At 62.8% G+C, this 110,958-nt stretch carries 105 protein-coding genes and 1 tRNA gene (2 of these 106 cut by a window edge); 59 read left to right on the top strand and 47 right to left on the bottom strand.

Annotated features, from left to right (window positions below; translation table 11 throughout):
• Positions 1 to 417: the 5' portion of a MarR family transcriptional regulator gene (locus tag D0Y60_RS03450; protein ID WP_245409086.1), read on the bottom strand. Its footprint begins 60 nt before the window's first position; the window shows 417 of its 477 coding nt (coding positions 1–417); it begins with the start codon at positions 415 to 417; its stop codon lies beyond the left edge, outside the window.
• A 265-nt stretch (positions 418 to 682) separates the two neighbouring features.
• On the opposite strand from D0Y60_RS03450, the gene D0Y60_RS03445 reads away from it, so the two are divergent.
• The gene (locus tag D0Y60_RS03445; RefSeq protein ID WP_117366723.1) at positions 683 to 1,570 is read left to right on the top strand and encodes a branched-chain amino acid aminotransferase; all 888 of its coding nucleotides are present in this window, start codon (positions 683 to 685) and stop codon (positions 1,568 to 1,570) included.
• Positions 1,571 to 1,640: 70 nt separating this feature from the next.
• Here D0Y60_RS03445 and D0Y60_RS03440 read toward each other — a convergent pair whose 3' ends face one another.
• Together D0Y60_RS03440 and hppD are read right to left on the bottom strand one after the other, a co-directional pair.
• Positions 1,641 to 1,904, bottom strand: a complete 264-nt coding sequence (locus D0Y60_RS03440; RefSeq protein ID WP_117366721.1) for a hypothetical protein — start codon at positions 1,902 to 1,904, stop codon at positions 1,641 to 1,643.
• 251 nt (positions 1,905 to 2,155) lie between these two features.
• Positions 2,156 to 3,259, bottom strand: coding sequence for a 4-hydroxyphenylpyruvate dioxygenase (gene hppD, locus D0Y60_RS03435; protein WP_117366719.1), 1,104 nt, complete (start codon positions 3,257 to 3,259; stop codon positions 2,156 to 2,158).
• Between the two features lie 129 nt (positions 3,260 to 3,388).
• On the opposite strand from hppD, the gene D0Y60_RS03430 reads away from it, so the two are divergent.
• The 3 genes from D0Y60_RS03430 (at position 3,389) to D0Y60_RS03425 (ending at position 4,869) form a co-directional block, all read left to right on the top strand.
• A complete protein-coding gene (locus tag D0Y60_RS03430) occupies positions 3,389 to 3,847 on the top strand; it encodes an Lrp/AsnC family transcriptional regulator (RefSeq protein ID WP_117366717.1) in 459 nt (152 codons plus the stop codon).
• A gap of 91 nt (positions 3,848 to 3,938) precedes the next feature.
• Positions 3,939 to 4,154 (top strand): hypothetical protein, encoded by a 216-nt coding sequence (locus D0Y60_RS24570; RefSeq protein WP_147324488.1) that lies wholly within the window; start codon positions 3,939 to 3,941, stop codon positions 4,152 to 4,154.
• Positions 4,155 to 4,227: 73 nt separating this feature from the next.
• Complete coding sequence (locus tag D0Y60_RS03425) at positions 4,228 to 4,869, top strand: MBL fold metallo-hydrolase (protein WP_117367082.1); 642 nt, start codon at positions 4,228 to 4,230, stop codon at positions 4,867 to 4,869.
• Positions 4,870 to 4,926: 57 nt separating this feature from the next.
• Here the strand turns inward: D0Y60_RS03425 and D0Y60_RS03420 are convergent, their stop codons facing one another.
• The 5 genes from D0Y60_RS03420 to D0Y60_RS03400 all read right to left on the bottom strand — a co-directional run bounded on the left by D0Y60_RS03420 (position 4,927) and on the right by D0Y60_RS03400 (position 8,790).
• Positions 4,927 to 5,376 (bottom strand): BA14K family protein, encoded by a 450-nt coding sequence (locus D0Y60_RS03420; RefSeq protein WP_117366715.1) that lies wholly within the window; start codon positions 5,374 to 5,376, stop codon positions 4,927 to 4,929.
• A 137-nt stretch (positions 5,377 to 5,513) separates the two neighbouring features.
• Positions 5,514 to 5,729, bottom strand: coding sequence for a cold-shock protein (locus D0Y60_RS03415; RefSeq protein ID WP_069058105.1), 216 nt, complete (start codon positions 5,727 to 5,729; stop codon positions 5,514 to 5,516).
• A 546-nt stretch (positions 5,730 to 6,275) separates the two neighbouring features.
• Entirely contained in the window at positions 6,276 to 7,418 is a 1,143-nt protein-coding gene (locus D0Y60_RS03410) for a PQQ-dependent sugar dehydrogenase (RefSeq protein WP_245409075.1), read from the bottom strand.
• Positions 7,419 to 7,512: 94 nt separating this feature from the next.
• The gene (locus D0Y60_RS03405; protein WP_117366711.1) at positions 7,513 to 7,719 is read right to left on the bottom strand and encodes a hypothetical protein; all 207 of its coding nucleotides are present in this window, start codon (positions 7,717 to 7,719) and stop codon (positions 7,513 to 7,515) included.
• Between the two features lie 171 nt (positions 7,720 to 7,890).
• Entirely contained in the window at positions 7,891 to 8,790 is a 900-nt protein-coding gene (locus tag D0Y60_RS03400) for an EAL domain-containing protein (RefSeq protein WP_158565394.1), read from the bottom strand.
• A 323-nt stretch (positions 8,791 to 9,113) separates the two neighbouring features.
• Here D0Y60_RS03400 and D0Y60_RS03395 point away from each other — a divergent pair, with 323 nt between their 5' ends.
• Positions 9,114 to 10,316 carry a pyridoxal phosphate-dependent aminotransferase gene (locus D0Y60_RS03395; protein WP_117366709.1) on the top strand — a complete coding sequence of 401 codons (1,203 nt, stop codon included), beginning with the start codon at positions 9,114 to 9,116 and terminating at the stop codon, positions 10,314 to 10,316.
• 50 nt (positions 10,317 to 10,366) lie between these two features.
• On the opposite strand, the gene D0Y60_RS03390 is transcribed toward D0Y60_RS03395, so the two are convergent.
• The 5 genes from D0Y60_RS03390 to trxB form a co-directional block, all read right to left on the bottom strand.
• The gene (locus D0Y60_RS03390; protein ID WP_117366708.1) at positions 10,367 to 11,461 is read right to left on the bottom strand and encodes a calcium:proton antiporter; all 1,095 of its coding nucleotides are present in this window, start codon (positions 11,459 to 11,461) and stop codon (positions 10,367 to 10,369) included.
• Between the two features lie 173 nt (positions 11,462 to 11,634).
• The gene (locus D0Y60_RS03385; protein WP_117366707.1) at positions 11,635 to 12,756 is read right to left on the bottom strand and encodes an alkene reductase; all 1,122 of its coding nucleotides are present in this window, start codon (positions 12,754 to 12,756) and stop codon (positions 11,635 to 11,637) included.
• Between the two features lie 36 nt (positions 12,757 to 12,792).
• Entirely contained in the window at positions 12,793 to 13,104 is a 312-nt protein-coding gene (locus D0Y60_RS03380; RefSeq protein ID WP_199564097.1) for a metalloregulator ArsR/SmtB family transcription factor, read from the bottom strand.
• A gap of 517 nt (positions 13,105 to 13,621) precedes the next feature.
• Positions 13,622 to 14,518 (bottom strand): LysR family transcriptional regulator VtlR, encoded by an 897-nt coding sequence (locus tag D0Y60_RS03375; protein WP_117366706.1) that lies wholly within the window; start codon positions 14,516 to 14,518, stop codon positions 13,622 to 13,624.
• 103 nt (positions 14,519 to 14,621) lie between these two features.
• Entirely contained in the window at positions 14,622 to 15,596 is a 975-nt protein-coding gene (gene trxB / locus D0Y60_RS03370) for a thioredoxin-disulfide reductase (protein WP_117366705.1), read from the bottom strand.
• A gap of 250 nt (positions 15,597 to 15,846) precedes the next feature.
• Here trxB and D0Y60_RS03365 point away from each other — a divergent pair, with 250 nt between their 5' ends.
• A complete protein-coding gene (locus D0Y60_RS03365; protein WP_023516337.1) occupies positions 15,847 to 16,314 on the top strand; it encodes an Lrp/AsnC family transcriptional regulator in 468 nt (155 codons plus the stop codon).
• Between the two features lie 7 nt (positions 16,315 to 16,321).
• Here the strand turns inward: D0Y60_RS03365 and D0Y60_RS03360 are convergent, their stop codons facing one another.
• Genes D0Y60_RS03360 through greA form a run of 6 tightly spaced genes read right to left on the bottom strand, consistent with a single transcriptional unit; the run spans position 16,322 to position 21,225 of the window.
• Positions 16,322 to 17,053, bottom strand: coding sequence for a hypothetical protein (locus D0Y60_RS03360; protein WP_117366704.1), 732 nt, complete (start codon positions 17,051 to 17,053; stop codon positions 16,322 to 16,324).
• Between the two features lie 42 nt (positions 17,054 to 17,095).
• Positions 17,096 to 17,980, bottom strand: coding sequence for a glycosyltransferase family 2 protein (locus tag D0Y60_RS03355; protein ID WP_117366703.1), 885 nt, complete (start codon positions 17,978 to 17,980; stop codon positions 17,096 to 17,098).
• A 6-nt stretch (positions 17,981 to 17,986) separates the two neighbouring features.
• Complete coding sequence (locus D0Y60_RS03350; RefSeq protein ID WP_117366702.1) at positions 17,987 to 18,841, bottom strand: FkbM family methyltransferase; 855 nt, start codon at positions 18,839 to 18,841, stop codon at positions 17,987 to 17,989.
• A 6-nt stretch (positions 18,842 to 18,847) separates the two neighbouring features.
• Positions 18,848 to 19,615: a hypothetical protein gene (locus D0Y60_RS03345; RefSeq protein ID WP_117366701.1), complete on the bottom strand. Its 768-nt coding sequence runs from the start codon at positions 19,613 to 19,615 to the stop codon at positions 18,848 to 18,850.
• Positions 19,616 to 19,661: 46 nt separating this feature from the next.
• A complete protein-coding gene (locus tag D0Y60_RS03340; RefSeq protein ID WP_117366700.1) occupies positions 19,662 to 20,738 on the bottom strand; it encodes a glycosyltransferase family 4 protein in 1,077 nt (358 codons plus the stop codon).
• A gap of 10 nt (positions 20,739 to 20,748) precedes the next feature.
• Positions 20,749 to 21,225: a transcription elongation factor GreA gene (greA, locus tag D0Y60_RS03335; protein ID WP_117366699.1), complete on the bottom strand. Its 477-nt coding sequence runs from the start codon at positions 21,223 to 21,225 to the stop codon at positions 20,749 to 20,751.
• A gap of 227 nt (positions 21,226 to 21,452) precedes the next feature.
• Between greA and D0Y60_RS03330 the strand changes: the two genes are divergently transcribed.
• The 3 genes from D0Y60_RS03330 to D0Y60_RS03320 all read left to right on the top strand — a co-directional run bounded on the left by D0Y60_RS03330 (position 21,453) and on the right by D0Y60_RS03320 (position 23,440).
• Entirely contained in the window at positions 21,453 to 21,716 is a 264-nt protein-coding gene (locus tag D0Y60_RS03330) for a hypothetical protein (RefSeq protein ID WP_117366698.1), read from the top strand.
• Between the two features lie 430 nt (positions 21,717 to 22,146).
• Positions 22,147 to 22,464, top strand: coding sequence for a hypothetical protein (locus D0Y60_RS03325; protein WP_117367078.1), 318 nt, complete (start codon positions 22,147 to 22,149; stop codon positions 22,462 to 22,464).
• Between the two features lie 10 nt (positions 22,465 to 22,474).
• The gene (locus tag D0Y60_RS03320; RefSeq protein ID WP_117366697.1) at positions 22,475 to 23,440 is read left to right on the top strand and encodes an SDR family oxidoreductase; all 966 of its coding nucleotides are present in this window, start codon (positions 22,475 to 22,477) and stop codon (positions 23,438 to 23,440) included.
• Between the two features lie 64 nt (positions 23,441 to 23,504).
• Here D0Y60_RS03320 and carB read toward each other — a convergent pair whose 3' ends face one another.
• Positions 23,505 to 26,987: a carbamoyl-phosphate synthase large subunit gene (gene carB, locus D0Y60_RS03315; RefSeq protein ID WP_117366696.1), complete on the bottom strand. Its 3,483-nt coding sequence runs from the start codon at positions 26,985 to 26,987 to the stop codon at positions 23,505 to 23,507.
• Positions 26,988 to 27,259: 272 nt separating this feature from the next.
• Here carB and D0Y60_RS03310 point away from each other — a divergent pair, with 272 nt between their 5' ends.
• Entirely contained in the window at positions 27,260 to 28,441 is a 1,182-nt protein-coding gene (locus D0Y60_RS03310) for an FAD-dependent oxidoreductase (protein ID WP_117366695.1), read from the top strand.
• Position 28,442: 1 nt separating this feature from the next.
• Here D0Y60_RS03310 and blaOXA read toward each other — a convergent pair whose 3' ends face one another.
• A complete protein-coding gene (blaOXA, locus tag D0Y60_RS03305) occupies positions 28,443 to 29,249 on the bottom strand; it encodes a class D beta-lactamase (protein WP_117366694.1) in 807 nt (268 codons plus the stop codon).
• A gap of 109 nt (positions 29,250 to 29,358) precedes the next feature.
• Here blaOXA and D0Y60_RS03300 point away from each other — a divergent pair, with 109 nt between their 5' ends.
• Positions 29,359 to 30,246 (top strand): LysR family transcriptional regulator, encoded by an 888-nt coding sequence (locus D0Y60_RS03300; protein ID WP_117366693.1) that lies wholly within the window; start codon positions 29,359 to 29,361, stop codon positions 30,244 to 30,246.
• A gap of 3 nt (positions 30,247 to 30,249) precedes the next feature.
• Here the strand turns inward: D0Y60_RS03300 and D0Y60_RS03295 are convergent, their stop codons facing one another.
• From D0Y60_RS03295 to D0Y60_RS03285, 3 genes are all read right to left on the bottom strand, one after another.
• Complete coding sequence (locus D0Y60_RS03295; protein WP_117366692.1) at positions 30,250 to 31,278, bottom strand: zinc-dependent alcohol dehydrogenase family protein; 1,029 nt, start codon at positions 31,276 to 31,278, stop codon at positions 30,250 to 30,252.
• Positions 31,279 to 31,346: 68 nt separating this feature from the next.
• Positions 31,347 to 32,006 carry a dihydrofolate reductase family protein gene (locus tag D0Y60_RS03290; protein ID WP_117366691.1) on the bottom strand — a complete coding sequence of 220 codons (660 nt, stop codon included), beginning with the start codon at positions 32,004 to 32,006 and terminating at the stop codon, positions 31,347 to 31,349.
• An 83-nt stretch (positions 32,007 to 32,089) separates the two neighbouring features.
• Positions 32,090 to 32,890, bottom strand: coding sequence for a LytTR family DNA-binding domain-containing protein (locus tag D0Y60_RS03285; protein ID WP_117367076.1), 801 nt, complete (start codon positions 32,888 to 32,890; stop codon positions 32,090 to 32,092).
• A gap of 105 nt (positions 32,891 to 32,995) precedes the next feature.
• On the opposite strand from D0Y60_RS03285, the gene D0Y60_RS03280 reads away from it, so the two are divergent.
• Together D0Y60_RS03280 and D0Y60_RS03275 are read left to right on the top strand one after the other, a co-directional pair.
• Entirely contained in the window at positions 32,996 to 33,517 is a 522-nt protein-coding gene (locus tag D0Y60_RS03280; RefSeq protein WP_117366690.1) for a DUF2306 domain-containing protein, read from the top strand.
• Positions 33,518 to 33,626: 109 nt separating this feature from the next.
• Positions 33,627 to 34,568 (top strand): neutral zinc metallopeptidase, encoded by a 942-nt coding sequence (locus tag D0Y60_RS03275; RefSeq protein ID WP_117366689.1) that lies wholly within the window; start codon positions 33,627 to 33,629, stop codon positions 34,566 to 34,568.
• On the opposite strand, the gene D0Y60_RS03270 is transcribed toward D0Y60_RS03275, so the two are convergent.
• Complete coding sequence (locus tag D0Y60_RS03270; RefSeq protein ID WP_117366688.1) at positions 34,552 to 35,112, bottom strand: phosphoethanolamine transferase domain-containing protein; 561 nt, start codon at positions 35,110 to 35,112, stop codon at positions 34,552 to 34,554. The genes D0Y60_RS03275 and D0Y60_RS03270 overlap by 17 nt on opposite strands.
• A 252-nt stretch (positions 35,113 to 35,364) precedes the next feature.
• Here D0Y60_RS03270 and D0Y60_RS03265 point away from each other — a divergent pair, with 252 nt between their 5' ends.
• Both D0Y60_RS03265 and D0Y60_RS03260 read left to right on the top strand, forming a co-directional pair.
• A complete protein-coding gene (locus D0Y60_RS03265; RefSeq protein WP_117366687.1) occupies positions 35,365 to 36,618 on the top strand; it encodes a TCR/Tet family MFS transporter in 1,254 nt (417 codons plus the stop codon).
• Between the two features lie 156 nt (positions 36,619 to 36,774).
• The gene (locus D0Y60_RS03260) at positions 36,775 to 38,139 is read left to right on the top strand and encodes an MATE family efflux transporter (protein WP_245409074.1); all 1,365 of its coding nucleotides are present in this window, start codon (positions 36,775 to 36,777) and stop codon (positions 38,137 to 38,139) included.
• Between the two features lie 120 nt (positions 38,140 to 38,259).
• On the opposite strand, the gene carA is transcribed toward D0Y60_RS03260, so the two are convergent.
• On the bottom strand, positions 38,260 to 39,468 hold the full coding sequence (gene carA / locus D0Y60_RS03255) for a glutamine-hydrolyzing carbamoyl-phosphate synthase small subunit (RefSeq protein ID WP_117367074.1): 1,209 nt from the start codon (positions 39,466 to 39,468) through the stop codon (positions 38,260 to 38,262).
• A 324-nt stretch (positions 39,469 to 39,792) separates the two neighbouring features.
• On the opposite strand from carA, the gene D0Y60_RS03250 reads away from it, so the two are divergent.
• Both D0Y60_RS03250 and dnaG read left to right on the top strand, forming a co-directional pair.
• A complete protein-coding gene (locus D0Y60_RS03250) occupies positions 39,793 to 40,242 on the top strand; it encodes a GatB/YqeY domain-containing protein (protein WP_117366685.1) in 450 nt (149 codons plus the stop codon).
• Positions 40,243 to 40,523: 281 nt separating this feature from the next.
• Positions 40,524 to 42,545 carry a DNA primase gene (gene dnaG / locus D0Y60_RS03245; protein WP_117366684.1) on the top strand — a complete coding sequence of 674 codons (2,022 nt, stop codon included), beginning with the start codon at positions 40,524 to 40,526 and terminating at the stop codon, positions 42,543 to 42,545.
• A 195-nt stretch (positions 42,546 to 42,740) separates the two neighbouring features.
• On the opposite strand, the gene D0Y60_RS03240 is transcribed toward dnaG, so the two are convergent.
• Positions 42,741 to 43,127: a VOC family protein gene (locus D0Y60_RS03240; protein WP_117366683.1), complete on the bottom strand. Its 387-nt coding sequence runs from the start codon at positions 43,125 to 43,127 to the stop codon at positions 42,741 to 42,743.
• Positions 43,128 to 43,261: 134 nt separating this feature from the next.
• On the opposite strand from D0Y60_RS03240, the gene recQ reads away from it, so the two are divergent.
• Both recQ and D0Y60_RS03230 read left to right on the top strand, forming a co-directional pair.
• Complete coding sequence (gene recQ / locus D0Y60_RS03235) at positions 43,262 to 45,124, top strand: DNA helicase RecQ (protein WP_199564096.1); 1,863 nt, start codon at positions 43,262 to 43,264, stop codon at positions 45,122 to 45,124.
• Between the two features lie 73 nt (positions 45,125 to 45,197).
• The gene (locus D0Y60_RS03230; RefSeq protein ID WP_199564100.1) at positions 45,198 to 45,671 is read left to right on the top strand and encodes a VOC family protein; all 474 of its coding nucleotides are present in this window, start codon (positions 45,198 to 45,200) and stop codon (positions 45,669 to 45,671) included.
• A 51-nt stretch (positions 45,672 to 45,722) separates the two neighbouring features.
• On the opposite strand, the gene D0Y60_RS03225 is transcribed toward D0Y60_RS03230, so the two are convergent.
• Positions 45,723 to 46,493 carry an SDR family oxidoreductase gene (locus D0Y60_RS03225; RefSeq protein ID WP_117366681.1) on the bottom strand — a complete coding sequence of 257 codons (771 nt, stop codon included), beginning with the start codon at positions 46,491 to 46,493 and terminating at the stop codon, positions 45,723 to 45,725.
• Positions 46,494 to 46,631: 138 nt separating this feature from the next.
• On the opposite strand from D0Y60_RS03225, the gene D0Y60_RS03220 reads away from it, so the two are divergent.
• From D0Y60_RS03220 to rpoD, 6 genes are all read left to right on the top strand, one after another.
• Positions 46,632 to 47,360: a class I SAM-dependent methyltransferase gene (locus D0Y60_RS03220; RefSeq protein WP_117366680.1), complete on the top strand. Its 729-nt coding sequence runs from the start codon at positions 46,632 to 46,634 to the stop codon at positions 47,358 to 47,360.
• A gap of 130 nt (positions 47,361 to 47,490) precedes the next feature.
• Complete coding sequence (locus D0Y60_RS24680; RefSeq protein WP_158565392.1) at positions 47,491 to 47,634, top strand: hypothetical protein; 144 nt, start codon at positions 47,491 to 47,493, stop codon at positions 47,632 to 47,634.
• A gap of 34 nt (positions 47,635 to 47,668) precedes the next feature.
• Positions 47,669 to 48,859, top strand: a complete 1,191-nt coding sequence (locus D0Y60_RS03215) for a glycine C-acetyltransferase (protein ID WP_117366679.1) — start codon at positions 47,669 to 47,671, stop codon at positions 48,857 to 48,859.
• 30 nt (positions 48,860 to 48,889) lie between these two features.
• Complete coding sequence (gene tdh, locus D0Y60_RS03210) at positions 48,890 to 49,927, top strand: L-threonine 3-dehydrogenase (protein ID WP_117366678.1); 1,038 nt, start codon at positions 48,890 to 48,892, stop codon at positions 49,925 to 49,927.
• A gap of 13 nt (positions 49,928 to 49,940) precedes the next feature.
• On the top strand, positions 49,941 to 50,288 hold the full coding sequence (locus D0Y60_RS03205) for a GFA family protein (protein ID WP_117366677.1): 348 nt from the start codon (positions 49,941 to 49,943) through the stop codon (positions 50,286 to 50,288).
• 436 nt (positions 50,289 to 50,724) lie between these two features.
• A complete protein-coding gene (gene rpoD / locus D0Y60_RS03200) occupies positions 50,725 to 52,776 on the top strand; it encodes an RNA polymerase sigma factor RpoD (protein ID WP_117366676.1) in 2,052 nt (683 codons plus the stop codon).
• Between the two features lie 63 nt (positions 52,777 to 52,839).
• Here rpoD and D0Y60_RS03195 read toward each other — a convergent pair whose 3' ends face one another.
• Positions 52,840 to 53,079, bottom strand: coding sequence for a DUF2798 domain-containing protein (locus D0Y60_RS03195; protein ID WP_117366675.1), 240 nt, complete (start codon positions 53,077 to 53,079; stop codon positions 52,840 to 52,842).
• 274 nt (positions 53,080 to 53,353) lie between these two features.
• Here D0Y60_RS03195 and D0Y60_RS03190 point away from each other — a divergent pair, with 274 nt between their 5' ends.
• Positions 53,354 to 55,000 carry an alpha/beta-hydrolase family protein gene (locus tag D0Y60_RS03190; protein WP_245409073.1) on the top strand — a complete coding sequence of 549 codons (1,647 nt, stop codon included), beginning with the start codon at positions 53,354 to 53,356 and terminating at the stop codon, positions 54,998 to 55,000.
• Positions 55,001 to 55,064: 64 nt separating this feature from the next.
• Here the strand turns inward: D0Y60_RS03190 and D0Y60_RS03185 are convergent, their stop codons facing one another.
• Positions 55,065 to 56,171: a branched-chain amino acid ABC transporter substrate-binding protein gene (locus tag D0Y60_RS03185; RefSeq protein WP_117366673.1), complete on the bottom strand. Its 1,107-nt coding sequence runs from the start codon at positions 56,169 to 56,171 to the stop codon at positions 55,065 to 55,067.
• A 302-nt stretch (positions 56,172 to 56,473) separates the two neighbouring features.
• On the opposite strand from D0Y60_RS03185, the gene D0Y60_RS03180 reads away from it, so the two are divergent.
• Positions 56,474 to 57,046 carry a transglycosylase SLT domain-containing protein gene (locus tag D0Y60_RS03180; protein WP_117366672.1) on the top strand — a complete coding sequence of 191 codons (573 nt, stop codon included), beginning with the start codon at positions 56,474 to 56,476 and terminating at the stop codon, positions 57,044 to 57,046.
• Positions 57,047 to 57,092: 46 nt separating this feature from the next.
• Here D0Y60_RS03180 and D0Y60_RS03175 read toward each other — a convergent pair whose 3' ends face one another.
• Positions 57,093 to 57,464: an SMI1/KNR4 family protein gene (locus tag D0Y60_RS03175; RefSeq protein ID WP_117366671.1), complete on the bottom strand. Its 372-nt coding sequence runs from the start codon at positions 57,462 to 57,464 to the stop codon at positions 57,093 to 57,095.
• Positions 57,465 to 57,622: 158 nt separating this feature from the next.
• On the opposite strand from D0Y60_RS03175, the gene D0Y60_RS03170 reads away from it, so the two are divergent.
• From D0Y60_RS03170 to D0Y60_RS03155, 5 genes are all read left to right on the top strand, one after another.
• Complete coding sequence (locus D0Y60_RS03170; protein ID WP_117366670.1) at positions 57,623 to 57,976, top strand: DUF1428 family protein; 354 nt, start codon at positions 57,623 to 57,625, stop codon at positions 57,974 to 57,976.
• Between the two features lie 50 nt (positions 57,977 to 58,026).
• On the top strand, positions 58,027 to 58,152 hold the full coding sequence (locus tag D0Y60_RS25205; RefSeq protein ID WP_281048123.1) for a hypothetical protein: 126 nt from the start codon (positions 58,027 to 58,029) through the stop codon (positions 58,150 to 58,152).
• A 7-nt stretch (positions 58,153 to 58,159) separates the two neighbouring features.
• Positions 58,160 to 58,582 carry a secondary thiamine-phosphate synthase enzyme YjbQ gene (locus D0Y60_RS03165; RefSeq protein ID WP_117366669.1) on the top strand — a complete coding sequence of 141 codons (423 nt, stop codon included), beginning with the start codon at positions 58,160 to 58,162 and terminating at the stop codon, positions 58,580 to 58,582.
• 56 nt (positions 58,583 to 58,638) lie between these two features.
• Entirely contained in the window at positions 58,639 to 58,986 is a 348-nt protein-coding gene (locus D0Y60_RS03160) for a hypothetical protein (protein ID WP_117366668.1), read from the top strand.
• A gap of 112 nt (positions 58,987 to 59,098) precedes the next feature.
• Complete coding sequence (locus D0Y60_RS03155) at positions 59,099 to 59,515, top strand: hypothetical protein (protein ID WP_117366667.1); 417 nt, start codon at positions 59,099 to 59,101, stop codon at positions 59,513 to 59,515.
• 325 nt (positions 59,516 to 59,840) lie between these two features.
• On the opposite strand, the gene D0Y60_RS03150 is transcribed toward D0Y60_RS03155, so the two are convergent.
• Entirely contained in the window at positions 59,841 to 60,599 is a 759-nt protein-coding gene (locus tag D0Y60_RS03150) for an SIMPL domain-containing protein (protein ID WP_117366666.1), read from the bottom strand.
• A gap of 155 nt (positions 60,600 to 60,754) precedes the next feature.
• Between D0Y60_RS03150 and D0Y60_RS03145 the strand changes: the two genes are divergently transcribed.
• A tRNA-Ile gene (locus D0Y60_RS03145) sits at positions 60,755 to 60,830 on the top strand.
• A 234-nt stretch (positions 60,831 to 61,064) separates the two neighbouring features.
• Here D0Y60_RS03145 and D0Y60_RS24965 read toward each other — a convergent pair.
• The gene (locus D0Y60_RS24965; protein ID WP_158565390.1) at positions 61,065 to 64,094 is read right to left on the bottom strand and encodes a calcium-binding protein; all 3,030 of its coding nucleotides are present in this window, start codon (positions 64,092 to 64,094) and stop codon (positions 61,065 to 61,067) included.
• A 321-nt stretch (positions 64,095 to 64,415) separates the two neighbouring features.
• On the opposite strand from D0Y60_RS24965, the gene D0Y60_RS03135 reads away from it, so the two are divergent.
• Positions 64,416 to 64,649, top strand: a complete 234-nt coding sequence (locus D0Y60_RS03135) for a DUF2171 domain-containing protein (RefSeq protein WP_117366664.1) — start codon at positions 64,416 to 64,418, stop codon at positions 64,647 to 64,649.
• Between the two features lie 46 nt (positions 64,650 to 64,695).
• Here the strand turns inward: D0Y60_RS03135 and D0Y60_RS03130 are convergent, their stop codons facing one another.
• A complete protein-coding gene (locus tag D0Y60_RS03130; protein ID WP_117366663.1) occupies positions 64,696 to 65,769 on the bottom strand; it encodes an ROK family protein in 1,074 nt (357 codons plus the stop codon).
• A gap of 106 nt (positions 65,770 to 65,875) precedes the next feature.
• Here D0Y60_RS03130 and otsB point away from each other — a divergent pair, with 106 nt between their 5' ends.
• A complete protein-coding gene (otsB, locus tag D0Y60_RS03125; RefSeq protein WP_117366662.1) occupies positions 65,876 to 66,688 on the top strand; it encodes a trehalose-phosphatase in 813 nt (270 codons plus the stop codon).
• Here otsB and pncB read toward each other — a convergent pair.
• The 3 genes from pncB to D0Y60_RS03110 all read right to left on the bottom strand — a co-directional run bounded on the left by pncB (position 66,685) and on the right by D0Y60_RS03110 (position 72,075).
• A complete protein-coding gene (gene pncB, locus D0Y60_RS03120) occupies positions 66,685 to 67,989 on the bottom strand; it encodes a nicotinate phosphoribosyltransferase (protein ID WP_117366661.1) in 1,305 nt (434 codons plus the stop codon). The two genes, otsB and pncB, sit on opposite strands and share 4 nt — an antisense overlap.
• Before the next feature lie 182 nt (positions 67,990 to 68,171).
• The gene (putA, locus tag D0Y60_RS03115; RefSeq protein ID WP_117366660.1) at positions 68,172 to 71,834 is read right to left on the bottom strand and encodes a trifunctional transcriptional regulator/proline dehydrogenase/L-glutamate gamma-semialdehyde dehydrogenase; all 3,663 of its coding nucleotides are present in this window, start codon (positions 71,832 to 71,834) and stop codon (positions 68,172 to 68,174) included.
• A gap of 37 nt (positions 71,835 to 71,871) precedes the next feature.
• Positions 71,872 to 72,075 carry a hypothetical protein gene (locus D0Y60_RS03110; protein WP_117366659.1) on the bottom strand — a complete coding sequence of 68 codons (204 nt, stop codon included), beginning with the start codon at positions 72,073 to 72,075 and terminating at the stop codon, positions 71,872 to 71,874.
• Between the two features lie 184 nt (positions 72,076 to 72,259).
• On the opposite strand from D0Y60_RS03110, the gene D0Y60_RS03105 reads away from it, so the two are divergent.
• A complete protein-coding gene (locus D0Y60_RS03105; protein ID WP_245409072.1) occupies positions 72,260 to 72,730 on the top strand; it encodes an Lrp/AsnC ligand binding domain-containing protein in 471 nt (156 codons plus the stop codon).
• Between the two features lie 143 nt (positions 72,731 to 72,873).
• Positions 72,874 to 73,734 carry a DUF1989 domain-containing protein gene (locus D0Y60_RS03100; RefSeq protein ID WP_117366657.1) on the top strand — a complete coding sequence of 287 codons (861 nt, stop codon included), beginning with the start codon at positions 72,874 to 72,876 and terminating at the stop codon, positions 73,732 to 73,734.
• Between the two features lie 3 nt (positions 73,735 to 73,737).
• On the opposite strand, the gene D0Y60_RS03095 is transcribed toward D0Y60_RS03100, so the two are convergent.
• Both D0Y60_RS03095 and D0Y60_RS03090 read right to left on the bottom strand, forming a co-directional pair.
• Positions 73,738 to 74,376 carry a PQQ-binding-like beta-propeller repeat protein gene (locus tag D0Y60_RS03095; protein WP_117366656.1) on the bottom strand — a complete coding sequence of 213 codons (639 nt, stop codon included), beginning with the start codon at positions 74,374 to 74,376 and terminating at the stop codon, positions 73,738 to 73,740.
• Positions 74,377 to 74,410: 34 nt separating this feature from the next.
• Complete coding sequence (locus D0Y60_RS03090; RefSeq protein ID WP_117366655.1) at positions 74,411 to 75,631, bottom strand: helix-turn-helix domain-containing protein; 1,221 nt, start codon at positions 75,629 to 75,631, stop codon at positions 74,411 to 74,413.
• A 350-nt stretch (positions 75,632 to 75,981) separates the two neighbouring features.
• Between D0Y60_RS03090 and D0Y60_RS03085 the strand changes: the two genes are divergently transcribed.
• A complete protein-coding gene (locus tag D0Y60_RS03085; protein WP_117366654.1) occupies positions 75,982 to 77,199 on the top strand; it encodes an MFS transporter in 1,218 nt (405 codons plus the stop codon).
• A 19-nt stretch (positions 77,200 to 77,218) separates the two neighbouring features.
• On the opposite strand, the gene D0Y60_RS24675 is transcribed toward D0Y60_RS03085, so the two are convergent.
• Positions 77,219 to 77,371: a hypothetical protein gene (locus tag D0Y60_RS24675; RefSeq protein WP_158565388.1), complete on the bottom strand. Its 153-nt coding sequence runs from the start codon at positions 77,369 to 77,371 to the stop codon at positions 77,219 to 77,221.
• A gap of 9 nt (positions 77,372 to 77,380) precedes the next feature.
• Entirely contained in the window at positions 77,381 to 77,578 is a 198-nt protein-coding gene (locus D0Y60_RS03080; protein WP_117366653.1) for a hypothetical protein, read from the bottom strand.
• Between the two features lie 610 nt (positions 77,579 to 78,188).
• Between D0Y60_RS03080 and D0Y60_RS03075 the strand changes: the two genes are divergently transcribed.
• From D0Y60_RS03075 to D0Y60_RS03045, 7 genes are all read left to right on the top strand, one after another.
• Positions 78,189 to 79,208, top strand: a complete 1,020-nt coding sequence (locus D0Y60_RS03075; protein ID WP_117366652.1) for an amino acid ABC transporter substrate-binding protein — start codon at positions 78,189 to 78,191, stop codon at positions 79,206 to 79,208.
• Positions 79,209 to 79,294: 86 nt separating this feature from the next.
• Complete coding sequence (locus tag D0Y60_RS03070; protein WP_117366651.1) at positions 79,295 to 80,443, top strand: ABC transporter permease subunit; 1,149 nt, start codon at positions 79,295 to 79,297, stop codon at positions 80,441 to 80,443.
• A gap of 1 nt (position 80,444) precedes the next feature.
• Positions 80,445 to 81,539: an amino acid ABC transporter permease gene (locus D0Y60_RS03065; RefSeq protein ID WP_117366650.1), complete on the top strand. Its 1,095-nt coding sequence runs from the start codon at positions 80,445 to 80,447 to the stop codon at positions 81,537 to 81,539.
• Positions 81,532 to 82,977: an amidohydrolase family protein gene (locus D0Y60_RS03060; protein ID WP_117366649.1), complete on the top strand. Its 1,446-nt coding sequence runs from the start codon at positions 81,532 to 81,534 to the stop codon at positions 82,975 to 82,977. Before D0Y60_RS03065 ends, D0Y60_RS03060 begins: the two co-directional genes overlap by 8 nt.
• Positions 82,978 to 83,049: 72 nt before the next feature.
• Positions 83,050 to 84,639, top strand: coding sequence for an ATP-binding protein (locus D0Y60_RS03055; RefSeq protein ID WP_158565386.1), 1,590 nt, complete (start codon positions 83,050 to 83,052; stop codon positions 84,637 to 84,639).
• On the top strand, positions 84,636 to 85,232 hold the full coding sequence (locus D0Y60_RS03050) for a response regulator (protein ID WP_117366647.1): 597 nt from the start codon (positions 84,636 to 84,638) through the stop codon (positions 85,230 to 85,232). Before D0Y60_RS03055 ends, D0Y60_RS03050 begins: the two co-directional genes overlap by 4 nt.
• Positions 85,233 to 85,340: 108 nt before the next feature.
• The gene (locus tag D0Y60_RS03045) at positions 85,341 to 85,826 is read left to right on the top strand and encodes a heme-binding protein (RefSeq protein WP_117366646.1); all 486 of its coding nucleotides are present in this window, start codon (positions 85,341 to 85,343) and stop codon (positions 85,824 to 85,826) included.
• Between the two features lie 47 nt (positions 85,827 to 85,873).
• On the opposite strand, the gene D0Y60_RS03040 is transcribed toward D0Y60_RS03045, so the two are convergent.
• Positions 85,874 to 86,605 (bottom strand): GntR family transcriptional regulator, encoded by a 732-nt coding sequence (locus tag D0Y60_RS03040; RefSeq protein WP_158565384.1) that lies wholly within the window; start codon positions 86,603 to 86,605, stop codon positions 85,874 to 85,876.
• 335 nt (positions 86,606 to 86,940) lie between these two features.
• Here D0Y60_RS03040 and D0Y60_RS03035 point away from each other — a divergent pair, with 335 nt between their 5' ends.
• Positions 86,941 to 88,395 (top strand): amidohydrolase family protein, encoded by a 1,455-nt coding sequence (locus D0Y60_RS03035; RefSeq protein ID WP_245409071.1) that lies wholly within the window; start codon positions 86,941 to 86,943, stop codon positions 88,393 to 88,395.
• A 53-nt stretch (positions 88,396 to 88,448) separates the two neighbouring features.
• Here the strand turns inward: D0Y60_RS03035 and D0Y60_RS03030 are convergent, their stop codons facing one another.
• Complete coding sequence (locus D0Y60_RS03030) at positions 88,449 to 90,782, bottom strand: pre-peptidase C-terminal domain-containing protein (RefSeq protein ID WP_158565382.1); 2,334 nt, start codon at positions 90,780 to 90,782, stop codon at positions 88,449 to 88,451.
• Between the two features lie 279 nt (positions 90,783 to 91,061).
• Between D0Y60_RS03030 and D0Y60_RS03025 the strand changes: the two genes are divergently transcribed.
• The 7 genes from D0Y60_RS03025 (at position 91,062) to D0Y60_RS02995 (ending at position 101,314) form a co-directional block, all read left to right on the top strand.
• On the top strand, positions 91,062 to 92,171 hold the full coding sequence (locus D0Y60_RS03025; protein ID WP_245409070.1) for a histidine kinase: 1,110 nt from the start codon (positions 91,062 to 91,064) through the stop codon (positions 92,169 to 92,171).
• Positions 92,168 to 92,947, top strand: a complete 780-nt coding sequence (locus D0Y60_RS03020; protein WP_117366643.1) for a LytTR family DNA-binding domain-containing protein — start codon at positions 92,168 to 92,170, stop codon at positions 92,945 to 92,947. Before D0Y60_RS03025 ends, D0Y60_RS03020 begins: the two co-directional genes overlap by 4 nt.
• 55 nt (positions 92,948 to 93,002) lie before the next feature.
• A complete protein-coding gene (gene bcsN / locus D0Y60_RS03015; RefSeq protein WP_117366642.1) occupies positions 93,003 to 93,995 on the top strand; it encodes a cellulose biosynthesis protein BcsN in 993 nt (330 codons plus the stop codon).
• Between the two features lie 85 nt (positions 93,996 to 94,080).
• Positions 94,081 to 96,252, top strand: a complete 2,172-nt coding sequence (gene bcsA / locus D0Y60_RS03010) for a UDP-forming cellulose synthase catalytic subunit (protein ID WP_117366641.1) — start codon at positions 94,081 to 94,083, stop codon at positions 96,250 to 96,252.
• A gap of 2 nt (positions 96,253 to 96,254) precedes the next feature.
• Complete coding sequence (locus D0Y60_RS03005) at positions 96,255 to 98,597, top strand: cellulose biosynthesis cyclic di-GMP-binding regulatory protein BcsB (RefSeq protein ID WP_117366640.1); 2,343 nt, start codon at positions 96,255 to 96,257, stop codon at positions 98,595 to 98,597.
• Between the two features lie 164 nt (positions 98,598 to 98,761).
• Complete coding sequence (locus tag D0Y60_RS03000; RefSeq protein ID WP_117367066.1) at positions 98,762 to 100,918, top strand: cellulose synthase; 2,157 nt, start codon at positions 98,762 to 98,764, stop codon at positions 100,916 to 100,918.
• A gap of 36 nt (positions 100,919 to 100,954) precedes the next feature.
• On the top strand, positions 100,955 to 101,314 hold the full coding sequence (locus tag D0Y60_RS02995; RefSeq protein WP_117366639.1) for a hypothetical protein: 360 nt from the start codon (positions 100,955 to 100,957) through the stop codon (positions 101,312 to 101,314).
• Here D0Y60_RS02995 and D0Y60_RS02990 read toward each other — a convergent pair.
• The gene (locus D0Y60_RS02990) at positions 101,311 to 101,970 is read right to left on the bottom strand and encodes a glutathione S-transferase family protein (RefSeq protein WP_117366638.1); all 660 of its coding nucleotides are present in this window, start codon (positions 101,968 to 101,970) and stop codon (positions 101,311 to 101,313) included. The genes D0Y60_RS02995 and D0Y60_RS02990 overlap by 4 nt on opposite strands.
• A 170-nt stretch (positions 101,971 to 102,140) precedes the next feature.
• Entirely contained in the window at positions 102,141 to 102,284 is a 144-nt protein-coding gene (locus D0Y60_RS24670; RefSeq protein ID WP_158565380.1) for a hypothetical protein, read from the bottom strand.
• 164 nt (positions 102,285 to 102,448) lie between these two features.
• Between D0Y60_RS24670 and D0Y60_RS02985 the strand changes: the two genes are divergently transcribed.
• The 5 genes from D0Y60_RS02985 (at position 102,449) to D0Y60_RS02965 (ending at position 107,576) form a co-directional block, all read left to right on the top strand.
• Positions 102,449 to 104,095 (top strand): phosphoethanolamine--lipid A transferase, encoded by a 1,647-nt coding sequence (locus D0Y60_RS02985; RefSeq protein ID WP_117366637.1) that lies wholly within the window; start codon positions 102,449 to 102,451, stop codon positions 104,093 to 104,095.
• Between the two features lie 85 nt (positions 104,096 to 104,180).
• Positions 104,181 to 104,837, top strand: coding sequence for a response regulator transcription factor (locus D0Y60_RS02980; protein WP_117366636.1), 657 nt, complete (start codon positions 104,181 to 104,183; stop codon positions 104,835 to 104,837).
• 8 nt (positions 104,838 to 104,845) lie between these two features.
• Positions 104,846 to 106,210, top strand: coding sequence for a HAMP domain-containing sensor histidine kinase (locus D0Y60_RS02975; protein ID WP_245409069.1), 1,365 nt, complete (start codon positions 104,846 to 104,848; stop codon positions 106,208 to 106,210).
• Between the two features lie 168 nt (positions 106,211 to 106,378).
• On the top strand, positions 106,379 to 106,600 hold the full coding sequence (locus D0Y60_RS02970) for a hypothetical protein (protein ID WP_117366634.1): 222 nt from the start codon (positions 106,379 to 106,381) through the stop codon (positions 106,598 to 106,600).
• Between the two features lie 199 nt (positions 106,601 to 106,799).
• Complete coding sequence (locus tag D0Y60_RS02965) at positions 106,800 to 107,576, top strand: SDR family oxidoreductase (RefSeq protein WP_117366633.1); 777 nt, start codon at positions 106,800 to 106,802, stop codon at positions 107,574 to 107,576.
• Between the two features lie 4 nt (positions 107,577 to 107,580).
• On the opposite strand, the gene D0Y60_RS02960 is transcribed toward D0Y60_RS02965, so the two are convergent.
• Both D0Y60_RS02960 and D0Y60_RS02955 read right to left on the bottom strand, forming a co-directional pair.
• Positions 107,581 to 107,838, bottom strand: a complete 258-nt coding sequence (locus D0Y60_RS02960) for a hypothetical protein (RefSeq protein WP_117366632.1) — start codon at positions 107,836 to 107,838, stop codon at positions 107,581 to 107,583.
• A gap of 64 nt (positions 107,839 to 107,902) precedes the next feature.
• Positions 107,903 to 108,751, bottom strand: coding sequence for a LysR family transcriptional regulator (locus tag D0Y60_RS02955; RefSeq protein ID WP_117366631.1), 849 nt, complete (start codon positions 108,749 to 108,751; stop codon positions 107,903 to 107,905).
• Between the two features lie 129 nt (positions 108,752 to 108,880).
• Here D0Y60_RS02955 and D0Y60_RS02950 point away from each other — a divergent pair, with 129 nt between their 5' ends.
• Positions 108,881 to 110,958, top strand: the 5' portion of a protein-coding gene (locus D0Y60_RS02950; RefSeq protein ID WP_117366630.1) for an FAD-dependent oxidoreductase. Its footprint extends 373 nt past the window's final position; only the first 2,078 of its 2,451 coding nucleotides appear in the window; the start codon lies at positions 108,881 to 108,883; the stop codon falls past the right edge of the window.

The raw sequence follows: 110,958 nt of genomic DNA, 5'->3' as shown, positions 1-110,958 counted from the left end.
TGCATTCATGTTCTCGAATGCACGGGCGATGCGGCGGGATTGCGGCTCGGCGAGCGCAAGCGCCAGTTCACGCCCTGTCTTGGTCGGGTAGAGCTTGCGCTGGCGGCGATCCTCTGGACCTGCCACCTGCTGGATATAGCCGCAATCGATCAGCTCCTTCAAGACACGCGCCAGGCTTTGCTTGGTGATCTTCAGCGTGTCGAGCAGGTCTGCCACCGTCATGCCCGGCTCGCGGTTGACGAAGTGTACCACGCGGTGATGCGCGCGGCCGAAGCCGCTCGTGGCCAGAATGGCGTCCGGGTCGGAAATGAAATCGCGATAGGCGAAGAACAGGCCCTCGATGATTTCGAAGTCGATGCGCCCGTCGCCCGTCATCACGTCGTGGTGCAGCTCGTTTGCGCCGTGTTTGTCCGGCATCTGTCGGGCCACGTTGTCATTTCCTTTCATGCCTTGCCGTCCCCGCGTAATTTATCGAAAAATACGTCAGCATTGTTGACATATTTTTTCGCCATTGTTAGGGTCTACACCGTAAATTGCGGTCCCGGGCGCCGTTGTCAGATGTTTTCCCGGCTACCAATCCGGACTATCCTATAGGCAGATAATCCTGCCTGTTTCTGGTTAGACCGCAACTGGCGAAACAATCAACAGAAAGAATGGCGTGCGAGCGCCGGAGGATGACACGATGGCAGTTCCTTTCGATCAGCTGGACGGGCAAATCTGGTTCAACGGTGAATTCGTCGACTGGAAGGACGCGAAGATTCACGTGCTGACGCACGGCCTGCACTATGCGAGCGCGGTGTTCGAAGGCGAGCGCGCCTATGGCGGGCGCATCTTCAAGCTCACCGAGCATAACCAGCGCCTGCACAAGTCGGCCGAAATCCTCGGCTTCAAGATTCCCTATTCCGTCGAAGAGCTGGATGCGGCGACCGTCGAACTCCTGAAGCGCCAGGGCTTTTCCGAGGCCTATGCGCGGCCGATCGCTTGGCGCGGCTCGGAGATGATGGGCGTTTCCGCGCAGAACAACCGCATCAACGTCGCCATCGCCATCTGGCAGTGGGGCAGCTACTTCAACCCGGCCGAAAAGCTGAAGGGCATCCGTCTCGACATTGCCGAGTATCGCCGCCCCGACCCGAAGACCGCACCGTCGAAGTCGAAGGCTGCTGGCCTCTACATGATCTGCACGATATCCAAGCACGCTGCCGAAGCGAAGGGCTATGCGGATGCGCTGATGCTCGATTATCGCGGCCAGGTGGCGGAAGCGACCGGCGCCAACGTGTTCTTCGTCAAAGACGGTGTCATCCACACGCCGGTACCGGATTGCTTCCTGGACGGCATCACCCGTCGCACGGTGATCGAGCTCGCCAAACGCCGCGGTTATCAAGTGGTCGAACGGGCGATCCTGCCCGAGGAACTCTCGGATTTCTCCGAATGCTTCCTGACGGGCTCCGCCGCAGAAGTGACGCCGGTTTCGGAAATCGGTCCCTATCGCTTTACGCCGGGCACGATCTCGGAAAACCTGATGAACGACTACATGAAGGAAGTGTATCCGGTTGCTGCCGCTGCCGAATAAGCGGCTTTCAGGATCGACGACGGAAATGGGCGGCCCGAAAGGGCCGCCTTTTGTTTGTGAGGCCCGCCGCTTATTTCTTGCCGAGCACCGCGCCGACTATACCCGTCAGCACGCCGCCGCCGACGAGGCCGCCGATACCGTTGGCCACCAAGCCGGAAAGTCCGGCTTCGCCGCCGAGCATCTGGAGAAGAAAACCGCCGCCGATTCCGCCGATGGCGCCGACGATGGTGCGGACGATCACGCTCACGGCCGCCTGTTTCAGGGCTGCACCCGCCACGTTGCCGCCAACGGCGCCGGCGATGATCTGCGTGATGATGGGCATCAATGCTTCCATGACTTCCCCTCCGAAAGGTCCGCCCGGAAAGAGAGTGCCGGGTTGGACACTTGCCTCGCTACCGGGGCGCGATCTGGAGCGCGCGCACCCGTTGCCGAAAAATTCGGCATCTGCAACGTGCGGATAATTTTGGGATAAGTCAATTTGCCCGTGTACGAAGTGCACCGGGTTTTTCAGGTGTGACGAATGTAAAGAGGCGGCCGCAAAACGGCCGCCTCTTCCTTCCCCGCATGGCTTGGTTGCCGCGGTTTTTATTCTGCTGCGATGACGCCCCGGCGGATCTGGTCTTCCTCGATGGATTCGAAGAGCGCGCGGAAATTGCCTTCGCCGAAGCCTTCGTCACCCTTGCGCTGGATGAATTCGAAGAAGATCGGCCCGATAACGGTCTTGGAGAAGATCTGCAACAGGATCTTCGTCATGCCGCCATCGACGACGCCTTCGCCATCGATCAGGATGCCGTGCTTCTTCATGCGCTCGACCGGCTCTTCATGGCCGACGACGCGGACATAGGAGCGGTCGTAATAGTTATCCGGCGGGCCGGGCATGAATTTCATGCCGTTGGCGGCGAGCTTGTCGGTGGCGTCATAGATCGCGTCCGTGCCGACGGCGATATGCTGGATGCCTTCGCCCTTGTACTTCTTCAGATACTCGACGATCTGGCTCGTCTCGTCCTTGGATTCGTTGAGCGGAATGCGGATCTTGCCGCAGGGCGAGGTGATGGCGCGCGACACGAGGCCGGTGATGCGGCCGTCAATGTCGAAGAAGTGGATCTGCTTGAAGCCGAAGAGCTCGCGGTAGAAATCCCACCACGTGTCCATGTTGCCGCGATAGACATTGTGGGTGAGGTGATCGAGGAAGTAGAAGCCGACACCGGCGGGCTTCGGGTCGCGCTCGCCCGTCCATTCGAATTCCGCGTCATAAGCGGAACCCTTGGCGCCATACTTTTCGATGAAATAGAGCAGCGAGCCGCCGATGCCGACGATGGCGGGAACGTCGAGCGCCTTGTCGTTGCCGTCATAGGGCGTCGCGCCCTTGGCGACGGCGTGCTCGAAAGCATGCTTGGCATCGACCACGCGCCAGGCCATCGAGGCGGCGCAGGGGCCGTGCTCTCCGGCGAAGGTCATGGCATGGGAGCCGGGCTCGGCATTGACGATGTAATTGATGTCACCCTGGCGCCAGACGGAGATCGCCTTCGTGCGGTGTGTCGCCACCTTGCTATAGCCCATGCGGGAGAACAGCTCTTCAAGCTTTTCCGGCTCGGGATGGGCGAACTCGACAAACTCGAAGCCATCGGTGCCGGCCGGGTTATCGGCCGAGATCACTGCCGTCGGTGCATCATGCGGGAAAGGGCCCATCGTTCGTCCTCCACGAAATCCATGAAGGGCAGTATGGCGCGTTTGTCATGCAATGTGCGTGCATAGTGCTTGCGCTTTTGCAAATTCGTGCGAGTTTCATGCATGAATTAATGTTGAAGGGGTGAATCCGTGCAGCTCGACGCTTTCGACCGTAAACTGCTCGCGCATCTGCAGGAGGATGCTCGCCTGACGAACAACGAGCTTTCAGAGCGCGTCAATCTCTCGCCCTCCCAATGTTCTCGCCGGCGTATACGGCTGGAGGAGGAGGGCATTATCCGCGCCTACCGGGCGGAGCTCGACCGCGAAAAACTCGATCTCGGTATCGTCATTGTCGTAACGGTGACCCTGGCGACACACAACCGCGACAATGCAGTGCGGTTCGCCAAGCTCATCTCCAATCTGCCGGAGGTACTGGAAGCCTATTCGTTGACGGGCGAGATGGATTACATCATCAAGGTGGTGGTGCCGAACCTCAAGGCGCTGTCGGCTTTCGTCAACGACGTGTTGCTGCCGCATGAATCCGTCTCGCATGTGAAGACGGCGATCGTGCTCGACACGTTGAAGGAGACGACAGCCCTGCCGCTTTGAACACTGTGGCATTCATGCCACATTCGCCTGTATTAGCTGTTCCTGCCGGAACAGCCTGGACTCCTGAACCGTTGTAAACACGAGACAACAGATGGCGCGTATCGCCGCCACGCGAAGTTCAGGGAACAGACCAATGCAGCGCAATTCGAAACAGCAGAACACCGTCGCCGCCAGCCTCCGCCCGCTGGCTTTTGTTTACGTCGCAATCAATCTCGCCGTCGTCGCGCTGCTCTTTTCCACTGTTTCGCCCACACTCGCGATCGGTCCGGTCCAAGCCGGCTCGCAGGAGATGGCGAGCCTGCGTTAATTCATCTTGGTCTTCGTGTTATGCAGCGGCTATACCGGTCGCAACGCGGCAATCCAGCGAGGACCCCATGGGCATGCTTCAGGCGGGTATCATTCCCGTCACCCCCTTCCAACAGAACTGCACCATTCTCTTCGATACGGAGACGAAGGAGGGCGTGATCGTCGATCCGGGCGGCGACGTCGAGGTCATCCTCGACACCGTCAAGCAGAACGGCATCACCTTGAAGGCGATCTGGCTGACGCACGGCCATATCGATCACGCCGGCGGTGCGAAGGAACTGAAGGACGCGCTCGGCCTCGACATCATCGGTCCGCACAAGGACGATCTCTCGCTGCTACAGCGGCTGGAGGCACAGGCCTCGATGTTCGGTGTGCCGATGAAGGTCAGCAATGTCGTGCCGGATCGCTGGCTGGAAGACGGTGATACGGTCTCCTTCGGCGAACACGAATTCGAAGTCTATCACACGCCGGGCCATGCACCGGGCCACGTCATCTATTTCAACCGCAACCAGAGTTTTGCCCATCTCGGCGACGTGCTGTTCCAGGGCTCGATTGGCCGGACCGATCTCCCGGGCGGCAACCATCAGCAATTGCTAGATTCGATCCGCGACAAGGTTTTTCCGCTGGGTGACGAGGTCGGCTTTCTTTGCGGCCATGGGCCAGGTGGCCGGATTGGCGAGGAACGACGCACAAACCCCTTTTTCAAGGGGCTTTGAAACAAAAAGGCGGGCGCCTCGTGGCGCCCGCCTTTTTTGATGGACTGCGTGCCGGGATCAGCCGGCGGTGCAGAAGTGTTCGCGACCGTCATAGCCGACATAGGTGCCGCTCTGCGGATTGAACGACCGATAGCGCTGCGAGCAGTAATCGTACCAGGACTGGGTCCAGGGCTCGTAGCTCGGGGTGTAGACCGGCTGGCGGCGGTAGATCACGCGGGGTTCGGGCTCCGGATAATAGTCCGGTTCCACATAGCGCGGCTGGCTGGCCAGCGCCCCGCCGATGATCACGCCGGTGGCGAGGCCGAGCGCGCCGCCGACGAGGGCGTCGCGGTCGCCATGGCCGCGGTGATGACGGCGCGGACGGTAGTCGTCGCGGTAACCGCTGTCACCTTCACGCCAATAGCCATCCCGGTTGCGATCGCGTGCTTCGACGACGCCTGCCGTGGCGGTGAGCGTCGTTGCGGCAACGGCAAGCGAAAGCACGATTGTCTTGAGGACTTTGTTCATGACGTCGATCCTTTTGATCCGGCCCTCTGCCGGTTCGATAGGTAGCAAACTAGCCAAGTAAGGCTGAACGGAGGCTGAACGAAAAAACCCGGCATCTCTGCCGGGCTTCAACTTGAAAATCCTGAGATTGTTCCGGCTCAGCCGTCGATCTGCAGGTTAACCGCCTTCGGGCCTTTGCCGCGGCGATCGGGTTCCGTGTCGAAGCTTACCTTCTGGTTTTCGGAAAGGCCGTTCAGGCCGGAAGCCTGTACAGCGGAAATGTGTACGAAGATGTCCGCACCACCGTTGTCGGGCTTGATGAAGCCAAAGCCCTTTTCGGTGTTGAAGAATTTTACAGTGCCAGTCTCGGCCATGCGTCAGGTCCTTTTCTCTCTGCCCGTATATTGGCGGCGGGCAGCATATAGTTTTGCCCCGGAGGGCGTTAGGCAGGCAGTTCTCGAGGTTGAGGAAAGGGTCCTGTTTTCACCGCAGCCAGCCAACCGCACCGTTCCCTGGGGAACCGTCCAGATCTTGGCTGCCCGGAATTGTTTCGCGTCTCCGGCGCGCTTTTATTCAAGGTCTTCCCATGTTCGCAAATTGCCCGAACGGCGCAAGATTGATGTGTTTGTGTTGAATTGGCAAGCAAAAGTTTTATCATGCGCCGGACATGCCTCACTTTGGCCAATTTCCAGGCGATTGCCGAAAAATCCCGCAGTTTTTACGGGGATTTGCCTGATTTTGTATGATTTTATATTGCGGCGCCAAAGGACATGTGGCGGTGCAGCGACAGGGGCATACTTCGATCGCGCGGGTGCGGCGGGGGCCTTTGAGTAGTTCCCTCAGCAGTTCTACGGCAAGCATTGCACTGAGGAGGAGTGCGCTGCCAGTATAGCTAGTCGGCGATGTTTAACCGGAGCGGGTTACTCCGTTGCTGTCGAGCGCGAGACGCGCAGCAACGTTCCCTGGTCATCGGTCAGGACCAGGAGCGCGCCGTCAGGGGCGACGACGACGTCGCGGATGCGGCCGAATTCGCCGTCGAACAGCCGTTCCTCGGAGACGACCGCGCCGCTTTCATCCCGCTCCAGCCGGGCGAGCAACTGGAATTTCAGTGCCGCGACCAGAAGATTGTCGTCCCATTCCGGGAACATAGCGCCATGATAGACCGCAATGGCGCCGGGTGCGATGGACGGATCCCAGTAATAGAGTGGTTGTTCGAAGCCTTTTGCCGTCGAGCCGAGCTCGAACTCCGCGCCGGAGTAGTGCCGCCCATAGGAAACACGCGGCCAGCCGTAGTTGCGGCCAGGCTGTGGCGTGTTCACCTCGTCACCGCCGCGAGCGCCGTGCTCGGCGGACAGCAGCGTGCCGTCCTTGGCATCGATGGTCAGGCCCTGCGGGTTGCGGTGCCCCTTGGACCAGATTTCCGGAAGGCCGTTGGCGGTGCCGACGAAAGGATTGTCGGCATGCGGCGTGCCATCCGGATTGATGTGCAGAATGGCGCCGGCGTGGTCGCGCGGATCCTGCGCACGCATTTCCTCGCCCCGGTCGCCGATGCCGAAGAACAGGCTGCCGTCCTTGGCGATGGCGATGCGCGAGCCGAAATGCTGGCCCTGGGGGGTGAGGCGGCTCATCAGAAACAGGCGCGTTTCGTCCTCAAGCCGCGCACCATCCTGCGATAGCCGCGCCTTGCCAAGCGCCGTGCCCGCACCGCCGTCGCCGCGGGCACTATAGGTAAAATAGAGGGTGCGGCTGGTGGTGAAGTCAGGCGCGAGCGCGATGTCGAGCAGGCCGCCCTGGCCCTCCGTCGAGACGGGCGGCACGCCAGCGATCGGCGCCGAAACCTTGCCGTCCTTCACGAGACGCAGCGTGCCCCGCTTTTCCGAGACGATGAAACTGCCGTCGGGCAGGACCTCGACGGACCAGGGCTGTTCGAGGCCCGTCGCGAGGGTTTCGACGATGAGCGGAACTTTCTTGCTGGGAATTTCGACGGGATCTGCGGCCTTTGCGGTGCCGATGGCGGCGGCGAGGAGGACGGGGATCACCGCGTGTGCAAAAATGCCGTTCATATATAGTCCGCGCCGTCGCATCGCATTCTCCCGCCCTTTGCCGTTAACTGGCCCAGAGGCGGGCGGCTTTCAAGGGCGATGCCGGTGCGGCGGCTCACTTTTGCGCGGGATCGACCTGCGAGGCGGCGGCCGGGATGCCCGAGGTGGTGATGGCATCGAGCCCGGGGGCGGTCGCCGGCGGCGACATCAGTCCGACGACCATGATGGCGCAGGCGACCAGGGCGGTCATGGCAATCAGGAATAGGGCGCGGGATTCACGCGCCTTGGGCCTGCTGCCCACTTTCTCGTCATCCAGAAACATCGCGTCCCCCAGTTTTCTCTGTTGTCGTGATGGTGAAAAAGCCCGCCGAAATCGGCGCGACAAGGACCGAATTACGGCAAGGCCCGACATTTATTGCGGCGAAAAGATGGCGGGTCAAAAAAGCGGGGATTTCAGCCTCTTCCGGCGAATAGACTGCTCCCGCTTCCCGTCTTAGACGCCTCTTTTGCCGAATTGCCGGACGGGCCGCAGGGCACGCGGTTCAGGCGCTGCAACAGGGCTTGCGGCGGGTGTGTCACCGACCGTTTCAAGGGCATCGTCGTCAAGCTCCGGAAAGGTGAGATTGAAATTCGTCGGGGCAAGTTCCGGGCGGGCGAGCAGGTAGCCCTGCATCAGCGGCCCACCCATGTCGCGGCAGCGGGCGATCATGTCGGCATCCTCGATGCCGGTCACGATGGCGTGGATGTTCTTGTGGCTAAACTGGCTGACGAGGACCCGCAGCAGTGCGAGGCCCGCGGAGTTTTTCGAGAATTCCTGAAGCCAGGCGGGGTCGAAGGTCACGAATTGCGGCTGAAGGCGCTGCAGGCGGCCGAGGTCCCGGTCTTCGCCGGTATAATCATCGATGGCGATGGAGAAGCCGCCCTCGTGCAGCCGCTCGGCAAAATGGGCCAGCACATCAGGGTCGCCTTCGAGGTGCTCGCGAATTTCGCACGCGATGCAGGCCGGCGGCATGCCCGCCTGGTGGGCGGCGAGCCGCAGCCGCTCGACCTCATGACGAATGGCCTCCGGCGTTGCGTAAAGCCCGCCGTTGAAATTGACGATGAGCGAGACATCGCGGCGCCCCAGCGCGCCCGCATTCAGGATATGCAAGCTGCGGCACAAGCCGTCGACGGCGGCGCGCTCTTCCTCCGGCACATAGTGAAAGAAGTCGGCCGGCGAGCAGAGCACATCGTTGATGCTGGCGCGGACGAGCCCCTTCAGCGCGGCGATCTGCAGGCTGCCATCGGCGCGCTCGGCAAAGATCGGCTGGAGAGCGGATTGCAGGAGATAGGGCCCGAAGCGGGCACTGAAAGCGCCGTCCGGCTGCCGGACGAGATTGGAAAAGATGCTCATGCAGCGCACCATTCGGTTGGACGATCCCGACGGCGCAATTCTATGCCCCAGCTATTAATGTCAGCTTAATCTTTCGCGTAAGAATCTTAATGGTTTCTTGTTATTTCAACCTATTGGTGTTTTTGTTTTCTCTGCGGCGCCCGATCCATTCGATCCGTTGATGGCGCTCATGAAAATTTGCCACCATGCCCGGATTTCCCGCTTTTTTTGCCCATTGCGCTTGCAAGACTTGCGCACATTCGACATAGACCTAACCGCTATGGAGCCCGGTGCTCCGGGTCCATGGCTGAGCCGCCTTTGAACCCGATGAGGACATCTCCATCATGGCCTTTCTTGCCGACGCCCTTTCCCGTGTGAAGCCTTCCGCCACCATCGCCGTTTCCCAGAAAGCGCGCGAACTGAAAGCCAAAGGCCGCGACGTCATCGGGCTTGGCGCCGGTGAACCCGACTTCGACACGCCCGAAAATATCAAGCAGGCCGCCATCGACGCGATCAACCGCGGGGAGACGAAGTACACGCCGGTCGCCGGTATCCCGGAACTGCGCGACGCCATCGTCAAGAAGTTCAAGCGTGAGAACGGTCTCGACTACACCGCCGCGCAGACCATCGTCGGCACGGGCGGAAAACAGATTCTTTTCAACGCCTTCATGGCGACGATGAATCCGGGCGATGAAGTCGTTATCCCGACACCTTACTGGGTTTCCTACCCGGAAATGGTCTCGCTGTGCGGCGGCACGCCGGTCTTCGTCGCGACGACCCAGGAAAACAAGTTCAAGCTGAAGGCCGAAGACCTGGAAAAGGCGATCACGCCGAAGACCAAGTGGTTCATCTTCAACTCGCCGTCCAACCCGTCGGGTGCAGCTTACAGCCATGACGAACTGAAGGCGCTGACGGACGTGTTGATGCGCCATCCGCATGTCTGGGTGCTGACGGACGACATGTACGAGCACCTGACCTATGGCGACTTCAAGTTCGCCACTCCGGTCGAAGTCGAGCCCGGCCTCTATGACCGCACGCTCACCATGAACGGCGTTTCCAAGGCCTATGCGATGACCGGCTGGCGTATCGGCTATGCGGCCGGCCCGCTCAACCTGATCAAGGCCATGGACATGATCCAGGGCCAGCAGACGTCGGGCGCCTGCTCGATCGCCCAGTGGGCCGCCGTCGAGGCGCTGAACGGCACGCAGGACTTCATTCCGGAAAACAAGAAGATCTTCGAGGGGCGCCGCGACCTCATCGTCTCCATGCTCAACCAGGCCAAGGGCATTGAGTGCCCGTCGCCGGAAGGTGCCTTCTACGTCTATCCGTCCTGCAAGGGTCTGATCGGCAAGACCGCGCCGTCGGGCAAGGTCATCGAGACCGACGAGGACTTCGTCTCGGAACTGCTGGAAGCGGAAGGTGTGGCCGTGGTGCACGGCTCGGCCTTCGGCCTCGGCCCGAACTTCCGCATCTCTTATGCAACGTCGGAAGCCCAACTCGAGGAAGCCGGCAAGCGCATCCAGCGCTTCTGCGCCGCCTGCAAGTAAGCGACTTCACAAGCAACATGAAGAACCCGCCGGAAACGGCGGGTTTTTTGTTAGAGCCCGATCATCGTCAGCATGACGAAGGTGGCGAAGAGGATGAAATGCGTCATGCCCTCGATGGCGTTGGTCTCCCCGTCGTTTAGGTTGATGGCAGCGGCGATCAGGGTGATCGTGACCATCACCGTCTGGGTCGGCGACATGGCCATGACGAAGGGCTGGCCGGTATAAAGCGCGATCGCCTCCATGACGGGAACCGTCAGGATGACCGTCGAGAGCGACGCGCCCATGGCGATGTTGACGACGGACTGCATGCGGTTGGCGAGCGCTGCACGCAGCGCCGTCAGGATTTCCGGTGCTGCGGAGATTGCGGCGACAATGACGGCCATCAGCGCCGGCGGCGCGCCCGTTCCCTTGAGGCCGGCGCCGAGCAGCACGGACATGACCTCGGCGAGTGCGCCGATCAATGCCACGCCGATGACGATGATGACGATGGAGAGGGTGGCGGGCTCGCTGTCATCCGGCGCCTTGCTCGGCAGGCCTTCCTTGCGCTCGGCGCGGGGATAGGCGTAGCTGAAGAAATAGCTGTGCGGCCCGACCTGCATGCGCAGGAAGACGCCGTAGAGCGCGATCATCGCGCCGATGGTGAAGGCGGAATAGACATGCCAGCTCTCGCGCGGCACGAATTCCGGCACGACCATGGAAATGCCCATGGCCGTCAGGATCATCACGCCATAGGTCTTTCCCGAATCGTCGTTGTAGGGCTGCTCGCCGTGGCGGATGCCGCCGAGCAGGGCGGCAAGGCCGAGGATGCCATTGATATCCAGCATCACGGCGGCATAGATCGTGTCGCGCACCAGCGTCGGCGAACTCTCGCCCTGCATCATGATCGCGAGCACCACGACCTCCACCAGCACGGCGGCCAGCGTCAGGATCATCGTGCCATAGGGATCGCCGACCTTGGAGGCGAGGATTTCCGCATGGTGCGCGATGCGCGTCGAAACGAGGATGATGGCGGCGACCAGCGCGAAGGCGGCGATCAATACCGGAAGGCGCCCCATCTCCAGAAGGCTGTGCTCCGTCGCATAGGCGAGGATCGCGGCGGCGAGGCCGACGAACAGGAAACGTTCCTTCAGGAGGCTTAAGAGCATGGGCGGTGGGTTCCTCGACTGTCTCCTTATAGATTTAGACGAGGCGGGCAAAAAGAAAACGCCCGCGGAGCAGGATTCCGCGGGCGTCCGGTGGCTATTGCGTCTTTCCTATCCGGCCCTCGTGAGGCGAGGCCGATCGAAAAGGCTGGCGACCACCGCGAAGGTGCAAGGCGTCAAGCGACGTTTTCCAGCGCCGGATAGTCGGTATAGCCCTTGGCGCCGCCGCCGTAAAAGGTGGCCTGATCCGGGGCGTTCAGCACGGTGTCGTTCTTCAGGCGCTCAACGAGGTCGGGATTGGCGATGAAGAGCTTGCCGAAGGCGACGAGGTCGGCCTTGCCTTCCTCAACGGCGTCGATGGCCAGTTCCCGGTTATAACCATTGTTGACCATCCACGCTGCCTTGCCGCCGGCCGCCGTGTAGGCTGCGCGGAGTGCTGCGTAGTCGAAGGCCGTGTCACCCTGCTGGTGCTCGCGCGAACCGCCGGTGGCGCCTTCGATGATGTGGACATAGGCGAGGTCATACTTGGCAAGACCTTCGACCACATGGGTGAAGAGCGGCTGCGGGTTCGGATCGAAGGCATCGTTGGCCGGCGTGACCGGGGAAATGCGGATCGCGGTGCGGCCGGCGCCGATTTCCTTTGTGATGACATCGACCACCTGGAAGAGCAGGCGGGCGCGGTTTTCGATCGAGCCGCCATATTCGTCGTTACGCTGGTTGCTGCCCGAACGCAGGAACTGGTCGATCAGGTAGCCATTGGCGGCGTGGATCTCGACGCCGTCGAAGCCGGCGTCCACGGCTGCGCGGGCTGCGCGGCGATAATCCTCGATGATGCCCGGAAGCTCGTCCTTTTCCAGAGCGCGCGGCTCGGAGGTTTCGGCGAAGCTGCCGGTGCCGTCGGCGTTGATCAGATAGGTCTTGGACTTGGCGCGGATCGCCGAGGGAGCGACCGGCTTGCCACCGTTCGGCTGTAGCGTGTCATGCGAGATCCGGCCGACATGCCACATCTGCACGACGATTTTACCACCCGCCTTGTGGACGGCGTTCGTCACCTGCTTCCAGCCCTCGAGCGCCTCCGGCTTGTAGAGGCCCGGCACGTCGGCATAGCCTTGGCCCTGGTGGGAAATGGCGGTGGCTTCCGTGATCAGCAGGCCTGCGGAGGCACGTTGTTCGTAATAGGCGGCGTTGAGTGTGTTCGGCACGGCGCCCGGCGAACGATTGCGCGTCAGCGGCGCCATGACAATGCGGTTGGCGAGCTGAATATCGCCGATCTTGATGGGGTCGAAGAGCGAGGTCATGGGAGGTCCTTCTTCTGGCTGGGAGAGTTTATGCGCCTAAAGCGCACTGTTGATGTGGTGGAGAAAGGCCGCGATCTTTTCGTCGTCGCGTTTGAAGAATACCCATTGGCCGACCTTGCGCGTCGTCACGAGACCGGCACGCTGCAGGGTGGCGAGATGGGCGGAAACAGTGGACTGCGAGAGGTCGCAGCGTTTTTCGATCTGACCGGCGCAAACGCCGAATTCAAGCGGATGTTCCTGGCCGGCGAAATGGACCTGTGGCTCCTTCAGCCAGGCCAGAATCTCCAGTCGCTTCGGATGGGCAAGCGCCTTGAGAATTTCGTCGGTATCGGGTTCGGTCATATCCATCGGTTCTCGGCGATTTTTATATCGGATAATACCGATATTGGGTTCGCGCTTAGCCGATACAAGGGGACTTCGGAAAATCTCAAAGAAAAATCGGTAAAAAAAGAGGGCCACAAGCGAAGCTTGGGCCCTGCAAGGTTGAAGGTTTAGAACCTCCAGAGGGGAACAGCCAACGCGCGGCACTGGGAGGAGAAAGACCGCATGTGCATTGGCTGAAATGAATATGGGGTAGGGCTTGCGTTTCTTCAAGAGAAGCGCGTGCCAACTTTCGTGGCACGGTTGAAAATCTGTTTCGCCTGTCTCAAGGCAAAAAAAGAGGGCCGCAAGATGAACTTGGGCCCTTTATAGTTTTGAAGGTAATAAAACCTCCAGAGGGGAACAGCTGGTGCGGTGGCACTGGGAGGAAAAAGCCACCGAAATGCATCAGCTGCGGGCGATATGATGGTTTTTTGGGCATACATCAATCTTTTAATGTGCATGCCAGCCATGCGTGAGGCGCAGGCCTTCCCAAATGCCCGTCTCAGAAGTTCCAGTTGCGCGCCTTGGCCACGATGAAGTCTCTGAAAACCTTCAGCTTCGCAGAGTTTTTCATCTCGCTCGGATAGCAGAAATAGGTATCGAAGGAGGGAATGTCGGCGCTCACGGGCAGCTGGATAAGTCCCGGATCGCGCCCGACAATATAGTCCGGCAGCATCGCGATGCCGATACCGAGCAGCGCTGCGCGCTTGATCGAGGTCTGGCTGTTGATCTGCAGCACCGAGGGGCGGGGATTGTCGGAATCGCGCCCGGCGATCTCCAGCCAGTTCACATCGAGCAGATAATTCGGCGCCGGTTCGCCGAAGGTGATGATCTTGTGATTGTCGAGGTCGTCGATCGACTGCGGCTCGCCGTACCGGTTGATATAGGAGGGGGCTGCATAGATATGCATATGCACGGTGAACAGTCGGCGCTGGATGAGATCCGACTGCTGCGGCTCGCGCAGGCGGATGGCGCAGTCCGCGTGGCGCATGTTCACGTCCAGTTCCTCGTTGTCGAGGATGAGCTGCACCTGCATATCGGGATAGAGCGCCAGGAACTCCTGCACCTTGTCCGTTAGCCAGCCCTGGCCGAGGCCGACCGTCGTGGTGATGCGTAGCTTGCCACTCGGCTTCTCGGTGTTTTCCGTCAGTTGCACGCGCACGCCTTCGAGCTTCATCAGCACGTCATGCGCGGTGCGGTAGAGGATTTCGCCCTGTTCGGTGAGGATCAAGCCGCGGGCGTGGCGATGGAAGAGCTTGATGCCGACATCCTGCTCGAGCGCGCTCACCTGTCGGCTGATGGCCGATTGCGAAAGGTGCAGCTTGTCGGCCGCATGCGTGAAGGAGCCGGCCTCGGCTGCGGCATGAAAGATCCGCAGCTTGTCCCAGTCGAGCGCCATTCTATCCCCCATATGTCTGTTAGGCGGGGAGCGCTCGCTTCCCGCCCGGTCGCTGATTCAACTGTTCCCATGAGGGCGTCACCGCCCCCTTTGTTGGCGGCTTCTACTCGGCCGCAATTGCGACAGGCATATGACCTGCAAGGTATTTTTCGGTTTCAAGGGCCGCCATGCATCCCATTCCGGCGGCCGTAACCGCTTGGCGATAGATATCGTCGGTGACGTCGCCTGCGGCAAAGACGCCCGGCATGTCCGTTGCCGTGGAATCGGCCGCCGTCCAGAGATAGCCGTTTGGCTTCTGACGCAGCTTGCCCTTGAAGAGGTCGACGGCCGGCGCATGGCCGATGGCGACGAACACGCCGTCGGTTACCACGTCACGCGTCTCGCCGGTCTTGACGTTGCGCAGCTTCACGCCATTGACCGAGGCCGGCATCGGCGGCTTCGGATCAGTGCCGAGATATTCCACGACTTCATGATCCCAAACGATCTTGACGTTTTCCTTGGCGAACAAGCGTTCCTGAAGAATGCGTTCGGCGCGGAAGGAATCGCGGCGGTGCACCACGGTGACGGTTTTGGCGAGGTTGGAGAGGTAAAGCGCCTCTTCCACGGCAGAGTTGCCGCCACCGACCACGATGACGTCCTTGTTGCGGTAGAAGAAGCCATCGCAGGTGGCGCAGGCCGAAACGCCGAAGCCCATGAACTTGTGTTCGGTATCGATGCCGAGCCATTTCGCCTTGGCGCCGGTGGCGATGATCAGCGCATCGGCGGTCCATTCGGTGCCGCTGTCGGTGGAGATGCGGAAGGGGCGCACGTCGAGGTCGACATGGGTGACGAGATCGTTGACGATCTCGGCGCCGACATGCTCCGCCTGCTTGAGCATCTGCTCCATCATCCACGGACCCTGAACCGGATCGGCATAACCCGGATAGTTCTCCACATCGGTGGTGATCATCAGCTGGCCCCCCTGTTCCATGCCGGCGATCAGCACCGGCTCCAGCATGGCACGGGCGGTATAGATGGCGGCGGTGTAACCGGCGGGGCCGGATCCGATGATCAGCACCTTCACATGGCGGGCGGACATTGGTCTTCCTTTCAGGGCAAAATGCCCCTCATTCGGCCTGCCCGCGCTATGCGTCAGGGCCAAGGCCTTTGTGTCGTTGTTCAATGCTCATTTATGAGGGGAGTGCGCCCAGTTTCAAGTGTTGTGGACGCTTTGCCAACAGGCAAGCGAAGCTGCGTGACATATTTGTGCCGCTTGCGGTAACAATGTTGCGCTGATGCGGCGATTCGGATCACTTCCGGTCGCCATTCCGAAAGGTTTTTACGTCCCTATGTTTCGCGCCGAACTCGACGCCATCGACATCCGTATCCTGAAGGAGCTCCAGGCCGATGGCCGGATGACCAATGTGGAGCTGGCCGCGCGCGCCGGCATCTCCGCGCCGCCCTGCTTGCGGCGGGTGCGCAAGCTCGAAGAAGCCGGCATCATCGAGGGCTACACCGCGATGCTGAATGCTCCCGCGCTCGGCTACGACCTCGTCGCCTTCTGCATGGTCGGCCTCAAGCATCAGTCTGAAGCCAACCTCAAGGCCTTCGCCGCGGCGACCGGCGAATGGCCGATGGTCCGCCAAGCCTGGATGGTCTCCGGCGACAGCGATTTCCTGCTCCATTGCGTCGCCGAAAACCTGACCCGCTTCCAGGACTTCGTCATCGAGGAGCTTACCGCCAACGCGCAGGTCGACACCGTGCGCACGATGCTGACGATCCGGCAGGTCAAGAAGGTTGGGCTGGTGGAGTTGTAACGTTGCGCTACCACCAGCGCGTTCGGTCACGGTGATGCAGGTTGCGCAGGCGCGAAAATGCTGTGTCATGCACCTGCATGCGATCATAGACGGTTCGGGCCAGTTCACCGGCCGCACCCTGCGAAAAGAACGGCTCCAGCCTCCAGCGCATGTTACGCAGCGTATCGTCCGAGCCGACGAGAAAAAGGCGCATGCCGTCAAACAGGTTGCGTCGGTTTTGTTCCAGATCTTCCATGCGCGCAGGTAGGGGGTCCTTGGAAGACGTGCCGAAGAGGAACCGATCGGTTTCATAGATTTTGACAGTATTGGCCAGCGTAGAGGTAACCATGCCAATCGCCCGCTGCCCCATGTCGGAATCATGGTCTGCGATTGTGTCGGCGGCTGAAACCAGCCAGCGCAAATTGAGCTTTTCACAGAGAAAGGCGCTTTCCTCGTCCCAAAGACGGCGGAAGCGTGCATAATTTTGCGCAATTTCGAATCCGCGACGGATCAAGATGATGAGTTTGCCGTGTTCGTAAAGTAACTCCGGTTGCCCGGCGAATTCGACCCGAAGATTGGCGAGATGTTCGTCGAGCGAGGCAATATGATGGGTTCTCGCCACCTGGTCGCTTTGCTCGATCAGCGTGTGCTTCAATGGTTCGAGATCGTTTGCAAGCCCGCTATGTTTGCCGGCACCCCAGCGCTTGCGATGTCGGCTAAAGGAGAAGAAAGCCTCTAATTTGGTTTTCTTACGTGCCATCCCGGCTTCCTCTTGCGAGTTATCTGCGCTTCTAGACTGCTGTCAATTTCGACCGACGGTAGGATAACGTGTCACGCGGTCCTGTTCGCCAAGCTTCGCGCTGCCGTCTGCGCTGCGCCACTGATCCAGCCCGCGTTCGGCCCATATAAGCTTTTGCGAGCGCGTATTCTCCTTCACACGCCGGCTGTTGAGCCGCATTTCCGGTGTTACGTAGCCATGGCCGTGATGCAGATGAAGCATTAGGGTGGAATAGCGTATATGGCGATGCTTGATACCGGAATGTTGAAGCCGAAGGCCGAACTCCACGTCGAGGCCTCCGTATTGCATGTCCTCGTTGAAACCGTTGATCCTGACCGCATCCGCCTTGAGACAGGAAGCATTGTGTCCATTCCAGGTCCTGCGGGCCGGTGAGAGAAAGTTAAACAGGGTATCAAACGGCGGTTTTATCAACAGCTTGAGATACTTGCTGTTAGGACGCATGCCGTTGCGCACGAGCCATGACATGGTGAAGGCCTGGCCTGTCTCAACGCTTGTCCTATCGATGCGCTTCGACACGTTTTCCGGTAGCTTGAAGTATGCGCCACTCAGGAAGTGGCCAGGTCTCGCCAGACGCCTGTGGGCTTCGATCGTATCTGGACGGGGAACACAGTCGCCATCCGTGATGAACAAGGTCTCGCCAGTGCTCACCGCAATGGATTTGTTGAGGATACGGCATTTTTGAAAACCGTCGTCCTGTTGCCAGACATGGACGATCGGCACTGGGCTCTCCGCGGAAATCCGCGCGATCAATGCTGCCGTCTCGGGCTTCGAACCGTCGTCGGCGATAATGATTTCAAAATCGAGAACGGTTTGGTTAAAATAGCCCCAAAGGACCTTTTCCAGCCAGGCCGTCGCATTATAGGTCGAGATAAGGACGCTGGTCCGCATGATGGGTCAGCCACATTCATAGATCAGATTCAAGTTTGTCTTCCGGCTGCATCGATAACCGGCAGCCTCAAGCAGCTTCGCCGTTCCGCCAGCGCTGTCAGGGCTGAATTCACAAATGATGACGCGTGGGAACAGGGATGCAGGCGCATTGGCGAAGAAATGGCCGAAGACGGCGTGCTCGTAACCTTCCACGTCGATCTTGAGGGCATCAATTTTTTCTATCTTTTTGCTCTGCAACAAGGCGAGCAGAGTTCCAACCTGTACGCGAACGGTTTGTGTCTGACGAGCCGGTCCGGCTTTCGAGTTCGTTTCGAGCGTGTTGGTGCCACGCTGGTTGGGATTGACGAAGAAATCCGCAAAGCCTTCACGATCGCTGAGCGCCAGCGGAATAATCTCGATATCGCGCAGGTTGTTTGTCCGAAGATTGAACGCAAGGCGCCGCGCCATTTCCGAATCCGGCTCGACGGCGAGAATACGGCCGCGACCGTTCATGCAGTTATGTGCATGAAGACTATAAATCCCGGCATTCGCGCCGATATCGATGAAGACACCGCCCGGTTTCAAAGCACGTTCGAGTACCGAAAATTCTGCCGGGTCGAAAAGCCGTGGGCTCGTATAATACTTTTCTTCGGAAATGTTGCCCCGTGGCAAAAGTCTCAGCTTCAGGCCGCGGATTTCCAAGTCGAGAGGTTGCGCCCGGTGATACTTCACGTTCCGTCGCAGAACGACAGCAAGGGGTTTCAAGGCACCCGGAACAATATGTGCCAGCGCCAGCGCCATCCCCGTCAGGAGGCCGGGCCGATACGTTCCCCAGGGAGATTTGTCATCGAAATGCGGGGGAGGGGAAATTGGCCTGGCCATCTCTGCTTATCCGTTCCATGCATTGCGCAGCCAGGTAACGTCCCCGATGCGTCGGTACCATTTCTGTCCCTTGCCGATGAGAACGTCGCCCATTTTCGGTTCGCCGGCAAACACGACGATACGGGCGCCTTTGGGTAAAACAGGAGCCTGCCAGTAACTCTTGAGATGACGCGGCACGCAGGCATTCTTGAAGCTCACGCACCATTCAAGCGGCCAATACTGCAGATGTCCGTGCTGGGCAAGCTGCGCGCTCTGAAACTGCTGGGATATCTCGTACTTCGCCGTCGCGGCGGCCGGGTCGGCGAGGTAGGCGTCGAGAATATAGCTGTGTGCGCCGATCTCGTAGCGGAAGACGGAGCTGTTTCCGACGGAGTGCAGGAAACGGTCGCGCGCGGGATTGAGCTTGCGCAATGGCTTTGCGCGAAACAGGTCGTCGTCGCGGATGATCAGGAACTCACCCGGATAGTCGAAGAAGCAATCGATGTCGTTGACAATTACAAGGTCGAGATCGAGGAACAGCGTCGTGCCGGTCAGGTCCGCGAGCTCGCGATGAAAAAGGCCAAGCTTGCGCCAGCGACGGTCCTGATGCCCCTCAGGCAGTCCGAGTTCCGGGATCGGAAAGGTCTCGATATCACCGTCGAGTCCTGCGGGATCATCGGTGAAACAAACGAAACGGTGGGGTCGGTTCAGATGTTTGGCAACGCCACGCCGTAGATTGTTGACGTAGTTGGGGCCGTAAAGCGTCCCCCATTTGATGCAGACTACGTTGACCATCTCTTATCCTATATCCTTTGGACTTTGCCGGACGCTCTATCAGGCGTTACGCTCGGCCGCCATCCAATGCGGACATATAGACGCGGTTCACGCCTGCGGCTTCATTTTCTATGGCAAAACGGGTCGCAACGTGAAGCCGGCCGCGCGCTCCGGCCGCCTCCCGCCGACTGTCGTCATCAAGAAAGGTGCGGGCTGCCTGGGTCATGGCGGAAAGATCGGCTGCCTTGACGATGAGGCCTGTCTCCTGTTCCCCGGTGACGATCAGCTCCGGGAAGGCGCCGACGTCGGAGGCGACGACCGGAACGGCGCTCGCCATGGCCTCGAGCGGCGTGAGGCCGAAGCCTTCCCACCGTTGAGGAGCGATGAACAGGTCAAGTGCTCGATACCATCGGTTTATATCGGTATGCTCCCCGACGAAGAGGATGCGCCCGGAAAGCCCTGCGGCTTCGACCCTTCTTCTGAGGTCCGCGTCGAAGGCGGCATGCTGTGCGGTCGTCCGCCCGGCGACGATGGCCGACCAATCCGGCCGGGATGGGAGAAGGTCGATCATCGCATCGACAAACAGGTCGGTGCCCTTCTGATGGCGAACGCGGCCGAAGCAGCCGACAATCTTCTGGCCGGGATCGAGGTTGCACGCCGCCTTGGCGGCAGCTCTGTTTTCAGGTGGCGAGAACCTGTTGATGTCGATGCCGTGCATCACGACGGTGTTCGGTACGCTGAGATATGAGGATGTCCTGCGGCTTGTCGCGATGACGCCATTCATCCTGGCGACGAGAAATCTCGTCCAGCGGCTGTGCCGACGCTGCGAGGCGGAGGTGAAGACGAGCTTCAGTTTCATACGCAGCACGTCGCGCAAGACAATGCCGGGCAGCATTTCGATGTTGCGGCGGGCGTGCCAGATGCGGGCCGACCGCCCGCTCGGAGCCTGCCAGAGGCAGAGGAGGTCGCGCCACCGCATTGCCGGCAATGCCTCTGGCAATCCCGGCCCGAGCGTCACGACCTTCTGTCCAAGCGCGTTCTGCACCGGGACGAGCTGGATGATCGTAGAGGTGACGCCCGACAGGCGGCGTTTGAAATTCGGTGCGATGACGTTGACGTCCCGCATGTCCTCTACAAACGGCATGAGGCGGCTGTTATCCCCAGGTGACGGCGAGAATCTCGTAGGCCTTGGAGCCGCCGGGCGCGTTCACTTCAATCGAATCGCCGACTTCCTTGCCGATAAGGGCGCGGGCGATGGGCGAGGAGATGGAGATGCGGCCCTGCTTCACGTCGGCTTCCTGGTCGCCAACGATCTGGTAGACCTTCTCTTCCTCGGTGTCCTCGTCGACGAGCTTCACCTTGGCGCCAAACTTGATCTTCGAGCCGGACATTTTCGAGAGGTCAATGACCTCAGCGCGCGCGACATAGTCTTCCAGCTCCGTAATGCGGCCTTCATTGTGGCTCTGGGCTTCCTTGGCTGCATGGTACTCGGCATTTTCCGAAAGGTCGCCATGGGCACGCGCTTCGGCGATCGCCTCGATGATTCGCGGACGCTCTTCCTGCTGACGCCAGCGCAGTTCTTCCTGCAGCTTGACGAAACCGCCGTGAGTCATCGGTACCTTTTCAACCATTTTATCCCGTCCTTCAGACCGCGCCGCGCAAGCTTTCGCCTGCGTGAACGCAAAAGAAAACGGTCTCCGGAGAGGAATCCCCGGAACCGTCGAAAGCGTTTGAACGATGCTTATAGCAGATTGCGGCCGCCAAAAGCCAGTTTTTTTGCCGCAGGCAGCCTCGTGCCCACAGGTGCCGGAACAATCCACGGGTGCTGCCGTTAGCAAAACATCGCGGGAGGTGCGGCATGACCATTGGCAATTCCATCCATCTCGAGGGCAGGATCAACGCCCATCGGCGCCTGCTGGTCGAACTCGTGTGCACCGTCGCAGCAATACCCGACGCGCGCGCAGCGCTCGTCGCCATGGCGCGGGACAATGAAACGGTCAGGGACCACGAGGAGGATCCGGGCATCGAGCCCGACGCCGCCTTCGCCGTCCAGCAGATCGCAGACAACGAGCTGCGCGGCATCCTGAAGGCGGCAATGGCTCGCCTCGAAACCAAACTGTGAGGAACAGATCATGGGTGTGATGAACAAGATTTCCGGCTACTTCAAACAGTTTGCCGGCGAGGTGTCCGGCGACCAGGCGATGCATGACGCGGGGCGCCGCGAGGTCGGCTATGAGGAGAAAGACGAGCAGGTGGTGCCCGTCGAGCCGCGCACGGTACCGGGCGCCGAAAGGGTCGTTTCCGCTCAGACGGGGCGTACGGAGATCATCGAGGCTGCTGCCGTGCCGCAATTTGCCGTATCGCAGGCCGCACGCAGCAATGACGGTATCGCCAGCGCCAAGCCGCGCACCATTACCGGCAGCGACGATGCCGCGCTTCACCCACAGGGCACGGAGACGGCACGCGCCAGCGACTGGTCGGTCGGTTTCGATGAAAACGCGCCGGGGCAGGATGCGCCGACGCCTGTTGTCGACTATTCGGATCCCGAACAGCTGAAGCTCTACCGCCTCATTCCGATCGCCGCTGCCAACGACCCGAACTGGGATCTTGCGCCCAACCAGGGCGAGGTCGTGGTGCGGGCGCGCTCCAGTGGGGATGCGCGCGTCGTTGCGGCTGAAGCGGAGCTGGATTTCATGGAGATCGACGCGCTGCCCGGCGACGGCAATTCTACCACCTCGTCGAGCGCCTTCCGCAGCGAGAAACTTTACACCGTCGTCGATGAGCCGGCCGGCACCTATCCGCTTGAAGGCCCGCGCGGCGTGGTCGACGGCACAGTTCGCGTCGACAATATCCGCCCTACCGAACTCTGAGGAGGCTCTCATGAACCGCAGCCAATCCGCCCGCACGGCCGCAAAGCAGCGCGATATCCAGGACGAGGTGGCCCAAGCCGACGAAAAGGCTGGCAGCGACGAGCCTGAGGCCATGCAGGCCGGCGCGCGGCTTTATCCCATGCCACCCTTTCCCAAGCAGCATCAAGCCAAGCCCGGCATTGAGGCGAAGATTGATCCGCCGCCCATGTATGACGCGCCGTTCTACAAGGGTTCGGAGAAGCTGAAGGGCAAGGTGGCGCTGATCACCGGCGGCGATTCCGGTATCGGGCGCGCCGTTGCAGTGCTTTTTGCCCGTGAGGGTGCGGATGTCGCCATCGCCCATCTTGCCGAAGGTGAGGATGCGAAGGAGACGATCGCCGCCGTCGAGGCGGAGGGCAGGCGCTGCATCGCCTTCGCGGGGGATGTCAAAGACAAGGCTTTCTGCGCGCAAACGGTCAAATGCGTGGTCAAGGATCTCGGCAGGCTCGACGTCCTCGTCAACAATGCCGCCTTCCAGGTGCATACGAAGGATATTCTCGATCTCTCCGAGGAGCATTTCGACGAAACGTTGAAGACGAATCTTTACGGCTATTTCTTCATGGCGCAGGCTGCTGTTGCGCATATGAAACCGGGCTCGGCGATCATCAACACCGGCTCGGTCACCGGCCTTGAAGGGTCGAAGGACCTACTCGATTATTCGATGACGAAGGGAGGTATCCACGCCTTCACGCGGTCGCTGGCCGGCCAGCTCGTGCCGCGCGGCATCCGTGTCAATGCGGTGGCACCGGGACCGGTCTGGACCCCGCTCAACCCTTCCGACAAGGAGGCTGAGGATGTCGCCAAGTTCGGCGCCAATACGCCGATGAAACGGCCTGCCCAGCCGGAGGAACTCGCGCCGGCCTATGTCTTCCTCGCCTCGCCACAGTGCTCCAGCTATATCACCGGCGAGGTGCTGCCGATCATCGGTGGCTATTGACCTAACGTGAAGAAAGCCGAGCGACAGGGTCGCCCGGCTTTCTTCATATTTCAGTTGGCTCGTCTCAGAAATAGCTCTGCAACGGCCGCACTTCGAGTTGGCCCTGCTTGAGCGCCTTGATCGCCTGGGCGGCGGCAAGCGCGCCGGCCATGGTCGTATAATAGGGTACCTTCTGCATCAAAGCGGCGCGGCGCAGCGATTTCGAGTCCGAGATCGCCTTGTTGCCGTCGGTCGTGTTGATGACCAGCTGGACCTGGCGGTTTCGGATGGCGTCCTCAATATGCGGGCGGCCTTCTTGCACCTTGTTGACCTTGATCGCCTCGATGCCGTTTTCGGCGAGGAAGCGGGCAGTGCCGGAGGTCGCCATGACCTTGAAGCCGATTTCGGTGAGCAGGCGCACGGCCGTCAGCACACGATCCTTGTCGCCGTCGCGCACCGATACGAAGACCGTACCTTCACGCGGCAGGTCTACCCCGGCGCCGAGCTGCGACTTGGCGAAGGCGAGTGCGAAATCGGTATCGAGGCCGATGACCTCGCCGGTCGAGCGCATTTCAGGGCCGAGCAACGTATCGACGCCGGGGAAGCGGGCGAACGGGAACACGGCTTCCTTGACGGCGATGTGCTTGAGGTTGCGCGGATCGGGCTTCTTGCCATAGGCGGCAATCGCCGCATCGAGGCCTTCACCGGCCATGACGCGGGCGGCGATCTTTGCGATCGGCGCGCCGATGGTCTTTGCGACGAAGGGCACCGTGCGCGAGGCGCGCGGGTTGACTTCCAGCACGTAGATCGTGCCGTCCTTGATGGCGTATTGAACGTTCATCAGGCCGCCGACGTTCAGCGCCTTTGCAAGGGCTTTCGTCTGGCGCTCCAGTTCATCGACGATCTCGGTGGAGAGCGTGTGGACTGGCAGCGAGCAGGCCGAGTCGCCCGAGTGAATGCCGGCTTCCTCGATATGCTCCATGATGCCGGAGACGAAAACGTCCTTGCCGTCGCACAGCGCGTCGACGTCGACTTCAACGGCGTTCGACAGATAGCTGTCGAAGAGCAGCGGGTTCTTGCCGAGCAGGGTGTTGATCTGGCCGGTCTTGTCGTTCGGGTAGCGCTGCTTGATATCCTCGGGCACGAGTTCCGGCACGGTGTCGAGCAGATAGGTCTGCAGCTGGCCTTCCGAATGGATGATCTGCATGGCGCGGCCGCCGAGCACGTAGGACGGGCGCACGACAAGCGGGAAGCCGATCTCGCCGGCGACCAGGCGGGCCTGCTCAACCGAATAGGCGATGCCGTTGTTCGGCTGGGCGAGGTCCAGCTTCTGCAGGAGCTTCTGGAAGCGGTCGCGGTCTTCGGCGAGGTCGATCATGTCGGGTGCGGTGCCGAGGATCGGGATGCCGTTCTTTTCCAGCGCTTCGGCGAGCTTCAGCGGCGTCTGGCCGCCGAACTGCACGATGACGCCGACGAGTTCGCCATTGGTCTGCTCGGCCTTCAGGATCTCGATTACGTCTTCGGCCGTCAGCGGCTCGAAGTAGAGACGATCGGACGTGTCGTAGTCGGTCGAGACGGTTTCCGGGTTGCAGTTGACCATGATCGCTTCATAGCCGGCGTCCTTCAGCGCGAATGCGGCGTGGCAGCAGCAATAGTCGAACTCGATACCCTGGCCGATGCGGTTCGGGCCGCCGCCGAGAATGACGACCTTCTTGCGATCCGAAATGCCGGCTTCCGAGCGCGTTGCGCCGGCAAACGGCGTCTCGTAGGTCGAATACATATAGGCGGTCGGCGAGGCGAATTCGGCCGCACAAGTGTCGATGCGCTTGAAGACCGGGCGCACGTCGAGGCCGTTGCGGAGTTCCGCGACTTCCTTCGGGCGCTTGCCGGAGAGCGTGGCGAGACGGGCGTCGGAGAAGCCCATGGCCTTCAGCATGCGCAGGTTCTCGGCGTCGGCGGGCAGCCCGTGCTCGCGGATGCGCGCTTCCATGTCGACGATGGCCTTGAACTGCTCGAGGAACCACGGGTCGATCTTGGAGCCTTCGTGCACTTCTTCGAGCGACAGGCCGAGGCGCAGCGCCTGGGCGACCATGCGCAGGCGGTCCGGCGTCGGGGTGGAGATCGCGGCGCGGATGGCGTTCTTGTCGTTGCCGTCGCCGAGGCCGGGGATCTCGATCTCGTCCAAACCGGTCAGGCCGGTTTCGAGACCGCGCAGCGCCTTCTGAAGGGATTCGGCGAAGGTACGGCCGATGGCCATGACCTCACCGACCGACTTCATGGCGGTGGTCAGAGTGGGCTCGGCGCCGGGGAATTTTTCGAAGGCGAAGCGCGGGATCTTCGTGACGACGTAGTCGATGGACGGCTCGAAGGAGGCCGGGGTCGCGCCGCCGGTGATGTCGTTCTCCAGCTCGTCGAGCGTGTAGCCGATGGCAAGCTTGGCCGCGATCTTCGCGATCGGGAAGCCGGTGGCCTTCGACGCCAGAGCCGACGAGCGCGAAACGCGCGGGTTCATTTCGATGACGACGAGGCGGCCGTTCTTCGGATTGACGGCGAACTGCACGTTCGAGCCGCCGGTTTCAACGCCGATCTCGCGCAGCACCGCGATCGAGGCGTTGCGCATGATCTGGTATTCCTTGTCCGTCAGGGTCAAGGCCGGGGCGACGGTGATGGAGTCACCGGTGTGCACGCCCATCGGGTCGATGTTCTCGATGGAGCAGATGATGATGCAGTTGTCCGCCTTGTCGCGGACGACCTCCATCTCATATTCCTTCCAGCCGAGAACCGACTCTTCGATGAGCACTTCGGTCGTGGGGGAGGCATCGAGACCGGAATTGACGATCTCGAAGAATTCCGAGCGGTTGTAGGCGATGCCGCCGCCGGTGCCGCCGAGCGTGAAGGACGGACGAATGATGGCCGGCAGGCCGATGACGTCGAGTGCCTGAGCGCCGATTGCCATGGCGTGGCTCATGTAGCGCTGCTTGCGGTCAGTCTCGCCTAGGTTCCACTGGTTTTCCAGCTCGTCCAGCGCCTTGTCGAGCTCATCGCCCGAAAGTTCAGCCTTCAGCTTGTCGCGCTGGGCCTCGTGAACCTTGCGGTCCTTGTCCTTGATCTCTGTGGCGTTGGCGAGCAGCGACTTCGGCGTTTCCAGGCCGATGCGGGCCATCGCCTCACGGAAGAGGGCGCGGTCTTCCGCCATGTCGATGGCGGCGGGCTTGGCGCCGATCATCTCGACATTGTAGCGGTCGAGCACGCCCATGCGCTTCAGCGAAAGTGCCGTGTTGAGCGCCGTCTGGCCGCCCATGGTCGGCAGAAGCGCGTCCGGGCGTTCCTTGGCGATGATCTTGGCGACGACTTCCGGCGTGATCGGCTCGACGTAGGTGGCGTCGGCAAGGCCCGGATCGGTCATGATCGTCGCGGGGTTGGAGTTGACGAGGATGACGCGGTAGCCTTCCTCCTTCAGCGCCTTGCAGGCCTGGGTGCCGGAATAGTCGAACTCGCAGGCCTGGCCGATGACGATCGGCCCCGCGCCGATGATGAGGATCGATTTCAAATCTTGGCGCTTGGGCATCTCTCTATCCAATCTTCCGCGTGCGCGAAAAACCGGCATGGCGATGGGTTCACCGGGCCGGGCGCGCAAAAATGGTCTTTCAAGGCTAGAAGCGGCTTATAGGCAAATGACGGGGGGAGCGGAACCCCGAAAATCACGCAATCGACAGGAAAAGTGCAGGGGCTGTTCTCCTGCCGCATGCCGGCTATATAACAGGCGGCCCTTTGGCCCGGGTCGCAAGGGTCGTTGAACCATGTAGGGACTAAGACGCATATCGATTCGGGGAGGGAAGCATGCTGCCGCAGGAAATCGATGTGCTGATCGTTGGGGCGGGGCCGACGGGCCTTGCGCTCGCCGTCACGCTGCAACAGGCCGGCATCCGCCCCGTCATCATCGAGCGGCTTGCCGCCGGCCAGAACACCTCGCGTGCTGCCGTCATTCATGCGCACACGCTTGAAGTGCTGGAGCGCATCGGTGTCACCGACGAACTGGAGCGTCGAGGCCTGCCGCTCACGCGCTTTGCGCTGCGCGATCATGACAAGGCGGTGCTCGAACTCGATTTCTCCATGCTGCCCTCGCGCTATGCGGAAGTGCTGATGATTCCGCAGGACGAGACGGAGGCGATCTTGACCGAGCGGCTCGCGGCGCTCGGCGGCAGCGTCGCCCGCGGTGTGACGGCGGCGAAGGTGGAAACGGATGCGGGCGGCGCGACCGTTCACCTTGCGACGGGAGAAGGCGAGCAGGTGATCCGTGCCCGCTACCTCATCGGCGGTGACGGCATGCACAGCGTGGTGCGCGAGGCGGCCGGCATCGCATTCGATGGCGAAGCTTATGCGGGCTCCTTCGTGCTGGCCGATGTCCACATGGACTGGTGCTATAGTGACGAGGTGACCTTGCTCTTTTCGCCGGAAGGCATGGGTGTCGTCGCGCCGCTGCCCGGCGGCCACTTTCGCATCGTGGCGCCGGTAGAGGAGGCACCGCCCGAACCGGATGCCGCCTTCGTGCAGGCGTTGCTGGATGCGCGCGGACCGCGCACGGTGCCAGGCCGTGTGCGGGATGTGATCTGGAGCTCGCGCTTCCGCGTGCACCACCGCGTTGCCTCGCGCTATCGCTCCGGCCCTGTTTTCGTCATGGGCGATGCCGCGCATGTGCACAGCCCGGCCGGCGGGCAGGGTATGAACACCGGGATCGTCGATGCCGTGGTGCTGGGGCAGCTGCTGGCTGATGTCCTGAACGGCAAGGCGTCGGAGGCGACGCTCGACCTCTATGAGGAAAAGCGCCGCCCCGCCGCAGTGGAGGTGCTGGCGCTTGCCGATCGCCTGACGCGGATGGCGATGGTGCGCAGCGTCTTCGGTCGCATACTGCGCAATCTTGCCCTGCGGATCATCGGCGCGTCTCCGGTCTTCCGGCGAAAGCTCGCGCTCAACGTCTCCGGCCTCGCCCGCAAGGGGCTGGGCATGGTGCCGCCGCGCTAGATCACTCCACGGCGAGAATGCCTGGAAGTTCCGCGAGAATGCTGTCACGTGCCCTCAGGCTCGTACGCGGTTCCTGCTTCTTTTCGTCCTGGACCAGCCGTGCAAAAACCACGGTCTGCTCGCCGCGGCTGGCCCAACCGACATACCAGCCCCAGGGCGTGTTGTAGTTGAAGCTGCCGTCGGCCTGGCGTGGATAGGCCATGCCCGTCTTGCCCTGCGCGTGCCATCCGTCGCCGATTTCCCGGCCCTCGACGATCTTCATCGCCGCATCCATTGCGTCGGAAGAGACGGGCAGGTCGTGGTTCACCAGCTTCCTGAGGAATGCGATCTGCTCGCGTGGCGAGATTTTCAGGGAAGAGGCGATCCACGAGCGTTCCAGCGCATTGTTCTTGCCGGGGTCGCCGGTCACGTCGCCATTGCCGTAATCAAAGGCCTCGGCATAGTCGCGCAGCTTATCATAACCGAGAAATTCGGTGATGCGTTGCGAGTACCAGACAACGGAAAGCTCCATCCAGCGCTTCGGCGACGTCGGCTGGCGCCAGGCTTCACCGCCCCAATCCGGGTACCCCTTCAGGAAGGGCAGGACCGGCTCTTCGGCATTTTCCAGAAAACCGGAATCGTACCCCATCACCGCCAGTGGCACTTTGAACGTGGAGGCGGGGGTGACGCGGCTCTTGCAGTCACCCTTCTCCATGATGACTTCATTGCTGCCGGCATCGGCAACGATCGTACAAATAGTGCGGGCTTCAGCCGGCGCCGCGAAGATTGCAGCCAGCAGGGCGCCGGCGGCGAAAAGACGTGTGTCCATCCCGTTTCCTCTGATTTCCAAGGGTTTGTGCCATCTTCATAGCAACCGCTTGATCGGCTGACAAAAGATCAATACTGGTCTTAGCCATTAGGAAATCTAGGGCATTGCCATGGTCCGACCATATCTTCCGCTGAACGCTTTTCGCGCCTTCGAGGCTTCTGCCAGGCACTTGAGCTTCACCCGCGCGGCTATCGAGTTGAATGTCACGCAGGCCGCCGTCAGCCATCAGGTGAAGAGCCTCGAGGACCAACTCAGCGTCGTGCTGTTCAAGCGCCTGCCGCGCGGGCTGATGATCACCGCGGAGGGCGAGAGCCTGCTGCCGGTGCTGCGCGACAGCTTCGACCGCATGGCCGATATGGTGGAGCGCTTTCGCGGCGGCCATGTGCGGGAAATCCTGACGATTGGTGCGGTGGGCACCTTTGCGGTCGGCTGGCTCCTGCCGCGGCTTGCAAGTTTTCGCGAGCGCCATCCCTTCGTCGAGGTCAGGCTTTCCACCAACAACAACCGCGTCGATCTCGCCGCCGAAGGGCTCGACTTTGCCGTGCGTTTCGGTGCCGGCGCGTGGCACGGGACGGATGCCGTCAGGCTCTTCGATGCGCCGCTTTCGGTTTTGGCGATCCCCACGATCGCGCGCGATCTGAAGGCGCCCGAAGACCTGCTCGGCTTGACGCTGCTGCGCTCCTACCGTCGCGACGAGTGGACCCGCTGGTTCGAGGCCGCCGGCCTGCCGCGCACACCGCCACCGCAGAATGCCATCGTCTTCGATACCTCGCTCGCTATGATCGAGGCGGTGCTGCAGGGGCTCGGCGTCGGGCTTGCGCCGCCGCTGATGTTTTCACGGTTGCTGTCCTCCGGCGCCGTCGTGCAGCCGTTCAAGACGAGCGTCGCGCTCGGCAGCTATTGGCTGACATGCCTGCAATCGCGCAGCGTCACGCCGGCCATGGCGGCCTTTTCGGCATGGCTTAGGGAAACGGTGGCGGAGGAGGGGCTGACCTGATGCCTACGCGAGACCGGGCATGACAAGCACTTTCACCTCCCCGGGGCGCGGCGGGTTTGCCACAGCATCCGGCAGGTCGTTTATGCCGATGCGGCGCGAGATCAGCCGGTCGACCTTGATCGTGCCCGAGGCAATCAGCGCCGCAGCACGACCATGCACATGCGGGTTGAGGAAGGAGGTGAGGATTTTCACCTCACGGAACAGCAGGTCGAAGGGTTCGATCTCGATCCTCTCGCCTTGCGGCATAACGCCGAGAATGACCACAGTGCCACCGTTGCGGGCGAGTTTCGGCGCTTGCATCATAGTTTCGGGCACACCCGCGCATTCGACGACGACGTCGGCACCACCGGGAACGAGGCCGGATTGGCCGGCAATGCTCTTGATCGCATCCCCTGCACCGGGATCGAAGGAATGGGTGGCGCCGATCTCCTCAGCCAGCTTTCGGCGCACCGCCTGACGCGTGACGAGCACGACGGCGGTCGCGCCGGCAAGGCGGGCGAGCTGGACCGTGAGCATGCCGATCACCCCGCCGCCAAGCACCACCACGGAGCTGCCGGGCTGAATACCTGCCATGTCGATGCCATGCAGGCAGCAGGCGAGCGGCTCGCAGAAGGCGCCGTGTTCCGGCGGCAGCGAAAGCGGCATTTCATGGGCCTGCCGCTGCGGCACCAGCATATAATCCGCAAAGCCGCCATCGCGGTGAATGCCGATCGCCTGGAGGTTTTCGCAGAGATTGATGCGGCCGCGCCGGCATTGCGCGCAGCGGCCACAAGCGATGTTCGGATCGCCAGTGACTCGCATGCCGGGGCGGAAATCGCGGACGGCATCGCCGATATCCTCGACGATGCCAGAGAATTCGTGGCCGAGAGTCACCGGCGGGCGGCAAGGGAATTCACCGTGGAAGAGGTGACGGTCGGTGCCGCATATGCCGGCCGCCTCGACACGCACGAGAAGATCGTCCGGGCCTGGAACAGGTTTTTCCACCTCGCGCACCACAAAACCGCCGATCGCCTCCAGCCGCGCCGCTTTCATGCCATCCTCCCGATTTCCGTCCGAGAATAGGAGCGGCAACGGCGTTGGCGGTCAAGACCGCCCTGTGTTCAAGTGAGGTTGCGGCGGCGTTCCAATTCGGCCTCGCTCGGCGTGTCGAACTCGAAGGAGCCGGTGGTGACGTTGCCCGCGCGGGCATACTTGCTGATGACGATGCCGTTTTCGCTGGTGCTCGAAGCTACCAGAGTCAGCGCTCGCGGAAACGAGGCGTCACCGAACAGCCGCTTGCCCTTGCCGAGAATGACCGGGAAGGTGAAGACGTTGATTTCGTCGATGAGGTCGTGTTCGAACAGCGTCTTGAGGAAGTCCGTTGAGCCCTGCGTCAGGAGATCCGGCCCGTCCTCGCTCTTCAGCGCCTTCACCGCGGCGATCGTATCCGTCCCTAGCACATGGCTGTTCTGCCATGTCGTTTTGAAGCCTGGATTGCGGGTGGCGACATATTTGTTGATGCGGTCGAAGAGCGGGCCGATCGGGTCGTTCTTGTCGGCATAGGGCCAGTGGGCGGCGAAGATGTCGTAGGTCTTGCGGCCGAGCAGCAGGTCAAAGGGATTTGCAAACATCTCGTCGATGGCAGCGCCCATCTTCTCGTCAAAAAGCGGTGCGACCCAGCCGCCGAACGTGAAGCCGCCGATCGGATCCTCGTCCGGGCCGCCCGGTGCCTGCATGACGCCGTCAAGGCTGACAAAGGCGCCGACAATGATCTTTCTCATGGGGTTCTCCTGGCCGTTTGTTGAGTGGATACCTAGAGACGAACGACGAAAGGTCGATCCGACATCGCCCTTGAAAAAATTCGTCAACCCCAGCGGCTGCGTACCGCCTCGGTGCGACTACGGCTTACCGGAATTTCCCGTCCGTCCTTCATCAGGATGGCCAGCCGGCCGTCGGCGCGCAGCAGCCGGTCGACATGGGCATCAGCGACGAAATGCGAGCGGTGCACCTGCAGGCCGGCCGTCGCCCCCAGCTCCTCAAGCGCATCGGAAAAACGCAGCAGCACCAGTTCCCGCCCGCGGCTGGTCGTCACCTCGGTATAGTGATCGGCGACAGTCATGTGCAGGACCGGGCCGCGGTTCTCCGGCTTCAAACGGCGCAGCAACAGAATCTCGGCGCTCTCTTCCGTGGCCTCGGGGATGGGCATCGGCGCTGGCGAAAGCGCCTCGGCTTGCTTGCTGCTCATCGTCATGAAGGTGAGGCCGCAGAAGAGGGCGGAAAGCACGAGGCCGCTGGCAATGCTTTGCGCGATGGTCGCGACGGTAGGCGTGCCGCCGAAGGTGGCGAGACTGATCGTCTCCGTGGCAAGCCCGACGGGCGCGCCGGCGATAAGCGTGCCGATCGCCATGCGGCCGAGAAGGCTCGGCACGCGGCGGAGGAGAAGCGTGTTGACCAGAACGATGGTGACCACGGCAATGCTCCAGGCGGCGGCGTGCTGGACGAGCCAGAAGCCGAGGCGTGGCGCGCTGGCAAGGCGCTCGGCCGTGCCATAGGGGCCGGTTACCCAAAAGATCAGTACGACCGCGCTGAAGGTCGCCCAGAAGCGCGGGGAGCGCAGGAAGACCTGCAGTTCACGAAGCGCGGATTGCAGGAAGGGGCGTTCCACGAAGTATTCCGTCCATTCGGGCCAAAGCGTTTGAGGCGGGCCGATCATTGGCCGAAGACGGTGGCGAATTCAACCGCTCCTTCCCAACCAACGATCGAGTTTGCCATGACCTTCGAACCGCTCGTCAACGCCCCCTTCGCCGTCCAGTTTCATGTCGCGACGGTGCTGCCGGCCGCCGTGCTCGGTGCGATCCTGCTTGCCCGCCCCAAGGGCACGCCGGCCCATCGGCTGCTCGGAAAAATCTGGCTGGTGCTGATGGTGCTGACGAGCTTTTCGACCTTCTTCATTCACGGCCTCAACGTGGTCGCCGGCTTCAACCCCATTCATTTGCTCTCCATCTACGTCATCCTCGGCAGCGTCCGAGCGATCCAGACGGCGCGCCACGGCAATATCCGCGCCCACCGCGCCCATGTCGCTGGCATGTATTTCGGCGGCATCGTGGTGGCCGGGCTTTTCACGCTCGTTCCGCACCGGGTGATGGGCATGATCCTCTTCGGCGGCGCGTCCGGCCTTGCCAGCGGGCTAGCGGCCGCTGTCGTCAGCATCCTGTTCGTCGCGGCGGGTGCGCTGGCCATCCACGAGGCTGGTTTGGGGCAACGTTTCAATGCGCTCTTCCGGCGCCGTTGAAACGCCGCTTTTCGTTTTGCATGGCGGCGCGGCTGGCCCTATAAGTTTTCGCTGAGGAACGAATTCACGCCGTGGACGTTCGTCGGCAATCAATGCGGGGAAATGCGCCATGGAATGGAAAGGTCGTCGTCAGTCGGACAATATCGAGGACCAGCGCGGACCCGGTCCCGGCCCCTCGATGGGGGGAGGCAACCCATTCGGTCGCGGCAATGGCGGCTTCCGCATCCCGATGGGTGGCGGACGCAGCGCCGGCGGCGGCATGAGCATCGGCACCATCATCTTCCTTGTCGTCATCTACTTCATCTTCAAGGCGATGGGCATCGACCTGTTGCAGGTGATGGATGGCGGCGGCCAGCCGAGCCGCCCTGGTTTCGAGCAGACCGACAATGCCAGCCAACGCTCGTCACCACAGGAAGAGGAAACCAAGGCTTTCATGGCGACGGTTCTCGCCGAGACGGAAGACACCTGGAACGGCATCTTCCAGGCCGCCGGCGAACGTTACGAGGAGCCGAAAATGGTGCTGTTTTCCGGCTCCGTGCAATCGGCCTGCGGCTTTGCCTCGGCGGCCTCCGGCCCATTCTATTGCCCGGGTGATCGCAAGGTCTATCTCGACATGAGCTTCTTCGACGAGCTTGCCAACAAGTTCGACGCGGCGGGCGACTTCGCGCAGGCTTATGTCGTCGCCCATGAAGTCGGCCACCACGTCCAGAACCTCACGGGCGTTCTGCCGCGCTTCAACCAGCAGCGCCAGCGCATGAGCGAGGTTGAGGCCAACCAGATGTCTATTCGCGTCGAGCTTCAGGCCGATTGTTATGCCGGCATCTGGGGCAAATATACCCAGCAGAAGGGTTTGCTTGAGAGCGGCGACCTCGAGGAGGCGCTGAACGCCGCAACGCAGATCGGTGACGACACGCTGCAGAAGCGCATGCAGGGCTATGTCGTTCCCGAAAGCTTCAACCACGGCACGTCAGACCAGCGCCGCCGCTGGTTCAAGCGCGGCTTCGATACCGGGCGGGTCGATTCCTGCGATACGTTCAAGGGCGAACCGTAACGGCTGCGCCGGCGTCTCCGGCGCCGGCAATTTCTTCCCCGGCGATCGCGGCGTAGTCCGCCAGATGGGTCCCCATCACGCAGAGCGCGATGACAATGGCCGGAATGGCGACTGCAAGGTTGCCGCGTATCTGCCAGAAGAACGAGCCGTGCTGGATGTGAATCCACAACAGAAGCGCGGTCGGCACTAGGCCGAAGAGCGCCATATGCGTGGCGAAGCCGCCGATATCGCTGCCCAGAGCTCGGAAGGGGCTGTCCTGATCCAGCAGCCAGACCGCAGCGGCGGTGAGAAGCACCAGCACTACGAGCAGCGGCTTCATCATCATCTTCTTCCACGACACGATCACGCAGGTCCCGATGAAAAGACAAGCGAGCCCCGCTGTCAGGAAAGCCAACGTGCCCGGCCGCCCGCCAAGCTGCGCCAGGGTCTCCGGCCAGAAGTCGCGGATGACGAGAAGAAAGAGATAGAGGCCCGTGACGATGCCGACGGACTGGCTCGGCAAAGCCGGTCCCGCAAAGAGCGATGAGTGGGTCCTGGGCATCATGATAACCTCGCGACGTACCGGCCTCTGCTTTCCAGAAGGGAAAATTGGCCCGGACCATGACTTTCACGCGAACCTGACAGGACGCTGACGATCGGCGCGGCCTCGCATTTGCCGCCGGTCGTCAAGGAAATGCATCGCAAACATCAAAAGATTTGCGATGTTCACGGATTGTTTCGCTGCAAAAACTGAATTAGAAGTCGGCACCTGACATTTTGCCCGTGGCGTGGGCGCCATTTTTTTCGAGGTCCTCCCATGATCGATGCCAGGTCCACCCGGCGCGGGCTCTTTCTCGTCTTCATGATCATGTTCCTCGACGTGATCGGCATCGCCATTATCATGCCGGTGCTGCCGGCGTATCTGCGCGAACTGACGGGGGACGATCTCAGCCAAGCGGCGATCGACGGCGGCTGGCTGCTATTGGTCTATGCCGGCATGCAATTCCTTTTCGCACCCTTCATCGGCAATCTGTCGGATCGTTTTGGACGACGGCCGGTGCTGCTGGCCTGCGTGCTGACCTTCGCCATCGACAATCTGATCTGCGCTCTGGCGACCAGCTACTGGATGCTGTTCATCGGCCGCATCCTGGCGGGAATCAGCGGCGCGAGTTTTTCGACGGCCGCCGCCTATATTGCGGATATCTCGAACGACGAGACGCGGGCCAAGAACTTCGGCCTGATGGGCATCGCCTTCGGCACGGGCTTCGTCATCGGGCCAGTTATCGGCGGCGTGCTCGGCGAATTCGGCCCGCGCATTCCCTTCTATGGCGCGGCGGCCATCGCCTTTCTCAATTTCGCCGCGGCCTGGATTCTGTTGCCCGAGACCCTCGACGTGAAGAACCGTCGCCGGTTCGAGCTGTCGCGCGCCAATCCGCTCGGCGCGCTCCTGCAGATGCGCAACTATAAAGGCGTGCTCTGGGTCGGCCTCGTCTTCTTCTGCTATAACCTGTCGCATGCGGTGTATCCCTCCGTCTGGCCCTTCGTCGCGGCATTGCGCTATGGCTGGAGCGAGGGGCAGATCGGCCTGTCGCTCGGTGTTTTCGGCATCGGCGGGGCGATCGTCATGGGCTTCGTTCTGCCGCGCGTGGTGCCGAGGCTGGGTGAATACCGCACGGCCGTCATCGGCCTCTGTTTTTCGGTGCTCGGGCTTTCCGGCTACGCCGCCGCCTATCAGGGCTGGATGGTGTATGCGGTCATTATGTTGACGGCGCTCGAGAGCCTCGCCGAGCCGCCGCTCCGATCCATTGCGTCGGCCCGCGTGCCGCCTTCTGCGCAGGGTGAATTGCAGGGCGCGCTGACCAGCGTTTCCAGCATCACGACCATCATCGGGCCGTTGATCTTCACCCAGGCGTTCAGCCATTTCACCGGACCCCAGGCACCCGTCGTTTTCGCTGGCGCGCCCTATGCGCTGGCGGCTGCGATCCTCGTTGTCGGCCTCCTTATCTTCATCACCAGGCTGCGCGGGGCAGGCACCGGTCCGATGGCGAAAATGGCGCCAGAAAGCTCTTGAACGGCTTTGAGCCGTGACATTTCGACGAAATTTTCGAAAAAAGGCGGTCATTTTGGCCGCATTCGCGCATTTTTGATGAAAACATTAATTCTAGTCGATTGATCGCGACCCGAACTTGTGATCGGAAGCGATGCGAAAGTGAGAACTATTATGCACATGGCAACGCATCGCGCGGACAACAGCTGGCGCGCTCATTTCCGGGCGACCTTCGCCTTGGGCGTGCCGTTGATCGGCGCCCAGCTCGCCCAGCTCGGCATACACACGACCGATGTTGTCATCGTCGGCCGCCTTGGCGCCGTTCCTCTCGCGGCCCTTGTGCTGTCCAGCCAGTTCTTCTTCACGCTGTTCATTTTCGGCTCCGGCTTTGCCAATGCCGTCATGCCGATGGTCGCGCAGGCCTATGGGCGTGGCGATCCCGTCGCGGTGCGCCGGGCGGTCCGCATGGGCATGTGGGTTGTGCTCATCTATTCGGCGCTGACGGCGCCGATCTTCTACAATGCGGAAAGCATCCTGCTCTATGCTGGGCAGAAGCCGGAGGTGGCCGCCCTTGCCGGCAGCTATCTGAAGATCGTGCAATGGGGCATGGCGCCCGCGCTGCTGTTCATGACGCTGCGTGGCCTCGTCAGCGCCGTCGGTCGCGCCGGCGTCGTGCTCTATGTCACGATCACCATCCTGTCGATAAATGCCTTCTTCGCTTATGCGCTGGTGCTCGGTCGCTTCGGCTTCCCGGCCCTGGGCGTCCAGGGTGCGGGCATCGTCTCGGTCGCGGTCAATATCCTGAGCTTCCTGCTTCTGACCGCCTATATCCAGTGGCGGCCGGAGATGCGCCGATACGAACTCTTCGTGCGCTTCTGGCGACCGGACTGGCCCGCGTTCCGCGAGGTCGTGCATCTCGGTCTGCCCATCGGCTTCACGATGCTGGCGGAAGTCGGCCTCTTCACTGGCGCCTCGCTGCTGATGGGCAATATCGGTACGCTGGAACTCGCCGCCCACGGCATCGCGCTCCAGCTTGCCTCCATCGCCTTCATGATTCCGCTCGGTCTCGCGCAGGCCGGTACGGTGCGCGTCGGCGTCGCCTATGGCCGCGCTGATCATCTTGCCGTCGTGCGCGCTTCGCTGGCCGTTCTTGCCGTCGCGGTGGTCATTTCCATAAGCGGCGGCGTGCTCTTTGCCAGCATTCCCACAAAGCTTGCGGCGATCTTCCTCGACGAAGCCGGCAAGGATTCGGCGGCAGTTCTCGCCATTGCCGGCCCCTTCGTGGTGATCGCCGGCATCTTCCAGCTGGTCGACGGCCTCCAGGCCATCGCCGCCGGCCTGCTGCGTGGCCTCAAGGATACGCGCATCCCGATGGTCATGGCGCTAATCTCCTATTGGCCGATCGGCTTCTTTTGCGCCTGGTTCTTCGCATTCCCGGCCGGCTTCGGCGGCGTCGGCATCTGGTTCGGCTTCGTCGGCGGCCTCGCCGCAGCGGCGATTCTTTTGAACTGGCGCTTCTATCGGCTGGTGCGGCAGGGTGCCTAATGAGCGTGTAGCCCGGCGCTGCTCTCAAAATGCGGGCATTGGCGGCGCACAAGACTCCTGAAATGAAAAGGCCCCGGTATCTGCCGGGGCCTTTCACGTTTCGATCGCTGTTGGATCCGCTTACGCCCGTTCCGGCAGGGCTTCTTCACCCTTCTTCTCGCGCACCAGATTGATGAAGCGGCGGAAGAGGTAGTGGCTGTCCTGCGGGCCGGGGGAGGCTTCCGGGTGGTGCTGCACGGAGAAGACCGGCTTGCCGACGAGGCGCAGGCCGCAATTCGTGCCGTCGAACAGCGAGACGTGGGTCTCTTCCACGCCTTCTGGAAGCGAGGTCGAGGCGACGGCGAAGCCGTGGTTCATCGAGACGATTTCCACCTTGCCGGTCGTGTGGTCCTTGACCGGGTGGTTTGCGCCATGGTGGCCCTGGTGCATCTTTTCGGTGGTAGCGCCGACGGCGAGGCCGAGCATCTGGTGGCCGAGGCAGATGCCGAAGATCGGCAGGCCGCTTTCGATCAGCTTTTTGATGACAGGGACGGCATATTCGCCGGTTGCGGCGGGGTCCCCCGGGCCGTTTGACAGGAAGACGCCGTCCGGCTTCTGCGCCAGCACGTCTTCGGCGCTGGTGGTTGCCGGCATGACGGTGACCCTGCAGCCGAGGCCGGTGAAGAGGCGCAGGATATTGCGCTTCACGCCGTAGTCGAGCGCGACGATGTGATACTTCACGTCGGTGTCCGCGAGGTCTGCTGTGCCTTCGTTCCAGACCCAGGGCTTTTCGCTCCAGCGCGAGGACTGGCCGGAAGAGGCGACCTTGGCGAGGTCGAGGCCGACGAGGCCGCTCCAGGCCTTCGCCTCGGCCTTCAGCGTCTCGATATCGAAGACGCCGTTCGGGTCATGCGCGATGACGGCGTTCGGTGCGCCGTTTTCGCGGATCCAGGCGGTTAGCGCGCGCGTATCGATGCCGGAAAGACCGATGATGCCGCGGGCCTTCAGCCATTGGTCGAGATGCTTTGCCGAACGGTAGTTCGAGGGATCGGTGATGTCGGCCTTGAAGATCGTGCCGACGGCGCCGTGGCGGGCGGCGGGCGTCAGGTCTTCGATGTCCTCGTCATTGGCGCCGACATTGCCGATATGCGGGAAGGTGAAGGTGACGATCTGGCCGAGATAGGAGGGATCGGTCAGGATTTCCTGGTAGCCCGTCAGCGCCGTGTTGAAGCAGACTTCAGCCGTCACCTTGCCGGTGGCGCCGATGCCCTTGCCTTCGATGACGGTGCCGTCGGCGAGGACGAGCAGGGCGGTCGGCTTTTCAGTGGTCCATGCGGGGGTCGAGGTCATGTTCATCCCGTTTCCGGCACCGGGCGCCGCCGGCTTGAAAGCCGGGGGACCAGGCACCATTTGAGGTCGCAGGCAAAGGCGCGCGGAAACCCGCGTTGGTTCGCCCTGATTGCCAAATTTCGTGCAGGTGCCGGAAAATAGACAAAGCGGATGACGGGGTCAACCGCCGCCTGTGGATTGCGTCGAATTATAAAGTGTTTGGAATCAATCGCTTGCGCAATCCGTTTGCGGATAAGACCTTTGCCGGTCTATGAGCATGCACAAGGAAACGACGACAAGGCTTGGTCGCGCATCCGGCGCCGACCGCCTTTCATGGAGAAAAGAATGCGCGAAATCTTCGCAAACGACCTGAAGGAAGCCCTCAAGGCAAAGGACGCCTGCCGTGTTTCCACGCTGCGCCTGATCCAGGCGACGCTGAAGGACCGCGACATCGCCAACCGCGGCGTGGGCAAGGGCCCGGTCGAGGACGACGAAGTGCTGCAGATCCTCGCCAAGATGATAAAGCAGCGCGAGGAATCCTCGAAAATCTTCGCCGATAACGGCCGCCCGGAGCTTGCCGCCCAGGAGCAGCAGGAAATCGCCGTGATCAAGGGCTTCCTCCCTGAGCAGCTTTCCGACGAGAAGGTGCGGGAGCTGATTTCCGGCGTCATCACCGAGATCGGCGCGCAGGGCCTGCGCGATATGGGAAAGGTCATGGCCGTGCTTAAAGAGCGTTTTCCCGGCCAAATGGATTTCGCCAAGGCCTCCGGCGTGGTCAAGGACCTGTTGAAATAACGGGCAGAGCATATCGATCAGAAAGGGCGGCTTCAGGCCGCCTTTTTTGTTTCGCCAAGCCTTTTCACGGGCGCCAGCCGCAATTGACAGCCCGTCGCTCGCAGGGCGGCGAGCACCCCCTCAGCCCCTTTCCAACATAAGACACGCCGTTGCTTCTATGCGTCTGACATGGGATTCTGACGCCTGGGATTTGACCGTGGGCCTGTGAATTGCTGTGGGTGGGCGACTATCGCTGGCGGCGGGCTCCGGGGATGGTTATATGAACCTCAACCGAGGTATCCATGCGCTTTTCCAACGCCTTCCTAGACGAAATCCGTGACCGCGTGCCCATTTCGGACGTGATCGGCCGGCGCGTGACCTTCGACCGCAAGAAAACCAATGTCTCGCGCGGCGATTACTGGGCCTGCTGCCCATTCCACGGTGAGAAGTCGCCGAGCTTCCACTGCGAGAACCGCAAGGGCCGCTACCATTGTTTTGGTTGCGGCGTTTCCGGCGACCATTTCCGCTTTCTCACCGATCTCGAGGGCCTGTCCTTTCCCGAAGCCGTGCAGCAGATCGCAGATATGGCAGGCGTTGCCATGCCGCAGCCGGACGTGCAGGCCGAGCAGCGCGAGAAGGAGCGCATGGGTCTCGTCGAGGTCATGGAAATGGCGACCCGCTTTTTCGAAGACCAACTCCAGACCCCCGCGGGCGCCAAGGCGCGCGCCTATCTGCGCGACCGCGGCCTGACGGGCCGGACCATCGAGACCTTCCGCCTCGGTTTCGCGACCGACAGCCGCAACGCGCTGAAGGAGCATCTGGCCGGCAAGGGCGTGCCGAAGGAGGCTATCGAAGCCTGCGGCCTTGTCGTGCACGGACCGGAAATCCCGGTGTCCTATGACCGTTTCCGCGACCGCATCATGTTTCCGATCCTATCGATCCGCGAAAAGGTCATAGCGTTTGGCGGCCGCGCCATGTCGCCTGATGCGCCGGCAAAGTATCTGAATTCGAATGAGACGGAGCTCTTCCACAAGGGCAACGTGCTCTATAACCACGCCCGCGCCCGCAAGAGTATGCAAGGTGCGAACCGCGCCGGCAACGCCGCGCAAGACGAAAAAACCGCCGGTACCATTATCGCCGTCGAAGGCTATATGGACGTGATTGCGCTCTATCAGGCCGGCATCGAAAATGCCGTGGCGCCGCTTGGCACGGCGCTCACCGAAAACCAGCTGGACCTGCTCTGGAAGATGACACCGGAACCGGTGCTCTGCTTCGACGGCGATGGCGCCGGCATCCGCGCGGCCAACCGTGCCGCAGATCTTGCGCTGCCGTTCATCAAGCCGGAGCGTACCGTGCGCTTCGCACTGCTGCCCGACGGCAAGGATCCGGACGATCTCGTGCGTCATGAGGGCCGGGCGCCGTTCGACAAAGTGATCGCGAGCGCCCGTCCGCTGGCTGAGATGATCTGGAGCCGCGAGGTGCAGGGCGCGAATTTCGAGACGCCGGAAAGCCGCGCGGCCCTGGAGGCACGGCTGCGCCAGGTGACGGCGGTCATTGCCGACGAGGACGTGCGCCGCCATTACCAGCAGGACATGCGCGACCGGCTGAACACCTTCTTCCGTCCCGTCCAGCGCCAAGGCGGCAATTTTGGCGGCAACGGTGGCGGCGGCTTTTCCGGCAACCGCCAGCCACGCGGTGGCGGGGGCCGGGGTGCCGCGCAGGGACATGCGATGCCGTCGGCCATTTCCGACCGGCTTGCCCGTTCGGCGCTGGTGCGCGGCGCGCAGGAACTGCCCGCCCTTCGCGAAAGCGTGCTCGCACTCACGGTGGTCAATCATCCTGATCTTCTCTTCAGCCACTATGACGAGATCGCCATCATCGAATACGAGAACCGCGACTTGCAGCGCCTCTGGTCGTCGCTGATCGGCATTGCGGGTGCCGTCGGTGCGCGGCTCGACCGCGCCCGGTTGATTGAAGAACTGGAGGCTGCCGGTTTCGACACGCTGCTTAAAGGCCTCGAGCAGCAGGTGCGCAATTCCCGCCTCTGGACGGCAACTGCCGAGGCCGCTTCCGAGGATGCGAACGAAGGCTACCAGCAGGCGCTCGCCCTTCACAAACGCACGCGCGCCCTGCTGTGGCAGCGCCGCGAGCTCGAGCGCGAGTTGGCGCTCGCGACGGAAGAGGGCGACAACGAACGCGTGCCGCAGATCCTTCGTGCCCTGCAGGAGGTGCAGAACGAGACCGTCCGCCTGGAAAGCCAGGAAGCGATCATCGAGGGTTTTGGCGTCATGTCCGGCCGTGTAAAAGGCCCTGCTGCACGCTAGAGCATTCCAGACGAAGTGAACTGTGTCCGGCATCGGACAATGCGGTAGAGACAAATGCTCTCGTGCCGGCAAGGCCTGCCGGTTGGTTCGGCGTATTCGCTTCTTGCCCGCCACCTTCCTGACGTCGCCAAGTGGACGACGCCCGGTCCTCCGACTGTACGCACAACGCAATGTTTCGCGATCCAGCCGCTATGGTCACCCATTGAAGACGATGGCCAGCTTGTTGCCAGAGGGATCGCGAACATAGGCGGAATACCAATCCGGCCCATAGTGGGCGCGCGGGCCGGGCGGGCCTTCGTCCGCACCGCCGTGAGCTAGTGCGGCTGCATGGAATGCATCGACGATGCTCTGCGTGGCGGCCGGGAAGCCTATCATCGTGCCATTTCCGACGCTTGGGGCAGCGCCATCGAAGGGCGTGCAGAGCCACAGAGTGAACCCGTCAGGCCCGCCGTTTTTGGAATAGCTACGCCATCCGGGAAAATTGTCGCGCACAGCCCATCCGATCGTTGCGAGCACCGCATCGTAGAAAATGGCTGTTGCGGCAGCGTCCGAAGCGCCGAGTGTTGCGTAGACATCCGTCATATTTTTTCCTCCACGGCTGCAACTTTATCTTGAAATCAGAACAAATAAAGAACATTCTGCGCGACGCGAAAAGTCGGGGGCAAAGGCTTGCCGATGTGGACGGGCTGGCCAGAATGGAGGAAAACGTGCTGACCATGACCCAGTCCCGATCCTCCATTTCCCTTGCCGCTCTGTTCGATACGGTTGCTGCCACGCCACTCGACGTGTTGAAGCGCGTCTATGGCTATGACGCCTTCCGCGGAAAGCAGCAGGCGGTGGTGGAGCACATCACTGGTGGCGGCGATGCCGTCGTGCTGTTCCCGACGGGCGCCGGAAAGTCGCTGTGCTTCCAAATTCCCGCGCTCTGCCGGCAGGGCGTCGGCATTGTCATCTCACCGCTGATCGCGTTGATGCGCGATCAGGTGGAGGCGCAAAAGCAGCTTGGCGTGCGGGCGGCCGGGCTCAATTCGTCGCTGTCGCGTGAGGAGTTCTTCGCCGTTCGCGACGCCATCCGCGCTGGCGAGCTTGACCTTCTCTATGTGACGCCGGAGCGCATCGTCACGGACGGTTTTGCCGAACTCGTAGCGGATGCCAAGGTCGCGCTCTTCGCCATCGACGAGGCCCATTGCGTCTCGCAATGGGGGCATGACTTCCGGCCGGAATACCGGGCGCTCGGCATGCTCGGCGAGCGCTATCCCGGCGTGCCGCGCATCGCGCTGACGGCGACGGCCGATCCGCACACGCGCGACGACATCATCGAGCGGCTTGGACTTGGAGATGCGCAGGTCTTCACGACGAGCTTCGACCGGCCGAACATTTCCTACGACATCGCCGAGCGCGACCAGCCGCGCCAGCAGCTTCTGCGCTTCCTGTCGAAGCACGAGGGCGAGAGCGGCATCGTCTATTGCCTGTCGCGCGCCAAGGTGGAGGACACCGCCGAGTGGCTGAACACGCAAGGGGTGCGGGCGCTGCCCTACCATGCAGGTTTCGACCGGGCGGTGCGCGATGCCAATCAGGATGCCTTCCTGAAGGAGGAGAACCTCTGCCTCGTCGCCACCGTTGCCTTCGGTATGGGCATCGACAAGCCGGATGTGCGCTATGTCGCCCATCTCGACCTGCCGGGTTCGGTCGAGGCCTATTACCAGGAGACCGGCCGCGCGGGGCGTGACGGCTTGCCGTCGGAGGTCTGGATGGCCTACGGCATGGCCGATGTCGTGCAGCGGCGGCGGATGATCGACGAGGGCAATGCGGCCGAGGATGTCAAGCGCATCGAGCGCGGCAAGCTCGCGGCGCTGCTCGCGATCTGCGAGACGGCGGGCTGCCGCCGCAAGGCGATCCTGGCGCATTTCGGCGAGGCACATGCCGGCGGGTGCGGCAATTGCGATACCTGCCGCAATCCGGTCGAGACCTGGGACGGCACCGAGGCGGCGATCAAGGCGCTGGCCGCTGTCTATCGCACCGGCGAGCGGTTCGGCGCTGGCCATGTCATCGACGTGCTGACGGGGGTCGAAAACGAGAAGACACAGCGCTTCGGCCACACGGAAATGCCCGTTTTCGGTGCCGGCAAGGATATCGCACCGCGTATCTGGCAATCGATCTTCCGGCAATTGCTGGCCATGGGCCTTGTTAGCGTCGACCATTCGGCCTTCGGCGCGCTGAAACTGGAGGAGGAGGCGCGCGCCGTCTTCCGCCGCGAGCGGGAGGTGCTGTTCCGCAAGGACCGGCCGCAGAGCGGGCGCAAGCCGAAGGCCGGCAATTCTCCTGCGGCGCGCGAGCGCTCCAACCTGTCGGGCTCCGACCGCGAGCTGTTCGAGCTGCTGCGCGCCGAGCGGCTTGCCATCGCCAAGGACCTCGACGTGCCGCCCTATGTCGTCTTCCCGGACACGACGCTGATTGCGCTCGCCAGGGAGCGTCCGAGCGACCTGGAGGAGCTGCTGGATATTCCTGGTATCGGCGTGTCAAAACGCGACCGCTTCGGCGAAGCCTTCCTCGCCGTGATCGAGGAATTTGCGGGATAGGCGGATTTTTCGCGGGGCATGTCGGAACGTTCCGGCCCCGTGCGTCCTTGAGCATGCTCACATGGAGGACGTCCTGATGAAAGTCACGCAGCATCTCTGGTTCGCGAAGGATATGGAAGCGGCGATCGGTTTCTATACCTCGCTCGTTCCCGGCTCCTCGGTGCATTGGGTCTCCAGCCTTCCGGCGGAAACGCCGAGCGGACCGCCCGGCAGTGTCAGGATCGCGAGTTTCACGCTCGGCGACCAGCGCTATATGGCCATCGAGGCCGGGCCGCTCGATCCGTTCAACCACAGCTTTTCCATCATGGTGGAATGCGAGACGCAGGGCGATCTCGACCGGCTCTGGGAGGCGTTGAAGGAGGGCGGTTCGGTGGAGCAATGCGGCTGGCTGCGGGATCGCTGGGGCCTGTCCTGGCAGATAGCTCCGACGCGGCTCGGCGAGTTGATGAGCGACCCCGATCAGGACAAGGTCAAGCGCGTCACCGAGGCGATGCTGAAGATGGTCAAGCTGGATATCGCGCCGCTGGAGGCCGCAGCCGCGGGGTAGGCGTTGCCAGCCGAAGTGGGTTCGCTTCGGCGTCGAGCAAGCTTTCGGCAGTTACATCCTGACGGTCATGCCGCCATCCACCACGAGCACATGCCCATTGACGAAGGAGGCGGCGTCGCTGGCGAGAAACAGGGCAGCACCCGCGATCTCGTCGGGGCGGGCCCAGCGCTGAACGGGGATGCGCTGGCGCACGAAGGGCATGAGGTCGTCGTTGGCGGCCATAACGGCATTGGTCTCCGTTGCGAACCAGCCGGGCGCGATGGCGTTGCTGGTGATGCCGTGCGGGGCGTATTCGACGGCCATGCTGCGCATCAAGCCGGTGAGGCCGTGTTTGGCGGCGGGATAGACGCCGTCGTTCGGCATGGCGACATGCCCGCCGATGGAGGTGATGGTGATGAGGCGGCCGTGGCCGTTGCGCTTCATCAGCGCCGCGGCATCGCGCGACAGGCTGACGCCAGCGGAGAGATCGGTGCGGACCAACTCGTCTATCGCCGCATCGTCCATATCGGCCAGCGAACGGCGGTCACGCGCGCCGACATTGTTGACCAGCACATCGAGCCGTCCGTTGTTGTCCTCTATTTCGGCAAGCGTCGCGCGCTGGGCGGCGCGGTCGGCGATGTCGAAGGCGGCAAACGAGGCGCTGCCGCCGGCTGCCGTGATTTTTGCCACGGCCTGCTCGAGCGTCGCGCGCGTGCGGCCCGTCACGACGACATGAGCGCCGGCCTCCGCGAGACCTTTGGCGATCTCGAAACCAAGGCCGCGTCCGCCGCCGGTCACCAGCGCCACGCGGCCCTTCTGGGAAAACCTGTCGAATATCGTCATCGCGTGCATCCTTTCGCGGTACCACCCGATAGCGGCGGGGCGTTTCTGTCAACCCCGCGGAGTGGCCTGCCAGAAAGCGCGGCTTTGCCTATGGGCGAAACGGGGATATGTCGAGGCGTGAAAGAAAGGACGTATGCGATGGCCCAGAATATCTACGACCAGCCCGCCTTCTTCGAGGGTTACAGCAGCCTTCCCCGGTCCGTGCAGGGCCTTGCCGGTGCGGCGGAATGGGAATCGGTGCGGGCCCTGCTGCCGGATTTGAAAGGCAGGCGCGTCGTCGATCTTGGCTGCGGCTTCGGGTGGTTCGCGCGATATGCGGCGGATGAAGGCGCGGCCAGCGTGCTTGGCCTCGATCTCTCGGAAAACATGATCGCGCGGGCCAAAGCCGAAACGCAATCGCCGGCCGTACGGTACGAGATTGCCGATCTCGACCATCTAAAGCTGCCGGCGGGTGGTTTCGATTTCGCCTATTCCTCGCTCGCTTTCCACTATATCGCGGATTTCGACCGGCTGGTTCGCACCATTCATGCCGCCATCGTGCCCGGCGCGTCCTTCGTCTTCACCATCGAGCACCCGCTCTACATGGCGCCGTCGCAGCCCGACTGGGCCGAGATCGGCGGGCGCACGGTCTGGCCGGTGGACGGCTATCTGGTCGAGGGGCCGCGCACGACGGACTGGCTCGCCAAGGGCGTCGTCAAGTATCATCGCACGCTCGGCACGACGCTGAATGCGCTGATCGCGGCCGGTTTTGCGATCCGTCATGTCGAGGAATGGCGGCCGAGCGAAGCGCAGCTTGCCGAGCATCCGGAATGGCAGATCGAGCTCAACCGCCCGATGTTTCTGCTGATCGCCTGCGAGCGGAGCTGAAAGTTTGGAAAGGCAGGTGGCGACCCTTTACGCCGGCTTCTGGCGCGCTAGAACTATGATCGTGGAGCCATTCGCCGGCATTACGATCTAAAAAAACAGGCCGGCGTCAATCGGAAGGGGAGCCGAGCCCATGCATCGACCGAAACTGCCGCTCGATGGCGCGTGCCGCTGCGGGCGGGTGAACGTCCGCATCGACGCGCCGCCGCCCGTCACCATGATCCTTCATTGCACCGGCTGCCAGCACATGTCCGGCAGCGCCGCGCACGCGGCTTGAGCCTCCCGCCCTTCCGCCTTTCCGGAGTATCGCCATGACCACGGCCTTCATCGCCCATCTGCAATCCGAAATCGACGGCCTGAAATCATCAGGCCTCTACAAGTCCGAGCGCGTCATCACCTCCAAGCAGGCCGGCGAGATCGCCGTCGCCTCGGGCGAGCGCGTGCTGAATTTCTGCGCCAACAACTATCTCGGCCTCGCCGACAGTGCGGAGTTGACCGAAGCCGGCAAGGCGGCGCTGGAGCGTTACGGCTACGGCATGGCCTCCGTGCGCTTCATCTGCGGCACGCAGGAAGAACACAAGCAGCTTGAGGCGCGCATCTCATCCTTCCTCGGACTGGAGGATACGATCCTCTACTCGTCCTGCTTCGATGCCAATGGCGGCCTCTTCGAGACGCTGCTGGGCGAGGAGGATGCCATCATCTCCGATGCGCTCAACCATGCCTCGATCATCGACGGCGTCAGGCTCTCCAAGGCGAAGCGCTTCCGCTATGCCAACAACGACATGGCGGCGCTGGAGGAGGAGTTGAAGAAGGCCGAGGGGTCGCGCTTCAAGATGATCGCGACCGACGGCGTCTTTTCTATGGACGGCATCATCGCCAATCTCGGCGGCGTCTGCGATCTTGCGGAAAAATACGGCGCGATGGTCATGGTGGACGACAGCCATGCCGTCGGCTTCGTCGGCAAGCATGGGCGCGGCTCGGCCGAACATTGCGGCGTCGAGGGCCGTGTCGACATCATCACCGGCACGCTCGGCAAGGCGCTCGGCGGCGCCTCGGGCGGCTATACGTCCGGCAGGCGCGAGGTGGTCGAATGGCTGCGCCAGCGCTCACGGCCCTATCTGTTCTCCAACACGCTCGCTCCAGTCATCGCGGCCGCCTCGCTTAAGGTTTTCGATCTCATCGACAACGGCGATGCGTTGCGCCGGCGCCTCTATGCCAATGCCGATCTGTTCCGCAGCGAGATGACGAAGCTTGGCTTCACACTGGCGGGGGAGGGCCATCCGATCATCCCCGTCATGTTGGGCGATGCCGCGCTCGCGCAGGAAATGGCGAGCCGCATGCTGGCCAGGGGCGTCTATGTCATCGGCTTTTCCTTCCCCGTCGTGCCGCGCGGCCAGGCGCGGATCCGCACCCAGATGTCGGCGGCGCACAGCGAGGCGGATGTTCGCAAAGCAATTCAGGTCTTTGCTGAAGTCGGACGTGAACTGGGCGTGATTGCCTGAGTCTTCTGAATCCCTTGCGGAGGTTTTGTCATGTCGAACATGATGCGTGCGCTGGTTAAAGCAAAACCCGAGGTTGGCCTTTGGATGGAGACGGTGCCGGTGCCGGAGGTCGGCCCGAACGACGTGCTGATCCGGGTCAGGAAATCCGCGATCTGCGGCACGGACGTGCATATCTGGAACTGGGACCAGTGGGCGCAGAAGACCATTCCGGTGCCGATGGTCGTCGGCCATGAATTCGTCGGCGAGATCGCCGAGGTCGGCTCGTCGGTCACCAAGTACAAGGTCGGCGAACGGGTCTCGGGCGAGGGGCATATCGTCTGCGGCAAGTGCCGCAATTGCCGCGCCGGGCGCGGGCATCTCTGCCATTACACCAAGGGGGTCGGCGTCAACCGGCCGGGCTCCTTCGGCGAGTTCGTCTGCATTCCCGAATACAACGTCGTGCCGATTCCCGATGACGTGCCGGACGAGGTGGCGGCGATCTTCGACCCGTTCGGCAATGCCGTGCACACCGCGCTCTCCTTCGATCTCGTCGGCGAGGACGTGCTTGTGACCGGCGCGGGGCCGATCGGCATCATGGGCGCGATGGTCGCCAAACGCTCCGGCGCGCGCAAAGTCGTCATCACCGATATCAATCCCGTCCGTCTCGATCTGGCGCGCAAGGTCGGCATCGACTATGTCGTCGACGCCTCCAGCCAGGACCTGAAGGATGTCATGAACGAGATCGGCATGACCGAGGGGTTCGATGTGGGCCTGGAAATGTCCGGCGCGCCGCCGGCCTTTCGCTCGATGATCGACACGATGAACAATGGCGGCAAGATCGCCATTCTCGGTATTGCGCCCGATGGCTTCGGCATCGACTGGAACAAGGTGATCTTCAAGATGCTGACGCTGAAGGGGATCTATGGCCGGGAAATGTTCGAGACCTGGTACAAGATGATCGCCTTCGTGCAGGGCGGGCTCGACCTGTCACCGATCATCACGCATCGCATCGGGATCGACGAATTCCGGGACGGCTTCGAGGCCATGCGTTCGGGCAATTCCGGCAAGGTCGTCATGGACTGGCATTAGGAGGACTGACATCATGAAGTACGAAGGAAGCTGCCATTGCGGAAATATCGCCTTTGAGGTGGAGGGCGAGTTCGACAGCGGGCTCGACTGCAACTGTTCCCTGTGCCGGCGGCGCGGCGGGCTGCTCGCCTTCGTGCCGGCGGAGAATCTGCGGCTGACGACGCCAAAGGAGAACCTCTCGACCTACACGTTCAACCGCCACGTCATCCAGCATCATTTCTGTGCCAAGTGCGGGATTGCGCCCTATGGCGAAGGGTCCGATCCCAAGGGAAACAAGATGGCGGCGGTCAATCTGCGCTGCATTCCGGCGATCGATCTTGAGACATTGACGATCAACAAGGTGGACGGGCGTTCGTTCTGAAAGGCTGGTTTAAACCCTGGCGTGCGAATCGGCGCGCGAACGGGTGTAGGGCGTGAGGCAGGGTTGGGTCTTGCCTTTTTACGATTTACGCCTACATGAAGGCTCAATCGCCCGGATCCGTCGACTTTCATGTTCGCGAACGCGAATCGGAGCCTTTTACGGCTTTTTTGCCGGAAAAGCTTGACGGAACCGAAAATTCTGGGAATCACCATTGTTGGCTGAGAAGGAATGGGTACGGCGGATCGGGAAGTCATGTCAATTGTGTCGCCTTGGCGACACGTCCACACGCCGGCGGGCCGGGCTGTGGTTAATCAGGATTTAATTGTCAATCCGTTAGGTCAGGAGCGCCGAGAGGCGATTGCGCATGCCGAAGGGCGCTCGGCTGCGGAAACCCTGACCGCTTGAAAACTGGATGCTCAAGAAAGCGACGAAATAAATGGCGACAAAGGTCAAAGAGAACGAGGAAGTCGAAAACGAACGCGAAGGCGCATCCGACGGCCCTCTTCTCGATCTTTCCGATGATGCCGTCAAGAAGATGATCAAGGCCGCCAAGAAGCGCGGCTATGTGACCATGGACGAGCTGAATTCGGTTCTGCCGTCCGAGGAAGTGACCTCGGAGCAGATCGAGGACACGATGGCCATGCTCTCCGACATGGGCATCAATGTCATCGAGGACGAGGACGCCGAAGAGGCGGCCCCGGGCGAAGACGACGGCGGCGACGACGACAACGAGAGCGAAGGCGGCGAGCTCGCCCCTTCCAGCGGTACCGCGCTTGCGACCGCAAAGAAGAAAGAGCCGACCGATCGCACGGATGACCCGGTGCGCATGTATCTGCGTGAGATGGGCTCGGTGGAGCTTCTGTCGCGCGAGGGCGAAATCGCGATCGCCAAGCGCATCGAAGCCGGCCGCGAGACGATGATCGCCGGCCTCTGTGAGAGCCCGCTGACGTTCCAGGCCATCATCATCTGGCGGGATGAACTCAACGAAGGCCAGACCCTGCTGCGCGAGATCATCGACCTCGAGACGACCTATTCCGGTCCCGAGGCGAAGGCTGCCCCGCAGTTCCAGTCTCCGGAAAAGATCGAGGCCGACCGCAAGGCGGCTGAAGAGAAGGAAAAGAACCGCCGGCCGCGTGCCGCCAACGACGACGACATCACCAATGTCGGCGGCGAAGGCCTGCCGCCGGAGGAAGAGGAAGAGGACGACGACGAGTCGAACCTCTCGCTCGCTGCCATGGAAGCGGAACTGCGTCCGCAGGTCATGGAAACGCTCGACACGATCGCCGAAACCTACAAGAAGCTGCGCAAGCTGCAAGACCAGCAGGTGGAAGCCCGCCTGCAGGCCACCGGCACGCTGTCGCCCGCCCAGGAGCGCCGCTACAAGGAGCTCAAGGACGAGCTGATCACGGCCGTCAAGTCGCTGTCGCTCAACCAGAACCGCGTCGACAGCCTCGTCGAGCAGCTCTACGACATCTCCAAGCGTCTGATGCAGAACGAAGGGCGCCTGCTGCGGCTCGCCGAAAGCTACGGCGTCAAGCGCGACTCGTTCCTGGAGCAGTATTCCGGTGCGGAACTCGATCCGAACTGGATGAAGTCGATCGCCAATCTGGCCGCCCGCGGCTGGAAGGAATTCGCCAAGAGCGAAAACACGACGATCCGCGACATCCGCCAGGAGATCCAGAACCTTGCCACGGAAACCGGCATTTCGATTGCCGAATTCCGCCGCATCGTCTCGATGGTGCAGAAGGGCGAGCGCGAAGCCCGCATCGCCAAGAAGGAGATGGTGGAAGCCAACCTCCGTCTCGTGATCTCGATCGCCAAGAAGTACACCAACCGCGGCCTGCAGTTCCTCGATCTCATCCAGGAAGGCAATATCGGCCTCATGAAGGCGGTCGACAAGTTCGAGTATCGCCGCGGCTACAAGTTCTCCACCTACGCGACGTGGTGGATCCGTCAGGCGATCACCCGTTCGATCGCCGACCAGGCCCGCACGATCCGCATTCCGGTGCACATGATCGAGACGATCAACAAGATCGTCCGCACATCGCGCCAGATGCTGCACGAGATCGGCCGCGAGCCGACCCCGGAAGAACTGGCGGAAAAGCTCGCCATGCCGCTCGAGAAGGTCCGCAAGGTCCTGAAGATCGCCAAGGAACCGATCTCGCTGGAAACGCCCGTCGGCGACGAAGAAGATTCGCATCTCGGCGACTTCATCGAGGACAAGAACGCGCTTCTGCCGATCGACGCCGCCATTCAGGCCAACCTGCGCGAGACGACGACCCGCGTTCTGGCCTCGCTCACGCCGCGCGAAGAGCGCGTGCTGCGCATGCGCTTCGGCATCGGCATGAACACCGACCACACGCTCGAAGAAGTCGGCCAGCAGTTCTCGGTGACGCGCGAACGTATCCGTCAGATCGAAGCAAAGGCGCTGCGCAAGCTGAAGCACCCGAGCCGTTCGCGTAAGCTGCGTTCGTTCCTCGACAGCTGAGCCGGTCTTGAACCCTTGCAAAGGCCCGGTCGTTTTGCGACCGGGCCTTTTTGCGTTTCTGGATCAGGCCGGGCGAACAAGCAGCCGCACGAGACGGCGCGTGAGCGGCAGGGCGAGAAGCAGGGTGGGGAAGGCGATCATCCAGGACATGGCCCAGGCCGGCAGCCAATGGGTGGGGAAATCGGCACCCATGCCGAGATTGCGCCAGGTCGCGACGGCCGACACGACCATGGTCATGATGATGGAGAGGATGAAGGGCATGATGAAGCCGGCATAGCGGGCCGGCAGGCGCGTAAGCTGCATGGCAGTTTTCCTTTTGAAGTGGAAATCGTCTTCGGCGTCGGCATCTCGAACCTTTGCAGAAACGCCCTTACGGACGATTTCAGGTCTGGATGCGTTGCTTGACGTCAAACGCTTACGGCCGATGGCTCATCGACGGGGCCGATATAGACCAGCCGGCGCGCTTTGGCAACCCGCGCGTTGCGCATGGCGGATAATGGCAAAAAGCGCCGGCCCGGCGGTTGCCTCGTGGCGGCTACCGTGCAAAGTTTGCCCAAGATTGCGAAGGAGGATGCGGATGCGGGATCGGTTGTGGTCTTTTCTCCTGTCCTTCTCGGCGACCGGCCTTGTGCTCGGCACGCTGTTCTTTGCGGCATCGCTGACGCCGAGCCTTCTGCCGCGCACCTATATCACCCAGGGCCTGCTTTCCGGTGTCGCCATGGCCTGCGGTTATGGTCTCGGTGTGCTGCTGTCGCTCCTGTGGTTCTGGTTGGAACTGCCGGAGCCGAAGGACCGGGTGCGGCTCGGGTTGAAGGCCGCGGCGGGCGGTGTCTGCGGCGTCGTGGTGCTGGTCTTCCTGTGGCGCACGGCCGAGTGGCAGAACTCCATCCGCACGCTGATGCACCTGCCGCCGATCGAGACCGCGCATCCCTTCTATGTCGGCCTGATCGCGCTTGCTGTCTTCACGGTTTTCATCGGTCTCGGCCGCGTCTTCACGCTGCTGGTCAAGCTCTTTGCCAGTACCTCGCGCCGGGCGGCGCCCCGCCGGCTTTCCTATGTCATCGGGACGGCGCTGGCGGCGACACTGTTCTGGACGCTGGCGGATGGCCTCCTGGTACGCTTCGTGCTGCACACGGCCGATTCTTCCTTCCGCCGTCTCGATCAAGTGATCGAGCCGGACACCGCCGAACCCACTGATCCCAAAAAGTCCGGCAGTGCGGTCTCACTGGTGCGCTGGGACGAACTCGGTCGCATGGGGCGCTCCTATGTGGCCAGCGGACCGAGCGCCAAGGATATCGCCGACTTCACCGGCAAGCCGGCGATGGAGCCGCTGCGGGTCTATGCCGGCCTGAATGCCGGTGACACGCCGGAAGAACGGGCGAAGATCGCATTGGACGAACTGATCCGCGTCGGCGGTTTCGAGCGCTCGACGCTCGTCGTCATCATGCCGACGGGGACCGGCTGGGTCGATCCCGAGGGCATCGATACGGTCGAATATCTGCATCATGGCGATATCGCCAGCGTCGCCATCCAGTATTCCTATCTTGCCAGCTGGCTCTCGCTGCTCGCTGAGCCGGATTATGGTGCGGAGGCTGCGCGCGCACTCTTCCACGCCGTCTACGGCCACTGGACGAGCCTGCCGAAAGAAAGCCGGCCCAAACTCTACCTTTACGGCCTCAGCCTCGGCGCCTTGTCCTCAGAGCAATCGGCGGAACTGTTCGAGGTGATCGGCGATCCCTATCAAGGCGCCCTCTGGGCTGGCCCGCCATTCCCGAGCCGTATCTGGCGCAAGATGACGGCGGACCGCAATGCCGGTACGCCGGCCTGGCTGCCGCGCTTTCGCGACGGCTCCTATGTACGTTTCACCAGCCAGCGCAATGCATTGCCGGAAGCGGGCGACCACTGGGGGCCGATGCGCGTCGTCTATCTGCAATATGCCAGCGACCCGATCGTGTTCTACGATCCCTACGCCCTCTACCGCCAGCCTGCCTGGATGGCCGCACCGCGCGGGCCGGATGTCTCGCCGGATTTCCAATGGTATCCGGTCGTCACCTTCCTGCAGCTGACGCTCGATCTCGCCATGGCGACGACCACGCCCATGGGGCTCGGCCATGTCTATGCCGGCGAGCACTATGTCGAGCCGTGGATTGCCGTGACCGGTGTGACGGACTGGAGCGCTGCGGATATCGCGCGGCTGAAGGAGAAGTTTCGCGCGGGACGGTGAAGCGCCCACAAACAAAACGCCGGGGTAAAAACCCCGGCGTTCGCATTTCCAAAGCGCAAAAGCCTTATTCGGCAGCGACGATCTTGCCGTCTTCCCACTTGAAGAGCGAGAAGCTCTGCGAGGTGAGGTCGCCGTTTTCGCCATAGGTGAGCTTGCCGATGGCGGTTGCGATCGGTTCGCCGGACTTGAGCGCCGTCGTGACGGCGGCGGCGTCTTCAGCGCTACCGGCCTTTTCGATACCGGCCTTCAGAACTTCGACGGCGGCGTAGGCGTTGAGCGTGAAGGCTTCCGGCGGAATGCCCTTTTCCTTGAGGACGGCAACGGCGGCCGAGGAATCGGGGTTCTTCAGCGCGTCCGACGCGTTGGTGAACAGCGTGCCGGCCGCGGCTTCGTTGCCGATCGCCCAGTATTCGCTGTTCGACAGGCCTTCACCGCCGATGATCGTGGCGTTGATGGAGAGATCCTTCAGCTGGCGGGCGAGCAGGCCGCCCTCCGGGTGGTAACCGCCGAAATAGATGACTTCGACGCCGTCAGCCTTGAGGCGGGTGAGCAGCGCGCTGAAATCCTTCTCGCCGGGGGTGATGGAATCGTAGAGCGCTTCGGTGATGCCGCCCTTGTTGATCGCGGCCTTGAAGGCATCCGCCAGACCCTTGCCGTAGGCGCCCTTGTCGTGGACGATGGCGACCTTCTTGTCCTTCAGTTTTTCCAGAACATAGGCAGCGGCGACTTCGGCCTGCTGGTCGTCGCGGCCGCAGGTGCGCAGAACGTTGGTCAGGCCGCGGGCTGTCAGGTCCGGTGCCGTGGCGGTCGGGGTGACCATCAGGATACCGTTTTCGGCCAGAACGTCGGAGGCCGGGATGGCGACGCCGGAGGTGACCGGGCCGACGACGAAGCGGATGCCTTCGCCGACGATCTGGTTGGCGGCCGATACACCCTGCTTGGGTTCACCGGCATCGTCGGTCAGCTTCAGCACGACCTGCTCGCCGAGGATGCCGCCGTTCTTGTTGATTTCGGCGACGGCTGCTTCCGCGCCGTTCTTGACCTGGTCGCCATAGGCGGCAACCGGGCCGGTCAGCGGCGCGATGAGGCCGATGACGATATCGGCATGCGCCAGCGGCGCGAAGGCGACGGACGCGGCAAGGGCGGCAGCGGCGAAAAGAGGCTTCTTCATGGGGCGTTCTCCTGAACTTGGGACCTTGGAAGGCCCGGTCGCAAACCAACCCGCGCCCGGATGGCGCATGGCGAAATCCGGTGGGGAGGGGGCAAATCACGGTCCGGAACAATCATGCGCGAAGGCCCGGCGTGCTGCAGATTGATTAGGCCGCGAGGGCAAAAAACGCAACAAAATAATGCATTTGCATATTTGATGGGCGGATCACGTCTGTGAATGGAAGGCGATGAACCGCAGTTGAATCAAAACCAATCCTTAAGATTTACCAATTATAAATATCCGGAAATTTTCGAGGATTAGCGATGCGTTGCGTATTGATCGTCGTCCTCCTGCTGCTCGCTGGCTGTGCGTCGGTTCCAAGACAGACGCAGAATGCCTGTGCTATCTTCGAGCAGCGCGACGGCTTTTTCGACAACTGGCGGCGTGCCGCCTACAGTGCCGAGCGCGAATATGGCGTTCCCGTCGCCGTGCTGATGGCGACGATCTATACCGAATCCGGCTTCCGCCATAATGCCCGCCCGCCGCGCACCAAGCTCTTTGGCTTCATTCCGTGGAAGCGCCAGTCGACGGCGCTCGGTTTCTCGCAGGCGCTCGATGGCACCTGGGCAAGCTACAAGCGTGTAACCGGCCGCTGGATGGCCAAGCGCACCGATTTCAAGGATGCGATCCGCTTCATCGCCTGGTACCATGCCGAGAGCAACCGCAAGAACGGCATCGCGCTCAACGATACCTACCGGCTCTACATCGCCTATTACCACGGTCATGGCGGCTATTCGCGCGGCAACTGGAGCGCCACGGCAAAGGCCGGTGCGAAACGAGCCGCCAACATGGCTTCCAATTACTCGCGCCAGCTGAGGAATTGCGGCGCTTGGTAACGGGCTTGGGAGCCGCCGTCCGATCGCGGCGCGAGGAGGGGCAGGGTTACGCCATGTCCCATTCGACGGTCACTTCGGCCACGGTTCGCGTCTCGTGGTCCCAATGAAAAATAGAGTTTGGTTGAGGAAGCAGAACCAACCGGTCCCCTGTTCCGTTTGACGCTATGGCGATGCCATCTGCCGGAAAACCGCTATCGTTGCGTGCCGTCTTGGTTTCGCGCACGATGTCGTTTGCCGTTCTGGCGAGGCGCTTGCGATCGGAATCATCACGGACAGGATGAAGTATCCAATCATCATCCGCCGCGACAATATCCCCACCGTTTTGATTTTTCAGGTGCGCCCTGAGAGATGCGGGCAGGGCGCGTCCCAATGCCGTTTCCACTGCGTCGATTTTGTCTTCTGAAACAGGGAAAGCCATGTCCGCACCATCGATATACACCTTTAGAGTTGTATTACTCGTGGGAATACCTCGCGGTTGTCAATAGATGCGTCGACCGGAAAAATCTTATCCCCCTTGTCGGATCGGCTCGGTGCCCCACGTCCTCTGAAGGTCCCAAACCGAAGGAGGAGACGATTATGACCTATGTGGATGGATTTCTGCTCGCCGTGCCAAAGGCCAATATAGAGGCCTACAAGGCGATGGCGCGCACGGCCGGCGCCGTCTGGAAAGAACATGGCGCGATCGATTATGTCGAATGCATCGGCGACGACGTGCCCTATGGCGAGCTCACCTCGTTTCCACGCGCCGTGCAGGCGAAGGAGGAGGAGATCGTGATCTTCTCCTGGATTACCTACGAATCCCGCGAAAGACGCGACGAAATCGTCGCCAAGGTGATGGCCGACGAGCGGCTGAAGGGCGACGACTGGAAGGATGTCTTCGACGGCAAGCGCATGATCTATGGCGGCTTCCAGGCGATCGTCGAGTTGTGAGGCCGGCGTAGCTGGGCTATCACGGAGCCTACCAGAAGAAAGGCCTTGCCATGCTCGATCTCTATTACGCCATCGTCGGTGATACGACGGATACGAATATGGGCCTCGCTCGCTTCATGGGCGTGATTCTGGCCTTCATCGTAATCGTCGGCGGCGTGTTCTGGGCGATCGGCTGAGGCACGGATGCCGCAGACGATCCTGACGCTTCCGACCCGCGGGCAGGGGCTTTACGAGTTCACCGGCGAGGTCGAGACCTTCGTGCGCGATGCAGGCCTGGAAACGGGCCTGCTCACCGTCTTCGTGCGCCACACCTCCTGCTCGCTGCTCATCCAGGAAAATGCCGACCCGGATGTGCGGCGCGATCTCGACGAGTTCTTCCGTCGCCTCGTGCCGCCGTCCGACGCTCCGAGCATGCGCTGGATCGTGCACACGCTGGAGGGGCCGGATGACATGCCGGCCCATATCAAGGCGGCGCTTACCCAGGTCTCCATCGGCATTCCCATTATGGGCGGCCGGCTAGTGCTCGGCACCTGGCAGGGCCTTTATCTCTTCGAACATCGCGACCGGCCGCACCGCCGCGAAATCGTCCTGCATCTCGGCTCTTGACGGAACCGATTTGCGGGATGAACCGTTGCTGCGGCGACCCAGGAAAGGAGGCCTTCATGGCAAACACCGAAAGCGTCACTCATGCCGTGATCGAAGCGCTGAACGCCCGCGATTTCGCGTCGCTTGCCGCCAAGGTGAATGAGGATGTCGCGATTTCCGGGATCGGCGAGGGCAACGACAATGGGCGCGAAGCCTTGCGTGACCGCCTTGCCCGGCATTTTGCGGACCATGACGAAACCTACCAGGATGCTCTGTTGATGAGCGATCCGCTCGGCAACAATCTCGCTATCCGCCTCACGGCCCGCGGGAGCTCCCCAAGCGGCAGCTATTCCAAGGAAAAAATCCTGCTGCTGGAGCTCGAAGATGGGGCCATCACCCGCATGGCCTTCTTCACCGGTTCATGAAGTTGAACGCAAGCTGAACGGCCGCTTCGGGCTGCGTTCAGGCACGCGGCACTAAGGTCTCCTCAATCGCCCGACGCAAGACGGCCAGGGCAGAGCGAACAGGAGACCTCCGATGACCCATTTTCTGAAAAAGACCATGCTCGCCGCCCTTCTCGGCCTCGGCGCCTTGACGGCAGTTGCTCCGGCCGCATCCGCTGCCGACATCAACCTCTCGATCGAGCAGGTCGGCTATCGCAACGGCTTCCTCGAAATTCAGGATTATGGCCGTGGTGGCTGGGATCGCGAGGACCGCTGGGACCGTCGTGGCCGCTGGGATCGTCGCGAGCGCTGGGATCGCCCGCGCGACTGGGATCGCGGCGGTCGCTGCTCCCTCGGCTTCGCGGTGGCGAAAGCCCGTGATCTCGGCCTGCGCCGCGCCCAGGTCGTCGCGGTGGATCGCCGCAAGGTGGTCGTCGAAGGCTTCCGGCGTGGTGACTATAGCCGCGTGGTTTTTGCAAACGACCGTCACTGCCCGGTTCTCTGGCGTTAAGGGGCGGGCCGGTCTTCCGGCCGCTGCCTGAACGAAAGCCGTTCGTCTTGTCACCCCCGGCCGGCGAACGGTCACCCTCTCGGCGAAAGCCGAGGGGGTTTTTGCATATTGGCCGCCGGGCAGGGCGTCGGTAGGCGCACATCGGCGATAAACCGGCCGCTCGCAAGGGAGTCGTCAGACGGAAACGCGGTCGATCGCCTCACACATTTATGCATCGATTATACCAACGGTTCGAACGTATCTTTACCGTGTACGCTGGCCGTTTACCGGGCAAAAAAAGGGGGCCGGTTTCCCGGCCCCTGTCATGCATCCCGTTTCGTGCCGATCACTTGCCGAGGGCGAAGGTCACGTTGACGACGACGGAGTAGCTGTTTTCGCCGGTCGCGAGCGGAACGGCGCCGCCTTCGGCAGCATAGTCCTTGGCCATAGCGCGCATCATCGGCATCGGCTCTGCGCGATAGCTCGTTTCCGAGATTTCCAGAACGCGGCCAAGGCCGACGCCCGCGGCGTCGGTTAGTTCCTTGGCCTTGGCCATGGCATTCTCGACGGCCTTCTTGCGCGCCGCGCTGACAGCCGTTTCCGGCTTGTCGTTGGTGAAGCGGATACCACCGCCCTGGTTAGCGCCGAGCGTTACGGCCTTGTCCATGATCTCGCCGAGCTTGGAGAGATCGCGCACGCGCAGCGTCACGGTATTGGTGACCTGGAAACCGGTCAGAACCGGCGGCGGGTTTTCGCCGTTCGAGCTCTGCGGATACTGGTACTGCGGGTTGATCATGAAGCCTGACGTCTGCAGGTCGCGTTCCGCGATGCCTGCTTCCTTCAGTGCGGCGAGCATGTCCGCCATGGCCTTGTTGTTGGCGTCGAGCGCCTCGCGGGCGGTCTTGGCATCCTTCACGACGCCGAGATCGATCAGCGCCATATCGGGCGCGACCTCGGCTGAACCTTCGCCGGTCACGACGATCGTCGCTTCGCGCGGCTTGGCACTGTCTTCCGCCTTCGCGGCAAGGGGCAGGGCGGCGGCGAGAGCAAGCGAGAGTGCGACAAGGCCGGCGCCGGTGCGGCGGCCGAGGATTCCGTGGGCCATATTGGAATATCTCCTGATAGTTGTGTCCCTTGCACCGTTCTTCTATTGTCATTGTGTAGAGAATACGGCAGCGCTTGTGAGGAAGCCCGATTTCGTCTAGACGATTTTCCACCGTCGGCCGCCATTGACCGACGGCCCCGGCAAACTGCCGGATCGGGCCTGTAGCTCAATGGTTAGAGCCGGCGGCTCATAACCGCTTGGTTGGGGGTTCGAGTCCCTCCGGGCCCACCATTCCCCATCATCCAATATAGTCCAGCTTGGATGATGGGATGCGAGATAATCGCGGTTTTTCAATGGGTTTCGGCGCTTTGTCTGGCCGTTTGTTGGCGTGATTCGCTGTTTGAGGAAAATACCAACAATGATTTTGACGGATGTCTTGTGTTGAAACACTCGAACGCGGGCTTCCTTGGCAGCACGCGTTCGAAGAGCGCAGGGCGTAATCAGCGGGTTGGCAATGGGCTGCTATCAGACCAGAAGGAAATCGCTGGTGGAGAGGGTCGTCACGTTGTCCAGGGTCGCAAGCAGGACGGATTCCTTGTCGCCGCCCTTGCCGTCGGCGTCGAACCAGAGCCGGTGCGTATCCTTTTCGTAGAGGAACGTCGGGCCTGATGTCGTGAAGACGGCGTCGTCGGCGAGCACAAGCTTAATCGTACTTCCGGCCTTGATACCGAAGGCGGTGTCGTCGATGGCGATTTTGTCTTCGCCGCGCTTGAAGTCGGTGATCTGGTCGCCACCATCGGTGAGATAGTTGAACTGGAACGTGTCCTTACCCGCCCCGCCCGTGAGCTGATCGCCGCCGGAACCGCCGATCAGCGTATCGTCGCCGCCGCGGCCCTGCAGGATATCGTCCTTGCTGCCGCCGTACATCCATTCGCTGGCATTCGAGCCCCTGATGTCGTCGTCCTGGCTCGTTCCCCAGATCCGTTCGATGTTCTTGACCGTCAAGCCGAGGGCAAGGCCGTCGTTCTTTGTGTTGTCAAGCAGGTCGAGTTTAACCGAAGCATCATAGCCGTAGTAGTTGAAGTACAACGTATCGACGCCGGAGCCGCCGTCGAAGACATCCTTGCCGGTAAACTCGTTACGGGTGAGCGCATCGTCTCCTGCGCCGCCCAGCAGGGTGTCGTTGCCGGCGTCGTCATAGAGAAAGTCCTTGCCACCGCCGCCGTTGAGCGTGTCGTTGCCGGCATTGCCGCGCAGGGTGTCGCTGCCCGTGCCGCCGGTCACGACGTCGTTGCCCTTCGTGCCGGTGAAGTCGAGCATTTCCATGCCGGAGAAGGAGGTGCTGCCGTTGACCTTAACCGTGCCGGTGCCGAAGGTGAACTTGACGCCGCTCGTCAGCGAGGAGACATCGACATAGACCGTATCCGCGCCAGCGCCGCCGATTGCGGTATCGCCGCTGTTGATGTGGACGTAGTCGTTGCCGGCGCCCGCATCGATGGTGTCGGCATCCGTGTCGCCATTTGAACCGGCCGCCCAGATCGTATCGGAACCGTCTCCGCCCTTCAGCGTGTCGCGGCCGTTGCCGCCGTAGATCCAGTCGTCGCCGCCAAGCCCGACAAGCGTGTCGTTGCCGTCGTTGCCCGAGAGCGAATCCGACAGGTTGCCGCCGGTGAACTTGTCGGCGCCGGAGCCGCCGGTGATGTAGATGCGCTCGAAATTCTTCAGCGTGACATCGCCGTTGACGAGCGTGGCATTGGCGCTCAACGTGAAGGTGAGGGCCTTGGTGGTCTCGTTACGGTCGATGACGGCGAGGTCGGTGCCGGTGCCGCCGTCGGCATTGAGCTTGCCGAAGGTGTAGCCTAGGCCGGCATTGAACTCCACGCTGTCGTTGCCTGCGCCCAGATCGAGCGTCGTCGTGTCCCCGCCGGCATGGGCCTCGAAGATCGACAGATGCACCTCGTCGTCACCGTCGCCGGCCGAGAGGTTGTTGTTGCCGCCGAGATCGTACAGCACGTCGTCACCCTTGCCGGCGACGATCTTGTCATTGCCGAGACCGCTGTCGAGCAGGTCGTCGCCGGCGCTGCCGTAGAGCTGGTCATTGCCGCTGTAGGACTTGAACCAGACGCTCTTGGCATCGCCAGCTTTGAGGACGTCGTCGCCATAGGCGGAGGTGAAGACGTTGAAGATCTCGGTGTTCTGCGCATAGGTGCCGTTCGAAAGCGTTCCCTTGCCGTTGACGACGTCGAACGTGTAGTTGATCGTCTGGTAGCTGTAGACGTCGATGTAAACCGTGTCGGTGCCCGAACCGCCGTCGATCGCGTCCTTGCCGGAGCCGGCGAAGATCGTGTCGTTGCCCGCTTCGCCATAGAGCTTATCGTTGCCCGCACCGCCGTCGATGGAATCGTCGCCCGCGCCAGCCTTGACCGTGTCGTCGCCATCATAAGTAACGATGTGGTCCTTGCCGCCCAGGGTGACGATCGTGTTCTTGTCGTTCGTGCCGTAGAGATCGTAATTCTCGACATTGACGATGGTCGTGCCGTCGGCGAGCGTGTTGACGACCGTCGAGGCCTTGGCGGTGAAGTTGCCCGAGATGTTGCGGATCTCGATCTCGTCGATGCCGGCGCCGCCGTCGATCTTGTCCGCGCCATCCCCCAGGGTGATGAGGATTTCGTCATTGCCATCGCCAGCATTCACCGTGTTCTTGCCGCTGCCGGTGATGATGTAGTCCTCACCCGCGCCGCCGTTCAGCGTGTCGTTGCCTTCGCCGGCCCAGAGGTAGTCGTTGCCGTTTCCGCCGGAGAGCACGTCATTGCCGTCGTCGCCGTAGAGCGCATCGTCGCCATTGCCGCCGATGAGGGTGTCGTTGCCGGCGCCGCCCTGCATGTCATCGTCACCATAGCTGCCGTCGAGTTTGTCTTCGCCGTCGCGGCCATAAAGATAATCGTCACCCTGGCCGCCCGAGAGCGTGTCCTTGCCGGCGCCGCCGTCGAGGGTGTCGTTGCCGCCATTGCCGGACAATATGTCATTCCCGTCCTGCCCGTAGAAGCGGTCGTTCCATTGGCCGCCGGTCAGCGTGTCGGCAAAATTGGTGGCCGAGATCCAGTATTGCTCGATGTTCTTGACGTTGAAGCCGAACATGCTGACCGACTTTGTCGGATCCTGCACCGTGAATTTGATGCCGGCCGTGTTGTATTGCAGGTTGATGTCGACCGTGTCGATGCCAAGGCCGCCGTCGACGACGTCACCCTTCCAGTCGCCGATGGCGTAATCGGTGAAGCGGTCATCGCCTAGACCGCCGGACATCGTATCGGCGCCGGCGCCTCCCGAAAGGGTGTCGTCGCCCTGACCGCCCGACAGCGTATCCGTGCCGAGGTCGCCATAGAGCGCATCGTCCTGGAAGCCGCCGCTCAGCGTGTCGTTGCCGTCGCCGCCCGACAGGTTGTCGCGTGCGAACAGGCCGTAGATCTTGTCGTGACCGCCCAGGCCGTAGATGTAATCCTGGTCAAGGCCGCCGGTCAGCGTTTCCGATGCGTCCGTTCCGTATTTCGTTGCCATTTTGCTCACCCATGATCTGTGTTTGCGACAACAGCGACCACCCGCCATCCGCGGCGCAGATGGTTGAAAGTGCTGCATAAACGTTGGAGGTCTAGCCGCCGCAGTTCGGTGGCGAGTTCATTCCCGCCGTGATGGCATCTGCTCACAAGCAGGGGCCTCATCGTGTTCCCGAGGGAACAGCTGCCTGCCCGTCAGCACGACGTTGGCCGACTTCTGCCCACGTATCACAGGTTGCGTCAATGTCTCGACAATGCGCGATTCCGGAACCTTGGGTGGGTTTCGGCCGTTGTCCCGCGGCAAGTTCACCAAAGGAGAACGACAATGGTCGCTGCAAATGAAATTCGCGAACATATGGAAGTCCGTGCGGCCGATGGCCGCCACGTCGGTACCGTCGACCATATGGAGGGCGAAAGCCGCATCAAGCTGACCCGGACCGATTCCGAAGATGGCAAGCACCATCTCATCCCGCTGGACTGGGTCGACCACGTCGATGCCCATGTGCATCTCAACAAGGACGCGGATACGGTGCGCCAGGAGTGGTCCACCCTCAATTGAACGGAAAAGCCGCCTCCGGGCGGCTTTTTCATATTCGCTTTTGATATCAGTCCTTCTTGTTAAGGAAGCTGACATTGCCGAGGCCCGTGCCGATCGTCACGGCGGCCCAAGCCTTGCAATCGGCCATGCGCGGCACTTCTGAGAGCCCCTGAACCACGGCATCGTTGTGCATGATGACAAAGGTTGGTTGTTCGTCGATCTCGGGGATTGCCTTGCGCAGCGCCTCCGGCAGGTTGAAATGCGTGCTTTCCCAGTTGCCGCCTGGCAGGTTCTGGCCGCCACGCGCGATCGATCCATCCGACGCGATGATGCCGGGGCAACCGATCCCGATGACCGGGGCGAGCGCGAGCTTGGCCTTCTTCGCCTTGCCGATCAGCGTTTCGAGCATGCGCACGAGATATTCGATGGTCGCTGTGCGCTTCGGTTCGTCGTCGGCGTGACGCCAAAGTTCCGATTTCCAGACCTTGGCCTTGCCGAAGTCCTTTGCGTCGTCGAGGTTCAGCTTGACGGCGCCGGCGCGGATGTTGGTGCCGCCGATATCCACGGCCAGGATCGCGTCATGCCCCTTCAGCATCCAGGAGGGGATCAGATGGACGGCGCCGATGAGGCCTGCCTCATCCGGATGATGGGCAATCGGTGTCAGCGCGACCTTGACGCCCTCAGCCTTCAGCAGCAACTGGGCGCGGGCGATCGCCATCAGTCCGGCCGCGCTGTCCCTGAACCCGCCGCCGACGGCGATCCGTTGCACACCCTTCCACGCATCCTCCTTGAGATAGCGCGCCAGCACATCGGTGAGTGCTGTGGCGAAATCGTCAGTTGCTGCGCGCACGAGTGCTGCCGCCTCCGTCTCCTCTTCCTTCAGCAGCGCATCGATTTCCTTCTTGGAAAGCGAGCTTGTCGCAACCTCACCCAGTGGATCCTCACCTCCGTTGCGAACACGTATGCGCCAGGCCTCGATTGCATCACGGAAAGCGGATTTGTTGGCGCGGTCGCCGATGAAGCCCTGCTTGTCGCGCGTTTCGAGATTGTAGCTGGCGACGGTTACCGTTGGCAGGTCGTTGGCACCGTGCATGACGGGGGCGTCGTTGTCGGTGTTCCCTCGTGCTTTCCCATGGCCCATGGCGGCTCCCTTGCTGCGATTGTGTGGCGAAGGGCACAATGCGGCGCGCGAAAACTTGTTCCTGCCGGCTCTTGCCAGCCCCACGTCGCGATCTACTTGCAAGGCGATGGACGAGCTCGAAAAATTGCGGCCATCGGATGCCGCCACCCGCCATCTGGTGCGCCGCCTGGTCGACGAGCCAGACCGCTGGGCGCTGTTTCTCGATATCGACGGAACGCTTCTGGATCTCGCGGCGACGCCGGATGCCATCCAGGTGCCGCTGTCTCTCGCCAGCGATCTGCAGGCCGTCGCCAACCGTCTCAAAGGCGCGCTTGCGCTGGTGACGGGTCGCAGCCTGCTCTATGCCGATGCGCTGTTTGCGCCCTGCCGTTTCCCGATCGCCGGTCTGCATGGCGCCGAATTCCGCAGCGCCGACGGGCAATTGACCGTTGCCGCGCCGACGCCGGCTTTCGTTTCGATGAAGCATCGTCTGGTCGAGCAGACGGCTTGGATGGAGGGTGTGCTGATCGAAGACAAGGGAGCGGCCGTGGCCGCGCATTATCGATTGGCACCTGCGTTCGACACGGCGCTGGAAGGTATCATGAAGTCTTTCGCCGAGGAGGCCGGGCCGGACTGGGTGCTGCAGCCCGGCAAGATGGTTTTCGAAATCCGCCCGGCCCGCGCCGACAAGGGCGATGCCGTGGCGGCCTATCTCGAAGAGCCCGCCTTTACCGGCCGCCTGCCGATCACCATCGGCGACGACCTGACGGACGAGACCATGTTTGCCCTGGCCAATGCGCGCGGCGGGCGGTCGATCCGCGTGGGCTCGCTTTCGACGGCCACTTGCGCGCTGGCGAAAGCCTCGTCGCCTTCCGCCATCCGCTCGGCTTTGTCGAGCATCGCTGCGGCCGGCGAAGCACGCAAGGCTGCCCCGTCCTAAACCTCGACCGGCCGCGCCTCCTGCACATCCGTGCCGAAGACGCGGCGGTAGCGTTCGATTTCGTGGCGATCGCCGGTCGCCTTCAACGGATTGTCCGACAGCTTGACCGCCGGGCGGCCGTTGGCGCTCGTCACCTTGCAGACCAGCGAGATCGGATCGAGACCGTTGCCGCCATCCGGGTCGCAACCGCGGAAATCGTTGGTGAGGTTGGTGCCCCAGCCGAAGCTCATGCGCACGCGGCCGTGGAAATGCCGGTAGGTCTCCTCGATCGTGTCGACATCCATGCCGTCGGAGAAGATCAGCAGTTTTTCGCGCGGGTCGCGGCCCTTCTCCTGCCACCAGCGGATGATCTGCTCGCCGCCTTCGATCGGTGGCGCGCTGTCCGGGCGGAAGCCGGTCCAGTCCGCGACCCAGTCCGGCGCGTTGGCGAGGAAGGCGGTGGTGCCGAAGGCGTCGGGAAGGGCGATCAGCAGGTTGCCGTTATAGTGCTGGCGCCATTCCTCCAGCACCTGATAGGGCGCGCGGGCGAGCGACGCGTCGTCCTTTGCGAGGGCGGCGGCGACCATCGGCAGTTCATGCGCATTGGTGCCGATGGCTTCCAGATCGGCGTCCATGGCGAGCAGCACGTTCGACGTGCCGATAAAGCGCTCGCCAAGCCCTTCCTTCAAGGCCTCTACGCACCAGCGCTGCCACAAAAAACCGTGCCGGCGGCGCGTGCCGAAATCGGAGATGACGAGATCGGGCAGGAGCCTCAGGCGCTCGACCTTTTCCCAGAGCCGTGCCTTGGCGCGTGCATAGAGCACATCGAGCGCGAAACGGCCTTTGTCGCGCATGGCGGCACGCGATTTCATTTCGTTTATGATGGTTAGCGCCGGTATCTCCCACATCATCGTGTGGGTCCAAGGGCCGTCGAAATGCAGTTCATACTGCCCGTCGGCCTTGCGCAATTCGTAGTCCGGCAGCTGGAAGGCGGCAAGCCAGGCGATGAAATCCGGGCCGAACATCCGCGCCCGGCCGTAAAAGCTGTTCCCGGCGAGCCAGATCAGCTCCTTCTTGGTGAAGCGCAGGCTGCGGGCATGGTCGAGCTGGGCGCGCAGTTCCCCCTCGTCGATGATCTCGCCGAGCCGCACGCTCTTCGTGCGGTTGATCAGGGAAAAGGTCGCGTTCACATCCGGATGGAGCTGCCGGATCATCTGCAGCATCAGCAGCTTGTAGAAGTCCGTATCGAGCAGGCTGCGCACGATCGGGTCGAGCCGGAAATTGTGATCGTAGGTGCGGGTCGCGAAATCGGTGACGGTCACGCGGCACTCCTGCCGGCCGGACGCGCAACGATTGGACTTGCGAGATGCATGCGGATTCTCCCGTTTCGATGGCGCACCTTATCGCAACATCGCCGGGGCGGGAGGGGTACTGGCGATTTTACGCGCAAGATACACAAAGACCCGCGTGAGCGGGCCTTTGCTTGAGATGGAGGGATTGGCTATCAGCCGATGGCCATCAGGCTGGCATTGCCGCCGGCGGCGGCGGTGTTGATCGAGGTCGAGACCTCCTCCAGCAGCCAGTTGAGGCAATAGGCCTCCGGGTCGCTCAGCAGCTCCTCGGTCGTTGCGGCCTGTACCAGAACGAGCGGGCCGGGCAGGGCGGCGATCTTGCGGTTGACGGCGCGAACCGCCTCCGCATCGCCTTCCACCAGCGCGCCGGCGAAGGGGCCGTCCTTGGCCCAGTCGGTCGTCCAGCTAAGGCGGGCGGCGACGGAGGCGGGCAGGTCGGCAAGTACCGGCTTCAGCGCAGCGGCATTGTCGATGGCAAGCATGTTACCCGTTGCGAGACCGGCGGCGACCTGGCGCAGCAGGCCGGCTTCCGTCTTCGGCACGAGCAGCACATTGCCGCGGGCATGCAGGGCATAGAGGTTGCGTTCGCCGACGGGGCCGGCGAGTTCGCGCACCAGGCCGAGCGCCGAGCGGTTGGCGAAGCTGCGGGCGGTTTCGCCTTCCGCAGCCTTGCCCTTGCGGTCGAGCCAGGAGATGAAGTCGCGCAACGCCTGGTCGGTATGCACCGAATCCTGCTGCGGCGGCACCGGGGCCTTCTGCACGAGACGGCCGATATAGAGCGGGCCGCCCGCCTTGGGGCCGGTGCCGGAGAGGCCGCGGCCACCGAAGGGCTGCACGCCGACCACGGCGCCGATGATGTTGCGGTTCACATAGAGATTGCCCGCCTTGATGCGGCTGGTGACATGCGCGATCGTCTCGTCGAGGCGCGTGTGCAGGCCGAAGGTCAGGCCGTAGCCCGAGGCGTTGATGTCGTCGATCAGCCGGTCGAGATCGGCGCGGCGGAAGCGGATGACGTGCAGAACGGGGCCGAAGACTTCGCGCTGGAGATCGGCGAGCTTCTTGATCTCGATGATGGTCGGCGCGACGAAGGTGCCGTGTTCGGCGGCGGCCGGCAGCGGCAGCTGCTCGACCTTGTTGCCGAGGCCGCGCATGCGCTCGATATGGCCGACGATATTGTCGCGCGCTTCGCCTGTGATAACAGGGCCGATATCGACATTCAGGCTGTCGGTGCGGCCGAGCGTCAGTTCCTGGAGCGCGCCCTTCAGCATGGCGAGCGTGCGGTCGGCGACGTCGTCCTGCAGGCACAGCACGCGTAGCGCCGAGCAGCGCTGGCCGGCGCTGTCGAAGGAGGAGGCGATGACGTCGGCGACGACCTGTTCGGCGAGTGCGGAGGAATCAACGATCATGCCGTTCTGGCCGCCGGTTTCGGCGATCAACGGGATCGGCTTGCCGCCGGCCGAAAGACGTTCGGCAAGCTGCGCCTGGATGAGGCGGGCGACTTCCGTCGAGCCGGTGAACATGACGCCGGCCGTCTTGTCGGCGCCGACGAGGGCCGCACCGAGGGCGCCGGCACCGGGCGTGAACTGCAGGGCGCCGACGGGAACGCCGGCCTCGTGCAGGATCTTCACGCTTTCATAGGCGACGATGGGCGTCTCTTCAGCGGGCTTTGCGATGACCGGATTGCCGGCGACGAGCGCTGCGGCGACTTGGCCGGTGAAGATGGCGAGTGGGAAGTTCCACGGGCTGATGCAGACGATCGGGCCGAGCGGCAGGTGCGAGGGGCCAAGCGTGCGGCGGGCCTGTTCGGCATAGTAGCGCAGGAAGTCGACGGCTTCGCGCACTTCGCCGATGGCGTTCGCCGCCGACTTGCCGGCTTCGCGCATGATGACGCCCATCAGCGGTTCGATGCGCGCCTGCATGATATCGGCGGCGCGGTCGAGGCAGGCGGCGCGGTCGGCGGGGGAGACGGCGGACCAGCTGGCGACATTGTCGGCGGCCATGGCGACGATGCGGGCGGCATCCTCGGCCTTCGCCTCGGTGACGCGGCCGACGATATCGCGGTGATCGGCGGGGTTCAGCACGTCCTGCGTTTCGCCTGAAGTGCTGCCATCCGCGAGAAGCGGGGCGGCGTGCCACTGTTTCGCGGCGGTGCCGGCGAGTTCGGCCGAGAGGCCGACGAGGGTCTCTTCGTTCGACAGGTCGAGACCGGCGGAGTTCTTGCGCGAGGGGCCGAACAGCTGGTCGGGCAGGGCGATCTGGTCGTGCTGTGCGCCGACGACGGGCATGGCGGCAACGATCTCGACCGGGTCGGCGATCAGCGATTCCACCGAGACCTTGGGGTCGGAAATGCGGTTGACGAAGGAGGAGTTGGCGCCGTTCTCGAGCAGGCGGCGCACGAGATAGGCGAGCAGCGTCTCATGGGTGCCGACGGGCGCATAGATGCGGCAGGGGCGGTCGAGCTTCTCCTTGCCGACGACCTCGTCATAGAGCGGTTCGCCCATGCCATGCAGGCACTGGAACTCATACTTGCCGACGGCGAAATCCGGGCCGGCGAGCTGGTAGATCGTGGCAAGGCTCTGGGCGTTGTGGGTGGCGAACTGCGGGAAGATCGCATCCGGTGCGGCCAGCAGCTTGCGGGCGCAGGCGACATAAGCGACGTCGGTATAGATCTTGCGCGTATAGACCGGGAAGCCTTCGAGACCATCGAGCTGGGCGCGCTTGATCTCTGCGTCCCAGTACGCGCCCTTGACGAGGCGCACCATGACGCGGCGGCCGGAGCGGCGGGCCAGATCGATGATGAAATCGAGCACGAAGGGGCAGCGCTTGCCATAGGCCTGCACGACGAAGCCGAGGCCGTTCCAGCCCTTCAGCGCTTCGTCGAAGCACAGGCTTTCCAAGAGATCGAGCGACAGTTCCAGACGGTCGGCTTCCTCGGCGTCGATGTTGAGGCCGATATCGTAGCTCTTGGCGAGTGCGGCGAGCTTGATGACCTTCGGCAGCAGCTCGCCCATCACGCGGGCGGTCTGCGTGCGGCTGTAACGCGGGTGGAGCGCCGAGAGCTTGATGGAGATGCCGGGGCCTTCATAGATGCCGCGCCCGCCGGAGGCTTTGCCGATGGCGTGGATGGCGTTCTCGTAGTCGCGGTAGTAGCGCTCGGCATCGGCCGAGGTCGTGGCGGCCTCGCCGAGCATGTCGTAGGAATAGCGGAAGCCGCGGGCTTCCAGCGGTTTGGAGCGCTTCAGCGCCTCCTCGATGGTCTCACCGGTGACGAACTGCTCACCCATCATGCGCATGGCCATATCGACGCCGCGGCGGATGACCGGCTCGCCGGCGCGGGCGATGAGGCGCGTCAGGGCGGCGGACAAGCCACGGTCGTTGACGGTGGAGGTCAGCTTGCCGGTGACAACGAGGCCCCAGGTCGCGGCGTTGACGAACAGCGACTTGCCGCCGCCGATATGGGAGGTCCAGTCACCCTCGGCGATCTTGTCACGGATCAGCGCGTCGCGCGTGTCGGTGTCCGGAATGCGCAGCAGCGCCTCGGCAAGGCACATCAGCGCCACGCCCTCCTGGCTCGACAGCGAATATTCCTGCACCAGCCCCTCGACGCCCGTGCCTTTGTGCTTGGCGCGAAGCGCCTCGATCAGCGTGCGGGCGGTGTTGCGGATGTCGTAGCGCTCACGCTCGGAAACACGGGCGGCTGCGACCAGCGGCGGCAGGCACTCGGTCTCGGGGCGGCGATAGGCGGCCGTGATGGCCTGGCGCAACGCGCTCTGCGGACGGATTGGCGGGGCGAAATCGGAGAAGGGGTTCTGCATGGAAGGACCTATGAGAAGCGTTCGGTGTCTGAAGGGATCAGCGGATGAAGGCAGGGGCATGCTCGTCCCGGAACGGGGCGTGGTCGATCTCGGTCGCGCCGGCAAACATCACGCTTGCGCGGTCGCCTTCGGACCGTTCCGCCCTGACGCTGCAGGCCGCCACGACGGCCCGGATGGCGAGCGGCTTGTAGTGGCGGATCAGGTCCGCCGGCATGCTAGCATCGAAGTTCTTGTCTTGCATCCCATCTCCCCCTGTCTTCGGCCCGGAATGCTGCCGTCGCCGACGGGCTCTGCCGGCGACCGTTTCGGTGTGTTCATTCCGGGAAACTGGGCGCAATTGATATCATGAGGTCCGAAAACAGATGGACTTCATATTTGGATGAATTAGGCTATATGGGTCTATTTTTCGCCGAATGGAGGTCCGATTGATCGAGAATTTGCAGCCTGATGGGTCGTTGGACAGCTTTGACCGGAAAATCCTTGAGGAACTCGGGCAGAACGGCCGTATCTCGGTCGCGGAGCTCGCCGAGAAAGTCGGTCTTTCCAAGACGCCGTGCCAGAATCGCTTCAAGCGGCTGATTGCGGAAGGCTTCATCCAGGGCTTCAAGGCGATCCTGAACCCGTCGAAAATGAATCTCGACCATATCGCCTTCGCCGAGGTGAAGCTGACCCATACGCATGAGGCGGCGCTGACCAGCTTCAACAACGCGGTGAAGAAGATCCGCGAAGTGGAGGAATGCCACATGATCGCCGGCCGCTTCGACTATCTCCTGAAGATCCGCACGCGCGACATCAAGAAATACCGGCTGGTGCTGGGCGAGCGGATTTCAAACCTGCCCTATGTTGCCAACACCTCGACCAATGTGGCGATGGAGACGGTAAAGGAGAGCGGCTAGCGGAAAGCCGCCGGGATCGCGGTGTTACGCATGAATTCGATCTTGTTGAACAATAGCATTTCTGTTATTCAACAAAAGTGGATTTCTTCGGGGCATGCAGCACCGTTCGGAGCGCGCCGCCGGGGACGAGAGGGAGGATTTTCATGAAGCCAGATCCGATAACCGCGGCCCCTGCCGATGCGAACACCCGCAAGGCGATCAGGCCGGTTGTCTGCTACCCAGTCGAGACGCTGCCGCGCCCGGATCTGTCGACCTATCGTGCGCTACGGGACGACCTCACGCTGGTCGAAACCGTGGTCGTGCCGCCGCGCGAGGCCGCGACCTGGTCGGTACCGGCGGGGCACTTCTGCCGCATCGTCTGTTCGGAAGGCCCACAGGTCGGCGACCTCAACCTCTTCAATGCTAACGATCTCAAGGAACGCCTTTACACCGGCAAGACGCGGGCGCTGAACGGCACCCATGTCGGCCTCGGCGACCAGCTCTTCTCGAACTTCCCCTATCTGCGCCCCATCGCGACAATCACGCATGACACGCTCGACTGGTACGGCTTCGACGAATTCGGCGGCGCGGTGCATGACGTGATCGGCACGCGCTGCGATCCTTATACGCACAATCTGCTCAGCCATGGCGGCCAGTACCACCATTGCTGCCATTCCAACCTGACGCGCGCCTTTGCCAAGAAGACCGGCATGGCGCCGCGCGAGGCGGAGACCTATGTACATGACGTGCTGAACGTCTTCATGTGCACGGGCTTCACCCGCGACACCGGCCAGTATTTCATGAAGGCGAGCCCGGTACGGCCGGGCGACTATCTGGAGTTCTTCGCCGAGATCGATCTTCTGGGCTGCATGTCGGCCTGCCCCGGCGGCGATTGCTCGGCTGAGCATTCTTCCGACACCGCGGCCTGCCATCCCATGGTCGTCGAGATCTACAAGCCCAAGGGCTTGCCCGCAGGCTGGGCGCCGCCGCCGGTCAATGGCTACGACGGCACCCACGGCCTATAAAGCTTACGCACGTTCCGGACGGCGGACGACGCGGACTTTTCCGCTGCGTCCGCCGCCGCAGAAGAAGCGTTCGCCGCCATCGGATTCAAGGCCGGAGACCGCCGTGCCCTCAGGCATGACGAGCGTTTCCAGCACCGCGCCGGTTTCGGGATCGATCCGGCGGATGTCGCTCTCGTCTCCCTCCCAGGTGCCGTGCCAGAATTCGCCATCCACCCAAGTGACGCCCGTCACCATGCGGTTGCTTTCGATGGTACGCAGGATCCTGCCGTCTTGCGGGTCGATCTGGTGGATTTTTCGGCTGCGATGCTCGCCGACCCACAGCGATCCCTCCGCCCAGGTGAGGCCGGAATCGCCGCCCTTGCCGGGGGCGGGAATGGTGGAGAGCACCGCGCCGGAGGCGGGGTCGATCTTGTGGATGACATCCTCGGAGATCTGGAAGAGGTGGCGGCCGTCATAGGCGGTGCCGGCATGGGCGGCGAGCGCGATGGCGCCGACCACCTCGCCATTGTCGGGGTCGAGGGCATTGATCCGGTCGCCGACGGCAAACCACACCTTCTTGCCGTCATAGGTCACGCCGCCCACCTGTTCCACATCGGGGAAGGGGCCGTATTCGCGCAGGATCTGGGCTTGCGAAGTCGTCATCGTCATCTCCTTGGGATCGTTGATGATCGCAATCTTAGTCGTCCGGAAGCGGAGCCGGGAGTAACAAGAGTGTCGAGAAGGCGCCCGGTGTCGGCGTGAGCCAGCGCCGCGCCCGCCCGCTGCCGATCGCCTGCACTTTCCCCGCCGCATGGAGCTGTTCCAAGGCGCGCTGCACGGTGCGGGCGCTGGTACCGAGCGCAATGGCTAGCGCCGAGCTCGACCAGGCCTCGCCATCGGCAAACAGCGCGAGAATATCGGCGTGCGGCTCCTCCAGCGGCGGCGCCAGCACCGTCACCGGCCGGCCGCCGAGCGGCGCAAGAACGAAGCCGTGCTTGGTCGCCTCGATCCCGGCCAAGAGCGCGAGTTCGGCGCGCAGCCGGCCCATTTCCACGCGCAGGCGGGCGCGGTGCGATTCATCGGCATGGCGGGCGCGGAAGGCATTGAAGAGCAGTTGTTCCCGGCTGGCATCGCCGGGCAAGGCCTCGGCCAGCGTGCGCAGCAGCGAAAACAGGATGGGGCGCGTGGCAAGCGACAGGGTGGCCCCCTCACAGCGCACGACATGGCGGCAGGCATCGATGATCAGCGCCTTGCCGGCAAAGAGCGCTTCCACGTCGTCGGGCAGCAGGGCCTGTTCCACGCCGTTGGCGATTGCCCGTGCGGCAGGCTTTTCTAGCACCGTCGCGGCGAGTTCGATTTCGTGCAGCAGCGCCGGGATGCCGGCCTGCCGGGCGGCATCGATCGCGCGGGCGAAGGCGTCCCGCGCCGCTTTCGTGCGCAGCCGGCGGATGGCGATGCCGGCGGCGGCGAGTTCGTGGGCGGCGCGTAGCGGGGCGACGAGAGTGGCGGGGTCGGTTTCGGCAAGCCGGGTGCCCGCCTCGTCCAGCCGGCCGATGAGCAGCAGGCGGCGAATGGCAAGGGTGCGGGCATGGGCGGCGTTGAGGCTGTCGCCATGGGCGGCAAGCGTTTCGCCGGCGGCCTCGAGCGCCTTGACCGGCCAGGTGAGGTCACGACCGGCAAGCGCGACCTCCGCTTCCGCCACGATGCAGCGCGCCCGCGCCACCGTTTCGCGCGGGCCGAAGGCAGTGATGGCGCTTTTCAGCAGGGTTTTCGCCCGGTCGAGATCGCCGAGCTGCGCCATCGCGATGCCGCGCAGCGCGAGCGCCGGGGCATCGTCGCGCAGGGCCACGCGGTTTAGCGCGCCGAGCGGATCGCCGGCGGCAAGCGCGCGGGCGGCGGCAGTGATCATCGAGTCCATTGCATTCCCGTCACACTTGTCACTCCCGCTTACGGGTGCCTGCCGCCTAATCTGATCAGGCCGTATCCGCACAGAGCACGAGATCGCCCGAGGCGCTCGCAATAGATGGCAGCGGGACAGGTTTTGCGAAAGCGCAAAATTTCACGCGGCCGATGTCGGAAACGGAAAATGACAGCGTCTTTCAGAGAGGCGGGCCGGGAGAATGTGCTGATGTCTTCCTGCTTCAGCCCGCTTCGGGAAGGTGTAGAGTGCGCGCCTGTCCTTGCTTTCGAGACAGGGACTGGGCGGCGCGATCAGTATCAGGTTTGGGGCGGTTCCGGCCGGGCCGGGAAACCGCGAAGGAGATGACAATGATCCATACGCATTATCGCTGGGTGATCGTGGCGGCGGGCGGCCTGCTCGGCTGCATCGCCATCGGCGCCATGTTCTCGCTGCCGGTGTTCCTGCTGCCGATTTCCAAGGAGACCGGCTGGTCGGTGACCGGTATTTCAACCGCCATGACCATCGGCTTTCTCTCCATGGCCTTCGCCAGCATGGTCTGGGGCAGTCTGTCCGATCGCTGGGGGCCGCGGCCCGTCGTGCTGACGGGCTCGGTGCTGCTGGCCGCAAGCCTAGCCGGCGCAAGCGTCGCGACCTCGCTCATCGCCTTCCAGTTCACCTTCGGTTTGGTTGTCGGGGCGGCGGCCGCCGCCGTCTTCGCGCCGATGATGGCCTGCGTCACCGGCTGGTTCGATACGCATCGCAGCCTTGCCGTCTCGCTGGTCTCCGCCGGCATGGGCATGGCGCCGATGACCATGTCCCCCTTCGCCGCCTGGCTGGTGTCCGGCCATGACTGGCGCACGTCGATGCAGATCATTGCCGTGGTTGTCGCCGTGGTGATGATCCCCGCCTCACTTTTGATCCGTCGCCCGCCGGCGCTGGAAGCGGGCAACGATACGCTTGCCGCCGCGGAAGAGCCGCAGGGTGGGATGACGACCCGCGACGTGTTGCGCTCGCCGCAATTCATCATTCTCTGCCTGACCAACTTCTTTTGCTGCGCCACCCATTCGGGGCCGATCTTCCATACGGTGAGCTATGCCATCACTTGCGGCATCCCGATGATCGCGGCCGTCACCATCTATTCCGTGGAGGGGCTTGCCGGCATGGGCGGCCGGGTTGTTTTCGGGCTTCTCGGTGACAGGTTCGGCGCCAAGCACATTCTCGTGCTCGGGCTTCTCGCGCAGTCGCTTGGCGCGCTCGCCTATATCTTTGCCGGAGGACTGGCGTCGTTCTATCTCGTGGCGGGGATTTTCGGCTTTATCTATGCCGGCGTCATGCCGCTCTACGCGGTGATCGCGCGTGAGAACTTTCCATTACGGCTGATGGGCACGGTGATCGGCGGCACGGCCATGGCGGCGAGCCTCGGCATGGCGCTGGGGCCGGTCGCGGGCGGCCTGATCTACGATACCTTCGCCAGCTACACCTGGCTCTATGTCGGCTCCTGCGGCATCGGCCTCGGAGCCTTCCTGATCGCGATGACCTTCAGGCCCATGCCCAAGACGCGCGAGGGACTGGCTGCTGCGGCCTGACGAGAAGGCGGGCGGCCGTTCAGGCCGCCCCCGAGGGATCGCCGATCGGCATCAGCGCGGGCTTGGTCGCCTGCTCGCGCTTGATTTTTTCGTCTTCCGTTTTCAGCGTGGCGTCGGTTTCGACCTTGCTCTTATCGGAAGAGGACGGTTTCTGCGCATCGTTCTTCGTCATGATCGTTCCTTAGAAATTGAGGAATTGCGCCGGATCACGGCGCGCGCGCATCAAGAGATCGAGCTCTCGTTTCGAGGGGCCGAATTTTTCGAAGAGCCGCTTGGCCTCTGCCCCGGAAAGGTCGTAGGCCGTGCGGAAAGTTTCGATTGTGTAGCGCTCCCCCGAAAGCCTGCGGTGTTCGGGAAAGAGCTTAGACTGTTCCGTCATGTGCGATCACGCCCAATCATCATGGTACGGGCCTTGAACCGGTAGAGGCTTCGATTGTTCCTGCCGGTTCACGAAAAAATCAGGTCTTTTGCGGGAGCACTTCCGCAGGTTGCTATGGCCAACCAGCGTCGTGGCTTCTGACCGAGCAGACAGCATCAAGGAACGGTGAAAATAGCGAGACTTGCGAGCTGACGTCGAGCTTCGCATAGAGGTTGCGGCGATGCCGTTTCATGTTCTCGATCGTCGTGTCGGTAGGAACATTCGGGTCGCGGCCCGCTGCCTGGAAAGCAAGGTAGCGATGTACTCGTATGACAATTATTGTATACCATGTTGTCTGGCATTCTATCTCATGCGCACGCTTCCACATAGAGATCTGCTCCCCGCGACGCCGCTGCGCGGCAATGGGCTGGCCGCTGGGCATCCTTGATGCAAATCCGTCATGTGGTAATGACGATTGCCCACGATTCATTATGCGGGATGACGGAGATTTTATATACGTATCAGTTGATGTGTGGTTTTTTGCATTGTACACAATCCTGACGACGTTGATCGGAGGGGCTGCTGGAGGGCGGCGTCACCGGTCCAACCAACACCCAATGGGAGGGGAAGCATGAAACAGGCACTTCTTTCGATCTTCGCGGCCGCGCTCGGCCTTGCGGCCGCCGGTTCGGCCTCGGCCGCCACCACGCTCGAAACCGTCAAGGCGCGCGGCAAGCTCGTCTGCGGCGTTTCGCTGGCAACGCCGGGCTTTGCCGCTCCCGACGACAAGGGCCGGATGCAGGGTTTTGACGCCGACATCTGCCGCTCGATCGCCGCTGCCGTCTTCGGCGATGGCGACAAGGTCGAATTCGTCCCGACCAATATCAATACGCGTTTCCAGGCGCTGCAGTCCGGCGAGATCGACGTTCTCTCGCGCCAGACCACGCACACCTTCTCGCGCGACGCCTCGCTCGGCCTCGATTTCGGTCCGACGGTGTTTTATGACGGCCAGGGCCTGATGGTGCCGAAGTCGCTCGGCGTCACCAGCGCCAAGGAGCTGACGGAAGCCGCGATCTGCACCCTGCCGGGCACCACGACGGCGCAGAACATTTCCGACTTCTTCGCTGCCATCAAGGGCAAGTTCGAGCTGGTCGTCTTCGAAAGCCCGGATGAAAACCGCGCCGCCTTCTTCTCGGGCCGCTGCGAAGCGATCACGTCAGATCGTTCCGACCTCGCGTCGATCCGCGCCGTCGCCAACAACCCGGATGACTATGTCGTCCTGCCCGACACGATCTCCAAGGAGCCGCTGGCGCCGGCCTTCCGCCAGAACGATTCCCAGTGGGGCGACATCGTTTCCTGGTCGGTCTGGATGCTGATGGCCGCTGAAGAGAAGGGCATCACCCAGGCCAATGTCGACGAAAAGCTGAAGAGCGAGGATCCGGACGTGCAGCGCATGCTCGGCGCCACCGAAGAGCTCGGCAAGATGCTCGGCCTCGACAACAAGTGGGGCTACAACATCGTCAAGAGCGTCGGCAATTACGGCGAAGTCTTCGAGCGTAACGTCGGCCAGGGCACCAAGCTCGGCATGACGCGCGGCCCGAACGCGCTGTGGAATGCCGGCGGCCTGATCTACTCGCCGCCGATCCGCTGATCGCTTTCCTTTTCTGAGCGATCATCCGGGCGCGCGCATGGCGGTGCGCGCGCCCTCATCATTTCTTGACATGGCGGCGAGGTTTCATGGCTTTCCTGCATGACATGCGCTTTCGCGCCTATTTCTACCAGATCGTCGCGATCGGGTTCGTTGCCCTGATCGGCTGGACGATGTTTTCCACGGCGAGCGGCAACCTGGCCAAACAGAACATCGCGACCGGCTTCGATTTCCTGACGCGGCCGGCCGGCTTCGTCATCACGGAATCGGCCATCGCCTTCGAGCAGACGGATACGGTCGGCCGGGCGATCCTTGTCGGCATCGCCAATACGGTGAAGGTGTCGCTGCTGGCGGCGATCTTCGGCACGGTGCTCGGCCTCGGCGTGGGCATTGCGCGGCTCTCGCACAATCCGCTTTTGGCACGACTCGCGCTCGTCTATGTCGAGCTTTTGCGCAACGTGCCGCTGCTGCTCTATCTCTTCCTGTGGTATTCGCTGATCATCCTGATCCTGCCGCCGGTCAAGCAGGCGCTGCACCTGCTGCCGGGCGTCTATCTCTCCAACAGCGGCCTCGTCGTGCCGGCAGCCCTTGTCGAAAGCGGCGGACTGGCGCTTCTCGCCTGCCTGCTGGGGGGCGCCGTCGCGGCGCTCGTCATTCGCATCATTTCGACCCGCCGCCGCGTGACGACCGGCCAGTCCAACCATGGTGGCCTTATCGCGCTCGCCGTGCTCGTCCTGCCGGCGCTGCTGCTGTGGCTGGCGAACGGCGTCGCCGTGAGCTGGGATTTCCCGACGGCCGGCAAGTTCCGCCTGACGGGCGGGCTGCATGTGCGGCCGGAATTCGTGGCGCTGCTCTTCGGTCTTGCGCTCAGCGTTTCGGCCAATGTCGCGGAAATTGTGCGTGCTGGCATCCAGGCCGTTAACAAGGGGCAGTGGGAGGCTTCGGCGGCGCTTGGTCTCTCGCGCGGCAAAGCCATGCGGCTCGTCGTGCTGCCGCAGGCGCTACGCATCATCATTCCGCCGCTTACCAACACCTATCTCACCGTGTTCAAGAACAGCTCGCTGGCCATTGCCATCGGCTATCCGGATCTCGTGATGGTCTCCAACACCGTCATGAACCAGACTGGTCAGGCCATTGAAACGATTGCGATCTTCATGGGCGTTTACCTCACGCTGTCTATTGCTATCTCGCTCCTCATGAACTGGTACAATGCGCATGTCGCGCTTAGGGAGCGTTGAGATGACCGACGTCCAAGCCCTGGCCCTCGCACCGCCGCAGCCGGCTCCATCCGCCGCTCGTTTGGGCAAACTCTCCGCCTATTTCGGCACGCCCGGCAACACCATCATCAGCATCGCCTCGATCGTCGCGATCGTCTTCGTCGCCAAGCTCGCGATCGGCTGGCTGTTCATCGATGCGGTCTTTTCCGGCAACGGCGAGGCCTGCAAGGGCGTAGGCGGCGCCTGCTGGCCCTTCGTGGCGCAGAAGCTGCGCTACATGCTCTTCGGCTTCTATCCCTATGATGAGCAATGGCGGCCGCTTTCGGCGCTGCTTTTGCTCTTCGGCGCCTGCCTGTTTTCCATGATGCCGCGCTTCTGGAGCCGCGGGCTGCTGATTGCCTGGATTGTCGTCATCCTGCCGGTGCTCTACATCCTCATGGCTGGCGGCGTCTTCGGCCTCACGCCGGTCGCGACGTCGAACTGGGGCGGCCTGCCGCTCTCCTTCATGCTCTCCTTCGTCGGGCTGACGCTCGCCCTGCCGCTCGGCATCGTGCTGGCTTTGGCGCGTGCGTCCAACCTGCCGGCGATCCGGGTGCTGGCCGTCGGCTTCATCGAGATCGTGCGCGGTGTGCCGCTGATCAGCATCCTCTTCATGGCGACGGTCATGCTGCCGCTTTTCATGCCCGATGGCGTGACGATAGACAAACTGCTGCGTGCCCAGGTGGCGATCATCCTCTTCGCCTCGGCCTATATCGCCGAGATCGTGCGCGGCGGATTGCAGGACGTACCGGCGGGGCAGGTCGAGGCCGGAAAATCGCTCGGCCTGCATTACTGGCAGGTCATGCGCAAGATCGTACTGCCGCAGGCGCTGAAGAAGGTCATTCCGCCGATGGTCGGCCTGTTCATCGGCTTCTTCCAGGATACGACGCTCGTCACCATCGTCGGCCTCGTCGATTTTCTCGATACGGTGCGCTCCGCCATCCGCGACCCGGGATGGCAGGGCATCGCGGTGCTCGAAGGTTATCTCGTCGCCGCTGCCGTCTATTTCACCTTCAGTGCCCTGATGGGTGCCTATAGCCGTTTCCTCGAAAAACATTTCAGGACGACCCATGCCTAACATCACCGTCATCCGAAACGCCCACACCGTCGTCGCCTTCGACGCGGCGACCGGCGGCCATGCCTATCTCAACGATGCCGACGTCGCCTTCGACGACAGCGGCTTCCTGCATGTCGGCGGCCGTTACGACGGCCCGTTCACGCGCGAAATCTCCGGCCGCGACCGCATGGTCCTGCCGGGCTTCGTCAATGTGCACTGCCATTCCGGCGACGAGCCGATTTCGAAAAGCCTGTTCGAGGACCAGGGCACGGCGGCCCTCTGGGGGCAGGCGATGTACGAATATTCGACGCTGATCGAGATCGGCGACGATGCGGTGCAGGCGGCGCTGACGGTGATGCTCGGCGATCTTCTGCGCAGCGGCGTCACCACCTTCGTCGACATTGCGGGCCCGCATGACTGCTGGCTGCCGACACTGGCGGAGAGCGGTGCGCGTGCCTATGTCGCCCCCGGTTTCCGCGAGGCGGCCTGGCATGTCGAGGGCAGCCACCGTCTCGATTTCCGTTGGGATGCCGTGCGCGGCCGCGAGGCCTTTGCGCGCGCGCTGGAAACGGTCGATGCGGCGGAGGCTCACCCGTCCGGCCGGCTCGGCGGTATCGTCGCCCCCGCGCAGGTCGAGACCTGCTCGCCGGACCTGTTGCAGGAAGCGGCCCAGGCCGCGCGCGACCGCAAGGTGCCGATCACCATTCATGCTGCCCAGACCATGGCCGAGCATGAGGAACTGCTGCGCCGTCACGGAATGACCGCCGTGCGCTATCTCGAAACGCTTGGCGTTCTCGGCCCGGATCTCATTCTCGGCCATTGCATCTTCATCGACAGCCATGGCTGGACGCGCCAGCGCACGGCCGATGATCTCGAGCGTCTTGCGGCTAGCCGCACCAGCGTCGCCCATTGCCCCGTCACTTTCGCGCGCAGCGGCATGGTGCTGCAATCGGTTGGCCGCTATCGCCGGAGCGGCGTCAACGTTGCGCTGGGCACCGACAGCTACCCGTTCAACATGCTGGAAGAGATGCGCACGGCGCTGATCAATGCGCGCATCGCCGGCGGCACGGTGTTCGACGTCTCGACGGCGGACATTTTCGACGTGGCGACGCTTGCCGGCGCGAAAGCGCTTGGCCGCAGCGATATCGGCCGCATCGCCAAGGGGGCGAAGGCGGATTTCTCGCTGGTCGATCTCAAGCATCCCGGCATGCAGCCGGTCTATGATCCCCTGCGCAATCTGCTGCATTGCGCCGCCGAGCGCGCGGTGGCGGCCGTCTATGTCGATGGCGCCTGCGTGATGGAAAACGACCGGCCGACGCGGGTGGATTACGATGGTGCGCTCGCGGAATTGCAGGCGGTGCAGGATTTCGCGGTGCGCCGTTTGCAGGCGAACGATCCGCGCGGCCGCCCGGCTTCGGAGCTCGCGCCGCTCTCGCTGCCGGTATTGCCGCATCCGTGACGCTGCGGATCGCCAAGGCCTGAGGGACGTCCTATGATGGCGTCCCCGATCCTTGAACCGGCTTCACCTTCGATGCATCAAACCCTGACCTTTCTTCGATCCTGGACCGCGCTGGTGGGCGGCTGGCTGCTGCTGATGGCGGCCTTCGGCCTCTATTCGGCGACGAGCCACCGGCAGGCGCTGGAACAGGAAGTTTCGGAAAGCGGCCGGGCGTTGCAGCGGGCGATCTCCCAGCGCGTTGCCCAGCACGATGCGCATCTTACCGGCCTCAGCGCGCTCGGCCTTGCGCAGGCGCAGCCATCGGAGGATTTCGACCTCGTCGCCAAATCGATCCTGCGGTTCTATCCGCGCATCGAGGCCATCGATCTCGTCAGCGTGCCTTCGTTGAGCGATGCGCGCGTCATCAGTTCGGTGACGTCGGCCGATGGTTCGGCTGTTGATCCCGCGCGTGTCTTCAAGGCGGTGGAGAGGCTGACGACTGGCAAGGCGGTCTATGGGCCGGATGCCAAGCCCGGCCACTACCGGCTGATGAAGCGCATGAACGACACGATGGCCGTCAGTCTCGATATCGACGGCGCGAAGCTGGTCGAGGGTGAAGAGCTGCCGCGCTGGGCCGCGCTGACCCTCTCGACGGTCGATGGCCCCCTGCTGGAAACGGGTGCCGAGACGCCGGCCGGGGCATCCTTCCGCGCTCGAACCCTCGGTTTCGATGCGCCCGTCGCCAGCGTCACGCAGCCCCTGCGCCTGTCCTTGCAACGCCATGTCACGCTGGCGCAGCTTCTGCCGCCGCTGCCCTTGGCGCTCTTTGCGGCCATTTCGCTGGCCGGCCTCGTGCTCGTGCGCTCGCTGCTGCGCCATCGCCATGAGGCGGCCGTCGCCCGCGAGGCGGCGGAGGCGGCGTCGCGGCGTGAGGCGTTGCGCCAGCACGAGACGAAGCTGGCCCATGCGCTGCGCATCAATAGCATGGGCGAGATGGCCTCCGGCATTGCCCATGAGCTCACCCAGCCGCTGACGGCGCTGCTCAGCCAGAGCCAGGCCGGGCGGCGCATCGCGGCGGCGAACGGCCTTGCCGACACGCCGATCGACGGCGTGCTGGCTGCAAACGTGCTTCAGGCCAAGCGCGCCGCCGATATCCTGGTGCGACTGCGCGCCTATGTCGGTAAGAGCGCGCTGGAGGCGGGCGTGCACGATCTCTGCCGGCACGCCGCCGATATCGTCGCGCTCTCGCGCATCGATCTCGACCGGCGTGGCATCGCACTCGCTGTCGATCTGCCGGACGCGCCGGCCTTGGCGCGCATCGATCCCGTCGAGATCGAGCAGGTCATCCACAATCTCATCCGCAACGCCGCCGATGCGGTGGAGCAGGCGGGGCGAGGAGACGGGCGGGTGCTGGTCTTCCTGAAGGCGACAGGCGCGAATTACGAGATCATCGTGTCCGACAACGGCACCGGCATTCCGGCGGATATCCTGCCGCGGCTGTTCGAGCCGTTCTTCTCCAGCAAGCCCGACGGCATGGGCCTTGGCCTCAGTCTGTGCGAAAGCATCGTCGAACGCTTCGACGGCGGCATTTCGGCGGAGAACGATCCGAAGGGCGGCGCGGTCTTCACCGTGCGCCTGCCGGCGGCGCGGGAAACGACACGACGAGAGGAAGCAGCGGAATGACGATGGCGCCGGTCTATCTGGTCGATGACGACGAGGGCGTGCGCAGCGCGCTGTCGCTGCTGCTCGGCACCTATGGCATCCGCATCGAGACCTTCGGCGATCCGACCGCCTTTTTGGCGCGCGCGCCGAAATTGAAGCCGGGCGTGCTGATGCTGGATCTGCGCATGCCCGCCATCACCGGCCTGCAATTGCATGAAAAGCTGCGCGCCATCGGCTGCGACTGGCCGACGATCATCTGCACCGGCCATGGCGACGTGCATGCCTGCCGGCGGGCCTTCAAGGCCGGCGTGGTGGACTTCCTGACGAAGCCGATCGACGAGCAAGTGCTGATCGATGCCCTGCAGCAGGCCTCCGGTGCGCTCGATGCGCGAGCGGAAAAGGCGGAAGCCGCGCAGCTCGTCGCGCAGTTGACCGATCGCGAGCGCGAGGTGCTCGACATGGTGGGCCGCGGCTGGTCGACCAAGGAGATCGCGGAGGCCCTGCAATTGTCGCCGCGCACGGTCGATACGCACCGCGCCAATATCGCCCAGAAACTCGGCACGACGTCGGTCGCGGAGTTCGCGCGCCTGTCGCTGATCGGCCAGGCTCCGTAGCCCTACGGACTCCGCTCCGTCCGTCCACCGATACCGCAAAACGCGGAAATCTCCGAAAAGAGGACGTCGCCGCCAACGAGAACCGAGCGGCCCCAGATGGAGAACCCCATGAAGACGTTCGTAGCCGCTGCCTTTGCCGCCCTCACGCTTGCCGGCGCCGCCCAGGCCGAGATCCTCACCGAGCGCAACATGCCGCTCGATATCGCCGTTGAAGCTGCCGATGCCGCCGTGAAGGCCTGCGCTGCCAAGAAGTTCAACGTGACGGTTGCCGTCGTCGACCGTGCCGGCCTGACCCGTGTCGTCCTGCGCGCCGACCGCGCCGGCCCGCACACGCTCGACAGCGCCGTCCGCAAGGCCTACACCGCCGCTTCCTTCCGCACGCCGACCCAGAAGATCGCCGAAAACGTCGGCAAGAACCCGGCGGCTGCCGAGCTCGTTTCGATCGACAAGCTGCTGGTTCTCGCTGGCGGCGTTCCGGTCAAGGCCGGTGAGGAAACGATCGGCGCCATCGGCGTCGGCGGCGCTCCGAGCGGCGATATCGACGACGAATGCGCCCGCGCCGGCATCGACGCCGTCAGCGCCAAGCTGAAGTAATAAGACCTATAAAGCCCCGGTTTTCGCAAGGAGACCGGGGTTTTGTTTCAGGCCGACCGGAAAAGCGCGTTGAAATCGACGCGGGTCGGCTGTTCCTCGAGGTCGATCTGCGCCTCGATGTGGCGCAGGTGATGGTCCATCAGGCTCGCCGCGCGCTTGACGTCCCTGCGCTTCAGCGCATCGATGATCTCGGCATGTTCGCCATGGGAGCAGGGCACGGCGCCGGGGGATTCGTAGAGTGCGATGATCAGCGAGGTGCGCGAGACGAGTTCCTGCACGAAATCGCGCATCACCAGATTGCCGGCCATCCTGGCCAGTTCGAGGTGGAAATCGCCGGACAGCTGGACGCGGCGCTTCTTGTCGTTGCGCGCCACGGCGTCGGCCTCGTCTTCCACCATGCCGGCCAGCCGGCGAACGTTGTCTTCTGTCACCGTCAGCGCCAGCTTTTCGATCAGCAAACATTCGATGCCGCGCCGCGCTTCAAAGACCTGTCGCGCCTCCTCGATGGATGGCCGCGCCACGAAGGCGCCCTTGTTGGGGATCAGCTCGACCAGCTTCTCATGCGCGAGCCGTTGCAGCACCTTGCGGATAATGGTGCGCGACACGCCGAAGGCACCGGCCAGCGCATCCTCCTGCAACGGGGTCGCGGGGCGCAGTCGGTGATTGATGATGGCGCCGTAGATCTCGCCGTGGATATGCGCGTCGGTCGGGCCGGTCCGCTTTCTGGACCTCGTGGCCGTAGCGCGCAGGCCGGCCGTTGCTTTCGACGCCTGGTCCATCGTCTCTCCCCGATCGGCGGTCCTCCGCCCGACCGCTCCATCGCCATTGTCTTCATTCATTCCGCCGATAAAGTCCGGTGGAATGTGTCCGTGCGCCGAGCAATACAAGATCGCGGACATGGTCGGCAACATACCCCGCAGGCGCTCTCTGTCGAATCGCGGAAATTTGCCGATGTTCCGGTCTCGACTGGAGGATCTCGCGGTATAGGAATGCGCCGGCAGGAACGAAGGGCAAGCGCGTTCGCCCGAAGCTGCGTTGGAATATCGCTTGCATTCCGCCTGGGTCTCGCCGATGATTTTGTGTACAATAATTATTCTGTTTGTATGAAGGTGGAATGGGCGTGAATCAGCCGGATGTGCTTCTGCGCAACGTAACGGCGCTGACCGTCGACAAGGAGCGCCGTGTCATCGAAGGCGCCTGGATCGCCGTCGCGGGCGACCGCATCGTCGGGATTGGCTCGAAAGACGAGGCGCCGCCGGAAGGCGCGAAGGAGACCATCGACGGCACAGGCATGGTCGCCATGCCCGGCCTCATCGATTGCCATTCCCATGCCGGCCATGGTCTCATCCGCGCGGCCGGCTATGGCGATGTCGATCGCTGGACCGAGGTCTGCGAGGGCGTCTATGCCCAGGGTTCGACACCGGATTTCTGGCGGGCGGAAGCGCAGCTCACCATGCTGGAGCGGCTGATGGCCGGCGTGACGACGGGCATGACGTTGCTCGGCGGCGGCGCCGATATCATACGCACCGACGACCCGGCTTTCGGCGATGCCCATTGCGGCGCGACCGCCCAATCGGGACTGCGCACCATCCTCGCCGCCGGCCCCCGCCGTCCGCCGTTCCCGCGCAGCTTCCGACGGTTCGATGACGGGCAGGTGCGCGATGTCGCCGTCACATTCCAGCAGCAGCTCGATGTCAGCGAAGACCTCATCACACGCTGGAACGACGTGCTTGGCCGCGGCACCGGCGTGTGCCTGATGATGCCGGTCTATAATGCCAAGCACATCGAGGATCCCGCCGACCGCCGTGAGATCGCCGCCATGGGCGAGGCCGTCATGGCGTTGCGCGAGCGGCTGGGCGTGCTCTTCACGCAGGACGGCCATCGCGAGGGGTCGATCGCGCTGGCCCGTGATTTCGGGTTGCTCGGCCGCTTCGCGCTGCTCGGCCACAGCGTCGATCTGACGCCGGAGGATTTCGCGGCCCTGAAGGAGACTGGCGCCTCCATCATCCACAATCCGAGCGCCATCATGTCGATCTACGGGCGCTGTCCGGTGCCGGAACTGCTCGATGCCGGCATCAATGTCTGCATCGCCTCGGACGCGTCCGCGCCGGACCGCGGCTACGACATGTTCCGCCATATGACGCAGGCGATGCACTATCATCGCCGCCATTTCCGCGATCCCGCCTATCTGCCGCCGGGCAAGGCGATCGAGCTTGTGACGATCGATGCCGCCCGGGCGCTGGGGTTGGAACACGAGATCGGTTCGCTGGAAGTGGGCAAGAAGGCGGATATCGTGCTCGTCGACATGCGCAAGCCGCATCTCTACCCGCCGGGAATGCCGGTGCTGCGCATCGCGCATTTCGCCAATGCGGCCGATGTGGATACCGTTCTGGTGAATGGGAAGGTGCTGATGCGCGGTCGCAAGGTGGCGCATCTCGACACGGACGACATTCTGGAAACGGCGGCCGCCGAGCAGCGCAAGGCCTTCGAGCGGGCCGGGCTGGAAGACTGCCTTTCCGAGCCATCCGGCTATTGGCGCAACACCCGTTATGAGTCCGTTGCGCCCTGATGGAGAACGGGGCGGCCGAAGCCGCCCCGCCTTTTCTCATAGGATGTCCTGTCTTACAGGATGAAATCGCCCTTGACGAAGTCGATCGTCTTGTCGAGACGGACCGAGAAATCGGCGACGCCGTCGCCGTTGACGTCACCATAGAGAAAAGTGTCGCCGTCGCTGTTTACGTACCGAAGCTGGCCGGCCGATTTGGTGAAGGCCTTTTCGCCGATGAAGGTGAAGGCGTCGTTGGTGCTGGTCGACGAGCGTGCGTCGATGCCGGAAAGGTCGATCCGGTCGCCCTGGCTCTGCGAGAAGTCGTAGATCATGTCGCGGGCAGTCGTCGTGCTGTCCGCGGCGCTTTTGAAGACGAAGCGGTCGGCGCCTGCGCCGCCATAGAGCTTGTCGGCCCCGGCGGCACCATAGATCTGGTCGTTGCCGGCGCCACCGTTGATGATATTGGCGGCCCCGTTGCCTTCGAGCCGGTCGGCATAGGATGAACCGGTCAGGTTTTCGATTGCCGAATAGGTGTCGCCCTTGGCGTCGCCGGTGTTGGAGGTCGGCTTGGCGAAGCTTGCCACGACGCCCGCCTTGGCATCCGCATAGGAGGCGGTGTCGCTTCCGTTGCCGCCGTAGAGCCTATCCGCACCGGCACCGCCGATGAGAACGTCGTTTCCGTCTTCGCCATAAAGCTGATCGTTGCCGGCCCCGCCGGTGAGACGGTTTGCACCGCCGTTGCCTTGCAGCTTGTCGTTGAATGCCGAGCCGATGAGCCACTCGATGGAGGAATAGGCGTCGCCCTTTGCCTCGCCGGTATTCGTCGTGGGCTTGAGAAGGCTCGCAACGACGCCGCTGGTGGCGTTCTGGTAGGAGGCCGTGTCGGTGCCGCTGCCGCCATAGAGCTTATCTGCGCCCAGCCCGCCGTTCAGCACGTCATTGCCGCCGGCCCCATTGAGGATGTCGTTGCCTGCATAGCCGTAAATCGTGGTGTTGTTTTCGCCGCCCTTGATGGAGTCGGCGCCCGACGTCCCCTTCTGGACAGCCTCGTTCGAGATGGCGGTGAGGATGAAGTCGCCCTTGGTGGAGGACGAATAGCCGGCGACGTCGAGAAACACCTTGCCGGAGCTGGTGGCCTTGAATTCGATGAGCGCGGAGGCGTCTGCATCCGAGCTGATAACGTTGCCGTTCGCGTCACGCAGGATCAGTTTGAGGCCGCTTGCCGCCGCACTGCCGGTGCCGCTGGCCGAAAACGTGTAGGTGACGCCGGCCTTGGCGGTGAAACCATACCAGTCGCTGTCGGACTGCACGTCGATCTTGCCGCCGATCGTCCGGCCGGCCAGGATGCTGTGCGTCGTTTTGACATTGTTGAAGACGGTATCGAGGCTGGGGTTGGAGACGATGTATCGGCCGATATCGCTGCCGTTGTCCTTGACGTCGATGAAGTAGGTTCCGGAGGCGGTCGGCGTGAAGGTGACGATACCGGTCGCCGAGGAGTAGTTGGTCTCCCCCGCCACCCAGTTGCCGTTGGCGTCGCGCAGGAAGATATCGCCGTCGGGCAGGCCGCTGGTGCCGGTGCCCGTTACCGTAAAGGCATAGCTGATGCCGGCCTTGAGGCTGACTTTGAACCAGTCGGAATCACCGGCGACGTCGATGGCGCTCGTGATGCTCTTGCCCGTGGCGAGAACGGCTGTTGTCGTGATGTTGCGCTGGATCGTATCGGCACCTACCCAGCTGAGCTTGTAGTTCCCGATGTCGTTGCCGTTGTCCTTGACGTCGAGGAAATAGACCCCCGTGCGGCTTGATGCATAGGAGAAGGCATTGCTGCTGCTGCTGTAGTTCGTTTCCCCGGCCACCCAGTTGCCCTCGGCGTCACGCAGGAACAGGTCGGCATCCGGCATCGAGGCGCCGCTGCCGTCGCCCGAAACGACGAAACCATAGTCCAGGCCGGCCTTCAGGCTAATCTTGTACCAGTCGGAGTCGCCGGCGACATCCACCGTGCCCTTGACGGTCTGCCCCTGGGACAGGGTTGCCGTCGTGTTGACGTCGCGGCGGATCGTGTCATTGCCGAGCCAGGTAAGGACGTAGTTGCCGATGTCGCTGCCGTTATCCTTGACGCCGACGAAATAGGTACCGCCGGCAAGGGCCGAGAAGCTGATCGTTACCGTGCTGGAGGAATAGTTCGTCTCGCCTTCGAGGTAATTGCCGTTGGCATCGTAGAGATAGAGATCCGGATCGGGCATGGACGAGCCGGAACCGTCACCGGAAAGGCGGAAGCCGTAGTCGAGCCCCTCGGAAAACGCGGCCTTGTACCAGTCGGCATCGCCAGCGGTGGTCAGGCTGTTCTTGATGACCTGGCCGGTGCTGATCGTTGCGTTTGTAGATGTGTCGCCGGGAATGGTGGACATATAAACTCCTCGAAATCGATACATAATTCTGCATGGCCCCGGCAGGCACTAACACCTGTCCGTGGCAGCGGAACGACAAGGCCGTCGCGGAAAAGTCCTATTGGCCTCTGCCGGACGGCGAATCTCGGTCGCTCTCGCCGCGTCGGGGATAGAACACGGCCGCTACCTCCGATAGAGCGAATTTCTGCGAACGGCCTTGTTGCGGCGACGAGCGTCTATCGACAGGCGCGGCAATCGGCGGAATAGTCGGCACGAATGGTGACGCGCACGAGGAATGGAATGGCTGATCTGGCCGAGGCCGGGTATCCGGCGATGGCATATAAGGGTGCAGGGTGGAACGGGGTGGAGAAGGAGCGATGCAAGGCCATCCTGCGCCTTGCGGCGGCCTATTGGCTGGCGGTCTTCGTTTCGACGAGCGTGTTCTGGGGAATTGCCGGCACGGATCCGGTCGAGTCTGCGCCTGGCAAGCTTGCCTCGATCGCATTCGCATCGCTGCTAACGATCGGTATGACGATCCTCCTGAAGCATACGCTGTCCGGGCCGCTTTGGCGGCAGGCGACCGTCGCCTTCGTGTTGTCACTCGTCGCAGCACCCCTTTCGGCGGGCGCGGATTACCTCATCTATATTGTCTGCGCTTATCCTGAACCGGCGCCGTTCGATATGAAGGAGTTCACCTACAGCACCGTCTCGAGCATGGCGCTGTTCTTCGGCTGGTGCTGCCTCTCTCTCGTGCTTTCTTATAGCCTGGCGCTGGCGGAAGGCGAACGGCGTATGGCGGCTTTGCGCGAGGAGGCGCTGACGGCGCAGATGCGCGCGCTCGCCTATCAGGTCAACCCACACTTCCTGTTCAACACGCTCAATGCCATGGCGGGGCTCATCGAGGAGGGGGCGAACGCCCATGCCCGGGGAATGGTGCTCAAGCTCTCCGCCTTTCTGCGAAAGACGCTGACGCTGGACCCGACCCAGGATATTCCGCTCAAGGAAGAGCTTGCGCTGCAATCGGACTATCTTGCGGTGGAAAGCACGCGCTTCTCCGACCGGATGACGGTCTCCTTCTCCGTCGACGAGGGTATGAACGATATCCGCGTACCGCCGCTGATCCTTCAGCCGATCTTCGAAAACGCCGTCAAATACGGCGTCGGCGCGACGCGGGGAGCGGTGGAAATCGCGTTACGGGCCGAGCGACTTGGCGGTGCTTTGGTCATTTCGGTGGAGAACGACGCGCCGCAGGCCGAAGCCGGCGAGATGCCGGCGGGCATGGGCATCGGGTTGCGCAATGTCGCCGACCGCATCGCCACGCGTTTTTCCGGCGCCGCGTCGCTCTCCAGCGGCTACATCCGTCCCGGCCGCTTCGGTGTGCGCCTGCTCTTGCCGCTGGACCGTTCATGAGGATCGAACGCGACCTGACGGCCATCATCGTCGATGACGAGCCAATCGCGCGCCGGCGGCTTGCCCGTTTGATTGCCGCTATCGGCGGCGTACAGGTGGTTGCCGAGGCCCGCGATGGCTCCGATGCGGTGGAGGCCGCGCGGCGACATCGTCCGGACCTTTTGCTCTTGGATATCCGTATGCCGGGCGGCGATGGTTTCGACGTGGTCGATGCCCTGCGAGACGCGCCGCCGGCGATCGTCTTTGTTACCGCCTTCAGTCACTATGCACTTCCAGCCTTCGCTGCCAATGCCGTCGATTATCTGACGAAACCCGTGGAGGAGGAGCGGCTGGCCGCGGCACTCCTGCGCGTGCGCCAACGCCTCGAAACCCTTAACGCCGCCGAGCGGCTGGCGGAGATGACAGCGGCGTTCGATGCGCTTCGCCAGGCCATGCGCCAGGAGCAGGCGAGCCTGCCGCCGTTCTGGGTGCGCTCACGCGGGCGGCTGGTGCGGGTTTCGGCGGCGGGCGTCACCCGCATCGATGCCGAGCGAGACTATTCCCGGCTCTACGCCGACGGCGAAACCTATCTGCTCGACGAGGCGCTGGCCTCGCTCGAAAGCCGGCTGCCGGCCGACCAGTTCATCCGCGTCCACAGGTCCACGATCCTGCGCACGGAGGCCATCAGAGGCTTTCGGCGCGGCCGGCATGGCGCTTGGTCCGCGGAACTTCTCGACGGCAGCGAGGTCCGCATCGGCCGCAGCTATCTGTCTTGCATGAAGCTCCTCGCGCCTTAACATGTGGTGGGATCTGGGGATTCCTATTCTGTGTCGGCCGAAATATGAGTGAGTTATGGATGATTCGGCAGCGATTCGTTTTTCTGGCCGCGGCGGTGGCGTGTTTTGGATGAGCTCCCTGCTGGTGGCGCTGGGCGCAGCAGTGCTTGGCGGTTGTGCAGCAAAGCCGGGTGCGGGCGTCGCGACGTTGTCCTCGACGGTCCCGGCAGCAAGCGCTCTGGTGCTGCCTGCACCCGGTACGCTGTCTATCGTCAGTGTGATCCAGCGCCAATATACCAATGCGATCGAGCAACAGATCGCGCTGTCGACCTCCGCCTCGACGTCGGGTCAGAATTTCATCAGCATCCAGGCTTTCGGCCCAGCCGAAACCGTCGCGATGCCGGCCGGCGGACTGGCCTTCAAGCCGGTGCGTCATTCGGCGATCCAGGCGGAAATCCGTAGCTACGTGCCTGGCGGACGGCTGACGATATCAAGCAATTTCGTGCGCAATACCTACGGCCCCTTCGGTTATGCCTACGGTCCTGGCGCCGGCGACGACGGCTGCCTCTACGGCTGGCAGCAGATCCGCTCGGACGAGGCCGACCGCAACCTTCTGAACAGCTTCGGCATGCTGCAGATTCGCCTGCGCGTCTGTCAGGCCGGGGCAGGCGAGAAGGAACTGGTCGAGCTGATGTACGGCTATACCATCACCGGTGGATTTTCGGGTGCCACCTGGAACCCCTACGGCACCCCGGCGGCAGTCGATCCGGAGATCGGCGGGGGTAAGCCGCTGCGAGTGGCGATCGAAGAGCCACGGCGCGCCGTCGTCAGTGTCGAAACGGTCGAGAAGGCACCGGTCAGCAGGCGTGGCGCCGAAACCAGGCCCGTTGCCCGGCGCACCGAGCAGGTGGTCGCCAAGGACGTTGTGGCGAAAGATGTCGTGGTGGTGCCGTCGCCTTCCGGCGGCATGGCATCGACAACGACAATGACGGGGGTCGGAGACGATGCGATCGTGGTGCCTTCACCTGCCTGCGTTACAAGCGCATCGGGCTCCGCAACCTGTAACTGACAAAGCGACTGCCCGGTCTAATTTTTCCTTAATAGAATAGTGCATAAGGTCTGGGCTGGGACGCTATGATGGCGAAGGACGGCGCATGAGACATACTGGCACGATCATCCTGTGGGCGCTCGTCTCTGCCCTTGTGATCCTCGTCATCACGCTGCCGATCAATCTGCAGACCCAGTTGATCGCCAGTATCGCTGTTGTCACGCTCATGGCCATCATCAAGGTACTCAGGGCGGAAGGCATCTGGCGGCTGATCGCGCTCGCTTTCGGCACGGCCGTGGTGTTACGCTATGTCTACTGGCGCACGACGAGCACGCTGCCGCCACTCAACCAGCTGGAAAATTTCATTCCCGGCTTCCTGCTCTATCTCGCCGAGATGTACAGCGTCGTGATGCTGGCGCTCAGCCTCTTCGTCGTGGCGATGCCGCTGCCGCCACGCAAGGGCCGCAGGGCCGAGGAAGGGCGGTTACCCTCCGTTGACGTTTTCGTGCCGAGCTACAACGAGGACATAGGCCTTCTCGCCAACACGCTCGCCGCCGCCAAGGCGATGGACTATCCGGCCGACAAGCTGACGATCTGGCTGCTCGACGACGGCGGCACAGAGCAAAAACGCAACGCGGCCGCCGTGATCGAGGCGCAGACCGCCGAAGCGCGGCACCGTGAATTGCAGGACCTTTGCCGCGATCTCGGCGTCAACTACCTGACGCGCGCCCGCAACGAGCACGCCAAGGCCGGAAACATGAACAACGGCATGCAGCATTCGACGGGCGAGCTCATCGCCATCTTCGATGCTGACCATGCCCCGGCGCGCGATTTCCTGCGCGAGACGGTCGGCTTCTTCGCCGACGATCCCAAACTTTTCCTTGTCCAGACGCCGCACTTCTTCCTCAATCCGGATCCGCTTGAGCGCAACCTGCGTACGTTCGAGAAGATGCCGAGCGAGAACGAAATGTTCTATGGCATCATCCAGCGTGGCCTTGACAAGTGGAACGCATCCTTCTTCTGCGGCTCGGCCGCCGTGCTCCGGCGCACGGCGCTCAACGAGGCTGGCGGCTTTTCGGGGCTGTCGATCACCGAGGATTGCGAGACGGCGCTCTCGCTGCATTCGCGCGGCTGGAACAGCGTCTATGTCGACAAGCCACTGATCGCCGGCCTTCAGCCCGCCACCTTCGCCAGCTTCATCGGTCAGCGCAGCCGCTGGGCGCAGGGCATGATGCAGATCTTGCGGTTCCGGTTCCCGCTCTTCAAGGGTGGTCTCTCCGTGCCGCAGCGGCTTTGCTACATGTCGTCCATGCTGTTTTGGCTGTTCCCGTTCCCGCGCACGATCTTTCTCGTCGCGCCTCTCTTCTATCTCTTCTTCGATCTTGAAATCTTCACGGCTTCCGGCGGCGAGTTTTTGGGCTACACGCTCGCCTACATGCTCGTGAACCTGATGATGCAGAACTATCTCTATGGCTCGTTCCGCTGGCCATGGATTTCAGAACTCTACGAATATGTGCAGAGCGTGCACCTTTTGCCCGCTGTCGTCTCGGTCATGCTCAATCCGACCAAGCCGACTTTCAAGGTAACGGCGAAGGACGAGTCGATCAGCGTGTCGCGCCTGTCAGAGATCAGTCGGCCGTTCTTCGTCATTTTCGGCGTGCTGTTCATCGCCTTCCTTATGAGCGTCTACCGGTTCTATGCCGAACCTTACAAGGCAGACGTCACCTTCGTAGTCGGCGCTTGGAACCTGCTCAATTTGCTCATTGCCGGCTGTGCGCTCGGCGTGGTGTCCGAACGCAGCGAGCGGGCATCGAGCCGGCGCGTGACCGTCAAGCGGCGGTGTACCTTCGCTCTCGATGGCCGTGACTATCCCTCGACGCTCGAAAACGTGTCCGCCAACGGCGCGCGTGTGCAGGTCTTCGGGCTGGAGACCCAGGTCGAGGCGAATGCACGCGCCTATCTGCGCTTCACACCATCAGGCGCGACGGAGGAGGAAGCGCTGCCGGTGGAGGTACGCAATGTCGAAAGCCTCGGCAGCGTGCTGGCGGTCGGCTGCCGCTTCATGCCGGAGGTCGCGCGCCACCATTCGCTAGTCGCCGACCTGATCTTCGCCAACTCCAACCAATGGAGCGATTTCCAGGTTTCTCGCCGTTACAATCCCGGTCTTTTCCGCGGAACGCTCTGGTTCCTCGGCATCGCCGCCTACCAGACCAGTCGCGGCCTGATCTATTTCGTGCGCAGCTTCGGCGGCGAGCGCAAGAAGGAGAGCGCGTCGTGACAATGTCTCCGCAAAAGTCCGTGCTGTTCGGTCTTGCTTGTCTGCTCGCTGCATCGACGGCCTTCGCCCAGCAGGCGACGCTGCCCTTTGACATGTCGGGCGAGCGCGGCCCGACCACGGATATCAAGCCGGCCATTGTCGACAACACAACGCCGGCCGTCGAGACCAAGGTACCGGAAAAGGCGAGGGAGGTTTCCGATACGGCGACGCGGCGCTACATCATTCCGGCGACGGCGCTGATGCTCGAAGGCGAGGCGGCGAGCCGATCTTTCCCCGTTTATCTCACGCCGCAACAGGCAGCGGCTGCGACGTCGATCAGCCTTGGCTACTCCAACGCGGTCGTCGTGGCCCCTGAAGTCTCCAGTCTCACCGTCGTCGTCAATGACGTGACGGTCGGCGAAATGCCCGTGCAGTCGCCCGAGGGCATCAAGGACATGCGTTTCGACCTGCCGGCGGGTCTGCTGCGGCCCGGCGTCAACCGCGTGACGTTCAATGCTGTGCAACGACATCGCACCGATTGCACTATCCGCTCGACCTATGATCTGTGGACATCGCTTGACCCGGCGCGCACCTACCTGACGGTGCCGCGCGACACCAGTGGCCGCCTGCTGACAACCGACGATATAGCGGGCATCGGCGTCGGCCCGACCGGCAAGACCAGGTTCACCATGGTCGTGCCCGAGATGCGCCAGCCCGTCGCCACCAATGCGCTGATGCGCCTGAGCCAAGGCCTCGCCCTGATGGCGAAGATGCCCAACCAGACATTCGACGTGGTCGATGCCTTGCCTGCGACGGGTGGGGCAGGCGAGTTGCAGGTCATGGTTGGTACCGCGGCGGATCTCCTGCCTTTGCTGCCCGGCCTGCCGGCCTCCGCCGGTTCCTCGGCGATCGCGACCTTCGTCGATGCGCCTTCGGGTGACCATAAGATCTTCGTCGTCAGCGGACCGGACTGGCCGGCCATCGAAGGCGCGGTGGAGGGCATGGTGTCGCCTATCGATCGGCCACTCGGCGTGACGCGCGAGGCGCTCAGCGTTCGCCAGCGTAATGCCGCCGAAATGCCGCTGCTGGCGGGCGCGACGACTTTGAAGCTCGCCTCGCTCGGCGTGCGCACCGCCGAGTTCAGCGGTCGGCGCCTGCGCACCAGCTTCGATGTCGGCATTCCCTCCGATTTTTATGCCGGCGCCTATGGCGAGGCGACGCTGCTGCTCGACGCCGCCTATTCGGCGGAAGTGCTGCCGGGTAGCCATGTCGATATCTATGTCAACGGCAACATTGCCTCGACGGTGCCGATCACTAGCCGCAATGGCGGCATCTTCCGCCATCTGCCGATCCGCGTGACCATGCGGCACTTCCGGCCGGGGCCGAACCGCATCGATATCGAGACGGTGCTGATGACCGCCGCCGACAAGGTCTGCGCGCCCGGCGCCAGCGCGTCGGAGGAGCCGCGTTTCGCGCTCTTCGATACATCCGAATTCCGCATGCCGCGCTTTGCCCGCATCGCGCAGCTGCCGAACCTCGCCGCGCTCTCAGGCACCGGCTTTCCCTATTCGCGGGCGACCGATCCCATCGCGCTCTATCTTGACCGTCTCGATACCGACACGCTATCGACCAGCGCGACCTTCCTCGGCAAGATGGCCGTTTCGAGCGGCCGGGCATTGCAGGTGCGGCCGGAATCCTCGGCACTCGCGATCGGCGAGCGGGATGCCATTCTTTTCGGCACGATCTCTCAGCTTCCTCCCCTTGTGCTCGGCCAGACGCATATCGAGCCTGAAAGCGCTTCAAGCTGGGGCAGCGCGGGTGCGGGTCCAGGGCAAGACGCGACACAGGATGCGCTCAACGAATGGCAGTCGCGCGTGCGGGGTGGTTCCTGGAGGGGACAGATTTCAGCACTCGAAGCCTGGTTGCAGGAGACATTCGACATTTCGCTGTCTTCATTGCGCCTTCTGCCGGGTGAAGAGGCGCTGGTGGCGCCCGACGACGCGGCGCGTTTCCTCGTCGCGCAGGGCGACAGCCCTGAACGTACGGCCGTCTGGACCGTCGTTTCTGCCCCAACGGGAGCGGATCTTCGCGCTGGCATGGAGGCGGTGGCGCAGGACGATCGCTGGCAGCAATTCGACGGTTATATGACGCTTGAGAGCAAGGATGCCGACGCGCTTGATACGCGCGCCGTCAGCCGCACGCGATTCGTTGCGACCCAGCCGTGGACCTTTGCCAATGTCCGCCTGATCGCGGCTAACTGGCTGTCGTCGAATATCCTCGCCTATGCGCTGGTCTTTTGTGCGCTGTCGATCCTCCTGGGTATTGCGACGTCAGGGCTTTTGCGCCGTTTCGGTCGTCCGCTCTGACGAGACCCCGCAACACTGACCGGTGGTTGTTTACGGCCGGTTAACCCTATCGCGCTTTTATCGAAGCTCGTTGGTTTCTTCCGGCGACGCTTGGCGTTGCCTTAGGCGCGTCATTGCGGAGCGGGAGGAGCCGTATGGTTGATGTGTACCGAAGGAAGCTCGGCATGAAGTCGATCCTCATGGCGGTCGTCCTTGCCTCGGCTGGAGCGGCCGGTGTCGCCGGCCTGTCCTTCGGCGTGCCCGATGATCTGACGAAGGGCATGCCGCGCCTTGGCGTGGGCACTGACAAGGTGGCAACCGGCAGCACCGACGAAGCGCCGACCGCCGCGACCAAGCAGTCGCGGGTGGAAATTGCTCAGGCAGAGAACGACCAGGCGAAGACCACGCCGGTCGTCGAAACCGTGGAGCGCCGCCCCATCGTCGATGAAAGCGCGCTTCGCTACTTCGCTTCGCGCGGCGACACGGCGCGGCTCAATGCCGAAATCGCGCGTCTGCGCGCGCTTTATCCGACGTGGACACCGCCGGAAAATCCGCTCGCCGTGCCGGTCAATGAGGATAAGCAGCTGGAGGCTATGTGGGCGCTCTATAGCCAGGCGCGCTATGCGGATGTGCGCGCGGCGATCGCCGAGCGCCAGAAGCAGGAGCCGCAATGGACGCCGCCAGCCGATCTGGTCGACCGTCTCGACGTGGCGGAAAAGCGCGCCGAGCTGATCACCGCTTCCAACGCCGGCAAGAGTGAGGATGTCGTGCGGCTTGGTGCTGAAACGCCAAGCCTGCTCACTTGCTCGGATGCTGATGTCCTCTGGCGTGTCGCGGAGGCCTTCGTGAAGACCGACCGTGTGCAGCGTGCCAAGGACGCCTATGGCTATATTATCGACAACTGCACGGATGCACCGGTGCGGGTGGCGACCGTGCAGAAGGCTTCGACGCTGCTCGGTTACACGGACATGCAGGATTTGCTCGCCCGCGAGCATACCGGACCTGACGGCGTCAAGGAGTTCGACGCGATCCGCAGCGATCTCGCACGCCGTTTCGTCGGCGAGGGTGATGAGGACCCCGAGATCACGGTGGCGCCGGTCTATCTGAAGCTGGTTGAAAAGCTGGTAACGGACGAGGGGCTTGCCTCCGATGCACTGCTGCTTGGCTGGTATCACCTGCGGCGTGACCAGAACGCGGCCGCCGAACCATTCTTCCGCAAGGCGCGGGCGGTCGAGGATTCCGCTTCCGCCTCGCAGGGCCTTGCGCTCATTCTTCTCGCCCGCAAGATGCCGGGCGAGGCCGAGGATGTTATGTATGCCTGGCGCACGACCTCCGACCAGGCGATGAAGACCTATCTGGCCGCGACCACAAACCTGCTGGCGCTTGATCCGCCGCCGAAACTCGATGCCAAGGTGCTGAACCGTGTCGCGCAGGTGACGCTGGAGGAAAAGCATCCCGAGACCGGCGAGCAGTTCGGCTGGTATGCGCTGGCCATGGACCAGCCTGCGACCGCCGAGGAATGGTTCGGCCAGGTACTGAAATGGAAGGCAGACTATGAGCCTGCCGCCTATGGTCTCGGCGTCGCACGGCTACGCCTTCAGGACGAAGCGGGCCTCGCTGCCGTCAAACAGGCCTGGGCCGATCGTTCCGAGCGCATCGCCCGGCTTGGCGAGCAGGATGCGACGGACGAGAAGACCAAGGTGATCAGCGAGCGCCAACCGCAGCTGGCCCGCACCGGGCAGCGCATCGTCATCCATGAGGGTGTCGAAGAAGCTGCCGCCCGGCCGCAGCGTACCGTGCGCACGGCGCGCAATGCTGTCACTTCGACGGGCGGATGCCGCACGACGCGCAACCCCGTTGGTCTGGCGCCGGCCAGTGCGCTGACGCTCGGCTGGTGCCTGATGGAGCGCAACCGGCCGCTGGAAGCCGCGCAGGCTTTCGAAGTGGCTCTGAATGGCGAGGGGCGTACGCGCAGTGATGCGGCCTACGGCCAGAGCCTTGCCTATCTGCGCGCCGGACTGACCAGCGATGCCGCCGTCGCTGCGACGAAGGCCAAGCTCGACGGCCACCGCGGAGCCGAGCTCCAAACCGCCATTCTCGCCGACCGGGCCGTGAGCAGTTTCCGGGCCAAGCGCTATCGCGAGACCATCGGTTATCTCGATCAGCGCAGCCAGCTGCGCGCCGAGCCGACGGACCTGATGACCCTGCGCGCCTTCTCCTACAAGAATCTCGGGATGCGGGTCGATGCGGTGCGCTTGTTCGAGGCACTCGGTGAAACCGGGCGGCAGGATGCCATCCGCGCGCTTGCCGAAATGCGCGCCGAAGATCGGCGGCCGAACTGAACACGCTTCAGCTGTAGTTCACAGGGAGGATGCGGCATGAAAATCCGCTACTGTTTTTCCGCGGCGCTTTTGTCGCTTTGCCTTGCCGCACCTCTTGCCGCGGCGGACCGCCTCTACGTCGTTTGCGACAATGGCCTGCGGTGTTTCAAGGCGCCTTGCCCGTCATCGACTGTACGCGACCTGGCGACGGGTAAGACCTTCAAGAGCATTTCACCCGTGCTGGATGGATTGACCGATGCGGACCGCGAGCGCATCAGCCAGACGGATGCGCTCTATTTCGGCCGGCTGGCGCTGCGTGGCCATGTCGAGCGCCGGGAAGAAGCATCCGTTCTCGTCGTCACGGGCGTGGGGCGTAAGGCGTCGGCCCGTGAGCGGCGAGGTTGCCCTACCGGCTAGTCACGGTCCGGCGCGCCGAGCGGAAAATACGCCCGGAAAGGGCGTCCTTCGTCCACGGCGCGCGCGAAGGACGGGCGGGCGAGCAGGCGCTTGCGGTAGGCATGCACATGGGCGAAGGCCGGGTCGATGGCATGGGTCCAGTCCGCGTAGAACAGGAAGGGCGCTGCGCCGCAATCGGCGAGCGTGAACGTATCGCCCGACGCCCAGATGCGACCCTCCATATGCCGGTCGAGCCAGGCATAGGCGCGTTCCAGCATATCGCGTGCTTCCTTGTCGCCATAGGGATCGCGGTCGCTCTCCGGGCGAATGGCGTTGAAGACGATCCTCTGCTGCGGCGTTGAAATGTAATTGTCGAAGAAGCGGTCGAGCATGCGCACCTCGATCGCCTTGTCCGGGTCGGCGGGGATGAGCGTGACCGGTCCCGGATAGTGCCGGTCGAGATATTCGATCAGGATGGTCGCTTCCATCACCTGCTGGTCACCATCGACCAGAATGGGGAAGCGCTTGATCGGCCAGCGCCGCTCGAAATCGGCAAGGGTCTGGGGATCGTTGTGATCGAGCACGCGGTATTCGAACGCAGTGCCGTTTTCGTAGAGCGCAGTCAAAACCTTCTGGCAATAGCTAGAAAATGGATGAGCATAGAGAACGGGTTGCATGGCGACCTCCACGTTTTGTTGCCCTCTTGTCGCAAATCTGCTTGCGAAATGCAATCGGTTTTCAGGCGGCCGGTGTCAAGCTGTGCGGACTCTGCCGTCCGATCTGCATGCCTATGGTCGATTTTTGCCTCTGGGAGCGATGGAGGAGAAGAAGGTGTTAGTCGGCGGCTTCAGCCGGCTCGCCACAGGAGGACTTGCGGCACGTCGTCGCCGCGCACCCGGGAGAGCTGCACCTGCGCAAGAGGGATTGCCAGGATCATGACGATCAGGGCGGTCACGAACAGCGTTCCCGGATTGAGCAGCTTCGACTTCAAATGTCACCTCATGCCGTATCCCAGGTCTTATGGGAGTGAAAGCTGACGTGACGCTGAACATCCCGTAAGCATCGTTCAGCCAGGTGTCAGTTTGTCCCGGCAGGGGACGGGCAGGCTGGCGCTTTTCATGCTGCGCGCCGGCAGGATGACGGAAAGGAAAATCGATGCGCGAAGACACCGGAGCAACGAGCCGCAAGGGTCTGTGGAGGCCCGAGCTCGGCAGCATCACGGTCAGCATCGTAACGGCGCTCTACCTCTTGGCCATTACCAACCAGAGCTTCTGGTCGAAAGGCTGGCTCTATCTTGAGGGGCGCCCGACGACCTTCGCCTCTATCGCTATCGGCATCGCGTGCCTCTACATCGCGCTCTGTGTCGCTGTGTCGGTGAAGTATGTGATGAAGCCGGTCTTCATCCTTCTCATTCTGGCCGCCGCCGCCGGCGCTTGGTTCATGGATCAGTTCGGCGTGGTCATCGATATCGAGATGATCCGCAACGCCGCCGAAACCAACAGCGCCGAGGCGGGGAATTTGATCACCCCCGGCTTCGTGCTGCATATGCTGGTCTTCGGCATCCTGCCCGCAGTGCTGCTTATCTGGGTGAAGGTCCGCCACCGGTCCTTCTTCCGGAAAGTGCGGGGTGATCTAGCCGTTATCGTGCCGGCGCTGGTCATTGCTCTCGTCGCAGGCCTTTCGCATGCCCGCGTCTATGCCGCGGCGGTGCGCTCGCATCATGATTGGTTCGAGACGCTGAACCCCTTCGTGCCGCTCGTCACCGCCGTTCAGTTCGCCGTCGGTGAATCCGGGAATATCAACATCGTCGCGGCGCCGATTGGCGAAGATGCGCGGGTCATCGACGGGCCGGTGGCCGCACGCAAGCCGCGCCTGATGATCATCGTGGCCGGCGAAACGGCGCGTGCCGACAATTTTTCGCTCGGCGGCTATGAACGGGACACCAATCCGGAACTGGCGAAGAAGGATATCTTCTATTTCCCGCAGACGACGAGCTGCGGCACGGCGACGGCCGTCTCGCTGCCCTGCATGTTCTCCGTCTATACCCGCGCCGAATATTCGCACCGCAAGGGGCTTGCGACGCAGAGCCTGCTCGGCGTGCTCTCCCATGCCGGCATCGACGTAGAATGGTGGGACAACAATACCGGCGACAAGGGGATCGCCAGGCTTCTGAAGGTGCACTCGCTGATCAACAGCGGCAACCCCGCCTATTGCTCGGGCGGCGAATGCCAAGACCAAGTGCTGATCGACGCGCTGGACAGCTGGATCGGCTCGGTGAACCGGGATACCGTGCTGGTCCTGCACCAGATCGGCAGCCATGGCCCGGCCTACTACAAGCGCTATCCGGAGGCGTTTCGCCGCTTTGCGCCCGACTGCCGCAGCGCGGATTTCTCCGATTGCTCGCGCGAGGAGATCGTCAATGCCTATGACAACACGATCGCCTATACCGACCACATCCTGGCAAGCGTTATCGACCGGCTGGCCAGCCAGCAGGACCGTCTCGACGTATCCATGCTCTATATGTCGGACCATGGCGAATCGCTCGGTGAATTCGGCCTCTACCTGCATGGCGCGCCGTATGTGATCGCACCGCCGCAGCAGACCCACGTGCCCTTCGTGCTGTGGCTCGGCAAGGATGCCAAGGCGGCCTATTCGGCGGATTGCCTGAAGGAAGAGACGACGAAGCCGCAGTCGCACGACAATCTCTTCCACTCGGTGCTTGGCATGATGCGGGTGGAAACCAAGGTGCGCGATCCGGCACTCGATCTCATTTCGGCTTGCCGGCTCGGCGCGACGAGCTGACAGGACCGATCTTCCAGCGGGCTGACGCGTGCTTGCGGGCGAAAGGTGTGATGCCTATTGTGGCTCCCGGTTTCGGGAGTCTGGCTTGAGAATTCTTTTGATCGAGGACGACGCCGTTTTGGGCGAGGCGGTGCGCGACTACGTGGCCGGTCTCGGCCATGCGGTCGATTGGATGCAGACGCTGGATGACGGCAGAGCGGCGGCGCGGGCGGTCGATTACGATCTGATCCTGCTCGACCTGCGTCTCCCGGATGGACGCGGGCTGACGTTGCTGACGGAATTGCGCCGGGCCGGTGCGGTGACGCCCGTCATCATCCTGACCGCTCACGACCAGATTTCCGACCGGATCGAAGGTCTGAACAGCGGGGCGGACGACTATCTCGTCAAACCCTTCAATCTCGGCGAACTCGGTGCGCGTATGCTGGCCGTGGCGCGGCGCTATGCCGGCTCGTCGCTCCCGATCCTGGAGACCGGTGCGCTCTCCATCCAGCTTGCCGATAGGCGAGTGCTGCGCGACGGCCAGCCGGTCGATCTCTCGGGCCGGGAATGGGCCGTGCTGGCCCGGCTTGCCAACCGTCCGGAGGCCATCGTCTCCAAGAGCGAGATCGAGGAGGCGCTCTATGCCTTCGGCTCCGAAATCGAGAGCAACACGGTGGAGGTCTATGTCAGCCGGCTGCGCAAGAAGCTCGGCAAGGATTGCGTCGAGACGTTGCGAGGCATCGGTTACAGGCTTGGGCGATGACGGAAGACATGAACGCACGCCGCGCTGCGCTCCCGAGACACCAAAGTCTCGCCGGTCGGCTGATGCTGTGGGTCACGATCACCATCACAGCGCTGTGGCTCGTCGCGGTCGGCTTCGGGGCGCTCATCATGCAGGACGAGTTCGGCGAGATCTATGACAGCGCTCTGCAGGAGACGGCCGAGCGCCTGACGCCATTGCTGCTCGATGATCTGAGAAGCCGGCAAGATCCGGCTGAGGCCCAGCGCATCGAGGCGCTGCGCGCACCTGTCGAAGATGAGTATCTGTCCTATCAGGTGCGCGACCTGACGGGCCGTGTTCTCCTGCATTCGCATTCCGCGACGACCAAGCCCTTTGAAGCGCCGTTGAAGGAGGGGTTCTGGCAGGCCGAGGACGGGCGCATCTATACCGCCGTGGCTGCTGACGGTGTCACCTTCGTGCAGGTCAAGGACACGGCGGAAGAGCGCGATGAGGCAACACGCGAGGGGTCGCTTGCCCTGCTTTTGCCGGTGCTGCTGATCGTGCCGATCACCATTGCCGCCGTCTGGTTTGCCGTGCGACGCGTGCTGGCGCCGGTCGAAATGCTACGGGCGGCGATCGCCGAGAAGGACGGCGGTAATCTCGCCGCCATCGAGGCGGCGCATCTGCCGCATGAACTTCAGCCGATCCTGCGCTCGGTCAATCTGCTCCTGTCGCGCCTGCGCGCGGTTATCGCCTCCGAACGGGAATTTACCTCCAACAGCGCGCATGAACTGCGTACACCCATAGCCGGCGCGCTGGCGCAGACGCAGCTTCTGCTTTCGGAACTCGACGGCAGCCCGACGCGCGTTCGTGCGCAGCAGATCGAGGCCTCGCTGCAAAAACTCACAAAGCTGACCGAAAAGCTGCTTCAGCTTGCCCGCGCCGAAGCGGGCATCGGCGTCGCGGAAACCACATTCGACATTGCCGATGTCGTCGGCGTCGTGGTCACCGACTTTCAGCGCGCCTCGGAGTATGCCGACCGTATCCATTTCACGAGTAAACTTGCCGTACCGCGCCTTTACGAGGGAACTGCCGACGCTTTTGCCATCGTCTTGCGGAACCTCATCGAGAACGCGCTGTTGCACGGGCGGGCCGGGGAGCCTGTGGAGATTCACCTAACGGACGAGGGAAATGTGCAAATTTCCAACGGATCGCCACAGCTTTCCGAAACGGAGCTAGTGGCGGTGCGCAAGCGGTTTGCCCGCGGCAAGACGGTCGCCGCCGGTTCCGGCCTTGGCCTCTCCATTGCCGACCGTCTGCTGCAGCAGATGCGGGCAAACCTGGTGTTGAGCTCGCCGGTGCCGGGCCGGATTGACGGTTTTCAGGCAGAGATCGTATTTCCGCCCGCCGGTTGAGGTTTTTTGACCGCTTCTTGATCGTTCCCAAAAGTTTCGTTTTTCAGTATTCCGGCTTCGATAAAGCTTCGGAATTTTCGATATTTTTTCATTTTTCTAAGAGAAAGATGTGGCTTTTTGCCGCATTGTGTGGTTTTATGTGGCCATAATCAAAAAGAGGTGGGGAATATGGGTCGCAAACCGGAAGACTATGCGCGGCTGCTCGCCAGCGCACTCGACAAAATTCATGCAGCAGAATGCCATGGAGCCACCGAGCCCCTGTCAGAACACTGCGTGCGCGTGATCGGCCAGACCATCGCAGCCGCGATCGACGAGGCGCGGAAAATCCATATCGAACAAGAGCTTGTGGCGATGCGTGAACGCCGCGAACGAATCCATCTGCATTCCTGATGATGAGATCGGCGGACTGCTCCCTGCGGGACAGTCGCGCCTCCTTGCTGGTCAAGCGTGGAAACACGTCGTAGAACGGGCACGCCCCGGCTACGCCGTCGCTCCGTACCGCTTCCGCCATTTCAGGCCTGGATGTCCGAACGGTCGCGTTTCGCGCGCCGGGCGTGACGGAGCAGGATGAGAGCGGCGGAGGGCTGACATGACCGATTGGGGCAAAACCGGCAACGGCATGATCGCGCTGGTGACGGGCGGCGGCACGGGCATAGGCCTTGCCATTGCGCGAGGCCTGAGTGCGGAGGGATATCGGGTCGTCATCACCGGCCGCCGTGCAGATGTGCTGGAGAAGGCGGCGGCGGATATTTCCGGCGACACCGGCAATGCGGTTCGGGCCATCACCTGCGATGTCGGCAAGCCGGACGATGTGGCCGCGGCTTTCGATGCGGTGAAGCGGGACTTCGGCCGGCTCGATCTGCTCGTCAACAATGCCGGCTCCAATGTGTCGCCGGCCCTGCTGGAGGATATTCCATTCGAGGAATGGTCGAGCATCCTTGCCGCCAACCTCACGGGTGCTTTCCTCTGCACCCAGCACGCCTTCCGGATCATGAAGGCGCAAGCGCCGCGCGGCGGGCGTATCATCAACAACGGCTCGATTTCAGCGACCGCGCCGCGCCCGAATTCCGCGCCCTACACAGCGACGAAACATGCCATCACCGGCCTCACCAAATCGACGGCGCTTGACGGGCGCAAATACGACATTGCCTGTGGGCAGATCGATATCGGCAATGCCGCCACTGACATGACGTCGAAGATGAATGCCGGCGTGTTGCAGGCGAATGGCGAAATCGCCAGCGAACCGACCATGTCGGTCAAGCACGTCGCCGATGCCGTGATCTACATGGCAAGCCTGCCGCTCGACGCTAATGTGCTGACCATGACGGTGATGGCGACCAACATGCCGTTCGTCGGGCGGGGGTGAGGGGTTATCGCCGCCGCGGCTCGCCGCCTTCGGCGTAGACCGTCTTCTGCTGGAACTTGAAGATATGGCCGCAGCGGCAGCGGATCATGTGCCTGTCCGGATATTTCGACGGGCGCTCGGTGAGGAAGCCGGTGGGGAGCGCGTCAATCTTGAAGTCCGGATCCTTGCGCGTCGGCATGTCGTCTTCCGAGACCTCGGCATAGCCGGAATTGCCGCACATGGCGCATTCGAGTTTGCGCGAATAGCGGTCACGGGCGGCCATGGGCGATTCCTTCACGAGATGGGTTTGCCCGTTAATAGGCATCGCCCGCGCTGGTTTCAATGGTTCATGCCGCTAGGAGCGCCTGAAGCACGGCGATGATGCGCCGGTGCTGGTGGGCGTGGCGGGTGCGCACGTTGACGGCGGCATAAACGGCTTGGGCGATCGGTTCGGCGCCTACCACGCGGCTGACGGCCCCCGTTCGAAGCAGCCGCTTCGCATCTGCCTCCGTCACGAAGGCCGAGCCGCCGAGTTTCTGCATCAAGGCCAGGATCGCCGTCGTTTCGCCGCTGGCGATCGGCGCGGTGGAGAGTGCGGGATGGGCCTGCCGGTGCAGCCGGTCGAAGGCGGGGGAATAGACGGCCTGGATATAGTCTTCTGGCCGCACATCCTCGATGCGGCTCACCTTGTTGCTGACCATCTCGTAATGCACATCGCCGATACGCTCGTAATGCAGGTCGGGCAGGTAGTGCGGCGTGAAGAGGATGGCGAGATCGAGGTCGCCGGCGCCCAGGTCGCGGTTCATCTGGCCGGAATAATCGACCTCCAGATAGATGGAGGTGGCCGGCAACTCCCGACGCACGGCGGCCAGCCAGTCGCCGGCATAATGGGCGGCCAGATCGTGCTGCAGGCCGATGCGCATCGAGCGTTCATAGGCGCCGGCCGTCTCCACCGCGCGTGTCGCTTCATGCCATTGATGTTGAAGGGCTTTCGCGTGGTCGAGAAAGCGCAGGCCGGCGGCTGTCGGCTGCGTGCCACCCTTGTTGCGGGCAAAGAGTTTTCGCGCAAACAGCGCCTCCAGCGCATTGATACGATGGGTGACCGTCGATTGTGTGATGTTCAGCCGCTCCGCCGTGCGGTTGAAGTTGCGGGTTTCCATCAGGTCGAGGAATGTCTCAATCAGAACGATTTGCATGAATGCGCCGCGATTTCCCAAATATTTGGCGGAAGTGTAATCGGTATCATCGATTAATAAAGCGAATTCCGCCCGCTTGCCGCCTGTCGCTTTGATTGCCACAAATCCGGGGCAACCAAGGGGAAGAGAATGTCCGTACTGCCAAGCCATGCCCGTGTCGTCATCATCGGCGGAGGCGCCGTGGGCGCGTCGGCGCTGTATCATCTGGCCAAGGCCGGCTGGACGGATTGCGTGCTGCTCGAAAAGAATGAGCTGACGGCGGGCTCCACTTGGCATGCGGCCGGCAATGTGCCGACCTTCTCGTCCTCCTGGTCTCTCATGAACATGCAGCGCTATTCAGCGTCGCTTTATCGCGAGTTGGGCGACCTCGTCGATTACCCCATGAATTACCATGTCACCGGCTCGATCCGCCTTGGCCACTCGAAGGAGCGGCTGCAGGAGTTCAAGCGCGTCGTGGGCATGGGGCGCTATCAGGGCATGGATCTCGATATCCTCTCGCCCGACGAGATGCGCTCGAAATATCCCTTCCTCGAAACCCATGACCTGACCGGCGCGCTCTACGATCCCTATGACGGCGATATCGATCCGGCGCAGCTGACCCAGGCGCTCGCCAAGGGCGCGCGCGACATGGGGGCAAAAATCTTCCGGTTCTGCCCGGCCACCGGCGCGCGCCGCGAGGGCGACGAATGGGTGATCTCCACGCCGCAGGGCGAGATCCGTTGCGAGAAGGTGGTCAACGCCGCCGGCTACTATGCCCGCGAGGTCGGCAAATGGTTCGGCCGCGACGTGCCGATGATGGTGATGAGCCATCAATACATGCTGTTCGAGGAAATTCCGGAGCTGGCCGCCTGGTCGCGCGAGGCCGGCCACAAGCTGCCGCTGCTGCGTGACGTCGACAGTTCCTATTACCTCCGTCAGGAAAAGACGGGCATGAATCTCGGCCCCTATGAACGGAACTGCAAGGCGCATTGGGTGACGCCTGATGATCCGATGCCGGACGATTTCTCGTTCCAGCTGTTCCCCGACGATCTCGACCGCCTCGAATGGTATCTGAACGACGCCGTCGAGCGCGTGCCGATCCTCGGCACGGCCGGCCTGTCGCGCATGATCAACGGCCCCATTCCCTATGCGCCTGATGGCAACCCGCTCATCGGCCCGATGCCAGGCGTGCCGAACGCCTATGAGGCCTGTGTCTTCACCTTCGGCATCTGCCAGGCCGGTGGCGCGGGCAAGGTGCTGGCCGAATGGGTGACCGAGGGCGAGACGGAATGGGACATGTGGTCCTGTGACCCACGCCGATACACGGCCTTTGCCGCTGACAAGGACTATTGCGTCGCCAAGGGCATGGAAATCTACGGCCACGAATATGCCATGCATTTTCCCAAGCACGCTTGGCCGGCCGGGCGTGACCGGAAGCTCTCGCCGATCCATGACCGCATCAAGGCGCTGGGTGCGCAGTTCAAGCCCTATAACGGCTGGGAGCGCGCCAATTGGTATGCGGCGCCGGGCGATGATCTCTCGGAGCAGTCGACCCAGACCTGGAACCGCGAGGGGCCGTGGCGGCCGCGCATTGAGGCGGAGTGCCGCGCCGTCACCGAGGCCGCCGGCATTCTCGACCTTCCCGGCTTCTCGCGCTTCCGCGTGAAGGGCGAGGGGGCGACGGCGTGGCTGTCCTCGCTCATCACCGGCAAGGTGCCGAAGCCCGGCCGCATCGGCCTTGCCTATTTCTCCGACGACAAGGGCCGCATCGTCACGGAAATGTCGGTCATGATGCTGGATGAGGATTTCTTCTTCCTCATCACCGCCGCGACTGCCCAGTGGCATGATTTCGAGTGGCTGCAAAAGCACCTGCCGAAGGACGCCGCCTTCACAATCGATGATGTGACGGAAAGCTTCTCCTGCCAGATCCTGTCCGGTCCGAACTCTCGCGCCATTCTCGCCGATGTCACCGATGCCGACCTTTCCAAGGGCTGGCTGACGCATCAGAGCTGCCAGATTGCCGGCCGCTGGTGCCAGCTGGTGCGCGTCTCCTTTGCCGGCGAACTCGGCTGGGAAATCCACACGAAGGTCGAGGATACCCCCGCGATTTTTGATGCCGTCTGGGCCGCCGGCCAGAAGCATGGCCTGAAGCCCTTCGGCATGGAGGCGCTGGACAGCCTGCGCATCGAAAAGAGCTATCGCGCCTGGAAGGGCGATCTCTCGACCGA

The organism is Shinella sp. WSJ-2, assembly GCF_003432075.1.
Classification (GTDB): domain Bacteria; phylum Pseudomonadota; class Alphaproteobacteria; order Rhizobiales; family Rhizobiaceae; genus Shinella.
Note: the sequence above shows the minus strand (reverse complement) of the source record. Positions and strands in the feature narration are given on the sequence as shown.

What these genes read in the sequence shown, in the direction of transcription:
- D0Y60_RS03445 (WP_117366723.1), top strand. Translation starts at nt 683, where the DNA reads ATGGCAGTTCCTTTCGATCAGCTGGACGGGCAAATCTGGTTCAACGGT.
- D0Y60_RS03440 (WP_117366721.1), bottom strand. Translation starts at nt 1,904, where the DNA reads ATGGAAGCATTGATGCCCATCATCACGCAGATCATCGCCGGCGCCGTT.
- hppD (WP_117366719.1), bottom strand. Translation starts at nt 3,259, where the DNA reads ATGGGCCCTTTCCCGCATGATGCACCGACGGCAGTGATCTCGGCCGAT.
- D0Y60_RS24570 (WP_147324488.1), top strand. Translation starts at nt 3,939, where the DNA reads ATGGCGCGTATCGCCGCCACGCGAAGTTCAGGGAACAGACCAATGCAG.
- D0Y60_RS03425 (WP_117367082.1), top strand. Translation starts at nt 4,228, where the DNA reads ATGCTTCAGGCGGGTATCATTCCCGTCACCCCCTTCCAACAGAACTGC.
- D0Y60_RS03420 (WP_117366715.1), bottom strand. Translation starts at nt 5,376, where the DNA reads ATGAACAAAGTCCTCAAGACAATCGTGCTTTCGCTTGCCGTTGCCGCA.
- D0Y60_RS03415 (WP_069058105.1), bottom strand. Translation starts at nt 5,729, where the DNA reads ATGGCCGAGACTGGCACTGTAAAATTCTTCAACACCGAAAAGGGCTTT.
- D0Y60_RS03410 (WP_245409075.1), bottom strand. Translation starts at nt 7,418, where the DNA reads ATGAACGGCATTTTTGCACACGCGGTGATCCCCGTCCTCCTCGCCGCC.
- D0Y60_RS03405 (WP_117366711.1), bottom strand. Translation starts at nt 7,719, where the DNA reads ATGTTTCTGGATGACGAGAAAGTGGGCAGCAGGCCCAAGGCGCGTGAA.
- D0Y60_RS03400 (WP_158565394.1), bottom strand. Translation starts at nt 8,790, where the DNA reads ATGAGCATCTTTTCCAATCTCGTCCGGCAGCCGGACGGCGCTTTCAGT.
- D0Y60_RS03395 (WP_117366709.1), top strand. Translation starts at nt 9,114, where the DNA reads ATGGCCTTTCTTGCCGACGCCCTTTCCCGTGTGAAGCCTTCCGCCACC.
- D0Y60_RS03390 (WP_117366708.1), bottom strand. Translation starts at nt 11,461, where the DNA reads ATGCTCTTAAGCCTCCTGAAGGAACGTTTCCTGTTCGTCGGCCTCGCC.
- D0Y60_RS03385 (WP_117366707.1), bottom strand. Translation starts at nt 12,756, where the DNA reads ATGACCTCGCTCTTCGACCCCATCAAGATCGGCGATATTCAGCTCGCC.
- D0Y60_RS03380 (WP_199564097.1), bottom strand. Translation starts at nt 13,104, where the DNA reads ATGGATATGACCGAACCCGATACCGACGAAATTCTCAAGGCGCTTGCC.
- D0Y60_RS03375 (WP_117366706.1), bottom strand. Translation starts at nt 14,518, where the DNA reads ATGGCGCTCGACTGGGACAAGCTGCGGATCTTTCATGCCGCAGCCGAG.
- trxB (WP_117366705.1), bottom strand. Translation starts at nt 15,596, where the DNA reads ATGTCCGCCCGCCATGTGAAGGTGCTGATCATCGGATCCGGCCCCGCC.
- D0Y60_RS03365 (WP_023516337.1), top strand. Translation starts at nt 15,847, where the DNA reads ATGTTTCGCGCCGAACTCGACGCCATCGACATCCGTATCCTGAAGGAG.
- D0Y60_RS03360 (WP_117366704.1), bottom strand. Translation starts at nt 17,053, where the DNA reads ATGGCACGTAAGAAAACCAAATTAGAGGCTTTCTTCTCCTTTAGCCGA.
- D0Y60_RS03355 (WP_117366703.1), bottom strand. Translation starts at nt 17,980, where the DNA reads ATGCGGACCAGCGTCCTTATCTCGACCTATAATGCGACGGCCTGGCTG.
- D0Y60_RS03350 (WP_117366702.1), bottom strand. Translation starts at nt 18,841, where the DNA reads ATGGCCAGGCCAATTTCCCCTCCCCCGCATTTCGATGACAAATCTCCC.
- D0Y60_RS03345 (WP_117366701.1), bottom strand. Translation starts at nt 19,615, where the DNA reads ATGGTCAACGTAGTCTGCATCAAATGGGGGACGCTTTACGGCCCCAAC.
- D0Y60_RS03340 (WP_117366700.1), bottom strand. Translation starts at nt 20,738, where the DNA reads ATGCCGTTTGTAGAGGACATGCGGGACGTCAACGTCATCGCACCGAAT.
- greA (WP_117366699.1), bottom strand. Translation starts at nt 21,225, where the DNA reads ATGGTTGAAAAGGTACCGATGACTCACGGCGGTTTCGTCAAGCTGCAG.
- D0Y60_RS03330 (WP_117366698.1), top strand. Translation starts at nt 21,453, where the DNA reads ATGACCATTGGCAATTCCATCCATCTCGAGGGCAGGATCAACGCCCAT.
- D0Y60_RS03320 (WP_117366697.1), top strand. Translation starts at nt 22,475, where the DNA reads ATGAACCGCAGCCAATCCGCCCGCACGGCCGCAAAGCAGCGCGATATC.
- carB (WP_117366696.1), bottom strand. Translation starts at nt 26,987, where the DNA reads ATGCCCAAGCGCCAAGATTTGAAATCGATCCTCATCATCGGCGCGGGG.
- D0Y60_RS03310 (WP_117366695.1), top strand. Translation starts at nt 27,260, where the DNA reads ATGCTGCCGCAGGAAATCGATGTGCTGATCGTTGGGGCGGGGCCGACG.
- blaOXA (WP_117366694.1), bottom strand. Translation starts at nt 29,249, where the DNA reads ATGGACACACGTCTTTTCGCCGCCGGCGCCCTGCTGGCTGCAATCTTC.
- D0Y60_RS03300 (WP_117366693.1), top strand. Translation starts at nt 29,359, where the DNA reads ATGGTCCGACCATATCTTCCGCTGAACGCTTTTCGCGCCTTCGAGGCT.
- D0Y60_RS03295 (WP_117366692.1), bottom strand. Translation starts at nt 31,278, where the DNA reads ATGAAAGCGGCGCGGCTGGAGGCGATCGGCGGTTTTGTGGTGCGCGAG.
- D0Y60_RS03290 (WP_117366691.1), bottom strand. Translation starts at nt 32,006, where the DNA reads ATGAGAAAGATCATTGTCGGCGCCTTTGTCAGCCTTGACGGCGTCATG.
- D0Y60_RS03280 (WP_117366690.1), top strand. Translation starts at nt 32,996, where the DNA reads ATGACCTTCGAACCGCTCGTCAACGCCCCCTTCGCCGTCCAGTTTCAT.
- D0Y60_RS03275 (WP_117366689.1), top strand. Translation starts at nt 33,627, where the DNA reads ATGGAATGGAAAGGTCGTCGTCAGTCGGACAATATCGAGGACCAGCGC.
- D0Y60_RS03270 (WP_117366688.1), bottom strand. Translation starts at nt 35,112, where the DNA reads ATGATGCCCAGGACCCACTCATCGCTCTTTGCGGGACCGGCTTTGCCG.
- D0Y60_RS03265 (WP_117366687.1), top strand. Translation starts at nt 35,365, where the DNA reads ATGATCGATGCCAGGTCCACCCGGCGCGGGCTCTTTCTCGTCTTCATG.
- D0Y60_RS03260 (WP_245409074.1), top strand. Translation starts at nt 36,775, where the DNA reads ATGGCAACGCATCGCGCGGACAACAGCTGGCGCGCTCATTTCCGGGCG.
- carA (WP_117367074.1), bottom strand. Translation starts at nt 39,468, where the DNA reads ATGACCTCGACCCCCGCATGGACCACTGAAAAGCCGACCGCCCTGCTC.
- D0Y60_RS03250 (WP_117366685.1), top strand. Translation starts at nt 39,793, where the DNA reads ATGCGCGAAATCTTCGCAAACGACCTGAAGGAAGCCCTCAAGGCAAAG.
- dnaG (WP_117366684.1), top strand. Translation starts at nt 40,524, where the DNA reads ATGCGCTTTTCCAACGCCTTCCTAGACGAAATCCGTGACCGCGTGCCC.
- D0Y60_RS03240 (WP_117366683.1), bottom strand. Translation starts at nt 43,127, where the DNA reads ATGACGGATGTCTACGCAACACTCGGCGCTTCGGACGCTGCCGCAACA.
- recQ (WP_199564096.1), top strand. Translation starts at nt 43,262, where the DNA reads ATGACCCAGTCCCGATCCTCCATTTCCCTTGCCGCTCTGTTCGATACG.
- D0Y60_RS03225 (WP_117366681.1), bottom strand. Translation starts at nt 46,493, where the DNA reads ATGACGATATTCGACAGGTTTTCCCAGAAGGGCCGCGTGGCGCTGGTG.
- D0Y60_RS03220 (WP_117366680.1), top strand. Translation starts at nt 46,632, where the DNA reads ATGGCCCAGAATATCTACGACCAGCCCGCCTTCTTCGAGGGTTACAGC.
- D0Y60_RS24680 (WP_158565392.1), top strand. Translation starts at nt 47,491, where the DNA reads ATGCATCGACCGAAACTGCCGCTCGATGGCGCGTGCCGCTGCGGGCGG.
- D0Y60_RS03215 (WP_117366679.1), top strand. Translation starts at nt 47,669, where the DNA reads ATGACCACGGCCTTCATCGCCCATCTGCAATCCGAAATCGACGGCCTG.
- tdh (WP_117366678.1), top strand. Translation starts at nt 48,890, where the DNA reads ATGTCGAACATGATGCGTGCGCTGGTTAAAGCAAAACCCGAGGTTGGC.
- D0Y60_RS03205 (WP_117366677.1), top strand. Translation starts at nt 49,941, where the DNA reads ATGAAGTACGAAGGAAGCTGCCATTGCGGAAATATCGCCTTTGAGGTG.
- rpoD (WP_117366676.1), top strand. Translation starts at nt 50,725, where the DNA reads ATGGCGACAAAGGTCAAAGAGAACGAGGAAGTCGAAAACGAACGCGAA.
- D0Y60_RS03195 (WP_117366675.1), bottom strand. Translation starts at nt 53,079, where the DNA reads ATGCAGCTTACGCGCCTGCCGGCCCGCTATGCCGGCTTCATCATGCCC.
- D0Y60_RS03190 (WP_245409073.1), top strand. Translation starts at nt 53,354, where the DNA reads ATGCGGGATCGGTTGTGGTCTTTTCTCCTGTCCTTCTCGGCGACCGGC.
- D0Y60_RS03185 (WP_117366673.1), bottom strand. Translation starts at nt 56,171, where the DNA reads ATGAAGAAGCCTCTTTTCGCCGCTGCCGCCCTTGCCGCGTCCGTCGCC.
- D0Y60_RS03180 (WP_117366672.1), top strand. Translation starts at nt 56,474, where the DNA reads ATGCGTTGCGTATTGATCGTCGTCCTCCTGCTGCTCGCTGGCTGTGCG.
- D0Y60_RS03175 (WP_117366671.1), bottom strand. Translation starts at nt 57,464, where the DNA reads ATGGCTTTCCCTGTTTCAGAAGACAAAATCGACGCAGTGGAAACGGCA.
- D0Y60_RS03170 (WP_117366670.1), top strand. Translation starts at nt 57,623, where the DNA reads ATGACCTATGTGGATGGATTTCTGCTCGCCGTGCCAAAGGCCAATATA.
- D0Y60_RS25205 (WP_281048123.1), top strand. Translation starts at nt 58,027, where the DNA reads ATGCTCGATCTCTATTACGCCATCGTCGGTGATACGACGGATACGAAT.
- D0Y60_RS03165 (WP_117366669.1), top strand. Translation starts at nt 58,160, where the DNA reads ATGCCGCAGACGATCCTGACGCTTCCGACCCGCGGGCAGGGGCTTTAC.
- D0Y60_RS03160 (WP_117366668.1), top strand. Translation starts at nt 58,639, where the DNA reads ATGGCAAACACCGAAAGCGTCACTCATGCCGTGATCGAAGCGCTGAAC.
- D0Y60_RS03155 (WP_117366667.1), top strand. Translation starts at nt 59,099, where the DNA reads ATGACCCATTTTCTGAAAAAGACCATGCTCGCCGCCCTTCTCGGCCTC.
- D0Y60_RS03150 (WP_117366666.1), bottom strand. Translation starts at nt 60,599, where the DNA reads ATGGCCCACGGAATCCTCGGCCGCCGCACCGGCGCCGGCCTTGTCGCA.
- D0Y60_RS24965 (WP_158565390.1), bottom strand. Translation starts at nt 64,094, where the DNA reads ATGGCAACGAAATACGGAACGGACGCATCGGAAACGCTGACCGGCGGC.
- D0Y60_RS03135 (WP_117366664.1), top strand. Translation starts at nt 64,416, where the DNA reads ATGGTCGCTGCAAATGAAATTCGCGAACATATGGAAGTCCGTGCGGCC.
- D0Y60_RS03130 (WP_117366663.1), bottom strand. Translation starts at nt 65,769, where the DNA reads ATGGGCCATGGGAAAGCACGAGGGAACACCGACAACGACGCCCCCGTC.
- otsB (WP_117366662.1), top strand. Translation starts at nt 65,876, where the DNA reads ATGGACGAGCTCGAAAAATTGCGGCCATCGGATGCCGCCACCCGCCAT.
- putA (WP_117366660.1), bottom strand. Translation starts at nt 71,834, where the DNA reads ATGCAGAACCCCTTCTCCGATTTCGCCCCGCCAATCCGTCCGCAGAGC.
- D0Y60_RS03110 (WP_117366659.1), bottom strand. Translation starts at nt 72,075, where the DNA reads ATGCAAGACAAGAACTTCGATGCTAGCATGCCGGCGGACCTGATCCGC.
- D0Y60_RS03100 (WP_117366657.1), top strand. Translation starts at nt 72,874, where the DNA reads ATGAAGCCAGATCCGATAACCGCGGCCCCTGCCGATGCGAACACCCGC.
- D0Y60_RS03095 (WP_117366656.1), bottom strand. Translation starts at nt 74,376, where the DNA reads ATGACGACTTCGCAAGCCCAGATCCTGCGCGAATACGGCCCCTTCCCC.
- D0Y60_RS03090 (WP_117366655.1), bottom strand. Translation starts at nt 75,631, where the DNA reads ATGGACTCGATGATCACTGCCGCCGCCCGCGCGCTTGCCGCCGGCGAT.
- D0Y60_RS03085 (WP_117366654.1), top strand. Translation starts at nt 75,982, where the DNA reads ATGATCCATACGCATTATCGCTGGGTGATCGTGGCGGCGGGCGGCCTG.
- D0Y60_RS24675 (WP_158565388.1), bottom strand. Translation starts at nt 77,371, where the DNA reads ATGACGAAGAACGATGCGCAGAAACCGTCCTCTTCCGATAAGAGCAAG.
- D0Y60_RS03080 (WP_117366653.1), bottom strand. Translation starts at nt 77,578, where the DNA reads ATGACGGAACAGTCTAAGCTCTTTCCCGAACACCGCAGGCTTTCGGGG.
- D0Y60_RS03075 (WP_117366652.1), top strand. Translation starts at nt 78,189, where the DNA reads ATGAAACAGGCACTTCTTTCGATCTTCGCGGCCGCGCTCGGCCTTGCG.
- D0Y60_RS03070 (WP_117366651.1), top strand. Translation starts at nt 79,295, where the DNA reads ATGGCTTTCCTGCATGACATGCGCTTTCGCGCCTATTTCTACCAGATC.
- D0Y60_RS03065 (WP_117366650.1), top strand. Translation starts at nt 80,445, where the DNA reads ATGACCGACGTCCAAGCCCTGGCCCTCGCACCGCCGCAGCCGGCTCCA.
- D0Y60_RS03060 (WP_117366649.1), top strand. Translation starts at nt 81,532, where the DNA reads ATGCCTAACATCACCGTCATCCGAAACGCCCACACCGTCGTCGCCTTC.
- D0Y60_RS03055 (WP_158565386.1), top strand. Translation starts at nt 83,050, where the DNA reads ATGCATCAAACCCTGACCTTTCTTCGATCCTGGACCGCGCTGGTGGGC.
- D0Y60_RS03050 (WP_117366647.1), top strand. Translation starts at nt 84,636, where the DNA reads ATGACGATGGCGCCGGTCTATCTGGTCGATGACGACGAGGGCGTGCGC.
- D0Y60_RS03045 (WP_117366646.1), top strand. Translation starts at nt 85,341, where the DNA reads ATGAAGACGTTCGTAGCCGCTGCCTTTGCCGCCCTCACGCTTGCCGGC.
- D0Y60_RS03040 (WP_158565384.1), bottom strand. Translation starts at nt 86,605, where the DNA reads ATGGACCAGGCGTCGAAAGCAACGGCCGGCCTGCGCGCTACGGCCACG.
- D0Y60_RS03035 (WP_245409071.1), top strand. Translation starts at nt 86,941, where the DNA reads ATGGGCGTGAATCAGCCGGATGTGCTTCTGCGCAACGTAACGGCGCTG.
- D0Y60_RS03030 (WP_158565382.1), bottom strand. Translation starts at nt 90,782, where the DNA reads ATGTCCACCATTCCCGGCGACACATCTACAAACGCAACGATCAGCACC.
- D0Y60_RS03025 (WP_245409070.1), top strand. Translation starts at nt 91,062, where the DNA reads ATGGCTGATCTGGCCGAGGCCGGGTATCCGGCGATGGCATATAAGGGT.
- D0Y60_RS03020 (WP_117366643.1), top strand. Translation starts at nt 92,168, where the DNA reads ATGAGGATCGAACGCGACCTGACGGCCATCATCGTCGATGACGAGCCA.
- bcsN (WP_117366642.1), top strand. Translation starts at nt 93,003, where the DNA reads ATGGATGATTCGGCAGCGATTCGTTTTTCTGGCCGCGGCGGTGGCGTG.
- bcsA (WP_117366641.1), top strand. Translation starts at nt 94,081, where the DNA reads ATGAGACATACTGGCACGATCATCCTGTGGGCGCTCGTCTCTGCCCTT.
- D0Y60_RS03005 (WP_117366640.1), top strand. Translation starts at nt 96,255, where the DNA reads ATGTCTCCGCAAAAGTCCGTGCTGTTCGGTCTTGCTTGTCTGCTCGCT.
- D0Y60_RS03000 (WP_117367066.1), top strand. Translation starts at nt 98,762, where the DNA reads ATGAAGTCGATCCTCATGGCGGTCGTCCTTGCCTCGGCTGGAGCGGCC.
- D0Y60_RS02995 (WP_117366639.1), top strand. Translation starts at nt 100,955, where the DNA reads ATGAAAATCCGCTACTGTTTTTCCGCGGCGCTTTTGTCGCTTTGCCTT.
- D0Y60_RS02990 (WP_117366638.1), bottom strand. Translation starts at nt 101,970, where the DNA reads ATGCAACCCGTTCTCTATGCTCATCCATTTTCTAGCTATTGCCAGAAG.
- D0Y60_RS02985 (WP_117366637.1), top strand. Translation starts at nt 102,449, where the DNA reads ATGCGCGAAGACACCGGAGCAACGAGCCGCAAGGGTCTGTGGAGGCCC.
- D0Y60_RS02975 (WP_245409069.1), top strand. Translation starts at nt 104,846, where the DNA reads ATGAACGCACGCCGCGCTGCGCTCCCGAGACACCAAAGTCTCGCCGGT.
- D0Y60_RS02970 (WP_117366634.1), top strand. Translation starts at nt 106,379, where the DNA reads ATGGGTCGCAAACCGGAAGACTATGCGCGGCTGCTCGCCAGCGCACTC.
- D0Y60_RS02965 (WP_117366633.1), top strand. Translation starts at nt 106,800, where the DNA reads ATGACCGATTGGGGCAAAACCGGCAACGGCATGATCGCGCTGGTGACG.
- D0Y60_RS02960 (WP_117366632.1), bottom strand. Translation starts at nt 107,838, where the DNA reads ATGGCCGCCCGTGACCGCTATTCGCGCAAACTCGAATGCGCCATGTGC.
- D0Y60_RS02955 (WP_117366631.1), bottom strand. Translation starts at nt 108,751, where the DNA reads ATGCAAATCGTTCTGATTGAGACATTCCTCGACCTGATGGAAACCCGC.